Genomic DNA, 112863 nt, shown 5'->3' on the forward strand with positions numbered 1-112863 from the left:
GAAGTCTATGCCCGCAGCTTCGGCCAGAAGCAACTGGCCGGCGTCAGCTACAACGCAGATACCAAGTATCAGATCGCGTCAGTGACCAAGATGGTCACTGCCATCCTTGCATTCAAAATGATTGAAGAAGGGCGGCTGAAGCTGGATGACACGCTGTCCGGCTTCTTCCCGGATATGCCGTCAGCAGAGGCGATCACCGTTGGCAATCTGCTTGCGCACACCAGTGGCCTGGGGAACTTCGCCATCAAGGATGGCGCGGTCTGGGTGGTGGACAAGGTCAGCGAGCCCGCGATTCTTGATGAAATCAGGAAGCAGGGCGTCTCCTTCGCGCCGGGCCAGGACACGGCCTATTCCAATTCGGCCTACCTGCTGCTGAGGATGATACTGGAGAGGGCATCGGGCCGTTCCTACGCAGACATGGTGGCGCACGACGTTGCCACCCCGCTGGGGCTCAGGAATTTGGTGTCAGCCGGTGCTGCCCAGCCCAACACCTTTCTTTCCTATGCGTATGCGGGGAAGTGGTCTGCCATCAAGGAGATCGACTACTCCAACGTGGTCGGGGTCGGCGATATCGCCGGCACGCCCCATGACCTGAATCTGCTCATCACCGGCCTTTTCCAGCATCGGCTTCTGAGTCGGGAATCCCTGCAGCAGATGCTTCCTGCAGCCGGCAACGGCTGGGGCAAGGGCCTGGCAGCCTTTCCCTTTGGGCAACGCCGCTTCCTGGGGCATGGCGGTGATGTGCTGGGCTCGCATTCTCGGGTCATCTACAACCCGAAGGATGGGACGGCCATTGCCTACTCGACCAATGGCGAGCGCATTCCAACCGATGAGTTCCTCGCCACGATCGTAGGCATCGTGTACGGCGAGGACACTGCCTTTCCTGTGCCGAAGTAGGCGAGGGCACACTTGCTGGGCGCAGGAACTCCCTGACCCGACCCATCCATCAACCGCGGGCGCCGCCCCCCAGGCGTGCCTGCTGCAGCGTCGCACTCACCGCCTCCTGCAGTTGCGGAATATGAAAGGGCTTGGCCACAAGGCGCGCCCGCTGGTGGCGGGCCGGAACGACCTGCGCGTACACGGCCGATGCGAACAGGTAGGGTACACCCAGATCCGCCAGGCGGTCGGCCACTGGGAACACCACGCCGTCCCGCAACTCGATATCCAGAATGGCCGCGTCGAACTGCCCGTCCTTCAGCAGGCTCATCGCCTCGAAAACACTGTAGGCATGGGTGACTTCGTTGCCCTGGTCAACCAGCGCCTGTTCCACCAGATCGGCCAGGTCGAACTGGTCCTCCACCAACAACAGGGCGCTTCCCTTGCCCGTCCCGCATTCATTGCCGTGCATGTAGTCCACTGTTCCGTTTTGCTGCGTTGCACACACTTTCCACCTGCGGCCATCAAAATGGCGGGTGGCTGCCGTGTGCACGGCGCGAAGGGCGGAAGACACTTCTGTGCGGCGGCACGCCCCTGAATCGCCGCGCGGCCGTCGCTCGGGGGGTAGGGCGGGTCAAAGCGCACGCCGTGTTGCTGACACCTGTCACTTGTCCGGGCCGGCGCCGGCGCCAATAGTGGGCGCCACTGCCGCCGCCCCGGCCGGCACCCACCCAAGGACCTCCCGTGACCCTGCTGCAGCAACTCCTCTTGCAGACCCCCATCTGGGTCTGGGTGCTTCTGGCCTTCCTCATCTCGCGCGGCATTGCGGCCATGCGCCCGGGACAGACCTCGCTGCGGAAGCTTGCCATCGTGCCGGCGCTGTTCAGTGTCTGGGGAATCTGGTCCATCAGCCACCGCTATGGCGGCTCGCCGCTGGTGTGGAGCGAATGGCTGGCCGGCATCTGCGCGGGCGCGGCCCTGGGCTGGCTGCTGCTGCGCCGGGCAACGCTCACCGTGGATGCTTCCACCGGCAAACTGTGGCGCAGCGCCGACTACAGCCTGCTGCCGCTGCTGCTGATCACCTTCGTCATCAAGTACGGCTTTGAAACGGCCCTGGCCGTGGCGCCTACGCTCAGCGCCAACGCGGGCTTCAGCGCGGCCTACCTGCTGCTGTCCGGTGGCTTCACGGGCATCTTCATCGGCAAGTACTGCCGGTACCTGGCCGCCTTCCGACGCGCCACGCCCAGCGGCATGCAGCCTGCGGGCTGAGGTTGCCCACGCCGTGGGGCAGGGCGCGCCGCTGGGCCGCCCGCGCCCCATGTTCACCCTGCAGCGGCGAGAATACGGCACCGGGTGCGCGCTGAAGCGCACCGCCCACTGCCTGCAGGTTCGCAACGATGTCCAACAATCCTTTCGGTGAATCCTCCTGCGCTGCGGCCGCCAGTGGCTGCGTTGAAGTGCGTGGCGCGCGCGAGCACAACCTGAAGAACGTGGACGTCTCCATTCCGCGCAACGCCCTGGTGGTGTTTTCCGGGGTCTCCGGCTCCGGAAAGTCATCGCTGGCCTTCGGCACCGTGTACGCCGAAGCGCAACGGCGCTACTTTGAATCCGTCGCACCGTACGCACGTCGCCTGATCGACCAGGCCGGCGTGCCCGATGTGGACGCCATCGATGGCCTGCCGCCGGCCGTGGCCCTGCAGCAGCAGCGCGGTGCCAGCAACGCACGTTCATCGGTGGGCAGTGTCACCACGCTGTCCAGCCTGGTCCGCATGATGTATTCGCGCGCAGGGGCGTACCCGGCGCACCAGCCCATGTTGTACGCCGAGGACTTCTCGCCCAACACGCCACAGGGTGCCTGCAGCACCTGTCACGGCCTGGGGCACGTGTATGAGGTGACCGAAGCGCTGATGGTCCCGGACCCCTCGCTGACCATCCGCGAGCGCGCCATCGCGTCCTGGCCGCCGGCCTGGCACGGCCAGAACCTGCGCGACATCCTGGTCACTCTGGGCTACGACATCGACGTGCCCTGGAAGAAGCTGCCGAAGAAGGACCGCGAGTGGATCCTGTTCACTGAAGAATCGCCCAGCGTGCCGGTGTATGCAGGCTTCACGCCCGCCGAAACGCGGGCCGCGCTCAAGCGCAAGGAAGAGCCCAGCTACATGGGCACCTATACCGGTGCACGCCGCTACGTGCTGCATACCTTCGCCAATACCCAGAGCGCGCTGATGAGGAAGCGCGTTTCCCGGTACATGGAAGGCAAGCTCTGCCCCAGCTGCCATGGCAAGCGGCTGAAGCCTGAGGCGCTCTCGGTCACCTTCGCGGGCATCGACATCGGCCAGTTCATGGCCATGCCGCTGGACCAGCTGGCCGATCTGCTCGAACGGGTCGCGCAGGGCGATTTCGGCGCGCACGAGGCAGGCACACGCAGCAGTACCACCGGCAAGGATCGCGCCCAGCGGGCTGCGAGCGGCCGCGCCAGCCATGCAGCAGCGCCCGACGTGCGCCTCACCTCGGCCCTGTCGGAAGAAAAGCGCCTGGCCGCACAGCGGCTCGCAGGCGGGGTAATGGCACGCATCCGGCAACTGCGGGGGCTGGGCCTGGGCTACCTTTCGCTCGATCGCGCCACGCCCACCCTGTCCGCGGGCGAACTGCAGCGCCTGCGGCTGGCCACCCAGCTCAGTTCCCTGCTGTTTGGCGTGCTGTACGTGCTTGATGAGCCTTCGGCTGGCCTGCATCCAGCCGACAGCCAATCGCTGTACGACGCGCTGGACCGGCTGCGCGATGGGGGAAATTCGGTATTCGTGGTTGAGCACGATCTGGAATTGATGCGCCGCGCGCAGTGGCTGGTGGATGTCGGCCCGGCGGCGGGTGAACATGGCGGTCGCGTGCTCTACAGCGGCGAGCCCGATGGCCTGCGTACGGTCAAGGATTCCCGGACCGCCCTTTATCTGTTCGACAAGGTGCCTGCGCCGGCCAGCCGGCAGCGCCGCCCTGCACGCTGGCTGGAGCTGAAAGGCATCCACCGGCACAACCTGCAGGGTGTGGATGCGGAGGTGCCGCTGGGCCTGCTGACCGCGGTCACCGGTATTTCCGGTTCGGGCAAATCCAGCCTGATGGCACAGGCGTTGCCCGAACTGATGCTGCTGCATCTGGGGCATGAGCCGGCTGAAGACGCCGCCGATGGCGCGCCCAGCGAAGGGCCCACGGTCATCGAAGCCACCCACGGGCAGCTGGCGGGCGATGTGGACGCCATCCAGCGGGTGGTGCAGGTCGACCAGAAGCCCATCGGCCGCACGCCGCGATCCAACCTGGCCACCTATACCGGCCTGTTCGACCACGTGCGCAAGCTGTTTGCCGCCACGCCCACCGCGCGGCGGCGCCGGTTCGATGCGGGTCGTTTCTCCTTCAACGTGGCCAAAGGCCGCTGCGAAACCTGCGAAGGCGAGGGCTTCGTCAGCGTGGAGCTGCTGTTCATGCCCAGCGTCTACGCACCGTGCCCCACCTGCCACGGCGCCCGCTACAACGAGGACACGCTGAAGGTGCTGTGGAACGACTGCAATATTGCCCAGGTACTGCAGATGACCGTGGACGAAGCGCATGCGTTCTTCATCGAAGAAGACGCCGTGGCCCGCCCACTGCAGCTGCTGAAGGAAATCGGACTGGGCTACCTGCGGCTGGGGCAGCCGGCAACGGAACTGTCCGGCGGCGAAGCGCAACGCATCAAGCTGGCCACCGAGCTGCAGCGCAGCCAGCGCGGGCGCAGCCTGTACGTGCTGGATGAGCCCACCACCGGCCTTCACCCCTCCGACGCTGACCGGCTCCTGGTCCAGCTGCAGCGGCTGGTCGACGCCGGCAACACCGTGGTTATGATCGAGCACGACATGCGTGCGGTCGCCCAGGCCGATTGGATGATCGATGTCGGCCCCGGTGCAGGAAGCGCGGGCGGCACCATCGTCGCCGCGGGAACACCGCAGCAGGTGGCGCGGGCAAAGGGAAGCCGCACGGCCCCGTTCCTGGCCACGGAGCTGTCGCGTGGCTAGCCGCGCACACGGCGCGCATACGAAGTCCACATACAGTCGACATCGCGTGCCATAAGGTGCTTCCAACTTCCGAACGCGCCGCCACCGTGAATCTACAGACCCTGGCCTCCACGCCGTACCGCATGCTTCCCGACAGCTGCCAGTTCGAGCTGCTTGATGTCGACGCGCTTCAGGATCCGGCCAATGGGCGGCTGCTGCACCTGTATTCGCTGGTGGCGCGCTGCCTGTCCTGCGAAACGGTCTTCAAGGCCGAGGAAGGGCAGGGGCTGGTCAGCCACTCTGCTGCACGCGTGGTGCGGTGTCCTGCCGGTTGCGGGCAACAAGCCTTCAAACCGGCGCTGCTACGCGACTGGCGCCCGCTGGCCGCCGCCCAGGCCTGATCGTTACGAAACAGCGCCCGCGCCTCTGCTCAACTGGCCGAGCGGCGCATCTCTGCCTGGCAACCGCACAGCCTTGCATTGCTGATGGCCTGCCGCACACCACAGGCCGAGCAGGACAGCACGGTACCGCCGGGCACATGTTCCATCTCGTCTTCGCGCCACACGCTGAAAGAACCGCACGAGGTGCACGTCGCCTTGATGTTCAGCGCCCGCGCCAACTGCCCCTCGGGGTTTGCCTGATAGGTCAGATCGACGATCTTGAAGATTCCGGTATGGCTCATGCGATGTCTGTCGAGGCGTGTTAGCGAAAGAGTGCCGCAACGGCGATAGCGGCAACGTCAGCCCGATGTGTAGCGGAAGAGACGGAAGGCCTCAGCCTTCTTCGCGCTTGATGAAGTCTTTCAGGCGCGCACGGCTGATCGCCTGGCGGCTGCCGCAGGCAGGGCAGGTGATGGCAGCGGCGCCATCCAGATCCAACAGCCCATGGCCCGCCACCGCCCTGAACTGCCGCTGGCAGCTCATGCACGAGCAGTCGATGCGTGTGACCTGCAGAAGCGTGCCATCTGCCCGCGTCACTCCTTCGACGCTTGATATGTAGAACTGTCCGATGTCGCGCATGGAGATGAACAACTTCCTGAACTGCGGGGGCGCCCATGATGCATCGCGTGACACTCAACGCGCCCACCTGCACCGGCAAGAATTCTGAAGAATTCAGAGAGGCACGCAACGGGTGCTATTGCCACCAGTGGTAAGGTGTGAATTGGTGCCGATCTGGCATCGGTTTACAGGCCACACTCAATGCCCATCAGGGCCGTTGTATACGCAAGCCAGGTGGCGAGCGATCTTTCCAATGAACGTCTTGAAGCACTCGTTGCCGACGCGGCACGATTCAACCGGCTGGCCGGCGTTACCGGCATCCTCCTGCACGACGGCACCCGCTTCGTGCAGTACATCGAAGGCCCCGAAGACGGCGTGGCCACCGTTTACGAACGGGTTCTGCAGGCCACCAGCCACACCGAACTGGTGGAACTGGCACGCGGCCGGGTGTTCGAACGGCAGTTCCCGTACTGGTCCATGCACCGGCTTCCGGTAGACCAGCTGTTCGTGGGCAAGCTGGCCCGTGCAAACTGGTCCAGGTTCAAGCGCAGCGATCCCGATGCGGCGGTTGAAGGCTACGGTATCGATCTGCTGGCCGCCGCCGTGGCACCGCATCTGAACGCTGCCTAGGCCGGTGCCGGTAGATATCTGCCGGCCACTGCGGCAATGCTCCGGCCTTGTCCGGCAAGGTCATCCGCCCGGCCAACCGCTTTCCGCCGTTGGCCGGGCGCGGGATACTGGCATGCATGCCGTCCATCCCTCAATTCTGGTTCCGCCTGGTTCACCCACTGCGCAGCGAAGCATGGCGCCGTCGTGCGGCGCTGTGGATCGGCGCCGTTGTTGTGGCGCTGGTGGCGATTGTGTTCACCAAAGCCAGCGATGCAGCATTCGGGCTGTTCCAGCGTGCCATCGGGCATTCGCCTTGGTGGGCGCTGCTGCTTACGCCTGGCATCTTTGCCTTGCTGGCCTGGTTGACCAGCGGCGCGCTTCGGCCCACCCGCGGCAGCGGCATCCCCCAGGTAATCGCCTCGCTGGACAAGCCCGACGAAGGCTTACGGCAAGCCAATCTGTCACCCGCGGTATCGGCCGGCAAGCTGCTGCTCACTTCCCTTTCGCTGCTGGGTGGTGCGTCCGTAGGCCGCGAAGGCCCTACCGTGCACGTGGGTGCCAGCCTGATGTACCTGATTGGCCGCTGGTTCGGCTTCAAGGACCCCCGCGAGTTGTCGCACTTCCTGCTGGCAGGCGGTGCCGCGGGCATTGCGGCCGCCTTCAATACCCCGCTGGCAGGCATCGTATTCGCCATTGAGGAACTGAGCGGGCGCTTCGAGCACCGCTTTTCCGGCACCTTGCTGACCGCCGTGATCGTGGGCGGGGTGGTGTCCCTGGGCCTGCTGGGCAACTACACCTATTTCGGCCACGTGGCTGCCCGCATGCCGCTGGGCCAGGCCTGGCTGGCCATCCTGCTGTGCGGCGTGGTCGCTGGCCTGCTGGGCGGACTGTTCGCGCGCACGGTGCTGGCCAGTGCCGCCGGCCGCCCGCGCTGGCTCGGTACGCTGCGCCAGCGGCATCCGGTGCTGCTGGCCGGCGGCTGCGGCGTGGTGGTTGTGTGCTTGGCCGTGGCGTTTGGCGAAGGCGCCTACGGCACCGGCTACGAACAGGCCCGCAGCCTGGTGCAAGGGCAGGCCGTGGTAGGGCATGAGTTCGGCTTGATGAAGCTCGTGGCCAACCTGGCCTCTTACGTAGCGGGAATTCCTGGCGGCTTGTTTTCACCCGCGCTGGCGGTAGGGGCCGGACTGGGCCACAACCTGGCCGCCTTGATGCCAGGCGTCGATCCGCGCGCGTTTGTTCTTCTTGGCATGTGCGCGTATCTCACTGGCGTCACCCAGGCCCCCCTGACCTCAGCAGTCATTTCGCTGGAACTGACCGACAGCGGTGATCTTCTCCTGCCTATCCTGGCAACGGTGCTCATCGCCCGCGGGGCATCCGGCCTGGTCTGCCGCACCCCCATCTACCGCGGCCTGGCCGAGCAGTTGCTCGGCACGAACCCACGCAAGGCTGCGGCGGGGACATAAGCCCGCCGCACCCGGCAAGCGGCTTACTTCGGCATCAGCACCGTATCGACCACGTGCACCACGCCGTTGGACTGCATCACATCTGCCGTGGTTACCGACGCCTTGCCGCCCTTGGCATCGATCACCCACACCTTGCCGTCCTGCAGCTTCACGGTGAGCGGTTCGCCCTGCACGGTTTTCAGCGTGCTGGTACCGCCGTGGCTGCGCGCGGCGGCAGTCAGCTGCGTTGCGGTGTAGGTGCCCGACACTACGTGGTAGGTCAGCAGCTTGGTCAGCTTGGCCTTGTTTTCGGGCTTCAGCAGCGTATCCACCGTGCCGGCCGGCAGCTTTTCGAACGCCTGGTTGGTGGGCGCGAACACTGTGAACGGGCCCTTGCCGCTAAGCGTGTCCACCAGGCCGGCGGCCTTCACCGCAGCCACCAGCGTGCTGAGGTCCTTGGCGGTGGAGGCATTTTCCACGATGGTCTTGTTCGCATACATCGGCACGCCACCCACCATGGGGTTATCGGCGGCAAACACGGTGGGTGCAGCACAGGCAACCGCGATGCCCGCGGCCATGGCAAGACGCTGAATCTGGCTACGCATGTTCGTATCCTCATTGGTTGGGTGCAGGCAGGCCTGCCGTGAACGCGCCCGGAGCACATGCAATGGCGCGTTGTGCAGATCTCTACGTGCGGCAAGGGCAGGGTGGATGCACCCGGAATCAATCAGGGTGTGAACAGTTCAAGCAGGTGGATGGGGCGTGAGGGTGCGGCCGGCCACTCGGTTGCCGGGGCAGAGCCCGGACTCCCCGGGCAGACGCGCCTGCGCTAGCATGCGGGCACCCGCACGGACTGCTATCGCCCAAGGCAACGCAATGGACATGCAATATCTGGATGACACCCCGGCCGTGTCGCGGCCGCGCGATGAAGCACTGACCTTCCAGTGGCTCTACGCCCGCGTGCAACGTTTGAGCGACCACAGCATCTACCCGAAGGCCGGTGCGGTTGAGCGCTGGTCCATTCGCATTGCGGTTGTTGCCGCCGTGGTAGGCGTGGGGTCGGGGTTGCTCCTTGATCGTTGGGTTCCGGTTTCGATACTGCTGCCCATCACAGCCATCTGCTTGCTGGTGGAGATTGGCGGGTTTGCTGTCAATTCCATCCTGGCGGTGTGCAGGCAGTATCGGCAATACATCCAGCCAAGGCTGTCGCACGCCAAGGAAATGGACAGCGAGTTCAAGCAATGGCAAGTCGTCGTCTCCGAGTTGCGGGGCTTCCCCAGAATCGAGCGTGAGGAGCGCCTTCGTTACATCACCGCCCTCAGGACCGGAATGACTGATCGCATGGGCCTACTTTATGGTGGCTTGCAACGGCTGGGACCGTTCCCGCTGCTGATCGCACTCTTTGTGCAGTACCGCGCCTGGAAGACGAGTGGCTGGGTTGGAGTATTCGATGTGGGCTGGCCGGGCGGCATCCTCATATTCTTCATGGTGCTGCTCTACGTAACCGGCTGGCTGCTGATCAGCCAGCGCACCCGCCTGGAAACCTACCTGAACCTGCTGGAAGCCTCGCTACAGGAAGCGAAGGACTCCGCCCCGTAGAGTCGAACCTGCTCGACTGCAGCAGCTTCAATCGCCGCGGCAAACCAAACCCGAAACTCCTCCCCATCCTCCAGCGCGCTTCCACCCGTGCCCTCGGGCCGCACGCCAAACCCAACCAGGCTCCGGCAATCCAGGCCCTCCACCGGCGCCTCCTGCCGGGCGGGCAGGGGCAAGCGCAGACACACCGCGCCCGCCAGCAAGCCGCCCATTATCAACAGCGCAACAAAGTGCTTCTTCATTCAAACCCCCAGCGCGGCCATCAATCCTGCGGTTGCATCCGCTCGTTTGCGTGCGCAGTCAGTGCAATGCAGGCCATCATCAGGCCTTCCATCACGCGGTCACCCACGTACTGCTCAGGCTCGCCGTTCTGCCGGGCGCGCTCAGCCGCCAGCAGGATTTCCTGCACGATGCGCAGGCCGTTCAGGGCGCAATCCGCATCGGCCAGGGCCATCTGCCGCCCACGCAGTTGATGCCGCTCCGGCCACAGTTGGCCATTGGCAGCGACGCCACCGCCAATGCGGTGGAGCAGGGTGATGAGGGTATTCGGGTCCGCATCCGGGCCAGGGCAGGGGACTTCCTGGATGGGGCGCGGGGGAGGGGAATGCGGCTTGGTCATGGCTGGCTCCTTGCGTGCAGGCAGAAGCCGCCACCAATAAAGGTGGCGGACGATGCGTGGTTCGAAACCCGGTCTACGCTGAACCGGCAGGCACAAGGCCTCCACGCACCGCCCGCCATAGCCGGCAGACGGATTGCCAGCCGGCACCACGCGGGGTGGTGCCGACTGGCAAGCGTAAACATCAGCGTAGATCCGGGGTTTCGAAGCCCGGCCACCCTTTTTCGGTGGCGAGACAAGGATTACTCCCGGCTGCGCGATATGCCAAGGGGTTGGGGTCAAATCCGCCAAAGCCCTAGACGCTTTTGGCATTGTTGCATAGCTCGAATCATTGGCGATGCATTGAGGGGAAAGGACTTCAACGCCCAATCAGGAAAAGACGCCCAATCACTCTCCTGAAACTCCGGAGGGTGGCAAAAACGACATCAATGGCCCGTTGGGCAAGCCGCTATCTCAAGCGTTTCGCAATGCGATCAGTCGACCAGGTCCGAATGAGAGGTGCCGACTACGCTCTCGTTCCGGCGCTCGGAGGCTCTACCTATCGGCCGATGAGATTCTGCGCAAGAGCACCGTATTGGCCGGCCAGAGCACTATCGCGCCCATAGAGCTCTACGAAGTCTCTGGCACAAGCGGAAAACTCACTCCGGCTATCCGTTGCCAAATCAATGCGAAGCTGATGTGCATTGCGCAAATCCTTTGGAAGCGAGGGAACTTCAATGGTGCGCAGGGCATCCCAAAGAAGTGCAACAATCTGAGCGCGCCGGGTAGTGAGATCCTCGTGATTAAGCTTAAAGAACTCGATATTCACCAGTGCGCGCTCGTAGTTCTTTCCCTTTTTCCTGGCTGGCACGGCCAATACGCCATCAAATCGAATAAGAGTCGACGGGTCAACATCGATGGTGCCGAGCGGGTAGAGCAGCAAGGCGTCCTCTGTGCTGAGCTTCGTTGGATCGCCACCCCTAACATTTCGCCGCCCCCTAATGGGGAAATAATCCGACTTGAGTGTCGAGTTGCATCGAGTGCACGCAATCAAGTAGTTGAGAGGGTGATAAGAAAGAAGATAATAGCCAGAGGCATTTGCATTTCCCACCTTGCATGGCGGGGAGAACTGAACAAGCCCCTTGGCAGCCTTGACCGGCCACTTGCTCACGCGGGATTTAGGGCGAAAGTGTTCTACCTCATGAACCTTGCTGGCAAGTTTCTTTCCGGCAAGCTTCATTTCACAGTAGGCACATTTTTCATGCTGAAGGTCAATATAGACCTCCTTTATATCCCCCCAAAATTCGGAGCCGCCTCCGTACGATCGGAGTGCCCTGTAATGAGACGTTCGTTTTTTTGCGCGATCAAACCAAGTGCCGTTCTTAGCCTTGATCGCAGCATATAGAGAGCTCTGAGTAGATGTGATCTGTATCATCTCAGAGCTCTCCACTGGACAGAAGTTCAAGATACTCGAGCGCTGCGGTTGCGGATCCAGTCTCGCGCCTCTTTCGAAGCTCGTCCAACCTTTTGGAGACATCTGGAGCGCGAGTCGACTCAAGACCAAAATATGGACTCAGCAGCAGCTGCCCAGCGCTCTTGCCATGAACGCGCTCGGGATAGCTACGGGATATCGCGCCCTGATCGGTTACCTCGAGTCGCTGAATGTTCTGCTGCTCAAGAGAGCCAACGACGAGTGGACTGTGACTGGTAACGATAAATTGGATATTCGGAAGCGCCTCGGAGAGTGCTGGCAACACTAGCCTCTGCCATTCGGGATGAAGATGAAGATCAATCTCGTCGATCAGCACCACACCCTTGTTATCGACAAGCTTCCGGCCGCTGGGCGCGCCCATGCATAGGTGATACAGCATATCGCCGATCCATCCGATGTAGGCGCGAAACCCGTCGGAGAGTGCACGAAATGGGACGTCGATTCCCGACATCTCAAACATGATCTCGCCACCCTCTGACAGCTCCAGAACGCTTGAGTGCATTCGGCAGCTGCTGGGCAGCAATTTGTTGAAAAGTCCTGCTACTTGCTTATAGCGGCCAGGATTGCGTGAGGCATACCCCGGCAGCCAAGATGAAAGCGGAATCAGGCTGTAGTGTTCCTCAAAAAGTCCAGCGACGCGCTCGTAACGACTTACCCGGGTCTTGTGGCGCAATGAAAAATCCACCCGGCGACCGTGCTCAACTCGGCGTGTGGCGCCGTAACCTACGAGGAAAAATGCACTACTCTCTTTGGTGTGCTGGGCCTCCAAGACCATTCCGGCATAAGACTTGGGCCGGACCCACTCAAGCCGTTCAGCGTCACCCACTTTGGTTATCTCCGCCCCCATTGAAAGGGTGCGACTCTTTGACTTTATGCCTAGATCCTGCGGATCCAACCACACTCGCGAGTTGATTTCCGCGAACCTTGGAGTTCGGGATCTACCACTCCCTCTGAGCTTCGACCTGGCCTTGGCGCTGGGGAGCTTGCGCACGTATCCATCCGAAACGAAGCCGGAGTTTCCCTCAAGCACGGGGGCCAATACACTCATCGCAATTGCCCTGAGTACCGTCGACTTGCCAGAGCCATTGCTTCCCAGAATCACATTGACATTTGGGAACTTACTGCCCTCCACTGCAAAGTCTGTCGACATGAAATCGAGCTCTGCGCTTCTTATGGAGCGAAGGTCATTGACACTGAGTGAACGGATATGCATTTTTTCTCCTCATGCTCTACAGTGCTCTGACTTCCGAGAGGATCGGACACGAAATTTTTGCCCAAGGCAAGAGCTTTTCCGCGGGCGGAATGACAGCGTGCGACTGCTAGATGCTTAGCATAAGACTTCTTGGTGAGTGTTGCAGCGTCGACTCCACTCGGATATCCCCAATTTGGCGGATGGCTCGCCCAGGCATTCGAGAAGGCAGCGGTGGAGGTAATGAGCCAGACAACAGAACCGAAAGTAGAATGTGCAGAAGGTGCGCGCTCCCGCTCCCAGGCTAATCCACAGCTCTCCTGCAGCGAGTAGGTTCGCGCATTCCATTGTGGGCACCCACCGTCACGCCCGCTACGATAAGCCATCCGGCAGGCATGCAGACGCCCCCCCCCAAGTAAGACTGCCGGCTACGCACCACCGGCAGCCCACCCCACCTTACATCCCCCGAGCGCGATTCTGTTCCTGCTCGCGCTGCTGGTTCTGGTCCTGCTGGTTCTGCGTCTGCGTATTGGCCTGCTCCGCCTGGCGGGTGCTGGCCTCCACGGTCTGCGACACCGCCTGGCTGTGCTCGACAACCGCACGGCGTGCGGCCGGGTCGTTCATCTCACCCTGCACGGCAAACACGCCCGAGCCATCCAGGCGGGCCACCACAGAGTCGATCCGGTCCATGCCAGCGCCCTTGCTCGCCACCACCAGCTGACCGGCTGCGCGCTCGATCTGCTCGTTGTCGCTGAACACCGGCCGCATGCCTACCTGCGCACGCTGCTTTTCCATGTCCTGCAGCTTGCCAACTGCCTGCTCGAAGCGGGCATTATCCGGGTTCGAGGCATCGCGCATGCTCGGTTCTGCCTGCGGCTGCTTCTTCTCGGCTACCGCTGCATCCAGAGCCGTCAGCGTCTTGTCGCCGGCCTTGCCGTCGTCCTTCAACCCGTTAGCGCGCTGGAAGGCCTGCACCGCAGCAAGGGTGTCGTCGCCAAAGTAGCCGGTGTTGGAAAGCGGCTTGCCATCCTTGCCCTGGTAACCCAGGCCGGCCAGCCTTTCCTGCATGACCTTCACTTCATCGCCGCGCTCTGTCTTGGTCAGCATGCCGTCGGCCATGGCGTTCTGCGCAGGCGCCCGGCGGGCCGGGGCGTCCTGGCCCAGAGTGAGCCGGTCGTTCAGCATGTCGCCCAGGTACTTGCGGTACTGGTCCGGCTCCAGCTCGATATGGGCATGCACCGCGCCCGGTGAGCCGGCGTCGGACTGCTTGATCAGCGGCGCACCGTATTCGACATAGTCGCCGCTCTTGTACGGCGAACTGCCGCGCTCACCGTGCAGCACCTGGCCCAGCAGTTCGCGATCGGGGTGATTCTTCGGGTGGCTCCAGATGCTGACGGAGTTCCACGCATTGTTGTTCACCTCCACGTAGCCGGCGACCGGATTGGGAATCATCACGTCGCGCTTCCAGTTCTGGTCAGTCAGGATCAGATCCTTGTGGACCAGCGGAATGCCGTTGCGATCGCCCTCGCGGCGGGTGGTTTCCAGCTCGCCTTCGATCATTTCCGAGTGGCGGTCGGCCAGGTTGGCGTTGCCGGTGCGCACGGCTTCGCGGTTGGTCTTGGGGTGATGGATCTGGAGATCACGGAACGCGTCTTCGCCGGTAGTGCCGTGGGGAATGGTGCGGTTCGCGCGGTTGTCGGCGCTGCCCATGGGCTCCACCACGCGGATGCGCTCACCAGAGCTCAGGTCACGGGCGGGGGCCGCCGGGTCCTGTGCGGGCGTGACCGGCGCAGCCGGGGCCGCAGGCGCGGGGGCAGGGCGCTCTGCGGGGGCAACAGGCGCCGCACCGGCAGTGCCCTGCTGGCGGACGGCGCCATCCAGCGCGTCCAGGGTGTTCTTGCCGGCCTTGCCGTCTTCGGTCAGGCCGTTGGCCTTCTGGAATTCGCGCACCGCATGTTCGGTATTGGGGCCGTAGTGCTTGTCGGCCGTCAGCGGCTGGCCATCCTTGCCGGTGTAGCCGGCCTGGATCAGCTTGTTCTGCAGCGCTTCCACCTCTGCACCGCGCTCGCCGGATACCAGCACGCCATCGGCCATGGGGTTGGCGTTGGCGCGCCCGCGGCCGCGCGACTGCTGCGGCTCGGGCTCACCGAAGGCCTGCTGGTAATCCTTGCCCTGGTAGGGCTCCGGATTGCGGTTGACCTGGTCGTAGCGCGCCAAGGCCACCAGATCGCCCTTCTCGGACACCGCGCGGTCGCGCAGCCCCGGCCACCAGTCCGGCGAGCTTTTGAAGTTGGTTTCGATGTGATTGATCTTGTAGTCCTGCGCCGCGCGGATGATCTGCTCGTCGCTCAACTCGGCCAGGTTGTAGTTTTCGCCGTAGGCTTCCTTCAGGCCGGTCTGGAACACCGAGCGGGTCAGATCGCGGTACTGCACCGACGTGCTCCACAGGGCATCCTGCACGGCGGCGCCGCGACCAGACAGGTCGACTCCCGCCTCCTGCAGGCGCTCCATCTGCTTGTCGTAGTACAGGGTCTGGATGAAGTCGTGCTGGTCCTGGGCAAAGCCTGCCGGATCAGCGGCGGCCACTTCCTTCCACTTGGCACCAAACGCCGCCGTGCCCGGCTCCAGGCCGGCGAACTGGTCGCGGTAGGCAGATGCCGCGATGTATTCGGCGGCACCCCCCATCTTGGTGGAGAACTGGTAGGTGCCATACGAAATGCCGCCGTGGTCACCTACACCGGTCGACACCGTACCCGGGCCACGCCCGCCCGACTCGCGGTGTGCCGAGGTCTGGCCGATGTGCCAGGCGTCCATCTTCTGCTTTGCTTGATCCACTACGTCCATGTCTGCACTCCTTTGCGGTGGGGATTACTTCTTGATCAACGCCTCGAGGGCGTCGGCACGATTGGCGAAACGGTTGATGCGGCACGACTGGGCATCCAGCATCTGGCCCTGGCCCTGGGTAGCAGGGTCGTATCGGCAGTAGCGATCGGTATCGCGCATGTAGGTGTCCTGTTCGTCGCCCAGCTTGTCCTTGAATTCGCTGTCCGGGCCGGCGTCGATGGCCTGCAGGGCAGCGCGCATGCGGTTCTGCTGCCACAGGAACTCTGCATCTGCGCAGGCTTCCATGGCCGAGGTCACCGCATCGCTGGCGGCCGCGCACTTCTTGAACTCGGGGCGCAGGTTGGCGCGGTTGTACGAATCATCAGGGCGGTAGGGATTGCCGTCCTCATCGGTGATGGGGGCGCCGTCGTCGGCCTTCGCAGGTGCGGGCTGTTCGGCAGCGGCTGCTTCGGTCTGCGCTGCCGGAGCGGGCGCCTGGGCCGGGGCGGCGGATTCGACAGGGGCCGCGGGCGCGGTCGCCGCTGCCGGTTCGGCCACAGCGGCCGATTCCGCCTGCGGTGCCTGGCAGGCAGCCAGCAACACGCCTAGGGCAAGCGCGGACCAGCGGGCCTTGCCGCCGGTGGCGCGAACGAAAAGGGTAGGGGCCTTCACTTCCTGCATCTGTCTGTCTCCTTGAAACGGGTTACGGAATGACGCGCAGCATGGCGCGCCGCACATGCCGGGGGATCAGCGTGTGCGTTCGTTGAATGTGCGGGCCTTGCGGGCCCGTGGTTCCGGGGCGGCGACCGGTGGGATGGGCGCGCTCTGGGGGTGGATGTCTGTGTACTGCATTGTTCCGCGTCTCCTTGCGTGTTGCCGCGCCTGTTGAGGCCTGCGGCGGCTGGCGTATCCATACTGCACAGCGAATCGTTACCACCTGGCGAGCGCTCGCTGCCTGTGGCTGGCGGCCTCCCCCTGAGGCCGCGCCGGGAGATTGTACGGGATTGGCGTCAAATTGATGACGCGAGGCTAATGGAGGCTCCATCCAAGCTTCAAATCAAGCACTTAGACCTATGAATCGCAAGCGGGCGAAGGACAAAGAGCCGCGGCCTGCCGCGATGAACTCCACTGCCATTGTTCCTATGGAAGCGCCCCGTATGGTCGGGTAGCCTTGACTGGACCCCAGGAATGGAATGACCTGGAAGCATCAACAGAATCAACACCTCATTTCTATTGGAATCATGGCCAAGATCTCAAATTCAGACGTTCCGGTCTGGGGCATCCACGCGGGCCGCACCGGGGATGCGGATTTTCTTTTCCTGAAGCAGGATTGCATCGCAATCGGCTGGGCACGGATGGGTGACCTAAAGAAGCTGGCTTCCGACCGCGAGGCATTCAAGCTCCGCTACATTGGCGCGTATCCCAATGCCAAGAAGGGCGGCATTGCCACCGTGTCTGGCGTCCCCTTTCGTTTTCTGCATGAAATGAAGAAAGGTGATCTGGTCGCCTATCCATCAAAGCAGGACAAGCACATCCATATCTGCAGAGTGGTGGGGGACTATCAGTACGATCCCACTGGAGAGAGCGGCTATCCCCATCGCCGTAAGGTCGAATGGCTGCACAAGGTGCCTCGCCTCGATTTCAGTCAGGGGGCGCTATATGAGATAGGCTCTGCGCTGAGCCTTTTCCAGATCAAGAACTACTCTGACGAATATCGCTCCATAGTTGAGGGCACGCCCGCTGCGGCAGTGAACATCGATCAGGACGAAACGGTTGCGTCGGTCACCGAGGACATTGAAGGTACCACCCGCGACTTCGTCCTCAAGCGCCTGACACAGGACCTGAAAGGACTGCCACTCGAAGGGTTCGTATTACACTTGCTGCAGTGCATGGGCTATCACGCGCGGCTAACCAGGAAGAATGAACCAAGTGTGGATATCATTGCGCACAAGGATCACCTCGGAATCGAGCCTCCGATCATCAAGGTTCAGGTAAAGAGCAGCTCCGGAACCGCGTCCGACAAGGACGTATCGGCGCTGTACGGCAAGCTTTCGTCCGGTGAGTATGGCTTGTTTGTTACGCTTGGCACCTTCAGCCCCTCATCCAGAGCGTACGAGCAAAGCAAATCGAACCTTCGCTTGATCGATGGCTACGAGCTTGTCGAGCTGATTTTTCAGCATTACGAGCAGTTTGATTCCCGGCACAAGGGATTGCTTCCGCTGCAGAGGATCTATGTTCCGCAGATCCTGGACGCCGAATAGAGATTAATGGCTTGAGAGCCCTGCAAGCGAAGAACCCAGGCTCAGGGCTGCGTGGTGCTGCGGAGGAGCTGGGCACGATACGGTGCACTGGCAAAATATGTCGGCAGGACCTGCGCATGGCACGCTTGGTTCATTGACCTTCACAAGTGTCCGACTGGCCACCTCCGATGCATGGGAGTGGCTGCGTTCATATGATATTGCGCAGCCACTCGTCTATCACCCGTGCCGGTCGATGCGCCACATCTCACCCGGTGCAGACCGCACCGCCGTCATTCCCGGCAACAAGTTCGAGATCCCAACAATCTCAGGATGACGTTGCACGATGGTCCCCATCGACACCACCCGCGCCTGATCCGGATCGGTTTCCGAGCCGCTCAGGAACGCCCAGGAGTGATCATCACCGTAGTGCGTCACCACAAGGACAGGGCTGCCGTCCAGCACCGCCTGACAGGTGATGCACGCTACGTTCGGGGCCTGATCGAACATCCAATCACTGCTCATCCTGTCCCTTCCTGCGCCGCTCAGCCGTCAAGCTGCTCATCCAGTATTTCGGCCTGCTTGGCGTAGAAGCGGGCAGACGCCTCATTCTTCTGGGCCTTGAACGCTGCACTTGCCGCGCGTGCGGCACTGGCGGCGGCGGTGAAGGCATCCGCGCGGTCCTGCCAGGGGCCCTCTTCGTTGGTCACCAGATCGCCGTCCTTCCAGCGGCCCACGATGTACCCGCCTTCATTCCCCCGGCTGGTGTCGATCACGCCGACGACTGGCACGCCATCCTTCAGCTGGCCGTAGAACGCCTCGCCCGCCACTGCGCCATCGCGCCGGCGCAATACCCCCAGGCCGCTGGCTTTGCCACCCGTGCAATCGCCGATCCAATAGGTCGGTCCCGGCGGCAGGGAACGGGGCGCAATGAAACGGCATCCACTTGCCGGGTCCTTGGACCAGCCGCTGTCCGGCGCGTCCTGAGCCGCAACGGCAGAGCTGAAGGCAAGCCCGAACAGGGCACTGGTGAAGGCAAGTTTCATGTCAAAACTCCTTTCGACACTCAGCGGCAGGGGTCTTCGTCAGGCAGCGCGTTGGGGTAGGGGCAGGGATAAAAGCCGGTGTTGCCCAGCTCGGCAAGATTGGTCCGGAGCGGACCGCCCGGAAGCTGCCAGCGCCCATCCTTCTCCACGGCCCCAACCTCGGCGTGTTGCTCCCTGTCGAGCAGGCGGACAAGGAAGGGGAAAGCGGCGCGCATGTCGCTGCGCTGGGCCCAAGCGGGGGCACCCACGATGCGGTAGCTGTAACGCACCACGCCATCGTCGCCGCGCGCGATGCTCTTGATCTGTTTCTTGCCAAAACAGAGATAGGGCGACGGCGCAGCGTCAGCACCGAACGTATGAAGCTGGAGATACGGCCTGCCGGTTTCAGTGATGGAAATGCGCGCCTGCGGGGTCTCCTTGGCCCGATTCTCAACAGGCTCGCGACGGACCAGGTCGGCCGCGATCAGGGCGTCAACGCCCGCCCCAGAAAGAAGATCGGCGCCTTTCTCGATCGGCCACTCAGGGGCGATCAGCAACGCACATACGTCTGAACCTTCCAGCTGCGTGCGGAGATCCGCGGTGACCGATGCATGGTCGTTTGGGCTGCTGCAAGCGGCCAGTACGAATGACATCACTGCAGCGGATGCGGCACCCAGATGGGCGCGCAGGGCAGGGTGCCTCATGGCGCTTTCTGTCCTTGCGATTCCTGGTTCACCCTTGGCAGACAACCAAAGGCATGTGATTGTCGTCACACATGCGCCGGATGGCCTGTTGAATGTAGCATGCTGCTAATCGGCGCTATCGCCTCGAGGGGGCCCACATGGTCGTGCAGACGCTGCTGATCGCGGCAATGATCGCTGGTACAACCCTGAGCGGGCAGGGTACCGCTGCAGAGCCTGCCGGCGATGGCCGGGAAACGCTGATGGAGGTCACGGGCGTGGTGGAGATATTCTCTGGCAGCCATGGCCTGGGTTATGTCACCCTGGATGACGGCAGGTGCTACGACCTGGCACTTCCGGCCAGCGTGCTGAAGAACAGCCCGCGCTGGGACACGAAACGGGTGGCCATCACTGGGTCGCTGCAATTCCGGCCCCGCATGGCCGAAATGATGTGGTTCGACATCAAGGACCGGAAGATCGAGGGGTTTGGCTGCTCGGAAGATGTGATCTATGTGGAGTCCATCAGGAAGATCTGATGGACTAAAGGAGAGGCGCGATGAAGTGGAGCCCTGGGAAGATCGTCGTTGCTTCGGTTGCGGCGCTTGTTGCGCTGTATATCGGCTCCTGCACCTACATCTCCGAGGCCGGGCAGAGGAACTTCAAGAATGTCCGGACGGGCGATTCTGTTGATGACGTACTACACACAATGGGTGATCCGTCATACGTTCAGGAGCGGGGCACGGAAGCACCCCGGGGGTATGAGGAATCCAAGTGCGAAGCTGCCTGCGCGAAGAGACTCTGGTACCTCAACCGACCTTCGTTGACCGGTGAAGCATGGTCATTTGAGATCAACGAACAAGGTAACGTCGTTCGAGGCGCCTACTGGATCTCGCCTTAGGGCTGTATCTGTGATGCAGCGGGCAGGGGCGCAAGAAGTCGGCGTGCCGGCACTCAGGACGCCTCCCGCGACCATTGCCGGCAGTACTCGTATACGTCTCCGTCCCACCAAGCATAAAGTTCCATAGGCAGCGTAATGCGGTCCATCAGACTGCGGGTCTTGGCTTTGTCGCCGGCCTGGCAGGCGAAATGGGCGAAGTTCTGCAGGTTCCAGTCGGAGGGATACCGGGCCAGGACATCGTCGATTCCCTGGCTCATCAACGGCCAGTCCACCTGCTTTTCAACGAACGGGCTGCTGTAATAGCTGCCCGCCGTGGACCAGTAGATGCGTGCGTACAGGGCAGGACGGTCGCGCTCCGGCACCGTCTCGAGCGCGCGCCGTGCCATCGATTCCACGGCATAGGGCGTGCCGCCCCACTTGGGCGAGAAATACTGCGCCGCCACAAACGGAATCGTCAGATTGCCCGGGTGCTTGGCCATGCCCTCATCCACCAGCGCCATCAGGTCGGTAGCGTCCCAGTTCAGCCGTACGGCCGCGGACGATGCCAGCTCGTACCAGCCGGCGTCGCTGGCGCACGTTTTCTTGTGGTCGGCCAGGTAGTTCATGGCCGCTTCGGTGTAGGCGTGGAAGTGGGCGGTATCCTGGGCGCTGACCGAACTGGAATAGTCATAGCCCCGGTACGCCATGCCACGCCCGAGCAGGGTGGCGGCCACGGCCAGGTGCGATGTGGCAGAGCGCGGGTACTTCTTCGCCCAGCGCTGGATCCGGTCGCGCTTCGGGTCATCCTCACCGAGGGGAATCTGGTCGGCTTCGTACAGATTGGACAGCGCTTCGTAGAAATGCGTCAGCTTGAGCGTGCCGCTGGAGGTGGTCTCACCGGAGCGGCGGTACTTTTTGGCCAAAGCTTCCAGCCCCGCGAAATCCTCCTGGCCCAGCAGGGCCTCTACCTGGAGTTGGATGCCGTTGCGTTCGGCGTATTCGGGGGAGCTTTCGGACGGGCCGGCGTGCGCGGTGCCGACGGCGAACGACAGTGGGGCCAGTGCGATGAAGAGGCAGAGCACCAGTGAGGCGGGTGAGCGCATGGCGACTTTCCTGGTCTGACGGCCGCTTTCAGTCCTGGGTGGCGGCTGGAACCCGAGGGGAGTTTATATGGAATCTGGGCACCGGCGGAGGCCGTGCCCAGGTACTGACGATAAGGGTTCGTTATCAGGGGTAGGGTGGATGTCCGCTCCTGGCCGATAGGGGACATCGGGGGAAAGGAGATCAGGGCTCGCTATCAGTGATGGATACAAAGCGTCTATGACGGAGTTTTGCTGATCATCCAGGGTAGTAACAGTGACTACTCTCCTCACGTCCTCGGTGGCAACCTGTCGTCACGCTGGTGCCAGTTGGGCAGCTGCGGCGCGTGGCGTTTGAGCATGGCCTGGATGGCCGCGTGCGCCTGACCTCTTTCAGCGTGCTCGCATTGGTCCAGAATCTCCCCAGCCAGCAATTCAAACTGCGGCCAGAACTGTGCCGGATGCCGCACCTGCGCCAACCAGTGCACCAGCATCTCGCCCAGCGCATCAAGCTGCACATGGATTTCGGGGCGAACGTTCATCCCGTGGCCGCCCCCAGATCAAGCGCGACACGGTAGTGATGTCCGTCATCCCGAAGCAGGACGGTAAGGTCCGGCTGCAACATGCCATCCACATGCAGCGTAGGCTGACCCTGCGCAGTGCGGGTCACCACGAACTCGTAGAAGCTGCGGCCGAAGCGGTAGCTCAGTTCGAATGATGGCCAGTGATCGGGCAGGCAGGGCGCAAGCGATAGGCGATCGCCCTCGCGACGTATGCCGAGCAGGGATTCGACCAGCAGGCGATACATCCAGCCGGCCGAACCGGTGTACCACGTCCAGCCGCCGCGTCCGACGTGCGGAGACACGGCATATACATCCGCTGCCAGCACATAGGGTTCGACACGGTAGGTCTGCACCGCCTCCGGGCTCAGTGCATGATTGAGCGGGTTGATCATGCCGGCAAGTTCCCAGGCACGCACCGCGTCTCCCTGCTGTGCGAATGCCATCGCCGCCCACACGGCCGCGTGCGTGTACTGGCCGCCATTCTCGCGCACGCCCGGCACGTATCCGCGAATGTAGCCGGGGTCTTCGGTGGTCTGGTCGAAGGGCGGATCGAGCAGCTGGATCAGCTGGGCGTCCTTTCGCACCAGATGCGTGTAAAGCGAATCCAGCGCCTGCGTGGCACGCTCAGGTGCGGCAACGCCTGACAGCACCGACCAACTCTGGGAGATCGAGTCGATGCGGCATTCCTGGTTCTGTGACGAGCCCAACGGGGTGCCGTTGTCGAACCAGGCGCGGCGATACCATTCCCCGTCCCAGGCATGCTGTTCCAGGTTCTGGCGTAGGCTTTCGGCCTGCTGTTGGCACCACTGCGCACGGGCGGCATCGCCACGCGCGTTGGCCACCCCGATGAAGCGGTGCAGCGTGTCATGCAGGAAGAAGCCGAGCCACACACTTTCACCGCGCTGCTGGTCGCCAACGCGGTTCATGCCATCGTTCCAATCACCACTGCCCATCAACGGCAGGCCGCGCTCGCCGAGCAGCCGGCAACCGCGTTCAAGCGCCAGGACGCAGTGCGCATACAGCGTGTCGCGCTGCGTCGAAGGGGTAGGCGTGTCGTAGTACCCTTCCTCCTCCGCGGCCACCGCACGCCCCTCGATGAAGCCGACCGTCTCGTCCAGCACGCTGGCATCGCCGGTGACCTCCAGGTAGCGGCAGGCGCCATGGGGCAGCCACAGATAATCGTCGGAGCAGCGGGTGCGCACCCCTCGACCTTGCGGTGGGTGCCACCAGTGCATCACGTCGCCGTCGGTGAACTGGTGTGCAGCGCAGAGCAGCAGGTGTTCGCGGATCAGCTCCGGGCGAGCGTGCACGAGGGCGAGCGCGTCCTGAAGCTGGTCGCGGAAGCCGAACGCTCCGCCTGACTGATAGTAGCCACTGCGCGCCAGGTAGCGGCAGCCCAGGGTCTGGTAGACCAGCCAGCCATTGGCCAGCGCGTCCAACGCCGGGTCCGGCGTACGCACCTGCACCGTGGCCAGCACATTGCGCCAGTGGATGCGCACCGCGTCCAGCGCGTCGATGGCCTCCTGGGCGCCCTGGCGGCTTCGTGCCAGCGCCAGCGCTTCCTCGCGGTCGCGGCCGGCGCCAAGGCGGAACGTGGTTTCACTGCGGTCGCCTGGCGGCAGCTCCAGTGGCACCTGGATCGCCGCACAGGGATCCAGGCCTGCACCCATCCGTCCATCCAGCCGTTCGCGCCGCATCGCCGCCGGTGCATGCAGGCTGCCGTTGCGGCCGATGAACTCCAGGCGATCACAGGTCCAGCCGCAGCCGTCGGCATCGGTGTCGAAGAAGGCCATCCGGCCGCCGAAGTCGGTGCTGTAGGCATTCCGCGCCAGCAGCGCCCCGGTCTGTGGATCGCACTCGGTGACCACGTGCATGCGCGACTTCGCGCGCAGGTCACCCATCACCCACTCGACGTAGCCGATGGCCGACAGCCGCCGTGTCCTGCCCGACAGGTTGTGCAAGCGCAGGACCGAGAACTTCAATGGCGCGGCGACGTCGACAAACACCCACAGCTCACTGGCGATGCCGTCCTCGACATGCTCGTAGACGGTGTAGCCGAATCCATGGCGCGTACGGTATGCCCCGGTGCCCCTGCACGGCAGCGGCATTGGCGACCAGACGTGACCGGTTTCCTCATCGCGCAGGTAAAACGCCTCGCCGCCCGTGTCCGAGACCGGGTCATTGAGCCAGGGCGTCAAGCGGAATTCGTGCGCATTCTCGAACCACGTGTAGCCCGGCGCACTTTCGCTGACGACCGTGCCCAGGCGGGCGTTGGCGATCACGTTGGCCCATGGCGCCGGCGTGGGCGCGCCTTCGCGCACCATCACGACGTACTCGCGACCGTCCTCGCTGAATCTGCCGGTGCCGTTGTCGAACTGGCCGGCGCCACGGTAGGGAAGGAACGGCCACGGATCATCCATCTCCTCGTCGTGCTCGGCGCCCGGGGGCAAGCCGGCGTCGGGGCCCGCGTCGGTGACGATGGGGAGCCCCGGAGCCGCCTCCGGCGACACTGCCAGTTCCTGCTGTACCGCCTGCGGCACCAGGGGCGGGATCCGTCGCTGAGGCAACGGTTGGCGGCCGACCTGCGCAGCGAGGGTGCCGTCCTCGTCGCTGATCACCGCCCGTGCCACCGCCTGCAACAGGACTCGGTCCTCGTGGGTCATGTTCTGCACCGGCCGTACGAAGATGCCGCCGGGGCGGTCCAGCAGTCCCGTTTCCGAACTGGCGGCCACCATCCCCAGAATCTGGTCCTGCAGTTCCTGCCGATAGCCGGCCTTGCTGTCGTTCCAGATGACCAGATCGGTATTGAGCCCCTTCTGGCGCCAATAGGCGTGCGCCTGCACCAGCTGCCTGACCAGTTCCACGTTGTCCGCATCGGTGACCTTGAGCAGCACGATGGGCAGGTCACCCGAGATGGCATGGCTCCACAGCCCGGATTGTCCGCGCTGGTTCTGCAGCAGGACCCCGGCACCCGCGCGCAGCAGTGGCCCGGCATACAGCACGTGGGCGGCCAAGCGCTCGTACAGCGCCGCCTCGGCCTGGCTGGCGTTGATCTGCCGGCGCACCACCTGGCTGTGTGTCCATGCCAGGTCGAAGACGCGGTCGGCCAGGCGGCGGTCACGGTATTTGTCTACCAGTACCTCGCAACCGGGGCGGTCGGCGCCGACGCCATACACGATGTCCAGCTGCACCGTCTGCTCTGGCTCAAGCACCACGCGGACGCGGATGGCCACGATCGGATCGAGCACTGAGCCGTCGGTGCCGGACAGATCGGCATCGGTGGTCAACGCCTGCGGCGCCCGTGGCGTGTTGCCACGGCCCAGGAAGCGCGCACGGTCGGTTTCGTAGGAAATCGAGACGACTGCTGCGTCATGCACCGCGACCAGATGGAACATCCATGGCGGCACCTCGTCGTGCGAACGAGGACGGCGGGTGCACAACACGGCCTGCTTGGCCGCCAGGATCTCGCTCTGCACGAAGAGATTGCTGAAGGCCGGATGCGCATCGTCGGCCGCGGCGGGTGCCAGTACCACTTCGGCATAGGTGGTGACCTCGACGGTGCGCGGGCGACGGCTGCGATTTGTCAGGCGCAGGCGCCTGAGCTCGATGTCGTCCTCGGCGGAGATGGCAACCTGCAGGTGGCTCTCGCAGCCGCGGCGGGTACCACGGAATTCCGCCTTTGCGTCCGAGAAGATCGCCTCGTAATGGTCTACCGCCACGCAGGTGGGTTGGTACGCAGCAGACCAGAACTCGCCGCTGTCCACATCACGCAGATAGCAGAACGACCCCCAGGCGTCGGTGGTGCCATCCTCACGCCAGCGGGTGAGCGACAGGTCGCCATGGCGGCTGTAGCCACCGCCGGCGTGGGTCAGCATGCCGTGATAGCGGCCGTTGGACAGCAGCTGTACTTCCGGGCGGGGTCCGCCCGGATCCTGCAGTACACGCAGCGACGTTTCGTCCTCGGCCATGGCCGGGTGCTCGCCCAGCGCCTCCACCTCGTGCGGGTGGAATACGCCGATGCGCGGAATGCGCTCCTGCAGCAACAGCAGGGTGGCCTGGAACTCGACATCGGCAAGGAACCGGCGCTGCATTGGCTGATCGCGCAGCAGGTAGTCCAGCGACAGCAGACCCATGCCCTGGTGGTGGGCCATGAACGAACGCAACAGTACGTGATCCTGCCCGGGCGGCACTCGCGCGGGCGTGTAGTCGATGGCCTCGTACATGCCAAAGCGCCCGGTAAAGCCCAATTCCTCCAGCTCCTGCAGGTTCTGGCAGGCTGCTTCCGGCGCCACCATCAGTGCCATCATGCTCGCATAGGGTGCGATGACCCGATCTTGGCCGAGGCCACGCTTGAGCCCCAGCCCCGGCACACCAAACGCCCGGTACTGGTAGTTCAGGCGGGCGTCGACGGCGTTGTAGCCGGACTCGGACACCCCCCATGGCAGGTTCAGGGTACGACCGTAGACGATCTGCGCCTCGACCGCGTGCCGCGTGGTCTGGTCCAGCAGCGTGTCCGGATAGCTGGGCATCACCAGCTGGGGCATGAGGTACTCGAACATCGAGCCACTCCATGACAACAGCGTCGGCGTACCGTTGACCTCGGTGAGCATCCGCCCAAGCGCGAACCAGCTTTCCTGCGCCAGCTGGCCCTGGGCGATGGCGACGAAGGCGCACAGCCGCGCTTCGGAGGCCAGCAGGTCGTAGAAGCTGTTGTCGAGGCGATGGTCGTCGACGTTGTAGCCGATCGAGAGCAGGTTGCGGGTGCGGTAGAACAGGAACCCGTATTCCATCAGCGAGAACTGCCCGGCGCGGTGCGCAAGGCCCTGCAGCTCCTCAATGCGCGCGCGCGCGTCCGCACCCGCTGTACCGGACAGGGCGGCCAGCTGGCGGAGGCTTGGCACCGGGGCCTCGTCGTCCATCGTGGCATCGGCAGGGAGGTCAGCGAGTGCCGCCTGGGCGGCGTGGCATTCGGCAGCGAACAGGCCCGGCCAATGCAGTTCGCCTTCCCCGGGCGACGGCGGCGCGGGCCACTGTGCCAGCAATAGGTCGGCAAGGCCCGCCAACTCCTGCAAGCGGGCAAGAGTCTCCGCCGTTCCGGCAGGGCGGTCGATACACGTTGACGCCAGACGCTGGCGAAGGTGATTGAGCCCCTCGACCAGTGGTGCATCGTTGGGGCGACAACGCTGCCGTTCCTCTTCCAGTACACCGAGCGTGTCGGCCAAGCCATCGAACGTGTGCGGCGCCAGTACCGGCGCATCCACCAGCGCGAGCAGGCCCTGGCGCAGCGTCAGCAGGTGGCCGGCCAGGTTGCCGCTGTCCACGGTGGAGACATAGCGCGGCGGCAGCGGCGCCAGGGTTCCGGTGTCGTACCAGTTGAGGAAGTGACCGCGATGGCGCGGCAGCTTGTCCAGCGTATCGAAGGTGAGGGCCGTACGTTCAGCAACCGCGCCCATCTGCAGGTAGCCGAAATCCCAGGCCGACAGATTGGCCAGAAGGGACAGGCCGATGTTGGTTGGCGAGGTGCGGCGTGCCACCACCAGCGACGGATGCTCCTGGATGTTGTCCGGTGGCAACCAATGATCCTGCTCACGCACCCAGGCCTGGAAGAAAGACCAGGTGCGCCGCGCCAGCCGGCCCAGAAACGCCCGCTGCGTAACGGACAGCTCCGCCACGATGGCTGCAGGGGGGCGGCCCAACCAAGCCATCAACGCCGGCGCAAAGGTCCATGCCAGCAGCAAGGGCAGGGCGGCCGGCAATGCCTGCGGGCGCACGCTGGCCACTGCAGCCAACAGAGCCAGTGACAGCAGTGAGGCCGGCGCCATCACCCTCCATTCCGCGCCACGGTCACTACCGAGACGGCGCTCGACTTCGCTGGAGGGGTTCCACTGCAGCAGGTGACGGCGCGTGACGGCCATGCGCCAGAGTGTGCGCAGCACCGCATCACTGGCCAGCAACGCTTCGAAGGGCAGACATGCGACCTGGGTCGACGCGCGCAGCAACGACTGCAGCGTACCGCGCCCGACCTTGATGTAATGCGCCTCCAGCGGTGTGTCGTCCGGAACGCTCAGTGCATCGCGCAGCATTCCTACCAGCGGCGGGGCGAACCACAGGGCCAGCACCCACGCCGTCCAGGCAGCAGGGTTTCCGGCATACAACCAGCCCAACACCAGCAAGGCCAGGGCAGCGATCGGCACCAGGCTGCGGCGCAGGTTGTCCAGCAACTTGCCGCGGGACAGCAGGCTGAGCCGGTTGCGCTCCCAGCCCGGGCCCGGGCGCGGTGTCCACGGCATCAACCAGGGCAACAGCTGCCAGTCACCGCGGATCCAGCGCGCACGGCGCTTGGCGTCGGCGGCGTAACGTTCGGGGTAGTCCTCGTACAGGCGCACGTCACTGACCAGACCTGCACGCGCATAGCAGCCTTCCAGCAGGTCGTGGCTGAGGATGCGGTTCTCGGGCAGGCGGCCCTCGAGCGCTAGTTCGAAGGCGTCGACGTCATAGATGCCCTTACCCACGAACGAGCCTTCGTCGAACAGGTCCTGGTAGACGTCGGAGACCATGCGCGTGTATGGATCGATGCCAGGCTCGCTGCCGAACATCCGGGCAAAACGCGAGGTTCGGCGCCGGCCCAGGCTGGTGCCTACGCTGGGCTGCAGGATGCCGTACCCCTCCACCACGCGTTGCAGCGTCGGGTCGAAGCGCGGGCGGTTGAGTGGGTGCGCCAAGGTGGCGACAAACGCGCGTGCCGCATCCCGCGGAAGTTGCGTGTCCGAATCCAACGTGATGACGTAACGGACACCGATCAACGCCGCCGCGTCGCCGACGATGCGCATGAACGCGGCGGCATCGCCCTGGCGGAGCAGGGCATTGAGCGCTGCCAGCTTGCCGCGCTTGCGCTCGTGTCCCATCCACACGCCTTCACCAGGATTCCATTGCCTGGGGCGGTGCAGCAGGTAGAAGCGATCACCGCGCTCTGGCGCGTAGCGCCTGTTCAGCTCTTCGATCCGCTCCACGGCGTGCGCAAGCAGGGCGTCGTCCATCGGCACCGTGGCTGCCGCTGCGTCGAGAAAGTCCGTCAGCAGCAGGAAGCGCAGCTGGGGATCCCGGTTGGCCAGGAAGCGGACCTCCAGCGCTTCGACCAGCACGTCGATTCCGTCCATGCTGGACAGCATCGAGGGGACCGCGACCACGGTGGCGCAGGCGGCAGGAATGCCCTCGCTGAAATCCAGCTTGGGCAGCGGCCTGGGTGCAACCAGCACCGTCGCTGCCCAGTTCACCAGCACGATGCCCAGTTCACTGAACACCAGCAGCGCGAGCAGCGCGGCTAGCCAGATGTGTACAGAACCACCGCCGGTTGCCAGCAGGGCAGCGGTGGCCAGAACTGCCAGCAGGGCGATCGGCAGCAGGTACAGCGCAAGCGGCACGCGATGTGCCAGTTGCCGTGCCCTGCGGTGGCGCGGTGCTGCCTCCGCTACCGCTTCAACGGTGGCATTGCGGCCTTCGCCAACCAGCCAGTAGCCCACGTGCGTGCGCGGCCCATCCGGCGGCGTAGCCGCCCGTGCCAGGTCCAGTGCGATGCTGGCAACGCGCTCTTCTGCCATTCGGCTACCGCGGGCGATCTTCTCCACCACGTGGCGATAGCTGTCGCGGGTGGCGAAATCCATTTGCGCGTACACGGCCATCGGGTCTTCCCGCAGGCGCTGCTCCACCACACTCATCTCTTCAACAAACGTGCGCCAATCCATGGTGGACAGAAAGCGCAGGCTGCCGATGCTGTTGCCGATGGATACCTGATCGGCCGCCTGCTGCTGCCCCTCGGCGGCGACCAGCTCGTCCACGCGCTGCCCGGCCGCTGCAGCCCACTGTTCCAACCATGCGACAGGCATGGCCCACGCACCGCCGCGCCCCTGCAGCGAGCGCGTCAGCTCGGCGATGAATGCGCCGGTCAACGGCGGCGCGGACCGTGCCATGTCGGCAACCACGAGGACCACTTCGGTGGGGGTCTCGGAGGCGGCTTGATTCAGGTTGTCAGCCCATTTCGAAGCCAGGCGGCGGTCGGTTCCATCGCGCATCACCCGCGCAGCCATGCGCCGCAGATTCTCCAGCAGAGCCAGGCGCAGCATGATGGGAACTGCCCACAGTTCGCCCAAGCTCAGTGGCGCGAGAGACTGGTATGAGGCAATGAACCGGCCCAGCGTGTCTGCGTCAATGCGCCCATCACCATGCGCAATGGCCTGCATCGACAGTTCGTATACCCGTGGCAATCCAGCCGAGGGGCCTGAGGCAAGTGAAGGCAGCTGCCGGCTGTAGCCGCGCGGCAGGTGCCGGCGCGCGGTCTGGATCTGTTCCTCGATCAGGTAGTAGTTGTCGAGCAGCCATTCCCCCGCCGGGGTTACCGGCCGCTGTTCGCGCACCACGCTGCTGAGTAGCGTGTTGGCGTCTAACAGCACGCGCTCATTGGCCTGCAGACGACCGAGCAAGCGCTCCGGGCCGGGGTGCATCCGTACGCGATGCTGACGTGCAAGCGCCCGGCCGTACACTTCCATCTGTTCAACGCTGTACAGCGCGGCGCGCAGTGGGCCTTCGGTGGGCTCGATGGCCGGCGCCGAGGCCTGGTGCTCACGCCATCGCCAACGCAAGCGACGGCGCAGGCGCAGCCAGCTGCCAAATAGACGACGAAGGTGGGGCATGGGCTACCAGGGGAGGGACGCGTCCTGCATAGTTGCATCTGATGTGCGTCGCTGGCTGTGAAGGCCAGTCGCCGGCTGGAATCACCTGTGCTGTTTACGGTTACGAGCCTGCTGTTCTTCAAATGCGCGCAGATATCAGACGGGCCAGGAAGCTGATTAACTTCTCTAAAGCAGTTGATCTCTCAGGAAGGACGCATGGGGGCAGCCGGCCTACTTAAGGTGGGAGCCACCATACCTCGGCACAGTGACGATTCGCTTGGGCGGCTAGACCCAAGTGTCCGCTTCTGGCCGGAAGCGGACGCTCAACAAGTGCGCTTGCCACCGCGGATCTGCGTTTTGGATGCGTCGCAGGACCGTCCTCTGCGGTCAGGACAACGTGCGCCACACCGTCTCAGTCCAGGCAGAGCCACACGCAGCAGCCGCCTTGGGCGGATTGATCGCCCGCGCTAGGTCACCCAAGGTGTACGGCTTGCGCAATAGCGCAAAGCCATGGTCGGTCTCGCGCGCCAGCAGCTCGCTGTAGCCGCTGGTCAGCACCACGTGCAGTCCTGGATACCGCTCGCGCAGCGTCTGGGCCAACTCCAGACCGCTGATGCCCGGCATGACCACATCGGAGAAGACCGCGTGGTAGAGCCCGTGATTCTGCTCCAGCTCGGCCAGAGCATCGCTGCCGTTGCGGGCCAGGAAGACGCCGCAGCCAAGCTCGCGCAATGCCGAAACCGCAAAGGTCGCCACGTCAACGTTGTCTTCTACCACCAATACGTTCAGGCCTTTCGCATCATGCAGCGAAAGCGTATCGGATGCGCTGACCGCTGCAGGTGCCTGGTCCGTCAAGGGCAGATAGAGCACGAAGGTGCTGCCTTCGCCCACCGTACTCTCCAGATCCACCTCGCCTTCTGATTGCTTGACGAAGCCGAAGACCTGGCTCAAACCTAAGCCGGTGCCTTCGCCAACCCCCTTGGTGGTGAAGAAAGGGTCGAACACTTGGCTCATCATCGAAGCTTCGATGCCACACCCGTCGTCGCTCACCGAAACCGCCGCGAACATGCCTTTGAGCGGCGGTGCGAACCTGACCGATGGCATTTCATCCACCCGGCGCACGCAGATGCGCACTGTACCGCGCTGGCCAATTGCATCGCGGGCATTCACGGCCAGGTTGATAAGTGCAGTGTCCAGCTGTGTCTTGTCCAGCAATACGTGCAGCGGCGCGTCCGCAAGGTCGAGCTGCAGGCCGACGCCGCCGCCCAGAAGCGTGCGGATGATGTCCGCTAGGCCTTCAATGCCTGCGCACAGGTCGAAAACCTCGGGTGACAGGGACTGCCGGCGCGAGAATGACAGCAGCTGGGACACAAGACTGGTCGCGCGGTCGGCTGCCGCACCGATGGCTTCGATGTGGCGCTTATGCCGTTCGTCGCCAGTGCTGCCGTAACGCAGCATGTCCACCGAACCGCTGATGACCTGTAACAGGTTGTTGAAATCGTGGGCGACAACGCCGGTCAACTGGCCGATGGCCTCCAGCTTCTGCGACTGACGCAGTTGCTCGCGCGCCCGCACCAGCTCCGCATGCGCGTGCCGTGCCTCTTCGCTAATGATTTCCACCTGCCGGGAGTGCTCGTTGCGTTCGGAGACGAATTCGGTTTGGTCACTTACTACGCACAGGATGCCGCCGACACTGCCGTCCGCTACCCGGATTGGGGAATACGAAAACGTCCAGAAGGTCTCCCGCCGCGTACCGTCCCGATCCATGAAGACGCGCAGGTTGCGGAAGCTGCGATGCGTACCGGCCATGGCATCGGCGATTGCGCTGCCGAGCTCGTCCCAGACATCGTGCCAGACGACCCTGACCGGGCTGGCCATGGCGCCATCAAGCTTATTTCCCAGCCACGGGGAAAATGCGTCGTTGAAGTAGAACAGGTTGTCCGGCCCCCACGCGATCCATAGCGGCTCGGGACAGTCCAGGATCATCGTCAGCACGGTGCGGAGTTCCGCAGGCGCAGAATCGGCCAAGCCGGCATGCACCCAGGCACTTTCCTGCAGCAGACGATACGCCTGACCATTGGGGGAGGACACGGGGAGATCGCAGCGCTGCATGTGAAGGCCTGTCGAACATGTCCTCACAGGGTAATCATGAATGGTACAGGCTGCGTGACGGGGTTCGGCCGGGTTTCCCGCTCGGTGCGTGAGGAACGCCGCGCCTGCATTCATCCGCCCGCGACACTGGAAAGACAGCCGTGTGACCGCATCGGGGATACGTTCGCAGTCCATATACCAGCCGTTGACTCGACATGCTTGCTCCGGTGCTGCCCCCTCCGCTCTCCAATCTGGTCCGGCAGCGTCTGCTGCAGATGCAGGATCTTCCCTTGCCAGGCCACGGGCACACGCTGGAGCGCTGGCGCCTGCTTGCTGCCATGGGCCACGAAGATCTGTGCTTGGCCAAGGTGCTGGAGGCTCACTACGATGCCAAGGCGATTTTGCAGGAGCTGGGGGTTGCGGTGCCTGAGGACCAGTTGCTGGCGGTTTGGGCGGCGGAAGGTCCTTCCTGCACGCTGCGCGCTGATGCAGCCGGACGGTTGCGTGGTGACAAACCATGGTGTTCCGGCAGCGACCTGGTCGATGCCGCGCTGGTGACGGTGCGCGATAGCGAAGGCGTGCAGCTATACCGCGTGGACACCTCGCAGTGGCATGGCCTGGATGAGGATCCTTGGCCGGCCACCGGCATGGGCCGGGTGCCTTCCACCACGGTGCGCTTTGACGACGCGCAGGCGGAGGTCATCGGGCCGATGAATGCCTATCTGGACCGACCCGGCTTCTGGCACGGCGGTGCAGGCATTGCGGCCGTGTGGTTTGGTGCGGCGACGGCCATCGCCGAGCGAATGCAGCATGACTGCAGTGAAGGCCTGCGCGCGCGTCTGCTGGGCAAGGCCGACCTGGCGCTGGCACCGGCCGCCGCCCTGCTGCGCGAGCTGGCCCGTTCCATCGATCTGGCGCCGCAGCTGACCCACCGGGTACAGGTGGTGCGCGTGCGCAGCGTGGTCGAGCGCGCCGCAACGCAGGTACTGGATCTGGCCGGCCGTGCGATGGGCCCGTCGCCCATGTGCATGGAACAGGCGCACGCCCGGCGCTGGGCCGACCTGACGGTGTTCATGCGGCAGAGCCACGGCGACAAGGATTGGGCCTGGCTGGGTGAGCAGAGCGCCACGCAGGTGATGCCATGGGCGCTGTAGCCATCATTCACGGCCACGGCTCGGAAGAGCGCGCGTGGGACCACTGCGACTGGCTGTGGCAGCAGCCCGCTTCTGAACTGGCCGAGCTGTGTGCGGGTGTGCGGCGCATCGTGGTTGTGGCGCCGCATCCCGACGACGAAGTGCTGGCCTGCGGCGGCCTGATGTGCGCGGCCGCCAATCTTGGCCTGGAAATGATCGTGGTGGCGGTGACCGATGGCGAGGCCTGCTACCCCGGTGAACACTGGTGGACGCCGCAGCGGTTGCGCCAGGCGCGGCGCGAGGAGCTGCGCGACGCACTGGCCGAACTGGCTATTGAGGCCAGCGCCATTGTCCATCTGGGCATCGCCGATGGGGGCGTCAGCGACCATGAGGCCGGCTTGGAAGACTGGCTGTGTCAGACCCTGCGCGACGACGATCTGGTGCTGGCGCCGTGGCGCTTCGACGGCCACCCGGATCATGAAGCCGCGGGGCGCGCGGCGTGGCGGGCGGCGCACGCGGTGGGCTGCAAGCGCCTGGAATATCCGGTGTGGGGCTGGCACTGGCTGGACCCGCACTGCGCGCACATGGCGTGGGAATCGCCTCGCCTTCTCGATATTTCCGGCGTGGCTGGGCGCAAGCGCCAGGCCATCGCCCAGTTCCGCACGCAGACCGGTGATGTCGCCCGGCTGCAGGCCGAGCCCATCCTGCCGGCCCACGTACTCACCCGTTTCTACCGTACCCAAGAGGTCTATTTCGCATGAGCGCCCAGCCGTACTTCGATGAAGTGCATGCCACTGAAGATCCTTTCGGCTACCGCAGCCGCTGGTACGAGGAGCGCAAGCGCGCGTTGCTGATGGCCAGCCTGACACGCACCGGTTTCCAGCGCGGCTGGGAACTGGGCTGCTCAAACGGGGTACTAACCGAGGCGCTGGCCAGCCGTTGTGAGCGTCTGCTGGCGACGGACATTAGCCCGCGTGCCACCTTCCAGGCGCGCCGCGCGCTGGCCCATCTGCCGCATGTGCAGGTGCATTGCGCGCAGCACCCTCAGCAGTGGCCGGCAGGCCGCTTCGACCTGATCGTCTGCAGCGAAATGGGCTACTACCTGGGCCCGGATGCTCTGGTCGAACTGCGCGACGGTGTGCATGCGGCGCTGAAAGACGATGGCCTGCTGGTGGCCTGCCACTGGCTGCCGTCCTTCCCCGGCCGTGCCAGTCGCAGCGCCTTGGTGCACGAGCGCTTGGGCCATGGGCTGCAGGAAGCCTTCTGCTACCGCGACAGCGATTTCGTGCTGCAGGGTTGGACGCGTACGCCGATCTCGCTGGCCAGCAACGAGGGGCTGAGATGATTGGCATACTGGTGCCGGCGCACAACGAGGCCGAGCACTTGGGCGCGTGTCTGCGCTCGCTGGCCTTGGCGGCCGCCCACCCGGCGCTGCGCGACGAGCCGGTGTGCATCGTGGTGGCGCTGGATGCCTGTGACGATGCCAGCGCCGCGGTCTGTCGCGCGCATGGCGTGGCCACGGTGGAGGTGCAGGCGCGTTGCGTGGGTGCCGCCCGCGCCGCTGCGGCGAATGAGCTGATCGGCAGAGGGGCGCGCTGGCTGGCGTGCACCGATGCGGATAGCCAGGTGCCTGCCGAATGGTTGGTTGCGCAATGCGATGCGGGTAGTGATGTTTTCTGCGGCGTAGTCGACCTTGGCGAGCTGGCTCCGCAGCGGGCGTGGCTTCGCGGCTGCTTCCACCGGGGCGAACGCTGGGGCGACGGCCACGGTCGTGTGCACGGCGCCAATATGGGTGTTTCGACACCGGCCTACCTCGCCGCAGGTGGCTTTGCAGCACAACGTTGTTCCGAAGACGTGGATCTGGTGCGTCGTCTGCATGCACAAGGTGCATCCATCTGCTGGGCGGGTGCGCCCATGGTGATCACTAGCGCCCGCTTGGCTGGCCGCGCCAGCGGAGGATTTGCCGACCATCTGGCCGGGCTCGCAGCGCCAACGGCCGAGGTGCAGCCCCAGCTGGCGCTGGCCATCTGAGGCTGCAGCAAGCCTCAGTTACCGTCCACCGCAAACGCGGCATGGATCAATGCCAAGTGGCTCAGTCCCTGCGGGGTGTTCCCCAGTCCCTGTTCGCCGAACGGGTCCCACATTTCAGGCATCAGGCCCACGTCATTGCGCACCCGCGAAAGCAGTGAGTGGAACAGGCGCTCGGCCTCATCCCGCTCGCCCAGCAGTCCATAGGCTTCCACCATCCAGAATGCGCAGCTGATGAAGGTGCCTTCGCACTGCTGCATGCTGCTGTAGCGCCACAGCAGATCGCCACTGGCATCGCACAGCTCGCGGCGCATGGCATCGCGGGTGGCGACGAAGCGCTCACGGCGGACGTCGGCCAAGCCGAATCGCGACGCCAGCATCAAGCTGGCATCCAGCCGATCACTGCCGGCGTGCATCACATAGCTCTGCTTGCCCTCATCCCAGCAGTGGTCGTCGATCCACTGCAGGATCCGGTCCCGCTCGCGCTGCCAACGCGGCAAGCGAGCCTGGGTGATATGGCCCTTTTCGGCGAGCTCGCAGGCGCGGCGCAGGGCCATCCAGCATTCCATCTTGGACATGGTGTAGTGCTGTAGCTCCTCCAGTTCCCAGAACCCGCAGTCCTTGCGCATCCAGCGGTCGGCGCACTCATCGGCCAGCTCGAAGAGCAGCCGCGCCGTGGCCGGGTCGAGGATATGCCCGGCTCCGATCATGCGGCTGGCCATTTCCAGCACATCGCCATACACACAGGTCTGCAGCTGGTCGGTTGCGGTATTGCCCACCCGCACCGGCTGGCTGCCGTGATAGCCGGGAACATCGATGTAACGCTCCTGTTCCACCCGTTCGCCGCGCAGGGTGTAGCAAGGCGGTACGCCGGGACGGTGTCGGCCAATGGTGGTCATCAGCCAGCTGAAACCAGCTTTGGCATCAGGTAAGGCGCCTACGCGCAGGAAGGCCTTGATGATGTAGGCCGCATCGCGCACCCAGGCATAGCGGTAATCCCAGTTCTTGTCGCCGCCTAACCGCTCGGGCAAGGACGCGGTGACTGCTGCAGCAATGGCGCCCGTGGGCGAAAACCACAGGAACTTGAGCGCCAGCGCCGAACAGATCACCTCATGGCGCTGGCGGCTGTCGCAGTACAGGTCAGCCACCCACTGCTGCCATTCGCGGTCGGAACGGTCGATGCGTGTATCGATATCCTGCAGTGGCGGGACCGGCAGCACCTCATCCTGTGAGGCCAGCAGCGCGACCACGGCTCGCTGCCCCGCGGCGACCTCCAGGCGCCCCCTCACTTCGCGATCGTCAAAGCGGTCAATCATGGTGTCTTCGGGGTAGCGCAGCATTGTCATCACCGGCCCGACGTGGTGAACGCAGCCGTTGGGCGTGTCGCTCATCCACGGCGTGCAGGTACCGGCGCGCGTCCCGGGCTGATAGTGCAGGTCGAATACCACTTCACCTTCCAGTCCTTCGATGCGGCGCGCTAGCTCGGACCAGGGCAACCGTCCGGCCGGGCCGCTGTTGAGTGACTCGGTCAGGCGGGCGCGGCCGGTGCTGGTACGGATATCAGTCTCCAGCACGTTGCTGTCCGGCCGGTAGCGCCTTGCGATGTGTTCGATCTCGCGCGCCTGCAGGACAAACCGGCCGCCTGCCGCTGCGTCCAGCAGGCGGTCGAACAGCGGCGGCGAATCCATGCCTGGCGCGCACCACCAGTCGATGCTGCCATCGGGCGCGATCAGCGCGGTGGAGCGACCATCGCCGATGGCCGCATAGGCGTGGATGGGCGCGTGGCCCTCCGTGTCACGCGCGGTGTTTACCCCTCCATCCGGAGCCGGCGTCACGGCAGAAGCATGCCGCCGGTGGCACCGATCACCTCACCCGTGATGTAGCTCGACTCCTGTGTGGCCAGCAGCACATACGCCGGGGCCATCTCCACCGGCTGGCCAGCACGCTTCAGCGGCGTCTGCGCACCGAACTCGGGAATCACCTCGGGCGGCTGTCCACCTGCGGGCTGTAGCGGGGTCCAGATCGGGCCAGGTGCAACCGCATTGACCCGGATGCCACGCTCGGCCACCTGCTGTGCCAGCGATTTGGTGAAGTTCACAATGGCGGCCTTGGTCGGTGCATAGTCCAGCAAGTTAGGCGAGGGCTGGTAGGCCTGGATGGAGGCGGTGTTGATGATCGTCGCGCCGGCAGGCAGGTGCGGCAGGGCGGCCTTGCAGACCCAGAACAATGCGTGCACGTTGGTGCGGAAGGTAGCCTCGAACTGCTCGGTCTGCAGTTCCTCGATCTTCTCCACCGCCAGCTGCTTGCCAGCGATGTTGGCCAGCACGTCCAGGCCACCGAGGCCAGCAACGGCCTTGCTGACCAGTTCGCGGCAGAATGCCTCGTCCTGCAGGTCGCCCGGCAGGGCAATTGCTTTGCGTCCCTCCGCCTCGATGAGGGCGACGACCTCGGCAGCATCGGCCTCTTCCTCGGGCAAGTAGTTCAGCGCGACGTCTGCGCCTTCACGCGCGAACGCAATGGCCACGGCGCGGCCGATGCCGGAATCCGCGCCGGTCACCAGCGCCTTGCGGCCACGCATGCGGCCGAAGCCCACGTAGCTCGTCTCGCCATGGTCGGCTTTGGGGCTGAGTTCGTGCACGGTCCCGGGGGGCGTCTGCACTTGGCCTGGATAGGTGGGCTGCGGGAACTGGGTCAGCGGGTTCTGCATGTCGTACTGGTTGCGGCTCATACGGGATTCCTTGGGGGAGGAGGGAGATGACGGGGCGAGCGTGGACTCAGAGGGTCACGGCGCCACCGGAAATGGTCAGCAACGCGCCGGAGGTATAGCTGGCGCTATCGGCGGCCAGCATCACGTATGCCGACGCCAGTTCGGCCGGCTGGCCGGGGCGACCGAAGGGTGTCTGGCTGCCGAACTGCTCGACTTCTTCAGCGGCCATGCCGGCGGGAATGAACGGCGTCCAGATCGGGCCGGGCAGCACCGCGTTGACCCGGATGCCCTTCTCGGCCAGCAGACCGGCCAGGCCGATGGTGAGGTTGGCGACCGCGCCCTTGGTGGTGGAATAAGGCAGGATGTTCGGCGTCGGCTTCTTCGAGTTCACCGAGGCCGTATTTATGACCGAGCCGCCGTCCTGCAGGTGCGGCACGCACAGCCGGGTCAGGTTGAATACCGCATGGACATTGGTGTCGAAGGTCTTGCGCCAGTCATCCATCGTGATCTCCTCGAAGGACTGGTAGTAGCGCTGGTAGGCAGCGTTGTTGACCAAGATGTCCAGGCCGCCGAGCTCGTGCAACACGCGCTTCACCAGTTGCTCGGCCTGTGCCTCGTCGCTGATGTCGCACGCGATGAGGACGGCCTTCTGTCCTGCTTCGCGGATGAGCGTGCCGATCGCCTCGGCATCGTCCTTCTCGCTCTCAAGGAACGCGATGGCAACGTCGGCACCTTCACGCGCATAGGCGATTGCCACCGCGGCACCGATGCCGCTGTCGCCGCCGGTGATCAGCGCCTTCTTGCCGGCCAGCTGGTTGTGGCCCTTGTAACTCCGTTCGCCGTGGTCGGGGCGCGGATCCATCTTCTCGGTCTTGCCGGGAAACGACTGCTGCTGCGCCTCAAAAGGCGGCTTTGGATACTGGGAGACAGCCATCGATGCGACTCCTGGGGCGAGGGAGCCACCACTCTGCAGTTACGCCGGTAAACGCGATGACCCCGCAGTGTCGCCACCGCGTGCACGGCGGTGCTACAGCGGGTGGGCGATGGTTGTCATGATGCTGTTCTCGGCCTGACGCGAGTCGAGCCGGGTGTGCTGCACCACCACTGGTACGTCTGAATCAATCACGCAGGAAAAGCCCACGCCGCGCGGTACCGGCGCCGGGTCCTGCAGGTCATTGAAGCGTTTGTGGCAGGTGCGCTGCGCTTCCACCGTGAAGTGGTAGGGTCCCTGCGGCGGGCGGTCCTCGAAAAACAGCATGAGGGAGATCCGGGCAGCCGTGGTGCCCACATTGAGGATGCAGCATGTCTCGTGGCTCTGCAGTTCGGGTTCCGGGCCATTGCTCCACGCGGGGATATAGCCTTCTGCGATGGCCCAGCGGGTCTGTCCGACGGCTGGAATGTCGGCAGCGGTCATGTTGTTGTCTCCGTCAGTGGGATCAGCTGAGAGTGACGGCGTAGCGCTTGGCGCAACGTGCAGAGAGCGTGCGCGCGCGGCGCATCAACGTGAAGCGTTCAGTGTGGTGATACTCTGCCCTCTGGCGCTGCTGCAGTCGCTGCCTATCATTGAACGCTGCTGCTTCCGCATCGTCCTGCCGCCCTACATGCCCTCCAGCGCACAGGCCGCGCGTCGTTCCGCCCGCGCCGCCGGCTATGTTTTTCCCGAGCACCTGCGCGAGCAGGCCCAGGCCCTGCCGGCGCATCCTGGTGTCTACACGTTCCATGGCCGCGAAGGTGGCCTGCCGTTGTACATCGGCAAGAGCATCAACCTGCGCACCCGCGTGATGGACCATCTGCGTACCGCGGAAGAGGCCGCCATGCTGCGCCAGTCCGAGCGCATCAGCCATTTGCCCATGGCCGGTGATCTCGGTGCACAGCTACTGGAAGCGTCGATGGTGAAAACGCAGAAGCCGCTGTACAATCGCCTGCTGCGGCGCCTGCCACGGCAGTTCAGCCTGCGCCTCTACCGGGGCGAAGTGAGCGTGATGCACTCGGCGGAGGTGGACCTGACGTCCGCGCCGATGCTGTACGGGGTCTATTCCAGCGAACGCGCCGCGCGCGAAGCCCTGCGCCGCCTGGCCGATGACAACCGGCTGTGCTATTCGCTGCTGGGCCTGGAGCGCCTGCCACCGGGGCGGCCCTGTTTTCGTTCGATGCTGCGCCAGTGCGCGGGTGCGTGCTGCGGAAAGGAGCCCCTAGCCGAGCACCAGCAGCGCTTGGCCGATGCGCTGGCCCTGCTGGAAATCGTCGAGTGGCCGTACGCCGGGCCGGTCGCCATCGAGGAATCGGGCGCTGCCATGCGTCAGTTCCACGTGGTCGAGGGCTGGTTCTACCACGGCAGTGCAAAGACGCTGGCGGCCGCACGGCGGCTGCGTCGCGACGATGCGGTGTTCGACCGCGATGCCTATCGCATCCTGCGCAAGGGATTCTCGAACGGCGAGTGGGCCGTGCACCCGCTGTAGCCGGCCGCACCGGCGCAGGTCACGTGCCGTGGACGGCAGGTTTTGTATCCCTGCCCACAGGCCCTGCAAGGAGAGAAAGCGTGACCGACCTGTTCGATCTTGGCATGCCCTGGTTCGAGTTCGTGCTGCGGGCCACGGCCGTGTACATAGTGGTGTTGCTGCTCACCCGCCTCAGCGGCAAGCGCTCCATCGGTCAGTCCGCGCCTTTCGACATGCTCGTGATCGTGCTGCTGGGCACGGCCGTGCAGAACTCGCTGATCGGCGAAGACACCTCGCTGCTGGGTGGCCTCATCCTGGCCAGCACCCTGCTGGCCCTCAACTGGTTGGTGGGCTTCGTTACCGCCCGCAGCCGCCGCATGCACCGCTGGGTCGAGGGCGCGCCGGTGGTGCTGGTGCGCAACGGCAAGGTGTTCTGGGACCAGCTGCGCCGCTGCAACGTGGCCCCGGAAGATCTGGACGTGGCGATGCGCAAGGCCGGCTGCGATGGCCACCATGACATCGCCCTGGCAATGCTGGAAACCTCCGGGGAAATCAGCATCGATTCGCGGGTGCGCTGAGGGCTCTCGTTAACAGGCGCATGCAATGGACTCCACGCGGCGCATACCCGCGGGTCACCTGCCGCGCCGCACGCGCGTGCAACGCTGCATGCTCCCACCCGAAGGAGAGCGATGATGCAGGCATTGACCTACCACGGCCGCAAGGATGTGCGCGTCGAAACCGTCCCGGACCCGGTGCTCGCTGCCGACGACGACCTCATCCTGCGCGTCACCGCCACGGCGATCTGTGGCTCCGACCTGCATCTGTACCGCGGCAAGATTCCCGATCTGCATACCGGCGATGTGCTCGGCCACGAATTCATGGGCGTTGTGGAAGAGGTCGGCAAGGGCGTCACCCAAGTGCGCCCGGGTGATCGTGTGGTCATCCCGTTCGTCATTGCCTGCGGTGAATGCTTCCACTGCCAGTTGGCAGAATACGCTGCCTGCGAGACCACCAACCCGGGCAAGGGCGCGGCTCTCAATGCGAAGGGCCTGATGCCGCCGGCGGCGTTGTTCGGCTACAGCCATCTATATGGCGGTGTGGCCGGTGGCCAAGCAGAGTTCGTGCGCGTGCCCAAGGCCAATGTCGGCCCGTTGCGCATTCCCGAGGGCGTGGCGGACGAGCAGGTGCTGTTCCTGTCGGACATCCTGCCGACCGGCTACCAAGCTGCTTTGAATGCCGGGGTCAAGCCGGGCTCGACCGTGGCGATCTTCGGTGCCGGCCCAGTCGGCCTGATGAGTGCGGCCTGCTGCCGCCTGCTGGGTGCCAAGACCATCTTCATGGTCGACCACCTGCCGTATCGGCTGGCGTTCTCGGAGCGCACCTACGGGGTGACGCCCATCGATTTCAGCAAGGTGGATGATCCGGCCGACTACATCGTCAGCCAGACCGGCGGGCGCGGCGTCGACGCCTGCATTGAGGCGGTCGGTTTCGAGGCCGAAGGCAGCGCGCTGGAAAGTGCGTTGACCGCGGTGAAGCTGGAGGGCAGCAGTGGTGTGGCGATCCGCCAGTGCATCGCGGCTGCACGACGCGGCGGTGTGGTCAGCATTCCGGGTGTGTATGCGGGTTTCATCCACGGGTTCCTGCTGGGTGATGCGTTCGACAAGGGCCTGACCTTCAAGATGGGCCAGACCCATGTGCAGGGGCTGATGCCGGAACTACTGACGGCCATCCTGGAAGGGAAACTGGACCCGGGCAACATCATTTCGCACCGGATGACGCTTGGCGAGGCCGCGCAGGGCTACGCGATGTTCGACGCCAAGGATGACGATTGCCGGAAAATCGTGCTGACGCCGTGAGCACGTCGCCGCCACTGACGCCCGACCGCCGCTACATCGTCGTGCGCGGGCGCCTGTGGCGGGCCACCAACCCCCACCTTTCGGCGCAGGAGCGGGCCACCTGGGTGGCCCGCCTGATGGACGCGCGACGGGCGGTGCAGGCCGCGATGAGGGGCGGTGATGCGGATGCGCTACGCGCGGCGCGGCGCGCGGTGGACGCGGCCAAGCACGGGCTGGGCGAGCGCGGACCGGGTTGGTGGACGGACGGCAGCAAGGACTACAACCGGTACCTGGTCAGGAACACGCCGTACGCTGCCTGGTTTGATGCGCTTTGACCCCGGTACCGCCCCCAACCCTGCGTCAGCGATGGGCTTTGCCCGAGGTGGGGTCTGCTGGCGTACGTTCGTAGTCGTCCGGATGTGCGGTCTCCTCCTGCTCCGGCATGTCGTTGCCTTTCTTCCAGCTCTGGTCGGTGCGCACCTTGTCCGGCGTATGGGCCTTGTCCTGGTCACTGGCATCGCCGGTCGGGTTGAATGGCAGCTTGCTCATGGTGAACCTCATTCGGTGTTGGCGGGCGCAGCTGGTCCGCGGCAGGGCGCAGCTGGTCCGCGGCAGGGCGCGGCGTTCCGCCTGCGGTGTACGCAGTCTACGCCGGCCACCATCAATACCGTGGGTGGTTGCCGTGTGCACGATGCGAACGTGCGGCGTACACGCGGGAATGGCCCGGCGTTGACGGCGCCTTGGCAGGGCCCGTGGATACTGCGGCCGTCGCCACACCGCAGGAGCTTCGCGCCATGACCGCTCTGGAAAACGCATCAACGCCCAAGGTTATCCGCCTTGAAACCCTGCCGCTCGATTGCGGCGAATCGGTGGTGGTGGTCGAGCTGGCCAGCGCGCCGGGCCGGGGCTGGATCAAGGCGCTGAAGCGGGTTCTGGCTGACACCGAAGGCTTGGAGTCTGCACAGCTGCGCTGCGATAGTCGCTTCGCCTACATCATCGGCGTCGAACCGGGCCAGCGCGGCATGGCGCACCGGATCAACCAGGCCTTGGCGGCGGCCAGCGAGCGGGCGTTGCCTGGCATGCCTGCAGCCGTGCCTGCTGCGGCATCCTCGACGTCGGCCTTGACGGCCCCGCCTGCCTGAGAGGGCGCGGGAACGTGGCGATATGACTCGGCTGGTACGTTCTGACCGTGTACCAACCTTCCGCATCGGTTGCGCGGGCTGGTCGTTGCCGTCGCGGGATGCCGCCGGATTCGGTGATGGGGCCAGCGCACTGCAACGTTATGCCACGCGGTTTGGGCTGGCGGAGATCAATTCGTCGTTCTATCGGCCACACAAGCCTGAGACTTACGCGCGATGGGCGCAGAGTGTTCCCGAGGAGTTTCGCTTCTCGTTGAAGATGCCCCGGGCCATCAGCCACGAATGCGGACTGAAGGGTGCTGCGCCACTGCTGGAGCCCTTCCTGCAGGGGGCAGAACAGCTGGGCGATCGCCTAGGTGCGCTGTTGCTGCAGCTGCCTCCGAGTTTGGCGTACGACGGACGCACGGCATCCGCGTTTTTCCGGGCGCTGCGCCGGCGTACCCCGGTGCCAGTGGCCTGCGAGCCGCGGCATCAGAGCTGGTTCACCGACGCAGCCGACGCCATGATGGTGACGCACGATATCGCCCGCGTCGCGGCAGATCCTGCGCGTTTCCCGCTGGCCGCTGTGCCCGGGGGCGCGCGCCACTGGAGCTACTGGCGCTGGCATGGCCGCCCGCGCATGTACTACAGCAGCTATGTCGAGGATCATCTGCGCGATCTGGCGGAGCAGGCTGGGGAAGCGGCGCAGCAGGGGCCCGTCTGGATCATCCTGGACAACACCGCACACGGCCACGCGGTGTCGAATGCGCTGCGGCTGCAGGCGCTGCTTGCGCAGCGCTGATGCCGGAGTTTCTTCACATTCTGCAGGTCCATGCGATGACCTGGCGTTGACGCGACATTTGTACATTTTGCTGCAGGCAAACCCATTCGCAATCACTATGGCAAACCGTGCAATCGCCTACGCCAGTGAGGCTCTCCCTGACCTTGACCCGCAACGCCTGACCGCCATGGTCGAAGATGCGGCCCGGTTCAACGGCGATGCAGGCATCACCGGCGTGCTGCTGTTTGACGGGCAGCGCTTCCTGCAGTACATCGAAGGGCCCGAAGACGCCCTAGGCGTGGCCTATGCACGGATATTGGGTGCCAGCAGCCATCGCGAGATCGTCGAGCTGGCCCGTGGTCGGGTAGGTCGGCGGATGTTCCCGTACTGGTCCATGCGGCTGCTGCCTGCAGACGCCCGCGAACTGAGCCAGGCGGCCTATGCCGACTGGCGTGGCTTCGTGAGACGCGCGGGCAGGGAGGGCAGCCCATGGGCGGCCATGGATCACCTCACGGCGGTGGTGCAGCCGCACTTGGCCTGAGCTGCGATGCGGCGACCGTAGCGGTCACCTATCGAGAAGCGCAATGACCTCACGCACGCCCAGCACTTGCGCGGCGCCAGAGCGTTGCAGCAGGTGCAACGCGGGCTGGCGTCGGTCGGGCATCCCAGCGGTCGCTTCCCTGACCACCACGGTGTCGTACTCCCGCGAGTTCGCATCCAGCGCCGTGGCCAGTACGCAGGAATCGAGGGCCATGCCAGCGAGGACAAGGCGCTGCACGCCCAGCTTGGCCAGCAGTACCGGCAACGGCGTCGCCAAGAACGCCGAGTGCTTCGGCTTGAGGATGAAATAGTGCTCTTGCCTCGGCGCCAGGCGCTGGGCAATGTCAGCGGCGTGCCCGCCGCGCTGGCGGCAGGCTTCAACGAGGCCCGGGAAATCCCGTTTCCATTCTCCAAAGTTGTCGTTGGCGAAGATGACGGGCAATGCCCGTTCGTCGAATGCATCCCTGAGGATCACCGCCTTTCCCGCCGCCTTGACGGCTGCAGGGCCTAGCGTGGGGCCTTCGGGGAAATCAAACAGACTGAACAGGTCGATGATGATCAGGGCGCTCTTCACTCGCATGGTCAGCGACCCTAGGTTCCTGCACTGACGCGTCGTCGTCGCCACGCCATCACTTGGCCAACCACCGCGGTCAGCAGGAGCAGTGCGTTGGTTACCACGAAGACCGTGGCGCCGAGCAGGGCACTGTAGATCGTGAACAGCGTTGAGGCGGTCATCTGGCCGAGAAACAGCCACTTGGAGACCGTTTCTGGATGGGGCGACTGCCACTGCTTCACCATCTGCCGGATCAGCGTGGCCATCAGCACGATGGTGGCCGCCCAGCCAAGAATGTCCGGATGCATGCGGGCCTCTTCAGTGCGTGACAAAGGCGGCGCCGCCATCGCAGACGGCGCCGGGGCGCGAGGAACGGGACTCAGGCAGCTTGGGCTGCCTTGGCATTGCCGCCGCCCTTGGCCAGCAGGGTCAGCTTCTCATCGGTGGCCTTTTCCTCTTCCAGCGTTTCCAGCAGCAACGGCAGCGCATCCTTGTAACCGAGCTGTTTGGCCAGTGCGGCGATGGTGCCGTATGAGGCGATTTCATAATGCTCGACCTTCTGCGCGCCGCCGATCAGCGCCGCATCCCGTACCGGGCCCTTGTCGATGGCCTCAATGACCTCCTTGCCTTCCTCGACCAGGCCTTCCATCGCCGCGCACTTGATCCGCTTCAGGCGGATACCGAGCACTTCGACGACCTGGTCGATACGCTCGATCTGTCCCTGGGTTTCCTCCAAGTGGGTTTCAAAGGCTGCCGCCAAGTCGGGGTTCTCGGCCGCACGGGCGAGGCGGGGGAGGGCCTTGGTCAACTGCTTTTCGGCACTGTAGATGTCGGACAGTTCATGGATGAAGAGGTCTTCCGCTGTCTTGATGGCCATGTCGGGCATCCTGTCGTGGAGGAGCCTGCAGGGTAGGACGTCGCTGCGGAAGGCCCGACAAGCATGGAGTGAAGGAGGTATGCCGGTTTTCTTGCCAAGTCTTCGCGTTCTCTTATCAAGCCTATGGTTGTCACGTCGGGCTGCGCATGACAAGGCGAAGTGGTCAGGCAGTCGCGGCTGAAGGGCTTCCATCACACTGCGATCGGCCACGCGCCTGCGTGTGGATGTCCGCTTTTGGCCGAAAGCGGACATTCGTTCAACGAAGGGTGAAGGGAACTTCTAGGGCCAGGATGGACTTCAACTCTCTCGTTCGCTCGCTTCTATCCGATGCGAAGATGCGCCGTAACAAGCCTCTGCGAGACTAGTGCGCGAGCCAAGTCGCTGACATTGCTCCATGGCCCATGACGTGCCCCGCACCCGCTGGTCAAATGGAACCGCCCTCGGCACCATGGGCACGACCAGCTAAGGAGTTCTTCATGCTCTACCAAGATAAGTACGTCGCCTTCATCGACATGCTCGGGTTCTCCGCACTTGTCCAAGAGTCGGCAGCCGACATGAGCAAGCTTGACGAAATAGCAGAGGCCATCGACAGGCTGAAGAACACAGCGTGCTGCAACCCAGCAACAGGACTTTTGTTCACTTACTTCAGCGACTGCATCGTCATATCAAGCAGCCGCTCTCCTGCTGGCCTTGCCGACATCCTGAGCTGCATCAGAATGTTGGCCGAGAACCTGCTAGTGGTTGATATATTGATACGTGGAGGGCTCGCAGTTGGAAGCATTCATCATGATTCTCAGATGATCTTCGGACCGGCGATGCTGGACGCCTATCGCATGGAATGTAAGGAAGCACGCAATCCCATGGTGCTCGTGAGCGAAGAGGTGCGATCGGATGCTCGCGCTGCGGGGTTAAGCAACCTGTTGACGTGGGATGACGAAGAGCCAGACCGCCACTATGTCCACTATCTGATCTCGTACAGCGCTTATGACTCTAATCCAAGGGCGGGCGTCGTGATTCTCGATAGTCAGGCCGCTCTCATCCGGCATTTCATCGCCAAGAGGCTGCTAGGCGCTCCGGGCAAGATCCTGGATAAAGCCGAGTGGATGGAACGATATTGGAACGAGAAGGTGGCGACAGGTGGAATTCTCGGGCGTGTTGACAGGGTCGCAGACCTTGTTAGGCCCAATGCGCGACCATTTCGCAGCAGACTCGCCGTTCTAGCACCGCAACCGGGCGCCACTAGTGTGGACTAGCGAATCAGGCAAGCAGCTGCCGATTCGTTGCAAAGATTCAATTCAATGGGCCATACGGAAGCACGCGCAATCCCTGATGGCAGTCGGGACCACCATCTCCCCATTGCCAGCCGCTTCTGAACCAGCGCCCGGAACGCTTCAGCGGAAGGGGCTGGTCCCTTCCGCTGGTGCCTGCCCTGGTTGCACCGGCTATGCGCGGCCACCACGTTCCCGGACACGTCTCTGCCCCCGTCCTGTTGGGCGACCAGGTGCTCGGCGGTGCATTGAAAGGCTCGGGCCTTACTGGCCTTCAGCCCGAGCTCTGAGGGTGCAGTGAGCTACATCGGCAGGCCGCAATAGAAGCAACGGCCCGATTGGGCGTAGAAGGCAGAAGTGCGAAGGGATCTGCGGCGTTTGGCGGTCATGGATGGCTCCGGAATCGAAGGATTCCCGTGCCCCCATTGGGTGGACCTCGGGCACCCGGAGCCTATTGGCTATGCGGGCACAAAACCGGCGCTTTATAGCGACTGGCTAAGGCGTTATAGCTCAGCGCTTGAGCCGCTACAAGCCCCAGATGCCGACCAGAACGGGAGGGAGTCACCGACGCCCAGTTAAGGTCGAAGCTTGGTCAGGGGGCGAGCGACGCGCTTGAGCAGGTGGAGCGGGGCGTCGCGCGTCACCTAGGGAAGTCGCGGTGTTGTAGTCCTGCTCACCCCGCTGAACTGTTCGCACGTTCAGGTCCGAGATCTCGGCTAATTGTTCTTGCGACCAATGTCGCGACTGGCGGAACTGGGAAGTGCAGGCGACAAGCTCTGACCGATCAGGTGCGCAGTTGGGAACTCAAGGGCGAGCTGGATGTGGAACCAGAAATCGAGGGCGTCTTAGGTGCGGATCCAGGAATCAAGGGCATCTTTGGGGGAGATCTGGAAATCGCGGGCGTCCTTGTGGGGAAATACGGGCGGACAGATGTGGATCTGGGGCGTTTCCGTTGTGGCAGTCAGCACGATCCTAAGCAAAAGGACAAGAATCAGGAAAACTGACAGCCATTGCCGCGTGGAAGAGACGAACGCCCTGATCCGGCCCAGCCATGATTGCGCATAATGTATATTATGTTCAATTCAACTGGCCATGGGTGCCGCTCCATAGCCCCGAGCTCCATCGGGCCTTCCCCATCCTGAAACTACACCGCCGATCCAGACTGACCGGCGCACGCAGGCATCCACCACCATCCCACCTCGCGTTCTGCGGCGTAATGCCCGGTCAAACGACCAGAATTCAACGCGCCAGCCTCAATCATCTGAGAGGCGCACATTACTCGCCGTGACGCGTCACACAAATGACCCGCAGCACCACTGCGCACCTGGATGGCCAGCAACCCGGCGTCCGCCAGATTCGGAAGCCCTCCGGTGCAGCCGCCAAGTAGCCAAGTAGCCAGATCACACAGGCCAGCTGAAATCTGAAGCACTACGGCACCCAAAGCCATGCAGAATCCAGACGCCACGCGTCCGCCTGCCGAAAGCACAACTCACCGTCCAAACCACTTTCCCGAACGGTCGGTGGCGATACAAGCCCAGGCTGCTCCCGTCCTCGCGTGCTGGGCGCAGTGGCGCCCTGGCTAGCGGACGGCCCGAATTGCGCATAATCACGCCGTTCGTCACGCAAGTCGCCGTGCCCGCCCTTCCCCGGCGGGCACGACTATCCCCATCCCCATGCTGTGACAGACGCAACCCTGGCGTCAGAGCGAGAGCGCGCCCTCTACTTCCAGGACCATGCGGCGGGCCAAGGCCAGGTTCGCCTTCTGGCGATCAAGCACCACGTAGAAGAACAGGCCCTGCTTTGCCGCCACCGGGCGCAGTACGTGGTACGCACGTCCCAGGGTGATCAGCACGTCCTCGATGTGGTCATTGAGGTTCAGTGCCGATGCCACTTTCATCTTGGCGCGCAGCACCTCTGTGTTGCCTGCGGCGGCAAGCTCCATGTCGATGCCGGCACCGGCCTGGCCAAGCAACATCCCCGATTCGTAGTCCACCAGTGCCACGGCCTGCGCGCCATTGATCTGCATCAGCGCTTCGAGCGACTGGTTGATTGACTTGTTCATGCTCATTCCTTCCTGTGTTGAAAATTCATTCCCGTACGCTGGTGGCTGCAATCGCGCCGACACACTGCCTTGCGTGCCAGAGCACCTGGCCCATCACGCACAGGCGGTTGCAGGTCACCATAAGTACGCGGGGTGTCTGACCAGGCACCATCAGCATCAGCACCTTGCCGTCATCGGCCTCCATGCTGAGTGCGTCCAGCTGGCCGGAGCCAAGTTCGCGACTCAACGCGGTGGCAAGGCCCAGCATCGAGCTACTCATGGCCGCCAGTCGCTTCTCTGATCCCTCGGCGCGCCCGGCGTAGGCCAACGGAAACCCGTCGACACTGGCCACTACCACACCAATCACACCATCAACCGCCGCCATCAGAACGTTCAGACGTGCGCCGAGGCGGCCGTCATCGGCGCTGCCCGCCGGCTGTATTGCCATGTTGTTCATCGCTCTCTACCAATGCCAGGCATTCGACCTGGCTCATCACTATGTCCATCAGGCCAATGACATCCTCTTTGCTGCGCACGTCCACCGGCACCACCGGCCACGGATGGGAGAAGGTGTCCTGCCATGCCTGACAGCCCTTCAACTGCATGGCATCGGCGCGATCGCACCGGGTCAGGCCGATGACTACCGGCAAGGATGGATCGTGCTTCAGCAACGCCTGGAGGTGCGCGCCCAGCAGCGCCTCGGGATTGCCGGTTGCGGCATCGGCCAGGACAATCGCGCCAGTAGCCCCCTGCAGCAGAATTGGCCACAGGAACGCGAATCTCTCCTGCCCCGGGCTGCCGTACAGACGCAGGCGGTGGCCGTCCGGAAGATCAATATCGCCGTAGTCCATCGCCACGGTCGTCAGTTCCTTGCTCGCCCCCAGGTCGCTGTTGCGAACTTCGGTCATCACTGCCTTTCCTTGCGCAAGAGTCTGCACAAGGGTGGATTTGCCGGCTCCCATGGGGCCCAGCACGACGATCTTGTATTCCTGCATGTCAGGCACTCCAGTGGGTGCGGACACTGCGCCAGAGGGCGACTACCGCCCCGCCCCTGGACACAGTGGATGGGCGGGCCGACGGTGCATCCACCTGCATCGCGTAGCCGCTCAGATAGGACGCATTGAAGAAGGCCTGCACCTGCGAGCTGGGTAATGCCAGTGCCTTGCTGCAGGCAGCCACGCTCATGGGCACCTTGACCATCAGGGCGCACATGCGGAAGCTGTCGGGGCGATGCGCCAGCACGCGGAAATCCGGCCAGCGCCGCAGCTTGATGCAGGTGGTTGACGACAGGGGCGCCAAGGCGCGGTTGGCGCTGCAGGCCAGAAGGCCAAGGTTCCACAACAGCGGGCGGAGCGGCACCAGGCGGCCGCAGCCGGCTTCTTCGGCAAACGAGTGCGACTCCATTGATTCCAGGCTCAGCTCACCGGGCGACTCGGACAGGGCCGTCTGCAGCCGCTGCCCGCCTTTGCCAGCGGCCTGGGCCAGGAGCGCCGTGCTTTCGCGCAGGTCGGCGAACAGCATGTCCTCGCCGCGGTGGCGAATGACGAACGCTGGGGGCGCGCAGATATCCAGCCGTTGCCGGAGTTGATCGACGATATTCGGCCCAGGGCCGTGTAGCGTTGCCAAACCAGTCATGCGTGTAGTCCCGTGCGTAGCGCATCAGCCGCCCTGCCCCTCCGCGCCGCGCCGGAAGCGCGGCGGAGAGAGGCAGGGCGACAGCCGGCTTATTAGCGGCAGCTGGGGGGCAGCAGATCCTTGGCGGCCATCGAGCCGGAGCACGTCCATGCACCGTTGTCGTCGCGCGACAGCACCAGATTGCCGCTGACCTTGGAGCTTGCAACCAGCGTACAAGTGAGCGATGCAGTGCCCGTGTTCGCCATGCTCACATCAACCGACGAGCAGCGCGGCGTGGGGGCCTGCAGGCCAAGTTCGCTAGGCGAGGTCGCCATTTGGCCTGATTCCGCATAGATGGTTTCGATACCGATCTTGCCCGGCGCCAGCTCGGCCAGCGCCGCCGACGTCTGTGCCTTCGCCGTGTAGTTCTGGTACTGCGGCAGTGCGATGGCCGACAGGATCGCGATGATGGCCACCACGATCATCAGTTCGATCAGGGTAAAACCGCCTTGGCGGCTTTTCGATGGCATGGAATGGCTGCGGGTTTTCATGAAACTCCTTGTATGCATCGTGGCCGACAATGGCCGACGTTTCTGGACGTGCCGCGGTGTCGATTCGTTCACCCGGTCCGCGTGGAGGGAATGAAAACACCACGCTGAATTGCGCGCCATGCAAGTAATTGCAAACGCCCTGCAGTGAGGGAAATATGCAATTTCTTGCAGAAGCCGAGCGCGTTGAACTGCAATTCGTAGATGTTGCATTGGCAACCAGCGAGCTCACCACCGATGCTGGTATCCAGAGCAGCGGCAGCGGAGCGCGCTTGACGCAGGGCCACTCCGCGTCCGCTGGCGATTCCAGGAGTGCTTGCCGTGGTAACCCGCGTCACGATCGCAGATGACCATCCCGTTGTGCGGCTCGGCCTCCGCATCCTTCTGGAAGCAGATGGCCGCTACCGCGTCATTGCAGAGGCCGTTGATGCAGAGGACCTGATGCGTGCACTGCAGCAGGAACTGCCCGACCTGCTCTTGACCGACCTGATCATGCCAACCGGATCGCTGCCCGATGGGCATGCCATGCTGGCGATGTTGCGGCACCACTTCCCGCAGCTCCCCATCGTGCTGATCACCACGTCATCCAACGCCCCGTCGCTGCGGCTTGCGCTGCAACGAGGCGTACGCGCGATCATTGAAAAGAATGCGCCGGCGGACCACATCCCCCACGTGCTGGCGGAGGTTCTTGGTGGCGAGACCTACCTGAGCCCGAAACTTGATCGCGTGCTGTGCGATGCAGATTGCAGCTACCCCGATCAGGCCCTTCTGTCCCGGCGCGAGCTGGAGGTGCTGCGCATGTGTGTCTCTGGCCCATCCATCACCGAGATTGCGGGGCAACTGGGCCGCACGGTCAGTACTGTCAGCCGGCAGCGTCGGGCCGCAATGGAGAAGCTGGGCATCCGCACCGATGTCGAATTGTTCGCCTACGCGCATGAGCAGGGGCTGGCCCGCCCGCCTCCCGGCGCGCGCAACGGGTCGAAGTGATGGTGCGCCAGGATTGCGCCCATGCGTGAAATCCAGCCTGTAGCCCCGTAACGCCCGCGGCGGATTTCAACGCTGGAGGAATGGAGGCAATGCGACGCGCGTCGCATTCGACCCCATCCGCTTTAGGAATAGTCGCAAAAATCGGACGAATTCGATGCCGGCCGCGACATCAGCGCGAGAATGATCGCCACGCCCAATGGGCGCCGACCACCTCCCGCGCATGAACGAACCCCCTCCACCGCGCCGTCTCCGCCTGGCCTTGCTCGATGACCATGACGTGGTTCGTCGCGGCGTGGCATTGCACCTGGGTAGCGACCCGCGATTCCAGATTTCGTTCAGCCACGGTCGCAGCCGGCCCTTCCTGCAGTACCTGCAGGCACAACCAGTGGACGTGGCCATCATCGATATAACACTGGCGCCGGGCGACTTGAGAGGGGCCGAGCTGGTTCATGCGCTGCAGGACCGGGCACCACGGGTGGTGCTCCTTGCATTTGCCGCGCAGTCCTCCAAGGCAGGCATCCACCTTCTTCTCGATGCGGGCATCAGTGGCTACGTGGGCAAGAGCGAACCGCTGCCGGCACTGTCTGAAGCCGTCCTCCGCGTCGCCCAGGGGCTATGCCGGTTGCCGGAGGGCTGCAGCCTTCCGCCTGCGCGCGAGCCACTCAGCCGCAACGAGCGGGAAGTCCTGCAACTGCTGCTGGAGGGCTTGACCGTGTCGGAAATCGCACAGTGTCGCCATCGAAGCATCAAGACGGTCAGTACCCAGAAGGTATCGGCGCTGCGTAAGCTGGGCCTCCGAAACGATGCTGAGATCTACGCACTGCGCACGCAGATGGAGGCGCTATGAGCAACCTGGCAGCACTGGGCGCCACGGCAACACTGATCGCACTGGTGCTGGTGGCCAGCACCACGATAGGAGACACGCAGGAAGGGCAGTGGCAAGAGGGCCGCCAGGTGCGGGTCGCCACCGGCCCTGCTCTGCGCCCACTGGCCGGATACCCGCAGGACGCGGGCGTGATGCCCACCATTGCCCACGGCTATGCAGAACTGGTGGCACAGCACTCTGGCCTGGAATTTGTCGAACATGTAGTGCCCAGCAGCGACGCAGCCATTGCAGCGGTCTGCGCTCAGCAGGCCGACCTGGTTCTGGCGCAGGGCGGCCCGAGCGACCAGCGCCTGCCTTGTGCCGGGCTGGTCGCATCGCGCGGGTTTCCCGGCGGGCGCAGCGCGCTGGCAGGCCGACGCGACCAGGTGCTGCCCCGCTATGCAACCGACATGGATGGCCTGCGGGTGGCCGCTGTGCAGGGCGGGCCCTATCCCTACTGGCTGGCCATGCGATACCCGAAGGTAGAAGTAGTACCCATGCCCAGCCGCCACGCAACGCTGGCAGCGGTTGAATCAGGTGCCGCCGATGCTGCCATTGGCCTGGAAGGCGGCCTGCGCAGAGCCTCGCGCCGCGATTTCAACGGCAACTTCGCCGTGCACCCGCTCGAAGCTGACTTCCCCGGGAATTTCCACCTGCTTGCCCGCGGCGAAAACCAGGCGCTGCTGGACCAGATCGAACAGGCACTGGCGGCCATCACCATCGAGGAGCACGCCAACCTGCTGCAACGCTGGGCGCGTCAAGTGCTGCCAGGGGCGCTGGATCGGGCACTCGACACGCCGGGCGCCTCCCTGTTGCCGTGGTTGCCGGTGATCCTGCTGCCCGGTATTGCCGTACTTGCAGGGGTCCGCCGTGGCCGCAGCCGAAAGCGTGCACGCGCCCTGGAGCAGTCGCAGGCGCACACCGCCGGCATCGTCAATCATGAAGTGCGCAATTCCGCGCAGACGATGATGACGGCGATCGAGTTACTGAAAGGTGCATCTCTTCCCGCTGGCGCGCGCGAACTGGTGGGTGCGGCGGCCAGCGCCGGTCAAAGCCTACGCAACCTGCTGAACCGGACGCTGGAGTTGTCGCGCTTGGCCAGCGGACGCTTTCGCCCCCACCCCCAGCCGTGCGCGCCGGATCGACTGCTCGAACAGGCCTTGGCGGCAGTTTCGCCGCAGGCCGCCCAGAAAGGCCTGCGGCTGCGCCTGGCCCTGCCCCCGCAGGCCATGCCACCGGTACTGGTTGATGGACACTGCCTGCGGCAGATCGTGGACAACCTGTTGGGGAACGCGCTGAAATTCACCGACACTGGCGGCGTGGAACTGCGTACCCAACTGGACACTGCTTGCCGTCCGGCGACATTGTTGATCGAGGTGATCGACAGCGGTATCGGCATCACGCCACAGCAGCTCGCCGACTTGTTCAGGCCCTTCCAGCAGGCCGATGGCGGCAGGCAGCGCGGCGGGAGCGGCCTGGGGCTATCGATCTGCCGCCAGCTGGCGCAGGCAATGGGCGGCACGCTGGACGTGCACAGCGTGCATGGCCGCGGCAGCCGCTTCACCTTGCGCCTGCCGGTGCAGGCACTCGATGCCGGCGCATTGGAGGAGCCCGGCAATGCGCGCGCCAAGCGCTCGCCGGCGCTGGCGCTGGCCGGCCTAAGGGTGCTGCTGGTGGAAGATCACGCGCTCAACCGTCAGGTCATCGCCGGGCATCTGCGCCGGCTGGGTGCCGAAGTATGTGAAGCGGATGATGCCGCGTCGGCGCTGGCGCTGCAGTCGGCCTCGCCAGCAGGCCTGGTTCTGCTGGATATCGAGCTGGGCGATGATGATGGCTACACCCTGGCCCGCCGCCTGCGGCAACAGGAACACAGCAATGATCCACCTGCACGGCTGGTGGCACTGTCGGCGCATGGCGATGAGAAACATGTGCACCGATGCGGTCAAGCGGGCATCGATCACGTCTTGATCAAGCCGCTCCGGATCGCGCAGCTTTTAGAGCTGCTCGGCCTGCCGGGAGAGCCGGTTGTGATCGTGGACCTGCAGACGCAGTGGAGCAGCGAGTACGACGAAGACATACGCGCAGGGCTGTCGCATCTGCAAAGGGCCATCGATACCCGGAACGCTCCGGCACTGCGGCACCACGCCCACCGGCTGCAGGGGGCACTGCAGATGCGCGGCGTTTCTGCCATGCAGGAAGTGGCGAATGATCTCTGGCGGGTGGGCAACGCCGCTGCGCCGGACTGGGCCGATGCGGAGCGGCTGCTGCGGGTATTGCGGGTCTGGCGCGGCGACAGTCGACCTGCCGCCGCGCCCGTGGCCTGAATCAGGCGGCGCTGCGGCCGGCCTGGCGGCGGGTCAGGTCGTTGAAGCGACCCAGCGACATCAGGTGCTGGTGGATCAGGGCCAGCCAGCCATTGCGGTGCCATTCGATCACCGTGGCTTCGGGCAGGGCGATGAACTTTTCGACATCGACCACGAAGAAGCCATTGAGGTTGAACTCACGGCCGTCCGGCAGGCGGATGGTGGCGTTGCGCTCGACCAGCAGGTCGTTGTCGACCAGCGCCTTGGAGAACGCCTGGGTCTGTTCGTGTTCGCGGGTGAACTGGCCGCAGAATTCCAGGGCCTGCTGCACCATGTCGGTGGCCTTGCCATCGACGAACAGCGGCTGGCCTTCGTCACCACCGCGCACGATGCGGGTGCTGTCTTCGTCGATGCCCAGCAGGAAATCATTGTCTGCGCCGGTGTCGATGAAGATGAACGGGTGGCGGCGCAGGTAGGCCGGGATGTAGCTTTCGTCGTTCCACAGGCCGTCGGTGATGAACAGGTTGTCGGTGGTGATGCCGACAGCCGCCATCGGCACCGCGCTCGGGCCGGCGAACAGGATCGGGTAGTGGTGCAGCGCCAGCGAGAACTCGCCCAGCACCAGCGGGATGGAGTTGCTCTTGGCAGCGAACTCAAGCTTGCCCGGCAGGATGCGCAGGTCGGCATGCACATCGGCCTGCAGCGGCACCGGACGGGTGTAGAAAAGGGGTGCGCTGCCCTGGGCAGCTTCGGTGGTGGTGTCGCTGGTGGTGGTCATCGTCAAAGCCATGTCGAACATGCACGCCTGCCATCCCGGGCGCGCCAGCGGGAACAACCTGAACCCCGCATTATCAACAAGGTGGGTGACAAGGGCCACCCCGGCGCTGACTTATTTCAGCTGCAGCGGGTAGCGCTGCCACAACACGTGCACCAGGAAACCGGCCAGCTCGGTATCGCGAGCGCTGACCGCTGCGCGGATCTTGTCCAGCAGCACCATGTCACTGCAGGACCGCACATCGGCGTGGTTGGCCTGCCCTGCCCTGCGCGCACGGTAGCGCGCAGCCCGCTGTGCATCGCTCATTGCGTACCCGAACTTGGGCGGCCGACCGCGCTTGCGCGGCAGGGTCAGCTCCAGAGTTCCGGGGTCGTTGTCATCACGCATGGCGGCTTGCGGTCGGTGGCAAATCAACAGGGGGTGCGCAATTTATCGTGAGGCATCACTTTAATCCAGCTTTTTCTGCACTTTTGTTGCATTGCAGCGCGCAAATCGCCACTTCAACGCGTGGCGTGGCAGCGCATTCCATGACACCACAAAAAAAGGGAGCCCGCGAACGGGCTCCCCACTCCAATGCCTGCTCAGGCCGCGCGCACCGGCTCGTACCCGTGCAGGTGCGCTTCGCTGCTGGCCCGCCCCTGGCTGAGCGAGCGCAGCGAGGTGGTGTAACCCACCAGACTGGCCAACGGCGCAAAACCGCTGACCTCGGCACGGCCGTCCTGGTCGTCGATGCGTGCGATGCGGCCATGACGACGGTTGAGGTCGCCCACCACATCACCCACCGAGGCCGACGGCGAATGCACCGTCACCGCCATCACCGGCTCCAGCAGCTGCGTGCCGCCTGTGGCCAGTGCCGCCTTGATGGCTTCGCCGCCGGCGCGATGGAAGGCCATTTCCGAGGAATCCTTGGCGTGGGTTTCACCATCGACCAGGCTCACCTCGATACCGACCACCGGGTGCCCCTGCGGGCCAGACATCAGCGCCGCACGTACACCCTTCTCCACCGCGGCGATGAAGCCGCGCGGCACCACGCCACCGACGATGCGGTCGTTGAACACGACCTGGTCGTCTTCGCGCGGCATCACGTCCAGCACCACATGGGCAAACTGGCCCTGGCCGCCGTTCTGCTTGGACACCCGGCCAACCGCACCGGATACCGCACGCAGCGGGGTTTCCTGGTAGGCCACGCGCGGCGCACCAACACCGACGTCGACCTTCCATTCGCTGCGCAGGCGCTCGACCATCACTTCCAGGTGCAGCTCGCCCATGCCCCAGACCAGGGTTTCACCACTGTCGCGCTCGGTTTCCACCTTGAACGACGGGTCTTCCTGGGCCAGGCTGGCCAGGCCCTGTGCCATGCGGATCAGGTCGGCCGCACGTGCCGGCTCCAACCGCCACGCCAGCACGGGAGGCTGCGCCTGGATGTTCTCCAGGCGCAACGGCTGCCCTCGCCCGCTCAGCGTTTCGCCGCTCACCGCATCCTTCCAGCCCAGCACGGCCACGATGTCGCCAGCCACGGCCTGTTCGATGTCGTGGGTCTGGTCGGCCTGCACGCGCACCAGCCGGCTGACGCGGCGCCCCTGCGGGTGCTGCGAACTGGCAATGGCATCGCCTACCTTCAAGGTGCCCGAATACAGCCGCACGAAGCTGAGCGCACCGTGCTGCTGGTGGGTGATCTTGAACAGCAGGCCCGCCAGCGGACCGTCCGGGTCCGGCGGCAGCGACACCTCACCGTGTTCGGCCTCAGCGTTCACCGCCGGACGATCCAGTGGCGAAGGCAGGTAGTCGACCACCGCGTCCAGCAGCGTTTCGATGCCCTTGTCCTTGAACGCCGCACCCGCCAATACCGGCACGCCCACACCGGCCAGAGTGGCCCGGCGGATCGCCGCGCGCAGCAGGCCCGCATCGATCACCGCGCCTTCCAGCCACGCCGTGGCCAGCACGTCGTCATGGTCGGCCACGGCCTCGATCAGTGCCTGCCGTTGCGGCTGCCAGTGCGCACGCTCAGCGTCGCCCCACGGCGTGACCGTGGCAACACCGCCGTCCTGCCACTGCAGCACGCGCTCGTCGACCAGATCGACCCAGCCATGGAAGTCGCTTTCGCTGCCCAGGGGCACACCCAGCGCCCACGGTCGCGCCTGCAGCTTGTCCTGCAACTGCTCCAGCACGCGCTCGAAGGAAGCGCCGATGCGATCCATCTTGTTGACGAAGGCAATGAGCGGCACGCGGTGGCGGCGCGCCTGGCGCCACACGGTTTCCGACTGCGGCTGCACGCCATCCACGGCCGAGAACACGGCCACGGCACCGTCGAGCACGCGCAGCGAACGCTCGACTTCAATGGCGAAGTCGATGTGGCCGGGGGTGTCGATCAGGGTCAGGCGATGCGGCGGCAGATCGCGTGGCGCCCACTGCGCCTGCACGGCCGCTGCACCGATGGTGATGCCGCGCTCGCGCTCGATGGCCGAGAAATCGGTCGTTGCGTTGCCGTTGTGGACTTCGCCGACGCGATGGATCTCGCCGCTTTTCCACAGCAGGCGTTCGGTGAGCGTGGTTTTGCCTGCGTCGATGTGGGCAATGATGCCGAGGTTGCGACGGCGGGAAAGGACGTGGGTGTTCATGAGATGGGTTCCTGCAAAGCCAACTTCGGGGGCCGCACACCCCGGTTGGCGACAGGGTGCGCGGCTAGCGTTCGGTCTCGGCGATCTGGTGCATGGCACGTTCTCCCTGGTATTGCGGTTTGAATGAAATGGCGGAAACGAAAAGAGCGCCCCGGAGGGCGCTCTGTGGATGGTCCAACGATGGCCGGATCAACGGCCCCGTGGCACTCCAGGCAGACACGCCCGTTCCGCGCTTGCGCGGGTCAGGGTGAAAAACTTCAGGAGCGGCATCCGGTTCATGGGGCGCATTCTAGACCTGCCAATCTGGCGCGCAAGTGAATATTGCACGCATGAATGGAACGATGAGGCTTATTGGGATCAGAGCTTTTCGCAGCATGAAAGGATTCGACCCCGGGGCGGCCAAGGGGTCGGATTCCTTGGCACAGCCGAGGGCTCCGACCCCCACAACGAGCATCACTCGCAGCCGTTGATCCGGCGCGCCTCGGCCACCGTCGCAGCATGGTCACCGGTGACCGACACCCAGTCCTTCAGCGAGAAGTCCGGATCAACGTCGCCGCGCTTGGGCGTGTTGTACATCGTAATCTCGGTCCAGCTACCCACTTCACCCAGCTCAGCCAGACGCGCGGCCTGGTCCTCATCGGTGCTGAAGCGGTCACCCGGCTTGGACGGCTTTGCGTTGTTCACCGTCGCGGTTTTCAGCGCCCGTACGCGCAGTGCACCATCGGGCATGCGCTGGCTGATCACATCGTAGCGCTCGATGCCGTAGGCCCAGCTGCGCTCCGCCTGGCGCCGCACCTCACTGCCATCGTCGGCTACTGCAATCGAGCCATCAACCAAACCGCCAATGGCGGCGATACCGCCGTAGCCGGCCATCATCGCTTCATAGCCCACCATCTGCCGCTTCTCCAGCGGCAGCTCGCTGGCCGCAGGCTTCATGCCCGGCAGTTTCAGGTAGGCCGACTTCTTGCACAGCAGCAGCACGCGCTGATCGCCCCAGGCCATCATCATCGCGCCGCCGGTGAAGTAGTGCGTGGTGAACAGATTGGGCGCGACGCCTGCGCGGCTTGCACTCCGCGTTTCGATCGACGTGGCCTGATCGGCCTCCTTTTCGATCGACACCGTGCGGGTGGACGCGGCGTGCGCACTGCAGGCCACTGCGACCAGCGATACCAGCAGTGCGGTGCGGGGGAAATGATGCTTCATGGGGGTCAGTCCGTTGAGAAAAACGAACCGCCAATAATACGTCGCGATGCACAACGACGCTTTACCGCATCAGGCCAGCAACCGCAGGCTGCGCCTCAAGGCGCATCACTGCCAGTCATGAGGTGCGCGTGCTTCGGCAAGCATTTTTGATGCGTCGCCGCTCGCTGGCACCCAGCCGGTCAACGCTCTCGCCCCCCTTCTAAATGCCGGGTTTCCAGCGTTGAGGCCGTGCTGGCAGCCTCCAACAAGGAGACCTCGGTCAGCACAGGCGCTGCCGCAGCAGCTGCCACGGCACCCGACATCGCGACAGCCAACGTGGCGCGCAGGACGATGGAGTTCATGCTCATTCCTTTGAGGTCCGATGAACCCATCATACGGCGACCGGGCCAAGCATGCCCTCACATGGTCAGGTGACCACCACCAGCGGCACACCACGGCGCGGATGCTCAAGCACCACCACATCCTGCTGGTACACACGCTGCAGGTTCGCTTCGGTCAGTACCTGCAAGGGCGTGCCATCGGCCGCCACCCTGCCCTGCTCCAGCAGCACGATGCGATCGGCATAGCCGGCGGCCAGATTCAGATCGTGCAACACCACGATCACGCAGGTACCGGCTTGCGCACAGGCACGCACACTGCGCAGCGTGCGTTCCTGGTGGCGCAGATCCAGCGCAGCAGTGGGCTCATCCAGCAGCAGCAACGGCGTGTCCTGCGCCAGCACACGCGCGAATGTCGTGCGGGCAGACTCGCCACCGGAAAGCTGCTGCACTTCGCGTAGGCGCAGCGCCTGCAGCTCGGCGGCATCGATGGCCGCTTCCACCTTCGCGTCATCCAGAGGCGGGTCTGGCGGGTGCGGCAAGCGCCCCATCGCCACCACTTCTTCCACGCTGAAGGCAAAGCGCACGCCGTGTTCCTGCGGCATCACCGCGCGCTCGCGCGCCAGCGGGCCCGCCTTGTAGCTGCGCAGCGGCTTATCGTGCAGGTGCACCTCGCCCTCATCCGGGCGCAGGTCACCGGCCGCCACCGCCAACAGGGTGGATTTTCCGGCGCCATTGGGGCCGACCAGGGCGGTGACCGTGCCCGGCTCGAACGCCAGCGTGATGCCGTGCAGGATCTCGCGCTGCTGGCGCCGCACCACCACCTCGTGCAGTTGCAGGAACGCGGTCATGGCGCGGCCTTGCGACGCTGCTGCAGGACCAGCCACAGGAAGAACGGCGCACCCAGCGCGGCCGAGAACAGGCCCAGCGGAATCTCCGCCGGCGGGTCCAGCGTGCGTGCAGCGGTATCGGCAATGACGATCAGCACCGCGCCCAGCACGCCCGACAACGGCAGCAGCCAGCGATGACCAGGACCCACCAGCAGGCGCGCCACGTGCGGCACTACCAAACCCACAAAACTGATCGAGCCGGCAAAGGCAACGGCCGCCCCGACCAGCAGCGCACTGAAGGCCACCAGCCGGCGCCGCGTACGCGCGACATCCAGGCCCAGGTGCTGGGCCTGGCGCTCACCCAGCGCCAGCATGTCCAGCGGCGTGGCCAGGCGCAGCAGTGCGAACACGCCGATGGCAAACAGCGGCAGCACCGCCGCCACATCCGACCAGTTGGCCCGCGCCAAGGAGCCCATCTGCCAGAACACCAGCGACTGCAGTTCGCTTTCGCTGGCGATGTACGTCAGAAAGCCGATCAGCGCCGAGCAGAACGCGGCCATGGCAATGCCCACCAGCAGCAGCGTGGCATTGCCGCTACCTTTTCCCGGCCGCGCCAACGCATAGGTCAGGCCGATCGCCAGCGCGCCGCCGCCGAAGGCCGCGACCGGCACCAGCCACCCCGCTGCGCCCGCCGCGCCCAGCACGATGGCCGCCACGGCGCCCAGCGCCGCACCCTGGCTGACGCCAACGATGCCGGGGTCTGCCAGTGGGTTGCCGAACAGGCCCTGCAGGCTTGCGCCGGCCATCGCCAGTGCCGCTCCCACCATGGCCCCCAGCAGGGCGCGCGGAATGCGCAGCTGCCACACCACGGCAAGATCACGGCTGCTGACCGCCTGCGGATCCAGCAGGCCCAGCTTCACCCCAACGGCCTGCAGTACTTCCAATGGCGGCAGGCGCAGCGGCCCCATCGCGAACGACGCCAGCACTGCCCCCAGCAGGGCCAGCAGCGCCACCAGCAGCATCACCCGCCCGCGACGGCGGCGCCGATCAGCCGGACTCATGCCGGCGGCAGCGCCGCCAGGGCCTTGGCCAGGGCCAGCGCACCGGCGCCGGACCCGATGCTGGTGTACTTCAACTGCACATCCGGCATCACCCAGACCCGGTTGGCCGCACCGGCCGGGGTCTGCTTCAGGGTGGGATAGGCCTTCCACAGGCCTTCGGCGCCACCGAACTGCTGCAGGTCATGCTCGGTGACCAGGATCACCTCGGGCGCCGCAGCCACCACGCCTTCGTTGCTCAGCTGCGAATAGTTCTTCACCCCGGCTTCGGTGCCGATGTTGACCCCGCCGGCCAGCGCCATCAGCTGCGCCGAGGCACTGTCGGCACCGGCCACGGTCGGCTGGCCACCTGCACCGGTGGCCGAAACATGGATGATGCGCGGGGCGTGCTTGAGCGTCTTGCCGATGGCAGCGGCCTCGTCCAGCTGGCGCTGCACCTGGGTGGCCAGCACCTGCCCGGCATCGGCCAGGCCGACAGCACTGGCGATCTTGCGCACCTTGTCCGGCGCCGGCTGCAGATCGTCGATGACCACGGCCGGCTCGCCCACTTCGCGCAGCTTCCTGGCCAGCTCGGTATGGCGGCGCAGGCTGTTGCCCAGGAACAGCGAGCCATGCAGGCTCAGCACGCCTTCCACGCCGGTGGTGCGGTTGAACAGGAACTGGTGCGGCGCGGCCAGACCCGCCTGGGTGGTGGTATTGGTAGGTGCGGCAAAGACCTGCTTGCCCGCGCCCAGTGCTTCAAGCACGGCGATCACATCGTCGCCACCGGCAATGATGCGGCTGGCGTCGGAGACTTCCACATCGGCGCCATCATCGGACTGCACCTTGGCCGGCAGCGATGCCTTCTGGTCCTGCAGCGAAGGCACCTCCGCACCGGCAACCCGCTGCCAGCCTGCAGGCAGTGCAGCAGGCCCGTCCTTGCTGGCGGCATCGGGCGCGGCCTGGGCGCTGCCTTCGGTGGCAGACGGCGCAGGCGCGTTGCCACCACAGGCGGCCAGGGCCATTGAAACAGCCAGCGGGAGCGCACACAGGCGCAGGCGGGAAGCGATGTTCATGCAGGTTCTCCTTGCTGGCCGGGCGAAGGCACTGCCCTCGCCCGGCACGTGGGCTTACGGCTGGCGCGGGGTGATGCGGGTGATGCGGTCGCCCTTGGCATCGTCAGCGCCGCGCGACTTGTTCACCGCAAACACGCTGCCCTTGCCATCGGCACGGACGTGGTTGGGGAAGGTGCCGCCATCGAGGTTGCCGACCACCTTGCCGTCGCGATCGACGATGGTGACGGTGCCCGCGCCACGGCTGGTGACATAGGCCAGGCCGCTCTTGTCATCGAAGGCGACGTTCAGCGCACCGGCGCCGACCGGCACATCGTGCACCACCTTGCCGGCGGCCACATCGACGATCAGCAGGTTGTCGGTGCCCTGCGAGGCCACGTACAGGCGGTTGTTCTGCGCATCGAAGGCCACGCCGGAGGCACTGATGGAATTGCCCAGGTCGATGACCTTGTCGACCTGGCCGCTGGCCACGTCGATCACTGCGGCTTCGGGCGTACCGATGCTGACGGTGAACAGCTTGCCGGCCTTTTCATCCAGCACCAGGCTCATCGGGGTGAACTTGCCTTCGTCCACGCCCGATTCCAGGGTGATGGACGGCAGTTCCTTCAGGGTCTTGGCATCGAACACCGACAGGTGGTCTTCGCCGGTGGCCGAGGCGAACACCTTGCCGTGCGTGCCATCAACCACGACATCGCGTGCGTGCGGCACGGTGTCCACCGGGAACTGGTGGACCAGCGACAGGTCCTTCTGGCGGTAGACCGCGATCGAGTTCTGCCGGGTGTTGGTGACCCACACAATGCCGTTGGTGTCATCCACGCCCACGCCATAGACCGCGTACACCGCACCATTGCGGGTGCCCGGCACCTGCGCCGGGGTGATCGCCTTGGTCACCTTCAGCGTCTTCGGGTCCAGCTTCAGCAGCTGCGACTGGGTGACCGGCGGGCGGCCCACGGCCGAGGTGACGAACACCGCGTTGCTGGCCGCGCTGTAGGCGGACTGGTACAGGCCCTGGACCAGCTTGTTGGACTGGGTGGCGAACTGCTGCTGGCCCGACAGCGGCAGCTGCGGCGAAACGCGCAGCTTCAGCACGGTGGCGGCGGCCGGCTGGCTGGCGCGCACCACCACCGGGTGGGTACCCGGCACGGCGTCGGCCGGGATGGCCAGCTGGGTCTTGAAGTTGCCATCGGCATCGACCACCACCGGCTGCGCGTTGAGCACGCTGTCGCCCCGCAGCAGGCTGACCTGCTGGCCCGGCACGAAGCCGCGGCCGATCACATCGGCGGTACTGCCGGGCACGACGTTCTCACCGCGTGAGATCACCTCGCCCTTGAAGGTGGCGTTGGCCGGCTGGTCGAACACCGGCTGGGCGGTGGCGGTGACCGCCAACAGCAGGCCGGCGGCCAGGGAAGTCAGGCGGAGGGACGGACGAAACGACATGGAAGGCTCCTTGCACACGTAGGCCGCGCCACGTGGCGCGGGATTCATCGGTTGCCTGGGCCGCTGCACTTCGTCAGCCGTGCCTGGGTAGTGGGGTCGCACGGCCACGCCGTGCGGGGGATTCACTCTGCAGTGCTGGCGGCGGGCGGCGCCTTGCCGTCCTCCACGCTGCGATCGGTCACGCCATACAGTTCGTGCAGGGCGGCATGGAAGGACGCCGGCAGCATCGGTCCGTGGCCCAGGCCGGGGAACTCGCGGTACTGCACGCTCATGCCCGGCACCTTGGCCAGCCGCGTGGACAATTGCATGGCCGCATCCGGGGTGGCGCCACCGATGCGGCGCAGATGCGCGACCACGCGCGGGTTGTTCATGTCGCGCTTGCCGCGGTCACCCACACGCTCGGCGCCGCCCAGCATCAACCAGACCTTGGCCGTCTGGCCGTGCACGTTCTGCACGAACTGCTGTTCGGGATCACCCAGCGCCGCGCCCTGGCTCCACCACAGCGATGGGCTGGCGGCCAGGTAGCTCTGGAACGCCGCCGGGCGGGTGTACAGCGCATTGAGCACGAACAGGCCGCCCAGCGAATGGCCCCACAGGGCCTGCTGCCGGGTATCGATCCTTGCCCGGCGCTCCACTTCGGGCTTGATGCGGCGCTCGATCAGGTCGAGGAAGGCGTCGGCACCCCCACCGACGGCCTGGGTCGTGCCGCCCTCGTCATCGGCGCGGTCGATCCAGGCGGTGTAGTCCCGGGTGCGTGCAGGCGAGTCGATGCGCAGCTCGTTGTCGTAGCCGATCAGCACCAGCACCGGCGGCGCCTGGGTGGCGGCCAGCTCGGCCAGCAGCGGCTGGTCCAGCACCATGGCGACGGCATTGCCATCCAGTGCGTACAGCACCGGCGACGGAGTCTTGGAGGCCTTGGCCGGGATCGCCACGTTCACCCGCCAGGTGCGCTGCTGGTCGGGGCTTTTGATCACGAAACGCTCGAACCGGTAGCTGGCCGCCGGCTCGTCGAGCACGGTGCGGCCCATCAGCTGCTGCGGGTTGCGCTGCTGCGCATGGGCGTAGGGAGCAGCCATCAAGACCCCCATCATCAGGGCGGCCAGACAGCCGAGGGAACGTGCGGACAACATCATGGGTGACGGTTGCGGCGGGCGCGGCCGCCTCTTCATCAAGGGACCGCAGTCTACCTTAAACGCGAATGATTATCACATCGATCAAACGTCACACTGTGTATCGCGCGCGCGCCAACCAACGCCGCCGGTCATGGCCCGGCGCTACCCCGGCAGATACATCGGTAGCGCCGGGCCATGCCCGGCGAACGCGGTGTGGTACGGGCTCAGCCGAACTCCGGCGGCACCGGGCCGTAACGATTCTCCTGCGGCGTGCCTGGCAACAGCGCAAACACCAGGATTACCACGCCGCCACCGGGCACCAGCGCCAGCAGGTACAGCCAGCCGGACTGGTTGCAGTCGTGCAGGCGGCGCACGGTCACGGCAATCAGCGGCACGATGGTGGCCAGCCACATCAGGCCGAGCAGCGCCATCAGGCCCATCACGATGGCCGCCAGCGCGCTCTCGTTGGAATGCATGATGATGGCCAGCACGCCGGCCAGCAGGGATACGGCTGCGGTCGCCAACAGGAGGAACAACTGGAACATCCAGTACTCGCGGCGGTTGGCGCGGCCCTCGAACTGGGCGTAGCGCTTCAACGGCAGAATCAGCTGTTCCATGGCATCGGTCCTTGATCAATGAGCCGCGCAGTGTGCCAAATGGTCGCGTGCGCGACAAATGCAGCGTTGAGAGATATGTGACTGCTGCTTCCAGTCGAGCTTGCTCGACCCTACAGACGCATTCGACGCCCTCGAAAGCAGTCGAGCATGGCTCGACTCTACAGAAGCGCGGGTCAGCGGCCCTTGGCGGCTCTTGCCGCTTCGCGTTCGGCGCGCAGCCGGTCCAGCTTTTCCTTCAGCTTGATTTCCAGGCCGCGCGGCACCGGGTTGTAGTACACCCGCTCACCCATCGCATCCGGGAAGCCCGTCTGGTCCAGAGCGATACCACCTTCGGCGTCGTGGTCGTACTGGTACTCGGCGCCGTAGCCCAGTTCCTTCATCAGCTTGGTTGGTGCGTTGCGCAGGTGCAGTGGCACTTCTTCGGTGCCGCTCTCGCGTACATCGGCCTTGGCCTGGTTGAAGGCGGCGTAGCCGGCATTGGACTTGGCGGTGCTGGCCAGATAGAGCACCAGCTGGGCAAAGGCCAGTTCGCCTTCCGGGCTGCCCAGCCGCTCGTAGATGTCCCAGGCTTCCAGCGCCATGCTCTGCGCGCGCGGGTCGGCCAGGCCGATATCTTCGATGGCCATGCGGGTCAGGCGGCGCGCCAGATAGGACGGATCGCAGCCGCCATCAAGCATGCGGGTCAGCCAGTAAAGTGCGGCATCGGGGTTGGAACTGCGAACGGATTTGTGCAGCGCCGAAATCTGGTCGTAGAACTGCTCGCCGCCCTTGTCGAAGCGGCGGGTGCGGTCAGCCAGCACCTGGGTCAGGGTCTGCGGGGTGATGCGACCGCCCTCCCCGCCCGCCAGTTCGGCAGCGATTTCCAGCAGGGTCAGGGCACGGCGCACGTCGCCATCGGCTGCGGTGGCGATTTCCAGCAGCAGCTCGGGCGCGACTTCGATGTGCTCTTCGCCCAGGCCACGCTCGCTATCGCCCAGTGCACGCTCCAGCGCCTCGACAATGTCGGTGGGCGACACACCTTCCAGCACGTGCACGCGGCAGCGCGACAGCAGTGCGGAGTTCAGCTCGAAGGACGGGTTTTCGGTGGTGGCGCCGACGAACAGGATGGTGCCGCGCTCGATGTGCGGCAGGAAGGCATCCTGCTGGGCCTTGTTGAAGCGGTGCACTTCGTCCACGAACAGCACGGTGCGCCGGCCTTCGGCGAAACGCTGCGCGGCCTCGGCCAGCACCTGGCGCACTTCCGGCAGGCCGGACAGCACGGCGGAGATGGCGCGGAATTCGGCGTCGGAATATTCGGCCAGCAACAGCGCCAGCGTTGTCTTGCCGCAGCCCGGCGGCCCCCACAGGATCATCGAATGCACGCGGCCGGATTCGACCGCGCGGCGCAGCGCGCTTTCCGGCGCCAGCAGGCGCTTCTGCCCGACCATTTCGTCGAGGGTGCGCGGGCGCATGCGCTCGGCCAGCGGGCGCAGGTGATCCCGATCAACGCTCAGCAGATCGGGGCCGGGGAAGGAAGTGGAACGATGTCTTGGCACCGGGACATTGTACCGCGAGAGCGTACCAACCAAGGTTGGCACCTACCAAAGCCAGTGGCCCCTGCATCGGTAGCGCCGGGCCATGCCCGGCGGGCCAGGTGTCGGAAATGACCTGCCAGCGTTACAGCCGCGCCAATGGTAAGTCACTGATTCAACAAGGCATCCCAGCCCGCAGCAGCCCACGGCGTATCCAGTTGCCGAAAATGCCGGGTTCAACCAGCCAGGACCTACGCGTGCGCGACCCAGAATCCAATGTGCTTGAATTCGTTGCCGGCTGCGCGGTCGATGCCGATATCTACTACCTGGCTGCGGCGATTGGCCCTGGGCACGAGTACTACGACCCGGATCCCGGCCCGCCTTCGCGGATGTTCATTTTCGGCCGCTCACCTAAAGAAGAGTGGTTCCACCATGACCTGCCAGACTTTCAGGTCATGTCCGTGCAGTTTGTACCCGAGAAGAACGGCCGTCCTCGGCGGGTGCTCGCACTGGATTTCTATGGGCAGCTGGAGGACTACTCTCGAGTCGGCGCAACGACAGAGTACATCTCGCCCGAGGGCCCCGAATTTTCGGGTGGCCTCACTGCCCTTCGGCGCGTGGGCGAAGATCTCTTCTGCTGTGGCGTCGGCGGGATGATCTTCCATCGCACCCCAATTGGGTGGCGCCAGCTTCCCGCCGAATTCCCTGCGCGAAAGAAGATTGACGCTGAGGACGATGACGTTCTCGACGACTTCGAGAGCTGGCTCGACTGCGTCGGCCATCTGCTGGAGGCAGATCACGCCCATCCGCTACCACCGGATCCTGCAGAGCGCGAAGCAGTCCTTCGCCGCAGGTTTGAATACACGAATTCCCAGCTCCGCGATCAACGCTATGGCTCCATCATCGAGCAGGTCGCCAATCTTTCAGCGGGAATGTTGAATGATCTGTGCGGATCGGGATATGACGACCTGTATGCGGTGGGCCTGCACGGACTGATCGCGCACTGGAATGGTTCGACCTGGCAGATTTCGGAGCCGGTAACCACCTCGCACTTGGTGCATGCAATGATGACTGACGGCAGCGGTATCTTCGCAGTCGGCCACCAATCGACCATCGTCGTGGGCGATATCTCGACAGGTTTTGCATGCCCGCTCCATGAGATCAGCGAGGACATTGATTTCTACTGTGCCGCCCAGCACGAGACATTGATCTACATCGGATCAAACAGCGGGATATTCACGTATTGCCCCGAATCCGGGGGCGTTGAGCGCTTGTTGACGGGCCTGCCACAGGAGCTGAGGAACGCAACCATCATCGATATCAGCTCAGCCGATGGCGCGCTGTGGGTTCTGACATCGTGGGATCTGGCGCGATTTGATGGCAGCCGCTGGGAGATCATCATTCATCCGGACAACGGATGAAGCAGCTCTAGGCGTGCCAACCAAAGTTCGCACCTACCAGAGCGGCGGGTCGGGCCATGGGTAGCGCCGGGCCATGCCCGGCGTCACACCTCAATTGCCGATGACGTCGGTTCCCTTCGGCGGGGTGAAGCTGAAGGTGCCTGCGGCGAAGCCGGGGTTGCGCTTCCAGCCACTGAAGGTGATCACAGTGCGCTGCCCGACGGCGTCGGTGATTTCCATCTTGGCCAGGCCCTGGGCGTTGAAGCCCAGCGCGGCGTACTGGAAGCTGGCTTCGGTATCGCGCTTGGGCGACAGTGACAGCCACTGCAGGCCATCACGCTTGGCCCCTTCTTCGCTCAGGTCGTACTGCTGTTCCAGCAGCGCGGGATTGATCAGCGCGGTCAGCGGGCTGTTCTGCTCTTCCTTGCCCTGCTCGCGCACGGTGGCCTGCTCCAGGTCCGGCTCGTACATCCAGACCTTCTTGCCGTCGGCCACGATCAGCTGTTCATGCGGGCGCACGTATTCCCAGCGGAACAGGCGCGGCGCCGACAGGGCGACGCGGCCACTGGTGGATTCCTTCACCTTGCCGCGGCTGTCGAACACCTGCTGGCTGAACTGGCCATCCAGGCCTTTCAGGCCGCTGGTGAAGGTCTTCAGGTCGTCGCGGGCGCCGGCCCAGGCACTGCCGGCAGCGGCGCAGGCCACGGCCAGGGTGGTGGTGGCGAGGAAACGGCGGAGGCGGTTGTTCATGCAGGAATCCTGTGGGCGCGGGCGCCAGGAAAGTTGAGTGCCAGTGTGCCCGTGCAAAGATGAATGGGCGATCAGGGCGACATTATGCCGCCCCGCGCGTGCATCGGCGATTCAGTTGCCGCTGGCCGGCAATCTGCCGTACAGCACCTGCCCACGGAAGCCGCGGCGCACCTCGCGGTACAACGCACGGAAGGCGGCGTAATCCTGCGGCTGGCACAGCGCGTCGGCGCCGCGAACGGCGTTCTGCTGCAGGCGGTGGTGCACGGTCACTTCCTGGCCCTTGCGGCTCCAGTCCACCTGGTAGTCGCCAGCGGCATTGGTGAAGCGCTGGCTGGCCGGGATGGCGATGATCGGTGCGTTGTCCGGGAACTGCAGACGGTAGGTCTCTTCGCGCAGGCTGGCGTTGCAGTAGAACGGGGTCTGGTTGTCTGGCGCCGAGGCAGTGGCGTACAGCCCGCGCACCGATTCACCGCCCGGCGGGTCGGGCACGGCCATGCCGCCGGCCACGCCGAAATCCACGTAGTCCTCAGCCTGGAAGGCCATGCGATACCCGAACGGACGGGTCAGGTCCACCGGCACGCCCTGCAGCTGCAGCTGGCCGCGGCCGTCGAAACCGGAGGCGGCCATGATCGATTCTTCGGCCCGCGCACGGTTCTGCGCGTTGAGCTGGGCAAACTGCGCGCGCATGCCGATCTCGGCGTTGTCGCCCAGCTGCGGCACGGTTTCACCGCGCAGGTTGCCCTGCGCGTCGAAGGTGAAACGCACATCCATCACCGTGGCGTTGCGCTGCGGGTCATTGGCGGGCGTGCGCGCCAGGGTGGCATCGCGGGTATGCAGCACCGGCGCGCCCAGGTCGCCATCGGGCAACTGGCCAAAGCGCGCCCAGGCACTGGTCGAATCCAGGTACAGATCGAATTCGGGCACATAGGTGATCGCGTGGTTGAAGCGGCCCAGCACCGGAATGCTCGGCAGCGTCGGGCCGCCACCGGCACCGATCAGCACCGGCGAGCTGGCGATGCCCTTGGCGGCCAGCAGCGCCTCCAGGATCGCCACGTGGTCCTTGCAGTCGCCATAGTGGTTGTCGAGGATGCTCTGCGCGCTGTTGGGCTCCAGCCCGCCGTTGCCCAGGTACACCGCCACATAGCGGATGTTCTGCGCCACCCAGCGGTACAGCGCGTCGGCCTGCGCCTTGCGGTCGCTGATGCCGGCAGTCACTTCATCGGCCAGCGCCTGGATCTGCGGGGTGACCTGCGCGGCTTCGCCGGCCTTGAGCTGGTAGGCGCGGCCCATCTGCGCCCAGTCCTTATAGGTACTGGCCATGATGTTCGGGCCGAATTCCCACACCGCCGCCGACCAGTTCTGCGCGGCCATCGGCTCGCGCCGCTGGTAACGCCAGCGCCACTGTGCCTGCCCATTCCTGATGGCGGGGCGGTCACTGCCCTGCACGCCCCGGCTGTCCACGTACATGGGCAGGTTGGCCGGCGCGCTGAGGGTCACCTCGGCATCGTCGTACTGGGTGAACACATTGAAGGTCTCCCACAGGCCGAAGTAGCCGGGGAAGTACGGGGTCTGCTGGGTACGGCGCAGCTGGTAGACCAGGCGCGTGCCCGGGGCCAGGTTGGGGAATACGATCACCCGCACCTTGCGGTCGGCGTACATGGCCGCGGCCGCGCTGGAATAGCTTTCCTGGGTGTAGATGCGGTCGGCCGGCACATCACGGCGCTGGCCGTCGGCGGTCAGCGTGTAGGCGCTGACCACCTCCAGGGTTTCCATCTTTTCGCTGTAGCTCAGCCGCACCTGGCTGAACTGCTCCACCGCGGCCTTGGTCTTGAGCAGGATTTCGTAGGTTTCGGACTGCACATTGCCCGCATCCGGCCGCACCTGGTAATCGGCGCGGTAGCGGACGAAGCTGAAGTTGTTGCTGGCTTCGGCATCGCTGCTGGTGGACGGCGGCGCCGGGGTCGGCACCGAAGCGGTGGCCGCAGCGCCAGCCAGGGCCGGGCCGGCGGCCAACAGGCAGGCCAGCGCCAGCGCGCAGGGAGCGGGTCGAAGCATGCGTCGGTTCCTTGGACGTCGTGGGTGCGGCAGGGCTTACTTCGGCGGCGGCGGTGCCAGCACCGTACGGTCGCCATTGTGTTCGGGGGCACTGACCACACCGGCCGCTTCCATGGCCTCGATCAGTCGTGCTGCACGGTTGTAGCCGATCTTCAGGCGGCGCTGCACACCGGAAATGGACGCGCGGCGGGTCTCGGTGACCACGCGCAGCGCCTCGTCGTACAGCGGGTCGGACTCATCGCCGCCGGCACTGGTTTCCGGCAGGCCGGTGGCACCTACCACCACGCCATCGCCCATCGTCTGCACTTCGTCCAGCACGCCATCGACATAGTCGGCCGGGCCCATCGCCTTGAGATGCTCGACCACGCGATGCACTTCATCGTCGGAGACGAACGCGCCGTGCACACGCTCGGGCATGGCGGTGCCGGGCGGCAGGTACAGCATGTCGCCGTGGCCCAGCAGGGTTTCCGCGCCGGACTGGTCCAGGATGGTGCGCGAATCGATCTTCGAGCTGACCTGGAAGGCGATGCGGGTCGGGATGTTGGCCTTGATCAGGCCGGTGATGACGTCCACCGACGGGCGCTGGGTGGCCAGGATCAGGTGGATGCCGGCCGCACGCGCCTTCTGTGCCAAGCGAGCGATCAGCTCTTCCACCTTCTTGCCGACGATCATCATCATGTCGGCGAATTCGTCGATGAAGATGACGATGAACGGCAGCGTCTCCAGCGGGCGCGGGGCTTCGCCCAGCTCCGGGTTCGGCTTGAACAGCGGGTCCATCAGCGGCTGGCCGGCGTCCTGGGCGTCCTTCACCTTCTTGTTGAAGCCGGCCAGGTTGCGCACGCCCACCGCGCTCATCAGCTTGTAGCGGCGCTCCATCTCGGCCACGCACCAGCGCAGGCCGTTGGCGGCCTCCTTCATGTCGGTGACCACCGGCGCCAGCAGGTGCGGAATACCCTGGTAGACGCTCAGTTCGAGCATCTTCGGGTCGATCATCAGCATGCGCAGGTCTTTCGGCGAGGCCTTGAACAGCAGGCTGAGCACCATGGCGTTGACCGCCACGGACTTGCCCGAACCGGTGGTACCGGCCACCAGCAGGTGTGGCATGCGCGCCAGGTCGGCCACGGTGGAGCGGCCGGCGATGTCCTTGCCCAGCGCCAGGGTCAGAACGCTGGCCGACTTGTCGTATTCCTTCGAACGCAGCAGCTCGGAGAGATAGATCATCTCGCGGGTGACGTTGGGGATCTCCAGGCCGATCACCGACTTGCCCGGAATGACGTCCACCACACGCACCGACTTCACCGACAGGCCGCGGGCGATGTCCTTGTCCAGCGAGCTGATCTGGCTGACCTTGATGCCCGGCGCCGGCTCGATCTCGAAACGGGTGATGACCGGGCCGGGGTTGGCACCGACCACCTGAGCGTCGATGCGGAAGTCCTTCAGCTTGAACTCGATCTGCCGCGACAGTGCGTCCAGGGTGTCCTTGTCGTAGCCCACCGGCTGCGGCTTGGGATCATCCAGCAGGGCCAGCGGCGGCAGGTCCGAGCCGTCGCCATTGACGCCACGGAACATCGGAATCTGCGTGTCGCGCTTGGCCCGATCGCTCTTCTCGATCACCGGCTCCGGACGCGGCTCGATCTTCACCGGCTCGCGCTTGGCGCGTACTTCGGCATCGGCCTTGCGCACTTCCTGGCGCTCCTCGCGCATGGCGCGGGTCTGCTGCCACTCGGTGGCCTGTTCCTTCTTGCGCTCCAGCAGCGGGGCCAAGGACATCACCCCCCGGCCGATCTTTTCCATCACCACGAACCAGGACAGGCCCGTAGCCAGGGTGATCGAGGCCAGCAGCAGCACCAGCACGAACAGGTTCGCACCCAGCGCGCCGAAGCCCACGCTGAGTGAATTGCCGACCAGCTTGCCGAGGATGCCGCCGGCACTGGAGACATCCCCACTGAACAGGCGCACGTGCAGGAAGCCGGTACCGGCAATCAGGAAGCCAACCAGACCGACCAGGCGCAGCGCCGGGTCCAGGTCGTTCTCGCCCTTGCTCTCGCGCTTGAGGCCGAACATAGCGATCCAGGCCAGCGCACCCAGCACCACCGGCAGCAGGAAGGCGATGTAGCCGAACAGCTGCAGCAGCACATCGGCAATCCACGCACCGGCGCGGCCGCCCATGTTGTGCACCGGCGCGACCACGCTGCCGGTGTGCGACCAGCCCGGATCGGTGGCTGAATAGGTGAACAGGCTGGCGGCCAGATACAGCAGCGCCGGGGCGATGGCGATCAGCCCCAGGTCACGCCACAGGCGCTGACGGCGGGGGTTGTCAGTGTTGGTAGCCGCGGCCGCCGTGCGACGCGAGGCCTTGCTGTCGTCGGACTTGGAGCGTTCGGGGACCTGCTTCGCCACCTTAGACCATACCTTTGGAATGCGCTGTTAGTGTTTGATAATAAACGAGACGGCGTCAGTTTTCAGTCACGGGTGACATCAAGGGTGCCAACAGGCGCCAAAACCACCGGTGGGTGACGGCGTTCTGTTCATCGGCTTGAATCGCCCTGTTCCAGCCGCCACTCTATGACCTGCCGAGGATGCTGCGCAAACATCGCCAGCGCCTTGTCCCATCTACCTTTTCGCGAGTTTACATGAGCACCAGCCTGCCCTCCCGCCACCAGCGCCTCGTCATCCTCGGTTCCGGCCCGGCCGGTTGGACCGCCGCCGTCTACGCTGCCCGTGCCAACCTGAAGCCGGTCGTCATCACCGGCCTGCAGCAGGGCGGCCAGCTGATGACCACCACCGAGGTGGACAACTGGCCGGGTGACGCCCACGGCCTGATGGGCCCGGACCTGATGGCGCGCATGCAGGCCCACGCCGAGCGCTTCGAGACCGAAGTCATCTTCGACCACATCCATACGGCCGACCTGTCCCAGCGTCCGTTCAAGCTGATCGGCGACAGCCACGAGTACACCTGTGACGCCCTGATCATCTCCACCGGCGCCACCGCCAAGTACCTGGGCATCCCGACCGAAGAGACCTTCAAGGGCCGCGGCGTCTCCGCCTGCGCCACCTGTGACGGCTTCTTCTACCGTGACCAGGACGTGGTCGTGGTCGGCGGCGGCAACACTGCCGTCGAAGAAGCCCTGTACCTGTCCAACATCGCCCGCAAGGTCTACCTGGTCCACCGCCGCGACACCCTGAAGGCGGAAAAGATCATGCAGGACAAGCTGTTCGCCAAGGTGGCCGCCGGCAAGATCGAGACCGTCTGGCACCACCAGGTGGAAGAAGTGCTGGGCAACGACGCCGGCGTGACTGGCGTGCGCGTGAAGTCGACCCTGGACGGCAGCACCCGTGACATCGACGCCCACGGCTTCTTCGTGGCCATCGGCCACCACCCGAACACCCAGCTGTTCGACGGCCAGCTGGCCATGAACAACGGCTACCTGGAAATCCGCTCGGGCTTGGGCGGCAACGCCACCCAGACCTCGGTAGAAGGTGTGTTTGCTGCCGGCGACGTGGCCGACCAGCACTACCGCCAGGCGATCACCTCAGCCGGCTTCGGCTGCATGGCCGCGCTGGACGCCGAGCGCTACCTGGATGCACAGGGCAAGGCGAGCTGAGGCTTTGATCCTGCAGTTGTAGAGTCGAGCCATGCTCGACCAGGGAAAACGGGCGCGAAAGCGCCCGTTTTTTTACCCTGCTGTCGCAGCTTCGCCCCCCCCGGCCGGGACAGCGGGACTTGCAACCGAACCTCCTGGCCTGCGGATGCACTCCGCATCGGGAGTGCCCATGCCCCGCGACTTCCTTACGTGCGCCCTCTGAGCATCCTCCGCCTCCTGCCTGACTTCTGGGAAGTACGCTTCGATCTCGCGGCCGTCGTAGCGGAATGTAATCTCCTTTACTGGCGCAGCCTTTTGCGCAATGTGGATCAGGCTATGACGGAATTCGTCATGCTGATCTTCAAAGCTGGCACCGTAGTCATTCGGCAGGATCCCAGGACCAAAGTGAATCCGAAGCGCTCCCCCATTGAAGTCGAAGGAGACCTGCACACGGATATCGTTGGACTGCCCCTCAAGCCGCTCCATTCGATCCAGGATCTCCTGCGCCCTGAGGGTCAGTATCGCGTCAAGCTGCGCGTCGCGACGCAGCGACCCAAGCACCTCAGCGCGAGGATTGGCGAGTAACTTCGGCGCTGCGAGCACCCCAGCAATGAAAAGAATGGATCCTAGAGCAGGCCAAAGTGCCCGAGTCACCTTCATGGATTTTTCTCCAGATTTGCATTGGGAAATTCAGTACAAGGCTTCAACCGGCCTTGATAGGGTCGAGCCATGCTCGACTGAAGAAAACGGGCGCGGAAGCGCCCGTTTTTTCATCCTGCTGTTGCAGGCTCGACTCCGGCAGGGACACCGGGACTTGCAACCGTACCACCCGGCCCGCGGATGCACTGAACCCAGTGGCGCACCGGCGGTGACTTGACGCCATCATCGTCGACCACCTGGGTGTTCCAGAATACGGGTGCGCTTCCCGCGTTCTCGCAGCGAAGCGTGATCTGACTCGGCTTCGTATCCGGGGTCTCGATGCGCACCCGCCCACCCGTGCAGATCCAGCCCGGCGGGCAACCAACGTTGGTGGTGATCAGCTCAATCGGATACTGAGGGTAGCCCTCGAACACAACGTCAACCTGCCGGGAGTCACCCTGTAAAAGGTTGATTCCATCGATTGGCTCAGCCTTGAGAGGAGTGCAGTCCTTGCCTTCGCGAAAAAGTCGATAGCCTTTCTCGACGCCCTTCATGGAGGCTGTGCGAAAGACGGGATCCTGCAGGGCCGCCACATCTTCAGGATTGGAATGATAGGCGGTCTCAACGATTACCGAGGGCATCATTCCGATGCGATTCTCACCATGGCCGCCTGGATTCGACTGCGCCCGGACAGGAAAATTTTCATAGCCCTCTTGGGCGCGAATGATTTCACGCATACCACAGAGAATGCTGTCCCCCAGCGCTTTGTCCTGCGGCTTGGTGCGGTGGTAATAGACCTCAGCACCGCGCACACTCGTATCAACGTTGCCATTCGTATGCAAGCTCAGCATTACGTCGACGCCCAGGTGATTGGCGTAGTTGGGACGAGCACGGATATCCTCTTTCACCTCACGGTCGCTTTCAGAACTGTTCGGCAGCTCATTCCAGATGTCAGCCCGGTCCGGCAGAAGCGCCTTCAAGTGATAACGGGCAGACATGTGCTCCCAAGGATGCGTGGACTCGGGATGAGGGTCCACCGAGCGGCTTCGAGCGCGATAAACTGCCAAACCACTCCGCTGCTCCAGTAGCTTCTGAAGCGCATCGCCGTACACCGGGCTCAATACGTCTTCCTGCAGCCCGAGTGGCGCCGGCCGCTGAAACTCCCATTCTCTGCCCGGGTGCAAGGCGATGTATCCATGACTAGAGGACACCAATGCCATGCTGTGCGCCGATCGGGTCTGCGCCAGCCCACGCCGAGTGTGATCTTCGGGAAAATGCTCCTCGATGGGCCTACCCTGAAAGAAGAATTCCACATCAAGGATTTCCAACCCTGACCGTTCTGAATAACGCCGTAGGTCGGCGGCCAGCGGCTCAAGGAAGAGCTCGCCATATCCGGCGTCTTTGTCAGGGAGATAGCCAGGCCCAAAGTTGACCACCATCCTGTGCTTCCGGGGCTCAAACACTATCCCGACCGTCACCTGGCGCAGCCTCCCTCGCTCCTGCAAATGACGCGTCAACCGAACTTCCACTTCCCGTTCGAGCATTGCCGCCAGCTCCGCATAGATCTCCGATCCTTCCACCACAGGAGAACTCGGGATTCCAGAAGCCGACACCTGTAGCGGAAACATCGCGCCGGAAGCAACCGCCAGGGCAGCCAGACACAGTCCTTTCATCTCTGATTTCTCCTCGAGGATGGATACGCACCGCCATTGCGGCGCGCCCCTCACCCTTGCCCAGCAGGCTAGGCATGTTGTGCCAACCCTTACACAGAGCCGAAGAATTCAAACTTTTCTCAAGCCCATAGCGACACATCGCCACAAGCTGCTGCGCCAACACCATTCACACCCCACCTGCCCCATCCTTTCCTCCATGCCCTCCTCCCGCTTCCTGACCTCCCTGCAGGCCATTCCCGCCACCGACTGGGATGCCCTGCACGATGGCCGCAACCCCTTTCTCAGCCACGTCTTCCTGTCTGAACTGGAAGAACACGGTTGCCTGCGTGGTGCCAGATATCTGTCCGATCAGGCAGAAGGCTCTTGAGATGATATCGGGCCGACATTTCCTGCCAGGGATGCATCGACTCAGGATGAATGTCATTTCCGACGCGACGGGCGCGATGCACTGTCAGATCAGCACGATCCGCAAGAAGCCGTGCAAGTTCGTCCGCGTATCCTGGTGTGATCAGATCCTCGCGAATGCCATGCCGCTCGGGACGCTGGAATTCCCACTGCAAACCAGGGTGCACGCGCAAGAGGCCGTGACTGGCAGACACAAGAACTGAACCCCCGGCCTGCCGAGGAAGCGCTTGAAGAGGAGTGATGACGCTTCGGGGGAAATGCTCCCAATAGAGCCTCCCCTCGTACAGTACGACAATCTCAACCTCGCCCACGCCCGCCTGCAGAACATACCCCTCCAGAGTATTCCTGACGTATTGCTCCATTTCTTCAAGAGAATGATCGTCCTCCAGCGGCAGGATGCCAGGGCCGAACCGTATAACCATTTTCCGCTGCGAAATGTCGACGGAGGCAGTGACGGACGCACCCAACGGCTTGGATTCTCGCAACCGATGGACATCGAGTATTTCCTGCGCCTTCCTCGTCAGCAGGAGATCCAGCGCCGGGTCGGTCTCTCCAAGCGGCGGCGGATTGCTCGCGGACGCGCATAGGCAAGCCACGCTGCAGGCAAGTACCGAGGCCAGCCCGCCGTTTCGAAAGGCACGCTTGATGTCCATGTCAACTCCTTGAAACAGGTATGGGTGCGCCAGGAGATCCGCACCCAAAGACATTGACAAACATTTGCTGGCGGCGTCTCGCACCAGCGTTGAAGAACAGCACGCCCCTGGCACTTATGAGGCAATTGCGATCACTTATGACGTAGCTTCCATCCTCGATTCAGCGACCACCTTCACGCACGGACACTGCAGGTAGAAAAACGGGGCGATTTGCGATTACCTGACCCGCCCTGAGCCTCCATGACTCGATAGAGGCGCATCTGCTTACCCTCTGACTCGACCGTTTCAATCCGTACGCCACCTCATCAACGCGATTACCAAACAAGTTCAAGAGCAGAGCGAACTTCCCGCCGCACAGCATTCACGGCACTCGGCAAATCTCACTCGGATGGCCGATACGAACCAGCCTGATGGCGCCAACACCATTCACACCCCACCTGCCCTATCCTTCCCTCCATGTTCTCCACCCGCTTCCTGACCTCCCTGCAGGCCATTCCCGCCACCGACTGGGATGCCCTGCACGATGGCCGCAATCCCTTCCTCAGCCACGCCTTCCTGTCTGGACTGGAAGAGCACGGCTGTCTGCGTGAGGACTGGGGTTGGCAGCCGCAGCACTTCACTCTCTGGGAGGGCGACACTCTGATTGGCGCCACCCCCGGTTACCTGAAGACGAACTCCCATGGAGAGTTCGTCTTCGACCACGCCTGGGCCAACGCCTACGCCCGCCATGGCCGCGACTACTACCCCAAGTGGCTCGGCGCGGTGCCGTACTCGCCGGTGACCGGCCCGCGCCTGTTGACCCGTCACGATTCGCTGCGCCCGACCCTGCTGTCGGCACTGCGCGAGCAGTTGCCGGCACTGGATGTGTCCTCGGCCCACATCAACTTCCACACCGCCGATGACGAGACCGCCTTTGGCGATGACTGGCTGTTGCGCGAGGACATCCAGTTCCAGTGGCAGAACCCCGGCGAATGGGCCACGTTCGATCAGTTCCTTGCAGCGATGGACCACAAGCACCGCAAGAACATCCGTCAGGAACGCGCCAAGGTGACCCGCCAGGGCATCAGCTTCCGGGTCGTGCACGGCGATGAGGCCAGCCGCGCCGATCTGCAGTCGATGTACCGCTTCTACCTGCAGACCTTCCTGGAATACGGCAACGCACCCGCACTGACTGACGCCTTCCTGCGCCATCTGGCGATTTCACTTGGCCGCGGGCTGGTACTGTTCCTGGCCGAGCAGGATGGCGAGCCGATTGCAGGGGCACTCTGCCTGCGCGGGGGCGACACGCTGTACGGTCGCTACTGGGGCGGAGCCACCCTGCCCGGCCTGCACTTTGAAGCCTGTTACTACCAGGGCATCGAGTACTGCCTGCGCGAGGGCCTGACCCGCTTCGAGCCCGGCGCGCAGGGTGAGCACAAGCTGGCGCGGGGATTCCTGCCGACGCTGGTGCGCAGCCGGCATTGGGTGGCCGATGCGGATTTTGCCGAGGCGCTGCAGGACTGGTGCCGCCAGGAACGACGGGATGTGCGGCGGTACCAGCAGGAGTTGATGGGGCACAGCCCGTTCCGCGCGGACGGATGACGCGCCAACCAAGGTTGGCATCTACCAATGGCCCGGCAACCAAGGCATTCGCGCGGGGCCACGACGCATACAATCACCCCCATGACACGCCCGCTGCCCTGGCGCCTGGCCGACGAGCCGGATTCGCCCTTCCCGCCAGCCGAAACCGCACTGCGCAAACCCGACGGGCTGCTGGCGGTGGGCGGCGACCTGCACCCGTTGCGCCTGCTCAACGCCTATGCCGGCGGCATCTTTCCGTGGTTCAGCGAGGGCGAGCCGATCCTGTGGTGGTCGCCGGACCCGCGCATGGTGTTCCGCACCGATGGAGTGCACCTGTCCAGCCGCTTCCGCCGCCAGCTGCGCGGCAGCAGCTGGGAAGTCACCGCCGATACCGCCTTCAGTGCGGTGATGCGCGCCTGCGCGGCCGCGCCACGCCCGGGCCAGGACGGGACCTGGATCAGCCCGGAAATGGTGGGCGCCTACAGCCAGCTGCACGATCTGGGGTTTGCCCACTCCTTTGAGGTCTGGGACCGACAGACCCTGGTGGGCGGCATCTACGGGGTGGCCATCGGCACGGTGTTCTTCGGCGAAAGCATGTTCAGCGGCGCCAGCGGCGGCTCCAAGATCGCCTTGGCGGCACTGGCCGCGACCCTGAAGGGCTGGGGCTGGGCGCTGATCGACGCCCAGGTCGAAAACCCGCACCTGCTCACGATGGGCGCCGTTCACCTGCCACGGGAGGAATTCCTGCAGCATGTCCGTCAGTCCGTGCGCCAGGACGGGCGTGAAGGCCCTTGGACCCAGGCGGTGGGACGCCTGCCCGCCCGTGATCTGACCGGGGGTTAACACAAACTTTGCAAGCTGGGCGAAGGACGCGTAAAATGCTGCGCCTTAGGCCCAGCGTGGCCGTTTTCTGAACCGCACAGGACTACATGTCGAAAGACGATTCCATCGAGTTCGAGGGCACCGTCAGCGAGACGCTGCCGAACACCACTTTCCGCGTTCGTCTGGAAAATGGGCACGAAATCATCGCCCACATCTCCGGCCGCATGCGCAAGAACTACATCCGCATCCTCACCGGTGACCGGGTCAAGGTTGAAATGACCCCGTACGACCTGACCAAGGGTCGTATCACCTACCGCATGAAGTAAGCGGTCGGCGCTCTGCGCCACCCCGACAAGGCCAGCCCTGGTTGCTGGCCTTTTGTCATGCCCGTAATCCGGCCCTGCCGGAGGTCACCGTGACCGAACTCACCGTGACATCGGTCAGCCGTGCTTGAGGCAGATTCGCATTCGCAGCGGCCAAGGCATCGTGGCAGCCGATCCAGTCCGGATCGCCAACCCCTGCCCCGCCATGAACACGCTCCCCCTGCACGCCCTGTTCGCCGCCATCATGCTGTCTGCCAGCGCCCTGCTGGCCGTTCCGGCCCGCGCGGCCGATACCCCCGCCGCCGCAGGTGACTGCCTGCAGCTGGCCAGCGACCAGCAGCTGGTGCGCGCCGGCGCGTCGCGCAATGTTCTGCTGCGCAACGGCCAGGATCACTACGTAGTGCACTTCCAGGACGACTGTTCCAAGGCCGCCTATTCGCGCAAGCTCAGCTTCGTGACCGACGGCCAGCAGGGCCGGATCTGCAGCGCCGGCCAGACCGAGCTGCGCACCGACAATGGCCGCTGCACCGTGGATCGGGTCGAGGCCATCGACGAGGCCACCTTCAAGCAGAAGGTGCGCCAGCGCAGCCGCTGAGTGCACACACAACAAGGGCGGCCGAAGCCGCCCTTGTCTCTATCCAGCAACCACCGGGAATCCCCGGCAGCACCCTTATTCCACCGTTGCCGGCAGCAGGCGCTCGGGTTCGGCGTGGGTTTCGACCACCAGCTCGTCGTCGCGCACGTCGATGCTGACCCGGCCACCGTTGACCAGCTTGCCGAACAGCAGTTCGTCGGCCAGGGGACGCTTCACCTTGTCCTGGATCATGCGCGCCATCGGGCGGGCACCCATCAGCGGATCGAAACCGTGGTGGGCCAGCCAGTCGCGCGCGGTCGGGGTGGCCGACAGGCTGACATGCTTTTCCTGCAACAGCATTTCCAGCTCGATCAGGAACTTGTCCACCACGCGCAGGATGTGCTCGAAGCCCAGCGGTTGGAACTGCACCACCGCATCGAGGCGGTTGCGGAATTCCGGCGTGAAGCTGCGGCGGATGGTTTCCATCGCGTCGGTGGCATGGTCCTGCTTGGTGAAGCCGATCGAGCGCCGCGAGGCCTGGGCCGCGCCGGCATTGGTGGTCATCACCAGCACTACGTTCTTGAAGTTGGCTTCGCGGCCGTTGGTATCGGTCAACACGCCGCGGTCCATCACCTGCAACAGGATGTTGAAGATGTCCGGGTGCGCCTTTTCGATTTCGTCCAGCAGCAGCACGCAGTGCGGGGTCTTGACGATCTTTTCGGTCAGCAGGCCGCCCTGGTCGAAGCCGACGTAGCCCGGGGGCGCGCCGATCAGGCGGCTGATCGAATGCGGCTCCATGTACTCGGACATGTCGAAGCGGACCAGCTCGATGCCCAGCTGCAGCGCCAGCTGCTTGGTCACCTCGGTCTTGCCCACGCCGGTGGGGCCGGCGAACAGGAAGTTGCCGATCGGCTTGTCCGGGTTGCCCAGGCCCGAGCGGGCCAGCTTGATGGCCGAGGCCAGGGTGCCGATGGCCGGGTCCTGACCGAAGATCACCATCTTCAGGTTGCGCTCCAGATGCTGCAGCACATCCTTGTCGGTGGCGCTGACCTGCTTGGCCGGAATGCGCGCCATCTTGGCGATGATCGCCTCGACTTCCTCGACGTCGATCAGCTCCTTGCGCTGGCCTTCGGGCAGCAGGCGCTGGCGGGCGCCAGCCTCATCGATCACGTCGATGGCCTTGTCCGGCAGCAGGCGGTCGGCAATGTGCTTGACCGACAGGTCCACGGCAGCCTGCAGCGCCTCATCGGAGTACGTCACCCCGTGGTGGGCCTCGTACTTGGACTTCAGGCCCTGCAGGATCTCATAGGTTTCGCCCACGGTCGGTTCAACGATGTCGATCTTCTGGAAGCGGCGGGCCAGGGCCCGGTCCTTCTCGAAGATGCCGCGGTATTCCTGGAAGGTGGTCGAGCCGATGCAGCGCAGCTCGCCGGAGGCCAGGGCCGGCTTGATCAGGTTGGAGGCGTCCATGGTGCCGCCCGACGCCGAACCGGCACCGATGATGGTGTGGATCTCGTCGATGAACAGCACCGCATTGGGCACCTTCTTCAGTGCGGTCAGCACGCCCTTCAGGCGCTTCTCGAAATCGCCACGGTACTTGGTGCCGGCCACCAGCGCGCCCAGGTCGAGCGAGTAGATGATGGCGTCGGCCAGCACGTCGGGGACCGAGCCTTCGACGATGCGACGGGCCAGGCCTTCGGCAATGGCGGTCTTGCCCACGCCGGCCTCACCCACGTACAGCGGGTTGTTCTTGCGGCGGCGGCACAGGACCTGGATGGTGCGCTCGATCTCGTCGGCACGACCCACCAGCGGGTCGATGCGCCCGGCCCGGGCCTGTTCGTTGAGGTTGCTGGCGAATTCGGTCAGGGCATCGCCCTTGGGCTCGCCCTCGCCCCCTTCCATGCGGCTCTCGCCTTCCGGGGAGGACGGCTGCTCGCCCTCCTCGCCCAGCTTGGCGATGCCGTGGGACAGGTAATTGACCACATCCAGCCGGGTCACGTCCTGCTGGTTGAGGTAATAGACGGCGTGGGAGTCCTTTTCGCCGAAGATGGCGACCAGCACGTTGGCGCCGGTGACCTCCTTCTTGCCCGAGGACTGCACGTGGTACACGGCCCGCTGCAGCACGCGCTGGAAGCCCAGCGTCGGCTGGGTATCGCGGCCGTCATCTTCGGCCAGGCGGGACACGGAGGCCTCGATGGCCTGCTCCAGCTCCTGGCGCAGGCGTTCGGCGTCGGCACCACAGGCCTTGAGGACGGCCTGGGCAGACGGGTTGTCGAGCAGTGCCAGCAGCAGGTGTTCGACCGTCATGAATTCATGCCGGGCCTCACGGGCGCGCTTGTAGCACTGGCCGATGGTGTGTTCGAGGTCTTTGCTGAACATGGATTACTCCGGCGGCAGATGGGGACAATATGCGGCCTGACTACGCGATTTCCATCACCCTAGCGGATTGCTGCGTTCAGATGGCGTTAGCAGTACCCACCGCTTGATCATCGTTCACCCCAGGAAGGCCCACGGAACCATGAGCGAACCCTACCTGAGCCGCTGGCGATTGCGACGTGATGGTCCTGCGAGCCGTACTCCCCATGCCCGGCTCTGGCCGGTGCTGACTGCCTCTGGCGAAGCGGCCATGTTGAAGGTGAGCACGGAGACGGAGGAGCAGAACGGCCATCGCCTGCTGCGCTGGTGGAACGGTGACGGCGCCGCCCGGCTGCTGGCCCACGAGGGGCCGGCGATCCTGATCGAGCGCGCCGCGGGCCAATCGCTGCGGCAACGTTCGATCCAGGGCCAGGACGAAGCCTGCACGACGATCCTGTGCCAGGTCCTGCAGCGGCTGCACCGGCCACGGAGCGCGCCGCCAGAGGAACTGGTGTCCCTCCGTAGATGGTTCGCCGATCTGCTGCAGCCAAGGGCCGCGCTGCCGCCATGGCTGGAACAGTGCAGGCTGCTGGCGGAGGCATTGATTGCCAGCCAGCAGGAGATGCGGCCCCTGCACGGCGACCTGCACCATGACAACGTGCTGGATTTCGGCGCCCGGGGCTGGCTGGCCATCGACCCGAAGCGGCTGATTGGCGACCGGGCCTTCGATTACACGACGCTGTTCAGCAACCCGGACCTGTGCGGGCCGGGCATCCATGTCGCCACGCGGCCGGACATCTTCGCCGCACGGGTGACGCAGGTGGGCGCGCTGGCCGGGATCGAGCGCACGCGCCTGCTGCGCTGGGTGGCAGCCAGCGCCGGCTTGTCAGCGGTCTGGTTCAGGGATGATGGCGACCCGGCCGAGGTGGATACGGCCGTGGCACGGATGGCGCTGGACGCATTGGCGGAGGCGTGATCCCGCTGTAGAGCCGAGCCTGCGCTCGGCTGCTCCTGGCAGAGATCTGGATGCCTGGACGAACAGCAGCCGAGCATGGGCTCGGCTCTACCGGGGGGCTGCTCAGGCCTTTTCCATCGTGCACAGCAGCGGGTGCTGGTTCATGCGCGAGTACTCGTTGACCTGGGCGACCTTGGTTTCGGCCACTTCACGGGTGAACACGCCACAGACACCGCGGCCGCGGGTATGCACGTGCAGCATCACCTGCGTGGCCTTGTCCAGGTCCATGCTGAAGAACTGCTGCAGGACGTCCACCACGAAATCCATCGGGGTGTAGTCGTCGTTGAGGATCATCACCTGGTAGAACGGCGGCGGCGCCACTTCAGGGCGCGCGGGCTCCACGGCAATGCCGTGCTCGTGATGGGATTCGGGGGAGGACTCGCGGGGCATCCATACATTATAGAGGCTGCGATGGCCCTGCGTCGGCCTGCCGCAGAATGGACGGCGCGCACGCCCGCCGTCACAATTGCACCCTCTTCCCACAATGTTTCACAGGATTTTCATGAAAAGGACCCTTCTGCCTGCCCTGCTGATCGCCCTGGCCGCCGCGGGTACCGCCGGCGCTGCGACCGGCACCGACAGCGCCAAGGCCGACGCCGGCATCGCCCGCCACCTGGAAAAGCTGGGCTACACCTTCGAGGTGGACGAGGACGGCGATTACCAGATGGTGTTCGACGTTGAAGGCGATCGCACCCAGATCGTCTACGTGCGTTCGGCGGTGGAAGACTTCGGCAGCCACAACATCCGCGAAATCTGGTCGCCGGGCTACGTATCCAAGACCAAGCAGTTCCCGGTGGCCGTGGCCAATCGCCTGCTGGAAGATTCGCAGGACGCCAAGATGGGCGCCTGGGTGAAGCAGGACATGACCGCCATGTTCGTGGTCAAGATCGACGCCGATGCCAGCCCCGACCAGCTCAGTGACGCCATCGACGCGGCCATCCGCACCGCCGATGCGATGGAGCTGGAGCTGACCAAGAAGGACGACCTCTGAGTTGAACGCTGTGCAGGACCCGCGCTGGGCACCGCATGCCACCGTCGCCACCGTGGTGGTCGACGGCGGCCGCGTGCTGCTGGTGGAAGAAACCATCGACGGCCGGCAGGTGCTGAACCAGCCCGCCGGCCACCTGGAGCCAGGCGAAAGCCTGGCCGCGGCCGCCCTGCGCGAGACCCGCGAGGAAACCGGCTGGACGGTGGAACTGACCGCCTTCGTGGGCTGCTACCAGTGGACCGCCGGTGACGGCACCACCTTCCTGCGCTTCTGTTACGCCGCCCGCCCCATCGCCCACGACCCGGACCAGCCGCTGGATACCGGTATCGACCGCGCGCTGTGGCTGTCCCCGGACGAGCTGCAGGCCGCCGGCGAGCGCCTGCGCAGCCCGCTGGTCTGGCAGGTGGTGGCCGACTACCTGGCCGGCCAGCGCCATCCGCTTTCTCTGGTCCGGGAGGTCGCATGAGCAGCCCACGGGTAATGGTTGGCGTGTCTGGCGGCGTGGATTCGTCCGTGGCCGCCTGGCGCCTGGTGCAGCAGGGCGAGGCCGTGGCCGGCCTGTTCATGCAGAACTGGGCCGACGATGGCAGCGGCGACTGCCGGGCCGAGGATGACCGCCGCGATGCGGTGGCCGTCTGTGGCCTGCTCGGCATCCCCTTCCACTTCCGCGATTTTTCCAGCGAGTACTGGCAGGGTGTGTTCGAGCATTTCCTGGCCGAGTACGCCGCTGGCCGCACCCCCAACCCGGACGTGCTGTGCAACCGCGAAGTGAAGTTCAAGCACTTCCTGGACGCCGCCCGCGAGCTGGGCGCCGAGCGCATCGCCACCGGCCACTACGCCCGCGTGGCCCAGCGCGGCCACCAGTGGCTGCTGCTGCGCGGCGCCGACCGTTCCAAGGACCAGAGCTACTTCCTGCACCAGCTGGGGCAGGAACAGCTGGCCGCGACCCTGTTCCCGATTGGCGACCTGGAGAAGACCGACCTGCGGCGGATCGCCCGTGATGTCAGCCTGCCCACCCACGCCAAGAAGGATTCCACCGGCATCTGCTTCATCGGCGAGCGCGATTTCCGCGAGTTCCTGGGCCGCTACCTGCCGGCCCGGTCCGGCCAGATCCTGGACCCGGCCGATGGCAGCGTCATCGCCGAACATCCCGGCGTGTTCTATTTCACCCTGGGCCAGCGCGAGGGCCTGAACATCGGCGGCGTGCGTGGCCGCCCCGCCGCCCCGTGGTATGTGGTGGGCAAGGATGTGGGCAGCAACGTGCTGTACGTGGACCAGGACCGGGACAGCAAGTGGATGCTGTCCGAGCGCCTGCGTTCGGAAACCGCGCACTGGATTGCCGGTGCGCCGCCGGCCCGGCGCTTTGAATGCACCGCCCAGACCCGCTACCGCCAGCCGGACGAGCCGTGTACGGTCGAGGTGCTGGACGATGGCAGCGTGCTGGTCACCTTCGCGCGGCCGCAGCGCGCCGTCACCCCTGGCCAGTCGCTGGTGCTGTATGACGGTGATGTGTGCCTGGGTGGCGCGGTGATCGCCGCCACCGATGCGCCGCTGGAACAGCGCCTGCGCACCACCCCTTCTCCTTTTGAGGTAATCGCTGCATGAGTTTCACTGTCGACGACCGCGTCCTGGCTCTGGCCGGCATTGCCCAGGCCCTGCAGCAGGTACGCCGTATCGCCGATACCGGCCATTCCGACGCCGCCGCGGTGCGTACCGCCGTGGACAGCGTGTTCCGCATCGATGCCGCCTCGCCGCAGGAAGTGTTCGGTGACCGCCACGCACTGAAATCCGGCCTGCGCCTGCTGCACAACTACTTCCGCAACCAGGGCCAGGACCCGATCCTGCCCAAGCTGGCCCTGTCGGTGCTGCAGCTGGAGCGCCGCTTCGTGCAGGATGGGGCCACCGTGAACAAGGTCGCCTCGGGCATCGAGCGCGCCCAGCGCCAGGCCGCCGAGCTGGGCGACAGCGGCCACCCGGACGTGCTGGCCAACCTGGGCGGCCTGTACGCGGACACCATCAGCCACCTCAAGCCGCGGGTCATGGTGCAGGGCAACCCGCACTACCTGGGCCAGCCCGGTGTGGTGGCCGAGATCCGCGCCCTGCTGCTGGCCGCCGTGCGTTCGGCGGTGCTGTGGCGCCAGCTGGGCGGCAGCTACTGGGACTTCCTGCTCAGCCGCAAGGCCATGACCGAGGCCGTGGACCGGCAGCTGGCCTGAGGGTCTGGCGCCGGGGGGTCGGATCCCTTTCCGGGTACTGGAAAGGGCTCTGACCCCTGACGCACCTGAGCGTCGGAAATCCGGCGCATTCAGAAAGCACATCGACGTTAAAGAGAAAGGGGGTACGGCCGATACATCCTCCGTGCACCTCCCGAGAACGTCCATGTACTCACGCATTTTCATCCGTCTGGCCGCCCCCCTGGCCCTGACCCTGCTGCTCCCCTTCGCCATCGGTTTCGAATGGCCAGCCGCCCTGCGTTGGGCGATCCTGACCACGATGACGCTGAGCTGGCTCGGCTTCGCGTGGTGGACCACCCGCGCCCAGGCACATCGCTCCCCGGAACATACCCGTGTCCTGCGTGAGCAGGACCAGCTGCTGACAGAGCTGCGCAGCTTCGTCGGCAATGAGATCGACGGTTCCCGCAGCGAAGTGGAACGTGCCCGCGACCTGATCCGCCAGGCAGTGTCCAGCCTGGGTGGCAGCTTCGATGCGATGAACCGCAAGTCGCGCCAGCAGAGCCAGGCCCTGTCCCGCATCGTCGACCGCGCCGGTGACGAAGGCAGCGCCGGCCTGGACGTCGCCCGCTTCGCCCAGCATGCCAGCAACCGCATGGAACAGCTGGTGGAAGCGCTGGAACAGGTCAGTGGCCAGAGCAGCACCACCGTGCAGCACATCGACCAGATGGCCCAGCACCTGGACGGCATCTTCGCCCTGCTGGAAGACGTCAAGTCGATTGCCGACCAGACCAACCTGCTGGCGCTGAACGCAGCCATCGAAGCGGCCCGTGCCGGTGAAGCCGGTCGTGGCTTTGCGGTGGTGGCCGACGAAGTGCGCAACCTGTCCGAGCGCTCGACCACCTTCAACGAACAGATCCGCAAGCTGGCCCACAGCTCCAAGGACGCCATTGCCAAGGTGCGCGAGACGGTCTCGCACATGGCATCGCGCGATATGGACCGGTCACGCGAAGCGCGCCAGGAAGCGGCGGCGATGCTGGACAACGTGGCCCAGATCAATGCCTCGCTGGGCGATGGCATGCGCGAAGTCTCCGACTGCGCCCGTTCGATCGATGGCAGCGTGGCCGAAGCCGTGCGCGCCCTGCAGTTCGAAGACATCGCCACCCAGGCCCTGGGCGGCGTGCACACCCACCTGGACCGCCTGACCGCCATCAACCGCGAAGCGGTGGCCCTGCAGGAACTGCTGCACCGCAATGGCGGCGTGTTCGACGAAGAGATCGCCACCGCCCTGCAGCGCACCGGTAGCCGCCTGCGTGAACTGCGCAGCGAATGGGAACGCCCGCCGCACAAGCCGGTTGCCCAGCAGAACATGGGCGCCGGTACGGTCGAGCTGTTCTGATCCAGATGTCCGCTGCCTTTTCCGGCAGCCCGCAAGGCCCCGGTCATTCCGGGGCCTTTGCCTGTAACCTGCCGTTGGATGCCCCTGCCCCGCGCACCATGACCCTGATCCGCGCCCTTCCCCCGATCGACCCCAACGAACGCCCGCGCAACCCGGGCGTGCGCGAGCAGCTGCAACAGCTGGAAGATGTGGCGCGCGAAGAGATCCAGGAACTGCAGCAGCTGGCCGATGCCCGCCCTGCCCCGCCGGCGCCTGCCGGTGAGCTGCTGGGGATGGCCTGGGACCTTGGGCTGGATGGTGACGCGCTGAAGTAGATCCACGCCATGCGTGGATGGGCCCCACCCATGGCATGATCCCCCAGTCCCGACACCATCCACGCATGGCGTGGATCTACTGGTGTTACGCGGCGTGATAGTGCCACAGCCGCTGTGGCATGATCCCCCGGTCCCGTTCATGGAAGACCGATGGCCATCGCCCTGATCGCATTGCTGCTGATCGAAGTCCTGTTGCTGCTCAGGTGGGCCCCGTTCTTCTTCGGCACAGGCATCGTCCTGTTCAACCAGCGCATTGCCGCCTCGCCGGCCGAGTTGAGCCAGTTGTCACTGGCCGGGCTGGAACACGATCTTCCGATCGACAAATGGATGCGCCTGGTATTCCATGCCCTGCCCGATGGCAGCGTAGCCTTCCGTGAGAGCTTCGCGCCAAACTTCGGGGGGCGCTATTTCGCGCTGATGCGCGGCCTGCTGGTGGTCGACAAGCGCCGCCGCGAGGTGCGCGTGATCGGGCGCTGCAGCTGGTTCGCACTGGTCCTGACCGTACTGGTGGTACCGATCATCCTGGTGCGCCCGATGGCGTGGCCGATGCTGGTGTGCCCGCTGATTTTCTATATGGGCTACTACATCCAGCGCAAGCGCTATGCCAACGTAGTGGAGGTAGTGCGGGCGCGGGTGCGCTCGGAGTTTCCGCGAGGGTTCGTTGACCCGCGGCGGTAGATTCACGCTGTGGCTGGGGGGCTTCGCGGCCCTCACGCAGTTTCGGACTAATTGCATGGACCTTGGTCAAGGCGCCCTTCATGGTGTACGGCCAATACCAACCAGAGCAACCTGTAGCCCGATGAGCAACGCCGCCCTCTGCCTTTCAATCGCTCTGCAGCTTCCTGTTGCCGCGGCACCTCTCGTTCTGGATCTCGATTCGCTGCAGGCACTTCGGCAGGCGACCCAGGCATTTGGAGAGTTCCAGCACCCCTATCCCGCGCCGATGGATGTGAATGACCCTGAGGCCGGGACAATCGATGCAACGGTCGAGGTCTCCTTGGCCTGCCTGCAGGACGGACCGCCAGTCATCATCCTTGACGATGATTCCGGCGAGACGGAGCAGCGTTACCTTGTTCTGGACGACGCATGGAACGGGCTTTCAGCGGGGACGATGCTGCTGGTCTCCGGAAGCCAGGCGAGCACCATCACAACGGACGAGGCGACGCCGGACCTGGCACAGGCCGAGGCGATGTTGAACTTCCTGGACTACCTGCCCATCAACCTGGGTTCGAACTCCCTGGCCGAACCGAGCGCCGGCGTGACGGCGGCAGAGGTCGATTTCGACAGGTTCATGCAGGATTTCGCTGCGAGCAGCGAAGGGGAACCTGTTTCCGAAGCGGCCCTTGCAGCGTCGGAAGGCAAGCTGCCAGGATTGCTGCTGGCGCTGTGGCGACGCGACGGGCTGGCTCGCTATCGCGATGACAAGCTCGTCCTGGTCGATCCCCATCTGTATGCGGAGGTCGCTACCGTGTTCCTGCAGGGCACTCCGATGGAAGGCGCCGATATTTTCCATGTCTACGCGGTGACGACTTTCGGCCAGATTCTGTTGTGTGGGGAGAACACCTCCACGCAGATCAGCATCGACCCGCATAGCGGACACGCGTCGACACATTGGGATATGCCAGGCCCCGCCGATGCGGCAGAGCGCAACCAGGAACTGGCGTTCCTGCTGGAGGCCCTTGATGGGCCCTATCTTGATGCCACCGACGACGATGAGCAGCCCCTGCATGCGCATGCACGTGACCAACTGGGGCCATTGGCTCCAAATGAGATCTACAGTTTTTCGCCCGCGGTGTCCGAAGGTGGTTGGAAGGCGGCGCATCTGGTGAAGCGGGACCGCCTCGCTGAGCTGAAATCCCTTGCCGCGGCCGCAACGAGGAACCCGCCGTCCCGGCGGGATACCTGACACAGGTAGATCCACGCCATGCGTGGATGAGCGCGAGCGCCCGGATCAGTGCCAACCAACGGTCGGCACCCACCACCACTCGCCGGGCATGGCCCGGCGCTACCGTCAACGTACCAGGGCGACAGCGGGGCTGGCGTGCTGCTGCCGCAACCACTGCGCCAGGTCGCGCGGGCTGAGCGGGCGCGAGTACAGGTAACCCTGGATCTCATCGCAGCCCTGGCGGCGCAGCATGGCCTCTTCCTGCTGCGTTTCCACGCCTTCGGCCACCACCTTCATGCCCAGGGCGTGGCCCAGGTGGACGATGGCCTGGGTCACTTCCGCCGTGCCGGCGTCGTGCAGCATGCCCTGCACGAAGCTGCGGTCGATCTTCAGGCGCCCTACCGGGAAGCGGTTGAGGTAGTTGAGGTTGGAGAAGCCGGTACCGAAGTCGTCCACCGCCAGCGGCACACCGTGCCGCTCCAGTACGTCGAAGCAGTGGCGCAGGATATCGGTGTCACGGATCAGCGCCGATTCGGTCAGCTCCAGTTCCAGCCGCTGCGGCGGCCAGCCATGGGCGTGGCAGATGTCGATCACGCGCTCGGCGAAGCCGCGGTCGCGCAGCTGTACCGCCGATACGTTCACCGCGATGCGGTCGAACTGAAGACCGGCGCGATCCCACGCCGCTGCCTGGCGGCAGGCCTCGGCCAGCACCCAGTCGCCAATACGCACGATCTCGCCGCACTTTTCGGCAATGGGAATGAACTCGGCCGGGCTGCAGTAGCCGATGCCGGGTCGATGCCAGCGCAGCAGCGCTTCGATGGCCGGTGGCTCGCCGTGGTGGGCGTGCAGCAGCGGCTGGTAGGCCAGGCTGAATTCCTCGCGCTCGATCGCGCCATGCAGGCCGTGCTCGATTTCCAGCCGGCGCTGGATGCGCGCCAGTGCGTCCTGGCTGTAGTACTGATAGGTGTTGCGACCCGCTTCCTTGGCCGCGTACATGGCCGCATCGGCGGCGCGCAGCAGCGAATCGAAATCGGTCTGGGTATCGCCCAACATGGCGATGCCCACGCTGGCACCCACCTTCAAGGTAGTGTCGCCACGGCGCAGCGGCTCGGCCAGCGAGCCGATCAGCTTGCGCGCCACGTGGCCGGCGTCTTCCGGCTCGGCCAGATCGCGCAGGACGACGATGAACTCATCGCCGCTGAAACGGCCGAACAGGTCGTTGTTGCGCAGGTTCTGGTGCAGGCGGGTGGCGGCAGCCTTCAGCAGCGCGTCGCCGGTGGCATGCCCGAAGCTGTCGTTGATGTTCTTGAAGCCATCCAGGTCGATGAACAGCATGGCCAGCGAGGTGCCGCGGTCGCGCGCCTCCTCGATGGCTTCGGCGGTCTGCTCGCCCAGCAGCACGCGGTTCGGCAGGCCGGTCAGCAGATCGTAATGGGCCAGCAGCTCGATGCGCTCGTTGGCTTCGCGTTCGCGGGTGATGTCACGGAACAGCACCACGAAGCGGGCCGGCAGGCCATCGCGGCGGTCCAGTTCGATCAGTACCTGCACCCAGACGCGCAGGCCGGACTGGCGGTAGAAGCACAGGTCCAGCTGTTCGGGCAGGCCACCGCCGGCAATCCGGCCCAGCGCGGCCTCGAAGTGGGCGCGCGAATCCTCGGTGTACAGGGCCAGCGCCTGGTCCAGGGTGATCGGTTCCTTGCGCAGGCCGTGGATGCGATAGCACTCCTCGGTCCACTGCATGTGCCGGGTGCGGACCTCGATCTCGCAGCCGCCGATGCGGCCCAGCGCGGACACGCGGTTGAGCAGTTCGGTGCGCCAGCGGATGAGCGCGTCGGTCTGGTGCTGTTCGGTGATGTTCTGCACCTGGCCGAGCAGGCGCTTGGGATGGCCATCCATGTCCAGCAGCGGCTGCATCCACAGGCGCAGGTGCTGCGACGGCTCGCTGCCACGGGTCAGTTCCAGTTCCAGGTTGGCGGCGCGTCCATCGCGCCACAACCGGCGCCAGGCCGCGCGCAGCGCGCCACGCGAGCGCGGGTGCAGCTGCTTCAGCCAGCGCCGCTGGCCAGGCACCTCGCCTGCTTCCAGGGCCAGCAGCGAGCGTAGCTCGGGCGACCACCAGAAGCGGTGGCTGCCCGGGTCGAAGGACCAGCTGCCCATGCTGGCGATGCGCTGGGCTTCGCTCAGGTGCAGCTGCTGCTCCTGCAGCAGGGCTTCCAGCTGTTTCTGCTGTTCGATATCGGTATGGGTGCCGACCATGCGCAGCGGCTGGCCGTCAGCAGTGCGGGCGACCACGCGGCCGCGGTCCAGCACCCATCGCCACTGGCCATCTTCCTGGCGGAAACGGAACTGGGCGCTGTACTGCTCGCTGTGGCCGCGCAGGTGCTCGTCCAGCGCCGCCCGCACGTCGCCAATGTCGTCGCTGTGTACCCGCGACAGGATGGCGGTGGCGGTCTCATCCACCAGTGAGGGCGTGCGCACCACCCGGTCGCTGGGAATATCCCAGTCCCACAGGCTGTGGCCGGCGCTGTCCAGCGCCAGTTCCCAGCGCCCGCCGGCATCGACCGGCACCGGCTCGGGCACACTCAGGGTGAAGGCCAGCAGGTTGCCGCTGCCATCGTGTACGGCGCGCAGGTACCCGTCGTAGTGGCCGCGCGGGCCGCCCGGCAGGGTGCAGGCGACGATGCCGCCGTCGGCCGCCAGCAGGCGCAGGTCCTCCAGCATCGGCGCATAGGCGGCCACCGTCGCTGGCAGGCCATGTTCGCGCGCGGCCGGATTGGCCGCGAGCGGACGCCCGCCGCGGTCGACGATGACCAGCGCCGAGGCGAGCGGATGCTGCAGCAGGCTGGCGATGATCCCTTGGTCCACGCGATCTAGCTCCGGAATGACACGCCCGACAGCAGGGCACGCAGTGGTTAACGGCGGGTCCGGCGGATAATTGAGTGGCCAGGGCACACCTGCGCGGTAAGATGGCCGGCGCCCCTCTCTCCCTGCCCTCTTTCCGCCCTGCCCATGCCTGCAGAACCGACCGGCACTGCCCCCGCCCCCGACCCGCAGATGGCGAAGGCGCTGGGTCGTGACCGCCGCCGGGTGGTGCTGAGCTACCTGGTGCTGGCGCTGGCCTGGATGATTGCCACCGATGGCGCGATGGCTGCCCTGGTGCCAGACCCGCAGCAGCTGGCGTTCTGGCAGACCGTGAAGGACGCCTTCTTCGCCTTTGCCAGCGCAGGCCTGCTGTACCTGCTGCTGCGCCCACTGGCCGAGCATGTGCTGCGCACCCACGCCCGGCTGCAGGGCTCGGAACTGCGCCTGCGGCAGATGTTCGAGGGCAACCCGGGGCCGATCCTGGTCTACGACCTGGACAGTCTGGCCATCCTGGACGCCAACCCAGCCGCCTGCCTGGCTTTCGGCTGGGAGCGGGACGAACTGCTGGAGCAGACCATCGAGATCCTCTGGCCGCCGGGCCAGGACCAGGCGCTGCAGACCAAGCTGGAGGCGATCCGCGAGGCGCCCGACCAGCTGTGCATCCTGCGCACCCAGCTGCAGCTGCGCGATGGCAGCCAGCGGCAGATGGAGCTGCGCTCGAATGCCATCGACTACGACGGCCGCAACGCGCGCCTGCTGATCGCCATCGACCGCACCGCCGAGGATCTGGCCCAGCTGCGCCGCGACCAGGCGCTGGCGCGGGTGGAAGAGGCCCACGAACTGGCCCGCATCGGCGCCTGGGAACTGGACCCGTCCAGCGGCCTGGGCCGTTACTCCAACCAGGTCTACCGCCTGCTGGGCCGGCGCCCGCCCGAGGCCCGCCGCTGGCACCGGTTTGATGAACTGCTGGTACCGGCCGACCCGGCCACGGCCAGCCAGACCGAACAGCTGCTGGTCGAACTCTGTGCCGGCCAGCCGGTGCAGGTGGATGTACTGCTGCCCCTGCTGTCGATGGATGGGCGAGCGCTGATGGTGCACCTGCGCGCCACCAGCGGCATGGACGAGGCCGGTCGTGAGCGCGTGCTGGGCACCCTGCAGGACGTGACCGAACGCGAGCAGTCGCGGCGCCTGCTGCGCGAGCGTGAAGAGCAGTTCCGCGAGCTGGTGCGGGTGCTGCCCGACGGCGTGGTGATCCTGTCCGAGGAACACGTGCTGTACGCCAATGCCTGGGCCGCGGGCCTGTTCGGCTATGGCAGCCACACCCTGCTGGGCGAGCCGCTGGCCGCGCTGGTGGACGCCACCGAACTGGACCGGGTGCGCGCGCAGCTCCGCGTCGGGCAGCCGCAGCACAGCCCCGGCCACAACAGTGTGGCGGTGATGCGGCGCGCCGATGGGCGCCGCTTCCATGCCGGACTGGCCGTGGGCGAGGTGCGCTACGGCGGGCGCGACTGCAAGCTGCTGATCGTGCGCGACCTGAGTGAAACCGAACGCACGCGCAGCGCGCTGGAAACCAGCAACCGCGAACTGCAGGCCATGGCCGGCCGCCTGTTCTCGCTGCAGGAAGACGAGCGGCGGGCAATTTCCCGCGACCTGCACGATGACATCGGCCAGGCGATCACCGCCATCAAGCTGTCCGCCTACGCCGCGCAGGATGAAGACGATGCCCAGCGCCGAGGTGAGGACCTGGCCCAGATCGTCAGCCTGGCCGACACCACGGTGGCCAAGCTGCGCGACATTTCCACCCTGCTGCGCCCGCCGCAGCTGGATGCGCTGGGCCTGGAAGCCGCGCTGAGCTGGCAGGCCCGCGTGCTGTTCCGTTCTTCGCCGGTCGAGCTGCTGGCCGAGATCGATGACCTGCCCACCCGGCCGGACAACAGCATCGAACAGGCCTGCTTCCGCATTGCCCAGGAAAGCCTGACCAACGCACTGCGCCATGCCCGCGCCAGCCAGGTGCAGCTGCAGCTGCGCGATGTCGATCAGCGGGGCCTGCACCTGCTGATCCGCGACGATGGCGAGGGCTTCGATCCCGACGGCCCGCGCGGCCTGGGCCTGATCGTGATGCGCGAACGCGCGCAGAGCGTGGGCGGCCATGTCCGCATCGAGTCGGCGCATGGCGCCGGCACCCTGGTCGACGTCCATCTTCCTTACCAGGCGGCCACTGCGGCCGCCGCCGAGTCCCCGGAATACTGAGCCCATGTGGAATCCCAACATGCCCCTGGTCAGCATCGATGACGCCCCCGATCGCCTCGGCGCGGGCAATCCCGAGCTGCAGGCCATGGTCACCGACGCCGCCTCCGGTGGCACACCGCTGATGCTGATGCACGTGGATATCGACCACTTCGCATCGGTGAACGAGAACATGAGCGCCGAGGTGGGCGACCAGGCCCTGGTACTGGTGGCCCAGCGCCTGCAGTCCTACCTGCGCGGGCGCGGCAAGCTGTGGCGCCACGGCAGCGATGAATTCCTGATTGCCGTACCGCGTACCACCGATCTGCCGCTGCCGGAAGACTTCGCCGAAGAGATCCGCCAGCAGATGGAGCTGCCGCTGTCGGTGCTGCCGTACACGCTGTTCATGACCGGCAAGCTGGGCGTGAGCCTGTGCCCGGAACACGCCAGCAATGCCTCGCGCCTGCTCGACCATGCCGAGGATGCGCTGTACCAGGCCGCCCGCGAAGGCGGCAACGCGGTGCGCATCCACGCTGTGGACACGCCGCCCAGCGCGCACAGCGAAAGCATCATCGCCCGGCAGATTGTCGATGCCATTCCCAATGGCGAACTGAAGCTGCGCTACCAGCCGCTGGTGAGCGCCCGCGATGGCCACGTGGTGGGCATGGAGGCGCTGCTGCGCTGGCAGTCCCCGACCCTGGGCATGCTGGTGCCGGAGCGCTTCATGCGCACCGCCGAGCGACTGGGCATCATCGTTCAGATCGGCACCTGGGTACTGGAAGGCGCCCTGAAGCAGGCCCGTCTGTGGCGCGACCAGGGCTTTGATGACTTCACCATCGCGGTGAACGTGTCGACCCTGCAGCTGCTGCGGCCGAACTTCTTCGCCGAGGTGATGTCGCTGATGCAGGCGGCCGGCGTGCCGGCGCCCATGCTGACGCTGGAGATCAACGAAAGCGCGTTGACCAACAACGTCAACTTCGTGCACGAAACCCTGGCCAATCTGCGCAACGAAGGCATCAGCCTGAGCCTGGACAACTTCGGCACCGGCGATTCCAGCCTGAGCGCGCTGGTGCGCTACCCGGTGGACAAGCTGAAGATCGACCGCAGCTTCATCAAGAGCGCCCCGGCCGGCAACCGCGAGGCGGCCATCGCCCGCGCGATCATCGCCATGGGCCACCAGCTGGGCATGACGGTGATTGCCAATGGCGTGGAATCGCAGGCCCAGCTGGGCTTCCTGCGCCGCAACGACTGCGATGTGTTCCAGGGCTACCTGTTCGGCGAACCGATGTCGGCCGATGCCGCCGGCATGACCCTGCGCCGCCGCTACCTGCGCCCGGAAGCCTTCGCCGAAACCCGGCCGGACCGCACCCTGCTGCTGCTGGACGACGAAGAGAACGTGCTGCGTTCGCTGGTGCGCCTGTTCCGCCGCGATGGCTACCGCATCCTGGCCGCCGGCAACGTGCGCGATGCGTTCGACCTGCTGGCGATCAACGACGTGCAGGTGATCCTGTCCGACCAGCGCATGAGCGACATGAGCGGCACCGAATTCCTGGGCCGGGTGAAGATGCTGTACCCGGACACGATCCGCCTGGTGCTGTCCGGCTACACCGATCTGAACACGGTGACCGACGCGATCAACCGCGGCGCGATCTACCGGTTCCTGACCAAGCCGTGGAACGACGACGAGCTGCGCAAGCACATCCACCAGGCGTTCCGTACGTACGAGGAACAGCGCCGCAGCAACGCCGGGCCGGCGGCGGTGGAAGCCGGGGATGCGGGTGAGGATCGTTCGCCGCTGCGGTGACCCACCTGTAGAGTCGAGCCATGCTCGACTGCGGCAAAAAGCAGTCGAGCATGGCTCGACTCTACAGAAGCAAAAAGCAGTCGAGCATGGCTCGACTCTACAGAAGCGATGTCAGCGCGGCTGCTTGATCGGCAGCACCACGCGGAAGCGCGAGCCGACACCGGGCGTGCTGTCCAGGTCGATGCGGCCGTGGTGCTTGTTGATGATGCTGTAGGAGATCGACAGGCCCAGACCGGTGCCGCTGCCCACCGGCTTGGTGGTGAAGAACGGATCGAAGATGCGCTGGCGCAGTTCCGGCGAAATGCCACCGCCGGTGTCCTCGAATTCCACCCACACCGTGTCGCCATCCACGCCGGTACGCACGGTGATCGTGCCGCGTTCGGCAATGGCGTGGCCGGCGTTGAGCAGCAGGTTCATGTAGACCTGGTTCAACTCCGACGGCAGGCACTCCACCAGCGGCAGCTGGCCGAACTCGCGGTGCAGGGTCACCTTGTACTTGAGCTCGTTCCAGATGATGTTGATGGTCGATTCCAGACCCGAATGCAGGTCGACCAGCTTCCACGATTCGTCGCGGCCGGAATACGAGAAATCCTTCAGGTCACGCACGATGCGGGTCACCCGCTCGATGCCCTCGCGCGATTCAGCCATCAGCTGCGGCAGGTCGCGGCTGATGAAGTCGATGTCCAGGCGGTCACGGATATCGTCGATTTCCGGGATCAACGCCTTCGGGTCCGGCGCACGCAGGGCGCGCTCGTAGGCTTCGATGACGGTGAACAGGCTGCGCAGGTATTCCTGCAGGCTGCCCAGGTTGGAGTGCACGTAACCGATTGGGTTGTTGATCTCGTGCGCGACGCCGGCGGCGAGCTGGCCGATGGAGGCCATCTTTTCCGACTGCAGCAGCTTTTCCTGGGTGCCGTTCAGGCGCAGATAGGCCTGGCGCAGTTCCGCATGGCGCTGCTGCAGCTCGCGTTCGTAGTCTTCCTGGCCTTCGATGTGCCGGAACAGGGCCAGGTAATGGCCACTGCCCGGCTGGCCGTGGTGGTACAGGTGGGCGATGACCACGCCCTCGCCCAGCGGCAGGCTGCCGTTCCACTGGCCGTGCAGGCGGGCCTGTTCCAGGGCATCGGGGGGCAGCAGTTCGCGCAGGCGCTGTGGCGGCAGCGCGGCGCCCTCGGTGCTGCCCAGCAGGTTTTCCGCGGCGGGATTGGCCAGGGCCACCTGCCCGTCTTCGGTGAACAGCAGCAGGCCTTCGCGCAGGCGTTCAAGCAGGGCCTGCAACACCGGCTGCGGCGGAAGGGGGGCGGTAACCAGGGCGTTGGCGGCGGACACGGCGACTCGGGGCTTGCGAACAGGCGCCCAATATACGCGTTGGCGCGGCAGGCGTGAGCCTGCCGGCAATGCCCGGCCCCGCCGGGGGCCGTCAGGCGACGGCGAGCGGCCTGCGGGCGGTGACCGTGTGCGACTGGCCCTTGGCGTCGTAGGCCGAGGCCTCTTCGGTACGGCCCATCTGGCGCAGCGCCCAGTTGACCTCGCGGCGGCGCCGCGACAGCAGCACGCCGTTGGCGCGGTTGCGTTCGGCCAGTTCCTGCAGCTGCTCGCCCTGCCCGACCGGCGGTGCGCCTTCCAGCGCACGCAGCGCTTCCAGCTTGGCACCGGTGGCCCGGATCAGGGCGTGCACGTCGTGCTCGACCAGGGCCTGGCGTTCAACGTCCAGGGCCTGGGCAAGGCGCTGCAGCGGCTCGCTCATCGCCGCGGTCATCCGTGCAGCTGCTGATCCAGCTCAAGCATGCGCGAGGCGATCGCGTCCGGATTGATCTTGTAGGTGCCGTTCTGCAGCGATTCGCGCACGGCAGCAACGCGCTGGGCGTCGATGGCCGGGGCGGTGCTCAGTTCGCGCTCGAGCGCCTGCAGGTTGGTGGCTTCGCCGGTCAGGCGCAGGCTGTCTGCTGCCTCGACCGGGCGCGCCGGCGTATCGCCGCTGACGCCGGGCTTGCTGGCCGGGGTCGTTACGCTGCGCAGTGCCTGGGGGACCTGCAGGTTGCCGTCGATTTTCTGGCTCATGGGGTGTCCTGGAGTTGCCGTTCACAAGGGATAACGGCCGCAGGGCCGTGATCTTTAGGGAAATCTCTTACTTTTTCAACGCGCCACGATTACGTCACCACTGGCGTCCACCGTCCCCTGCACGATACGGCGGGAGGACAGGTTTTCCACCGAGACGCGCTCGTTTTCACCGGCATCGCCCATGGCCCGGCCGGCGATGCGTACTTCTACCGAGCCACGCCGCGAGACCAGGGCCACATTGTCTCCTCGCTTGATGAGACGCTGGGTGACCAGATCGTTCGCCGACAGCAGCGTTCCGGCCTGCAACGGGCGCCGGGCAATGCGGCCCACCGCCGTGGCGGGGTCGGACAGCACGGCCCCGGCGATACGTGCAGCGTCACGCTGGGCAATGCTGATATCGGCGGCACCGAGCGTTTCTCCAGTGGCAATGCCACGGGTCAGCACCAGCACGGCCTGGTTGCGGCGCACCTTCACCGGAACGAACAGGCGCCAGCCACCGGCATCGGGGCAGCTGACCTCCACCGTGGTGTTGGCCGTGGGCTGCACCTGCAGGGGGGCACCGCAGCGCGGCAGGCGCAGGGCGTCGGCCACCACGGCTTCGCCCTCGGTGCCGGCAGCCAGGGTGGACAGCGCCGCAGTGCGGATGCTGGCGACCGGCTGCCAGTCAGCGGCGCTGGCCCAGGGTGCGGCCAGCGCCAGGGCGATGGCCATCAGGGATGTGATCCGGCGCATGGCGCCTCCTTATCGGTAAGACCTGGCCCGGGTGCGTGCAAGGGGTGTGCCAGTAGAGTCGAGCCATGCTCGACTGCCGCTCTTGTAGAGTCGAGCCATGCTCGACTGGCCGTTCGGAACAATGCAGTCGAGCATGGCTCGACTCTACAAAGGCAGGTCCAGCACGGCCCGGCGCCACAAAGCGCTCAAGTTCGGCGCCCAGCACGCCGATACAGCGTCCATGTCCCATGACCTGCTCAACCGGATCGACCAGCGGACCCGACTGGCCGGCCACAATCGCCTGGCGCTGCTGCTGTTCCGTCTAGGCGGACGTCAGCTTTTTGGCGTCAATGTCTTCAAGGTGCAGGAAGTCCTGCGCCGCCCGGAGCTGTTCCAGGTACCCGGTCTGCCCAGCCAGTTCGCTGGCGTGGCCGATGTGCGGGGCCGCTCGGTGCCGGTGCTGGACCTGGGCCTGGCCATCGGCCACCCCGAGCGCGAGCCGGATGCAGATACCGCGCCGGGCTATCTGGTGGTGACCGAGTTCAACCGCTCCATCCAGGGCTTCCTGGTGAGCGGGGTGGAACGCATCGTCAACATCGCGGTGGAAGACATCCACCCGCCGCCGGAGCTGGGCGCTGAATCGAGCTACCTGACCGCGGTGACCCGCTTCCAGGGCGAGCTGATCCAGGTGATCGACGTGGAAAGCGTGCTGGCCGACATCGCCCAGGTGCGTGGCGAGGCCGTGCTGGACCCGGCCATGGCCATGCCCTCCGACGCCCCGCAACTGCAGGTCCTGGTGGTGGACGATTCGCGCGTGGCCCGCCAGCAGATCCGCAGCGTGCTGGACCAGCTGGGGGTGGGCGCCACCCTGCTGTCCGATGGCAAGCAGGCGCTGGACCACCTGCTGCAGATCCATGCCTCGGGTGAAAACCCGGCCGAACGCTACGCCATGGTCATTTCCGATATCGAGATGCCGGCCATGGACGGCTATACGCTGACGACGGAAATCCGGCGCCACCCAGGCCTGGCCGGGCTGTACGTGCTGCTGCACACCTCCCTGTCGGGCGTCTTCAACAACGCCATGGTCGAACGCGTGGGCGCCAATGCCTTCGTGGCCAAGTACTCGCCGCACGAGCTGGCCGACTTCGTGCTGGACCGCCTGCGCAAGGTGGCGATGGCGGCGTAGGGCCGCCCCGGGGTCGGATCCCCGCAGGGGCTCTGACCCCGCGCCCTCTGCCTGCCCCTGAGGAGTCAGAGCCCCTGCGGGGATCTGACCCCTGCTCCGTTTGGCACATCCCTTGCAGCTTCCAGGGCAACGTTCCCGTGGGAGTGCACCGTGCGCAACCTGATTACCGACTACCTGGGTGTCCATGCCCAGGCCATGCCGTTGCGCGAACAGCGGATGAAGCTGATCGCCAGCAACCTGGGCAATGCCGATACCCCCGGCTACAAGGCCCAGGACCTGGACTTCGATGCCGCCCTGCGCAACGCCCAGGGGCTCGATGCCAACGGCCTGATGACCACCACCAACGAGCAGCACTACGAAATCAGTAGTGGCCTGAACCCGTTCCAGGTGGCCCGCGAGGGCGTCCAGCCCAGCCTGGACGGCAATACCGTCGACCCCGATGCCGAGCGTGCCGCCTATGGCCGCGCCGCGCTGGAATACCGTGCCTCGCTCAGCTTCGTCGAGAGCAAGGTCCGTTCCATGCTGACCGCGATCACGGGGCAATAAGCCATGAGCAACCTGCCGATCTTCGATATCGCCGGCTCCGCGCTGCAGGCGCAGTCGGTGCGCATGAGCACCATCGCCTCCAACCTGTCCAACGCCGACAGCATCGCCGGCTCTGCCGACGCGGTGTACAAGCCGCTGGAACCGATCTTCCAGGCGGTCACCAGCAAGACCGACCCGAACATCACTTCGGTGAAGGTCAAGGAAATCACCCAGAGCGACGCGGCGCCGATCAAGCGCTACGAGCCCGGCCATCCGCTGGCCGACGCCGATGGCTACATCTACCAGCCCGACGTCGATCCGGTGGCGCAGATGGTCAACCTGATTTCCACCTCGCGCAATTACCAGGCCGGCGTGGAGATGTTGACCACCGCCAAGGAACTGGCCCTGGCCACCCTGACCATGGGCCGCTGAGGCCCGCTGTACCGGACACCGCCATGACCACTGCCGTCAACAACCAGACCAACCAGGACGTCTACGCCGCACTCGGCCTGAACGCCCCCAACAGCGCCAACACCAAGAAGAAGAACACGCTGGACCAGGCCGATTTCCTGCGCCTGATGACCGAACAGCTGCAGCACCAGGATCCGCTGAAGCCGATGGACAACACGCAGATGGTCGCGCAGATGGCGCAGATGTCCACCGTGCAGGGCATCACCGACCTCAACACCACGGTCAAGGGCTTCCAGGAGTCGATGGCCAGCGACCAGGTGCTGCGTGGCGCCGCACTGGTCGGCCACGAAGTGCTGGTGCCTTCGGAAAAGCTGGTGCTGGAAAAGGAAGGCGATGTGAGCGGCACGGTCGCCGCGCCCGCTGCCGGCATCGTCACCGTCGATGTCACCGATGCCAACGGCGCCAAGGTCACCTCGATCAGCGTCGAAGCCAAGGCCGCCGGTGAAGTGGCGTTCCAGTGGGATGGCAAGGATGCCAACGGAAACCGCATGGCGCCGGGCAAGTACTCCATCGTCGCCAACCACGTCGACACCGCTGGCAAGAGCACCAAGTTGTCCACCTACGTGCAGGCACCGGTGGAAAGCGTGACCGTCGGCTCCGACGGTCTGTACCTGAACCTCAAGGGCCTGGGCACGGCCCCGATCGACTACGTGCTCCGCGTCAGCTGAGCCGCACACCCGCCTTTACCAGGAGCATTCCCATGGGCTTCAACATTTCCCTGTCCGGCATCAACGCCGCCAACTCGGACCTGAGCGTCACCGCCAACAACGTCGCCAACGCCAACACCACCGGCTTCAAGGAATCGCGCAGCGAATTCGCCGATCTGTTCTCGGCCACCAGCTACGGCCTGGCCAAGAACCAGATCGGCTCGGGCGTGCGCGTGTCCAACGTGGCCCAGCAGTTCATCCAGGGCAACAACGAGCAGACCGGTCGCGGCCTGGACATGGCCATTTCCGGTGAAGGCTTCTTCACCATGAACATGAACGGCGCACGCGTGTACTCGCGCGCCGGCAACTTCCAGACCGACCCGGCCGGCTTCGTGGTGAACCCGCAGGGTGCACGCCTGCAGGTGTTCGCACCCAATGCCGACGGCACCAACTTCGATGCCGGCCGCCTGGTCGACCTGCAGCTGCTGACCACCGACAGCCCGCCCAAGCAGACCAGCGAAGTGAAGGTGGGCTTCACCCTGCCGGCCAACGCCAAGGTGCCGACGGTCAGCCCGTTCGACCCGACCGATTCCAACAGCTACAGCCACTCCAGCGGCGGCATCACCGTGTATGACTCGCTGGGCGTCAGCCACACCCAGGTGTCGTACTTCGAAAAGCTGCCCGGCGTGAACCAGTGGCGCGTGCACAACTATGTCGACGGCGTGGCCGCGGGCACCCCGACCAACCTGACCTTCGACAACGCCGGCAAGTTGACGGTGCCGGCCAACGGCCAGATCAGCCTGGGCACCTTCACCCCGCCCACCGGCGCTGGCGCGCTGAACATGACCCTGGACGTGTCCGGTTCCACCCAGTACGGCGAGAAGTTCGCCCTGCGCAACACCCAGCAGGATGGCTACGCCGCGGGCAAGCTCAACGAGATCACCGTTTCGGAAAGCGGCGTGGTGTTCGCCCGTTACTCCAACGGCGATGACAAGCCGTTGGGCCAGGTGGCACTGACCACCTTCAACAACACCCAGGGCCTGGAACAGAAGGGCAACAACCTGTGGGTGGAAACCTTCGATTCGGGCACCCCGCGCACCGGCGCGCCGGATACCTCCAACCTGGGCAAGATCCAGGCCGGCGCCCTGGAATCGTCCACCGTGGACCTGACCGAGCAGCTGGTGAACATGATCGTGGCCCAGCGCAACTTCCAGGCCAACGCACAGATGATCACCACGCAGGACCAGATCACCCAGACCGTCATCAACATCCGTTGATGACCTGCTGACCCTGTCACGGAACTACCCGCATGGATAAAGCCCTTTACGTGGCGATGACCGGTGCCCGCGCCTCCCTGCAGGCGCAGGGCACGCTCAGCCACAACCTCGCCAATTCGGACACCCCCGGCTTCAAGGAAGCGTTGGCCAACACCGAAGCCTTCCCGATCCGTGGGCCGGGCTTTGCATCGCGGGTGGATGCGCTGCACGTCGACGCCGGCTTCAACCGCGTGCCCGGCGCGCAGCACATCACCGGCAAGCCGCTGGATCTGTCCCTGCAGATAGGCACCTGGCTGGCCGTGCAGGCCACCGACGGCAGCGAGGCCTACACCCGTGGCGCCGCGCTGTCGGTCACCCCGAACGGCCAGCTGGTGACCTCCAGCGGCCGTCCAGTGCTGGACGACAACAACAACCCCATCGCCATTCCGCCCTACCAGGCGATGGAAGTGGGCAACGACGGCACGATCTCGATCATCCCGCAGGGCGAAGGCCCGCAGACCATGGCGATGATCGGCCGGATCAAGATCGTGCAGGCCCCCGACGAGCGCCTGGAGCGCCGCCTGGATGGCCTGTTCCGCAATACCGACCCGCAGCAGCCCTTTGCCCAGGCACAGGGGCCGACGGTGCACAGCGGCCAGCTGGAAGGCAGCAATGTCGATGCCGCGGGCGCGCTGGTGCAGATGATCCAGCTGCAGCGCCAGTACGAAATGCAGGTGCAGGTGATCAAGCACGGCGACGACAACGCACGCAGCGCCAACAGCCTGCTGCGCCTGGGCAGCTGACGTAATTCCGGCGCCGGCAGCCACCGCTGCTGGCACGCCGCTTGCACCACCTCCCCCAAGGGCCGCACCGCGCGGCCGGCTTCACCCAGACAGGACTTCGAAGATGAACCAGGCACTGTGGATCGCGAAAACCGGACTGGATGCGCAGCAGATGCGCATGTCGGTGGTTTCCAACAACCTCGCCAACACCAACACCACCGGCTTCAAGCAGGACCGCGCCAGCTTCGAGGATCTGCTGTACCAGCAGGTGCGCCAGCCCGGCGGTTCGTCGTCGGCGCAGACCCAGCTGCCGACCGGCCTGCAGATCGGTACCGGCGTGCGCGTGGTCGCCACCGCCAAGAACTTCGAACAGGGCAGCCAGCAGCAGACCGGCCGCGCCCTGGACGTGATGGTCAACGGCCGCGGCTTCTTTGAAGTGCAGATGCCGGACGGCAGCTCGGCCTACACCCGTGATGGCTCGTTCAAGATCAACCAGGACAGCGAGCTGGTCACCAACAGCGGCTACCCGGTGCAGCCGGGCATCCAGATTCCCGAAGGCGCGCAGTCGGTCACCATCGGTAGCGACGGCACCATCAGCGTGAAGATGGCCGACAACGCCGCCTCGGTGGAAGTGGGCGCGCTGACCCTGACCGACTTCGTCAATCCGGCCGGCCTGCAGGCCCGCGGTGAGAACCTGTTCCTGGAAACCACGGCTTCGGGCCCGGCGCAGAACGGCAACCCCGGCCTGAACGGCCTGGGCAACGTGGTGCAGGGTTCGCTGGAAGGCAGCAACGTGAACGTGGTGGAAGAGCTGGTGTCGATGATCGAAACCCAGCGCGCCTACGAAATGAATGCCAAGGCGATTTCCACCACCGACGCGATGCTGGGCTACCTGAACCAGAACGTCTGATCGCCGCAACCGGGATACCGCCATGTCGCCCCTCTCCAAACTTGCCCGCATCGCCCTGCCCTGCGCCGTGGCCGCCCTGCTTGGCGGCTGCGTGATCGCCGGCGACGTGCGCCCCTACCCGGCCATGGCCCCGATCCAGCCGATCATGCCGCCGCAGGCCGCGCCGACCGCTGGCGCCATCTATGCCGCCGGCCCAACCCTGCAGCTGTATTCGGACCGCCGCGCACGCGATGTGGGTGATCTGCTGACCATCACCCTGCTGGAAAACACCACCGCCACCACCAGCGCGAACACGGCCACCAACAAGGAATCGAACCTGAGCATCGGCACGCCGTCGATCTTCGGTGCACCGGTCACCCTGGGCGGCAAGGACATCCTCAGCGCCACGGCGGAAGGCAAGCGTGATTTCACCGGCAAGGGCAACAGCGCGCAGAGCAACCGCCTGCAGGGCAGCGTGACGGTGACCGTGGTGCAGCGCCTCCCCAACGGCAACCTGGTGGTGCAGGGGCAGAAGAACCTGCGGCTGAACCAGGGCGACGAACTGGTGCAGGTGCAGGGCATCGTGCGCCCCGGTGACATCGCCGCGGACAACAGCATTCCTTCCAGCCGCGTGGCTGAAGCCCGCATCGTCTACGGCGGCCGCGGCCCAGTGGCGCAGTCCAACGCGATGGGCTGGCTGAGCCGCTTCTTCAACTCCGGCCTGACGCCGTTCTGAGTATGGCCATGAAGATTTCATTCCGATATTTCCTGCAGCGGCGCGCGGCGTCGCTCGGCGCATCGTTGTTTCTGGTCCTCGCCGCTGCCTTCCCGGCCAGCGCCGAGCGCATCAAGGATCTGGCCCAGGTGGGCGGCGTGCGCGGCAACGCGCTGGTCGGCTACGGCCTGGTGGTGGGCCTGGATGGCAGCGGCGACCGCACCAGCCAGGCACCGTTCACCGTGCAGAGCCTGAAGAACCTGCTGGGCGAGCTGGGCGTGAACGTGCCAGCCAACGTCAACCCGCAGCTGAAGAACGTGGCCGCCGTGGCGATCCACGCCGAGCTGCCGCCGTTCGCCAAGCCGGGCCAGCCGATCGACATCACCGTGTCCTCTATCGGCAATGCCGTGTCGCTGCGCGGTGGTTCGCTGCTGATGGCCCCGCTGCGCGGCGCCGACGGCCAGATCTACGCCATCGCCCAGGGCAACCTGATCGTCGGTGGCTTCGGTGCACAGGGCAAGGATGGTTCGCGCGTATCGGTGAACGTGCCCAGCGTGGGCCGCATTCCCAACGGCGCCACCGTTGAACGCGCCCTGCCCGACCCGCTGGCCAATGGCGGCGACATCACCCTGAACCTGCACAACAACGATTTCACCACCGTGTCGCGCATGGTGGCCGCGCTCAACAACGCCTTCGGCGAAGGCGCCGCGCGTGCCGTTGATGGCGTGACCGTGGCCGTGGCCGCGCCGTCCGACCCGGGCGCGCGCATCGGCCTGCTGGCACGCATCGAGAACCTGGAACTGACCCCGGGCAGCGCACCCGCCAAAGTGGTAGTCAATTCGCGCACCGGCACCGTGGTCATCGGCCAGCAGGTGCGCGTGGGGCCGGCGGCGATCTCGCATGGCTCGCTGACCGTCACCATCCAGGAAAACACCAACGTCAGCCAGCCCAACGCCTTCGCCGGCGGGCAGACCGTGGCCACGCCGCAGTCGACCGTAACCGCCACCAACGATGGCAGCCGCATGTTCAAGTTCGCCGGCGGCACCACCCTGGATGAGATCGTGCATGCGGTGAACGCCGTGGGCGCGGCACCGGGCGATCTGATCGCGATCCTGGAAGCACTGAAGCAGGCCGGCGCACTGAGCGCCGAACTCGAGGTGATCTGACATGCGCATCAATCCCGCCTTCGACCTGAATCCTGCTCAGCAGACCGACCCGGCCAGGATCGACAAGGTCGCGCGGCAGCTGGAAGGCCAGTTTGCGCAGATGCTGGTCAAGAGCATGCGTGATGCCAGCTTCGGCGATTCGCTGTTCCCCGGTGAAAACAAGATGTTCCGGGAGATGTACGACCAGAAGATCGCCGAGGCGATGACCCGCGGCAAGGGCCTGGGCCTGTCGGCGATGATCACCCGCCAGCTGTCCGGCCAGCAGGGCGATGGCCCGGCGCTGGATACCCGCGTCGACCCGGCCAAGGCCAGCCGTGCCTACCAGCTGAACGCGCCTGCCGCCGCCCCGTCCATTCCCCTGGACGACGCCAGCCAGGCCGTGCGCATGCTGCAGCAGATGGCCGCGGGCGTGCAGGATGGTGCTCAGGCGATGGCTTCACCGGCGCTGGCGCCGATGGAACAGGCGCTGGACCTGATCGCCGGCCGCGAAAGCAGCGGCATGCACCGCTCGCTGGGCACCGATGATCCGTATGCCAGCAGCATCGGCGGGACCAACTGGGCTGCCAACAACGACCAGTGGGCGCCCACCGCCAGCAACCGTGGCAGCACCGGCACCGCAGCCGATGCCCTGGCCACCCGCACCGCCGTGGCCCAGCTGGGCGCACACACCCCCGAAGGCTTCGTTGCCAGCATCTGGGAACACGCGCAGAGCGCGGCGAAGGAACTGGGCGTGGACGCCCGCGCCCTGGTCGCCCAGGCCGCGCTGGAAACCGGCTGGGGCAAGCGCCAGATCAAGCATGCCGACGGCAGCGTTTCGCACAACCTGTTCGGCATCAAGGCCACCGGCTGGAAGGGCCAGAGCGCCGTGGCCGGCACCCACGAATATGTCGATGGCGTGCGCCGCAATGAAACCGCCAGCTTCCGTGCCTACAGCACCCCGGCCGAAAGCTTCGCCGATTACGTGCGCCTGCTGAAGACCAGCCCGCGCTACCAGCAGGCCCTGCAGGCCGGCACCGATGTGCAGGGCTTCGCCCGCGGCCTGCAGCGCGCCGGTTATGCCACCGATCCGGGCTACGCGGCCAAGATCGCCGCGATCGCCGGCGGCCCGACCATCGAGCGCGCCGTGGCCGCCGTGGCCAACGCCGGCACGCGCCTTGGCCAGACCTTCGCCAGCACCGCAACCGCGGCGCTGGGTATCACCCGTCGTTGAGGAACCCCATGTCCAGCGTCCTTTCCACCGGTACCAGTGCCCTGCTCGCCTTCCAGCGTGCGTTGGCGACCACCAGCCATAACGTCGCCAACATCAACACGCCCGGCTACAGCCGGCAGAAGGTCGACTTCGCCACCGCCACCCCGCAGAACCACGGGTATGGCGATGTTGGCAACGGCACCCGCATCGTTGACATCCGCCGCGCCGCCGACCAGCTGGCGATCTCCCGCCTGCTCGACAGCAGCGGCGAACTGGCGCGCCTGAAGCAGCTGTCGGGCATGGCGGACCGGGTCAATGCCCTGTTCTCCGATGCCGCCACCAACGTGGCCGGCGTCTGGTCGAACTTCTTCGACAGCGTCAGCGGCCTGTCTTCCAATGCCGCCGGCAGCGCCGACCGGCAGAACATGCTGGACGGGGCCAAGGCCCTGGCCAACCGCTTCAGCCAGCTCAACACGCAGTTGAACAACCTCAATGGCGAGGTCAACAACGGCCTGATGGCCGGTGCCACCGAGGTCAACCGCCTGGCGTCGGAAATCGCGCAGATCAATGGTGCCATCGGCACCAACATCGCCAACGCCGCACCGGACCTGCTGGACCGCCGCGACCAGCTCATTTCGCAGCTGATCGGCTACACCGGCGGCACCGCGGTGATCCAGGACGGCGGCATCATGAATGTCTACACCGCCGGCGGCAACGCGCTGGTGGTGGGCACCACCGCGTCCAAGGTCACCACCGTGGCCGACCCGTACCAGCCCGAACGCCTG

110 protein-coding genes and 3 pseudogenes (2 of these 113 cut by a window edge) are annotated in these 112863 nt (G+C 65.3%); 56 read left to right on the top strand and 57 right to left on the bottom strand.

Going from position 1 to position 112863, the window contains the following annotated elements:
* Positions 1-897, top strand: partial view of a serine hydrolase domain-containing protein gene (locus ACM2ZB_RS03875; RefSeq protein ID WP_416057520.1) — the 3' portion only. Its footprint begins 174 nt before the window's first position; only the last 897 of its 1071 coding nucleotides appear in the window; its start codon lies off the left edge, out of view; the stop codon is at positions 895-897.
* Positions 898-946: 49 nt separating this feature from the next.
* On the opposite strand, the gene ACM2ZB_RS03880 is transcribed toward ACM2ZB_RS03875, so the two are convergent.
* Complete coding sequence (locus ACM2ZB_RS03880; RefSeq protein ID WP_416057521.1) at positions 947-1348, bottom strand: response regulator; 402 nt, start codon at positions 1346-1348, stop codon at positions 947-949.
* A 272-nt stretch (positions 1349-1620) separates the two neighbouring features.
* On the opposite strand from ACM2ZB_RS03880, the gene ACM2ZB_RS03885 reads away from it, so the two are divergent.
* The 3 genes from ACM2ZB_RS03885 (at position 1621) to ACM2ZB_RS03895 (ending at position 5296) form a co-directional block, all read left to right on the top strand.
* Positions 1621-2145 carry a DUF6622 family protein gene (locus tag ACM2ZB_RS03885; protein ID WP_416057522.1) on the top strand — a complete coding sequence of 175 codons (525 nt, stop codon included), beginning with the start codon at positions 1621-1623 and terminating at the stop codon, positions 2143-2145.
* A gap of 128 nt (positions 2146-2273) precedes the next feature.
* Positions 2274-4916 (top strand): excinuclease ABC subunit A, encoded by a 2643-nt coding sequence (locus tag ACM2ZB_RS03890; protein ID WP_416057523.1) that lies wholly within the window; start codon positions 2274-2276, stop codon positions 4914-4916.
* A gap of 86 nt (positions 4917-5002) precedes the next feature.
* The gene (locus tag ACM2ZB_RS03895; protein WP_416057524.1) at positions 5003-5296 is read left to right on the top strand and encodes a hypothetical protein; all 294 of its coding nucleotides are present in this window, start codon (positions 5003-5005) and stop codon (positions 5294-5296) included.
* Positions 5297-5325: 29 nt separating this feature from the next.
* Here ACM2ZB_RS03895 and ACM2ZB_RS03900 read toward each other — a convergent pair whose 3' ends face one another.
* Together ACM2ZB_RS03900 and ACM2ZB_RS03905 are read right to left on the bottom strand one after the other, a co-directional pair.
* Complete coding sequence (locus tag ACM2ZB_RS03900) at positions 5326-5577, bottom strand: hypothetical protein (RefSeq protein ID WP_416057525.1); 252 nt, start codon at positions 5575-5577, stop codon at positions 5326-5328.
* A 91-nt stretch (positions 5578-5668) separates the two neighbouring features.
* The gene (locus ACM2ZB_RS03905) at positions 5669-5926 is read right to left on the bottom strand and encodes a hypothetical protein (protein WP_416057526.1); all 258 of its coding nucleotides are present in this window, start codon (positions 5924-5926) and stop codon (positions 5669-5671) included.
* 168 nt (positions 5927-6094) lie between these two features.
* Here ACM2ZB_RS03905 and ACM2ZB_RS03910 point away from each other — a divergent pair, with 168 nt between their 5' ends.
* Both ACM2ZB_RS03910 and ACM2ZB_RS03915 read left to right on the top strand, forming a co-directional pair.
* Positions 6095-6523, top strand: a complete 429-nt coding sequence (locus ACM2ZB_RS03910; RefSeq protein ID WP_313436203.1) for a BLUF domain-containing protein — start codon at positions 6095-6097, stop codon at positions 6521-6523.
* 116 nt (positions 6524-6639) lie between these two features.
* Positions 6640-7965 carry a chloride channel protein gene (locus tag ACM2ZB_RS03915; RefSeq protein WP_416057527.1) on the top strand — a complete coding sequence of 442 codons (1326 nt, stop codon included), beginning with the start codon at positions 6640-6642 and terminating at the stop codon, positions 7963-7965.
* A 23-nt stretch (positions 7966-7988) separates the two neighbouring features.
* Here ACM2ZB_RS03915 and ACM2ZB_RS03920 read toward each other — a convergent pair whose 3' ends face one another.
* Positions 7989-8549 (bottom strand): fasciclin domain-containing protein, encoded by a 561-nt coding sequence (locus ACM2ZB_RS03920; RefSeq protein ID WP_416057528.1) that lies wholly within the window; start codon positions 8547-8549, stop codon positions 7989-7991.
* 277 nt (positions 8550-8826) lie between these two features.
* Between ACM2ZB_RS03920 and ACM2ZB_RS03925 the strand changes: the two genes are divergently transcribed.
* Positions 8827-9543, top strand: coding sequence for a hypothetical protein (locus tag ACM2ZB_RS03925; protein WP_416057529.1), 717 nt, complete (start codon positions 8827-8829; stop codon positions 9541-9543).
* Between the two features lie 259 nt (positions 9544-9802).
* Here ACM2ZB_RS03925 and ACM2ZB_RS03930 read toward each other — a convergent pair whose 3' ends face one another.
* The 7 genes and pseudogenes from ACM2ZB_RS03930 to ACM2ZB_RS03960 all read right to left on the bottom strand — a co-directional run bounded on the left by ACM2ZB_RS03930 (position 9803) and on the right by ACM2ZB_RS03960 (position 16320).
* Positions 9803-10159 (bottom strand): hypothetical protein, encoded by a 357-nt coding sequence (locus ACM2ZB_RS03930; RefSeq protein WP_416057530.1) that lies wholly within the window; start codon positions 10157-10159, stop codon positions 9803-9805.
* Positions 10160-10694: 535 nt separating this feature from the next.
* Positions 10695-11570 (bottom strand): hypothetical protein, encoded by an 876-nt coding sequence (locus ACM2ZB_RS03935; protein WP_416057531.1) that lies wholly within the window; start codon positions 11568-11570, stop codon positions 10695-10697.
* 1 nt (position 11571) lies between these two features.
* Positions 11572-12453, bottom strand: a complete 882-nt coding sequence (locus ACM2ZB_RS03940) for an AAA family ATPase (protein WP_416058616.1) — start codon at positions 12451-12453, stop codon at positions 11572-11574.
* A 276-nt stretch (positions 12454-12729) separates the two neighbouring features.
* Positions 12730-12840 (bottom strand): annotated as a pseudogene (locus ACM2ZB_RS03945) (hypothetical protein); the annotation flags it as partial.
* A gap of 432 nt (positions 12841-13272) precedes the next feature.
* Entirely contained in the window at positions 13273-14376 is a 1104-nt protein-coding gene (locus ACM2ZB_RS03950) for an XVIPCD domain-containing protein (protein WP_416058617.1), read from the bottom strand.
* A gap of 378 nt (positions 14377-14754) precedes the next feature.
* Positions 14755-15660, bottom strand: a pseudogene (locus tag ACM2ZB_RS03955) (peptidoglycan-binding domain-containing protein); the annotation flags it as partial.
* A 24-nt stretch (positions 15661-15684) separates the two neighbouring features.
* On the bottom strand, positions 15685-16320 hold the full coding sequence (locus ACM2ZB_RS03960; protein ID WP_416057532.1) for a lysozyme inhibitor LprI family protein: 636 nt from the start codon (positions 16318-16320) through the stop codon (positions 15685-15687).
* Between the two features lie 512 nt (positions 16321-16832).
* On the opposite strand from ACM2ZB_RS03960, the gene ACM2ZB_RS03965 reads away from it, so the two are divergent.
* A complete protein-coding gene (locus ACM2ZB_RS03965; protein WP_416057533.1) occupies positions 16833-17900 on the top strand; it encodes a restriction endonuclease in 1068 nt (355 codons plus the stop codon).
* Positions 17901-18116: 216 nt separating this feature from the next.
* On the opposite strand, the gene ACM2ZB_RS03970 is transcribed toward ACM2ZB_RS03965, so the two are convergent.
* Genes ACM2ZB_RS03970 through ACM2ZB_RS03980 form a run of 3 tightly spaced genes read right to left on the bottom strand, consistent with a single transcriptional unit; the run spans position 18117 to position 19605 of the window.
* Entirely contained in the window at positions 18117-18401 is a 285-nt protein-coding gene (locus ACM2ZB_RS03970; protein ID WP_416057534.1) for a hypothetical protein, read from the bottom strand.
* Between the two features lie 20 nt (positions 18402-18421).
* Positions 18422-18922 carry a hypothetical protein gene (locus ACM2ZB_RS03975; RefSeq protein WP_416057535.1) on the bottom strand — a complete coding sequence of 167 codons (501 nt, stop codon included), beginning with the start codon at positions 18920-18922 and terminating at the stop codon, positions 18422-18424.
* A gap of 20 nt (positions 18923-18942) precedes the next feature.
* The gene (locus ACM2ZB_RS03980; protein WP_416057536.1) at positions 18943-19605 is read right to left on the bottom strand and encodes a hypothetical protein; all 663 of its coding nucleotides are present in this window, start codon (positions 19603-19605) and stop codon (positions 18943-18945) included.
* 137 nt (positions 19606-19742) lie between these two features.
* Here ACM2ZB_RS03980 and ACM2ZB_RS03985 point away from each other — a divergent pair, with 137 nt between their 5' ends.
* Positions 19743-20117: a hypothetical protein gene (locus ACM2ZB_RS03985; protein ID WP_416057537.1), complete on the top strand. Its 375-nt coding sequence runs from the start codon at positions 19743-19745 to the stop codon at positions 20115-20117.
* A gap of 20 nt (positions 20118-20137) precedes the next feature.
* The gene (locus ACM2ZB_RS03990; RefSeq protein WP_416057538.1) at positions 20138-20479 is read left to right on the top strand and encodes a hypothetical protein; all 342 of its coding nucleotides are present in this window, start codon (positions 20138-20140) and stop codon (positions 20477-20479) included.
* Between the two features lie 53 nt (positions 20480-20532).
* On the opposite strand, the gene ACM2ZB_RS03995 is transcribed toward ACM2ZB_RS03990, so the two are convergent.
* The 4 genes from ACM2ZB_RS03995 to ACM2ZB_RS04010 all read right to left on the bottom strand — a co-directional run bounded on the left by ACM2ZB_RS03995 (position 20533) and on the right by ACM2ZB_RS04010 (position 32857).
* On the bottom strand, positions 20533-21561 hold the full coding sequence (locus ACM2ZB_RS03995) for a cytoplasmic protein (RefSeq protein WP_416057539.1): 1029 nt from the start codon (positions 21559-21561) through the stop codon (positions 20533-20535).
* A 266-nt stretch (positions 21562-21827) separates the two neighbouring features.
* Complete coding sequence (locus tag ACM2ZB_RS04000; protein WP_416057540.1) at positions 21828-22079, bottom strand: hypothetical protein; 252 nt, start codon at positions 22077-22079, stop codon at positions 21828-21830.
* Positions 22076-30787 (bottom strand): GH36-type glycosyl hydrolase domain-containing protein, encoded by an 8712-nt coding sequence (locus ACM2ZB_RS04005; protein WP_416057541.1) that lies wholly within the window; start codon positions 30785-30787, stop codon positions 22076-22078. The genes ACM2ZB_RS04000 and ACM2ZB_RS04005 overlap by 4 nt, the downstream gene beginning before the upstream one ends.
* A gap of 366 nt (positions 30788-31153) precedes the next feature.
* A complete protein-coding gene (locus ACM2ZB_RS04010) occupies positions 31154-32857 on the bottom strand; it encodes an ATP-binding protein (protein ID WP_416057542.1) in 1704 nt (567 codons plus the stop codon).
* Between the two features lie 290 nt (positions 32858-33147).
* Here ACM2ZB_RS04010 and ACM2ZB_RS04015 point away from each other — a divergent pair, with 290 nt between their 5' ends.
* The 4 genes from ACM2ZB_RS04015 to ACM2ZB_RS04030 are packed head-to-tail and all read left to right on the top strand — an operon-like array spanning position 33148 to position 36021.
* Positions 33148-34011 carry an acyl-CoA dehydrogenase gene (locus ACM2ZB_RS04015; RefSeq protein WP_416057543.1) on the top strand — a complete coding sequence of 288 codons (864 nt, stop codon included), beginning with the start codon at positions 33148-33150 and terminating at the stop codon, positions 34009-34011.
* Positions 33999-34751 (top strand): PIG-L deacetylase family protein, encoded by a 753-nt coding sequence (locus tag ACM2ZB_RS04020; RefSeq protein ID WP_416057544.1) that lies wholly within the window; start codon positions 33999-34001, stop codon positions 34749-34751. The genes ACM2ZB_RS04015 and ACM2ZB_RS04020 overlap by 13 nt, the downstream gene beginning before the upstream one ends.
* Entirely contained in the window at positions 34748-35335 is a 588-nt protein-coding gene (locus ACM2ZB_RS04025) for a class I SAM-dependent DNA methyltransferase (protein WP_416057545.1), read from the top strand. The genes ACM2ZB_RS04020 and ACM2ZB_RS04025 overlap by 4 nt, the downstream gene beginning before the upstream one ends.
* Positions 35332-36021, top strand: a complete 690-nt coding sequence (locus ACM2ZB_RS04030) for a glycosyltransferase (protein WP_416057546.1) — start codon at positions 35332-35334, stop codon at positions 36019-36021. Before ACM2ZB_RS04025 ends, ACM2ZB_RS04030 begins: the two co-directional genes overlap by 4 nt.
* Positions 36022-36035: 14 nt before the next feature.
* On the opposite strand, the gene ACM2ZB_RS04035 is transcribed toward ACM2ZB_RS04030, so the two are convergent.
* From ACM2ZB_RS04035 to ACM2ZB_RS04050, 4 genes are all read right to left on the bottom strand, one after another.
* Positions 36036-37853, bottom strand: a complete 1818-nt coding sequence (locus ACM2ZB_RS04035; protein WP_416057547.1) for a glycoside hydrolase family 15 protein — start codon at positions 37851-37853, stop codon at positions 36036-36038.
* Positions 37850-38746: an SDR family oxidoreductase gene (locus ACM2ZB_RS04040; RefSeq protein ID WP_416057548.1), complete on the bottom strand. Its 897-nt coding sequence runs from the start codon at positions 38744-38746 to the stop codon at positions 37850-37852. Before ACM2ZB_RS04040 ends, ACM2ZB_RS04035 begins: the two co-directional genes overlap by 4 nt.
* 46 nt (positions 38747-38792) lie before the next feature.
* Positions 38793-39659 (bottom strand): SDR family oxidoreductase, encoded by an 867-nt coding sequence (locus tag ACM2ZB_RS04045; RefSeq protein ID WP_416057549.1) that lies wholly within the window; start codon positions 39657-39659, stop codon positions 38793-38795.
* Between the two features lie 93 nt (positions 39660-39752).
* Entirely contained in the window at positions 39753-40139 is a 387-nt protein-coding gene (locus ACM2ZB_RS04050; protein WP_416057550.1) for a sensory rhodopsin transducer, read from the bottom strand.
* 187 nt (positions 40140-40326) lie between these two features.
* On the opposite strand from ACM2ZB_RS04050, the gene cho reads away from it, so the two are divergent.
* The 4 genes from cho (at position 40327) to ACM2ZB_RS04070 (ending at position 43333) form a co-directional block, all read left to right on the top strand.
* The gene (gene cho / locus ACM2ZB_RS04055) at positions 40327-41184 is read left to right on the top strand and encodes an excinuclease Cho (RefSeq protein WP_416058618.1); all 858 of its coding nucleotides are present in this window, start codon (positions 40327-40329) and stop codon (positions 41182-41184) included.
* Positions 41185-41288: 104 nt separating this feature from the next.
* On the top strand, positions 41289-41741 hold the full coding sequence (locus ACM2ZB_RS04060) for a DUF421 domain-containing protein (RefSeq protein ID WP_416058619.1): 453 nt from the start codon (positions 41289-41291) through the stop codon (positions 41739-41741).
* A 114-nt stretch (positions 41742-41855) separates the two neighbouring features.
* Positions 41856-43019 carry a zinc-dependent alcohol dehydrogenase gene (locus ACM2ZB_RS04065; protein WP_416057551.1) on the top strand — a complete coding sequence of 388 codons (1164 nt, stop codon included), beginning with the start codon at positions 41856-41858 and terminating at the stop codon, positions 43017-43019.
* Positions 43016-43333, top strand: coding sequence for a hypothetical protein (locus ACM2ZB_RS04070; RefSeq protein ID WP_416057552.1), 318 nt, complete (start codon positions 43016-43018; stop codon positions 43331-43333). The genes ACM2ZB_RS04065 and ACM2ZB_RS04070 overlap by 4 nt, the downstream gene beginning before the upstream one ends.
* 25 nt (positions 43334-43358) lie before the next feature.
* Here the strand turns inward: ACM2ZB_RS04070 and ACM2ZB_RS04075 are convergent, their stop codons facing one another.
* Positions 43359-43547, bottom strand: a complete 189-nt coding sequence (locus ACM2ZB_RS04075) for a hypothetical protein (RefSeq protein ID WP_416057553.1) — start codon at positions 43545-43547, stop codon at positions 43359-43361.
* Positions 43548-43792: 245 nt separating this feature from the next.
* Here ACM2ZB_RS04075 and ACM2ZB_RS04080 point away from each other — a divergent pair, with 245 nt between their 5' ends.
* From ACM2ZB_RS04080 to ACM2ZB_RS04090, 3 genes are all read left to right on the top strand, one after another.
* Positions 43793-44140: a hypothetical protein gene (locus ACM2ZB_RS04080; protein WP_416057554.1), complete on the top strand. Its 348-nt coding sequence runs from the start codon at positions 43793-43795 to the stop codon at positions 44138-44140.
* Positions 44141-44162: 22 nt separating this feature from the next.
* The gene (locus tag ACM2ZB_RS04085) at positions 44163-44918 is read left to right on the top strand and encodes a DUF72 domain-containing protein (protein WP_416057555.1); all 756 of its coding nucleotides are present in this window, start codon (positions 44163-44165) and stop codon (positions 44916-44918) included.
* Positions 44919-45015: 97 nt separating this feature from the next.
* Entirely contained in the window at positions 45016-45438 is a 423-nt protein-coding gene (locus ACM2ZB_RS04090) for a BLUF domain-containing protein (RefSeq protein WP_416058620.1), read from the top strand.
* A gap of 24 nt (positions 45439-45462) precedes the next feature.
* Here ACM2ZB_RS04090 and ACM2ZB_RS04095 read toward each other — a convergent pair whose 3' ends face one another.
* From ACM2ZB_RS04095 to ACM2ZB_RS04105, 3 genes are all read right to left on the bottom strand, one after another.
* Positions 45463-46017, bottom strand: a complete 555-nt coding sequence (locus ACM2ZB_RS04095; protein WP_416057556.1) for a cysteine hydrolase family protein — start codon at positions 46015-46017, stop codon at positions 45463-45465.
* Positions 46018-46028: 11 nt separating this feature from the next.
* Positions 46029-46298: a hypothetical protein gene (locus ACM2ZB_RS04100; RefSeq protein ID WP_416057557.1), complete on the bottom strand. Its 270-nt coding sequence runs from the start codon at positions 46296-46298 to the stop codon at positions 46029-46031.
* Between the two features lie 71 nt (positions 46299-46369).
* The gene (locus ACM2ZB_RS04105; RefSeq protein WP_416057558.1) at positions 46370-46867 is read right to left on the bottom strand and encodes a ferritin-like domain-containing protein; all 498 of its coding nucleotides are present in this window, start codon (positions 46865-46867) and stop codon (positions 46370-46372) included.
* A gap of 476 nt (positions 46868-47343) precedes the next feature.
* Here ACM2ZB_RS04105 and ACM2ZB_RS04110 point away from each other — a divergent pair, with 476 nt between their 5' ends.
* Complete coding sequence (locus ACM2ZB_RS04110; RefSeq protein WP_416057559.1) at positions 47344-48120, top strand: hypothetical protein; 777 nt, start codon at positions 47344-47346, stop codon at positions 48118-48120.
* Here ACM2ZB_RS04110 and ACM2ZB_RS04115 read toward each other — a convergent pair.
* Positions 48117-48338 (bottom strand): hypothetical protein, encoded by a 222-nt coding sequence (locus tag ACM2ZB_RS04115; RefSeq protein WP_416057560.1) that lies wholly within the window; start codon positions 48336-48338, stop codon positions 48117-48119. The two genes, ACM2ZB_RS04110 and ACM2ZB_RS04115, sit on opposite strands and share 4 nt — an antisense overlap.
* Before the next feature lie 585 nt (positions 48339-48923).
* On the opposite strand from ACM2ZB_RS04115, the gene ACM2ZB_RS04120 reads away from it, so the two are divergent.
* Complete coding sequence (locus tag ACM2ZB_RS04120) at positions 48924-49139, top strand: hypothetical protein (RefSeq protein ID WP_416057561.1); 216 nt, start codon at positions 48924-48926, stop codon at positions 49137-49139.
* 695 nt (positions 49140-49834) lie between these two features.
* Here the strand turns inward: ACM2ZB_RS04120 and ACM2ZB_RS04125 are convergent.
* The 6 genes from ACM2ZB_RS04125 to ACM2ZB_RS04150 all read right to left on the bottom strand — a co-directional run bounded on the left by ACM2ZB_RS04125 (position 49835) and on the right by ACM2ZB_RS04150 (position 52625).
* Positions 49835-50197: a hypothetical protein gene (locus ACM2ZB_RS04125; protein WP_416057562.1), complete on the bottom strand. Its 363-nt coding sequence runs from the start codon at positions 50195-50197 to the stop codon at positions 49835-49837.
* A gap of 25 nt (positions 50198-50222) precedes the next feature.
* Positions 50223-50633, bottom strand: a complete 411-nt coding sequence (locus ACM2ZB_RS04130) for a roadblock/LC7 domain-containing protein (protein ID WP_416057563.1) — start codon at positions 50631-50633, stop codon at positions 50223-50225.
* A complete protein-coding gene (locus ACM2ZB_RS04135; RefSeq protein ID WP_416057564.1) occupies positions 50593-51171 on the bottom strand; it encodes a GTP-binding protein in 579 nt (192 codons plus the stop codon). The genes ACM2ZB_RS04130 and ACM2ZB_RS04135 overlap by 41 nt, the downstream gene beginning before the upstream one ends.
* A 1-nt stretch (position 51172) precedes the next feature.
* The gene (locus ACM2ZB_RS04140) at positions 51173-51697 is read right to left on the bottom strand and encodes a hypothetical protein (RefSeq protein ID WP_416057565.1); all 525 of its coding nucleotides are present in this window, start codon (positions 51695-51697) and stop codon (positions 51173-51175) included.
* 206 nt (positions 51698-51903) lie between these two features.
* Positions 51904-52341 (bottom strand): pilin, encoded by a 438-nt coding sequence (locus tag ACM2ZB_RS04145; RefSeq protein ID WP_416057566.1) that lies wholly within the window; start codon positions 52339-52341, stop codon positions 51904-51906.
* A 68-nt stretch (positions 52342-52409) separates the two neighbouring features.
* Positions 52410-52625, bottom strand: a complete 216-nt coding sequence (locus ACM2ZB_RS04150) for a hypothetical protein (RefSeq protein ID WP_416057567.1) — start codon at positions 52623-52625, stop codon at positions 52410-52412.
* Positions 52626-52659: 34 nt separating this feature from the next.
* On the opposite strand from ACM2ZB_RS04150, the gene ACM2ZB_RS04155 reads away from it, so the two are divergent.
* The 3 genes from ACM2ZB_RS04155 to ACM2ZB_RS04165 all read left to right on the top strand — a co-directional run bounded on the left by ACM2ZB_RS04155 (position 52660) and on the right by ACM2ZB_RS04165 (position 56514).
* Positions 52660-53325 (top strand): response regulator, encoded by a 666-nt coding sequence (locus ACM2ZB_RS04155; RefSeq protein ID WP_416057568.1) that lies wholly within the window; start codon positions 52660-52662, stop codon positions 53323-53325.
* A 220-nt stretch (positions 53326-53545) separates the two neighbouring features.
* A complete protein-coding gene (locus tag ACM2ZB_RS04160; protein ID WP_416057569.1) occupies positions 53546-54172 on the top strand; it encodes a LuxR C-terminal-related transcriptional regulator in 627 nt (208 codons plus the stop codon).
* The gene (locus ACM2ZB_RS04165; protein WP_416057570.1) at positions 54169-56514 is read left to right on the top strand and encodes an ATP-binding protein; all 2346 of its coding nucleotides are present in this window, start codon (positions 54169-54171) and stop codon (positions 56512-56514) included. The genes ACM2ZB_RS04160 and ACM2ZB_RS04165 overlap by 4 nt, the downstream gene beginning before the upstream one ends.
* A gap of 1 nt (position 56515) precedes the next feature.
* On the opposite strand, the gene ACM2ZB_RS04170 is transcribed toward ACM2ZB_RS04165, so the two are convergent.
* From ACM2ZB_RS04170 to ACM2ZB_RS04225, 12 genes are all read right to left on the bottom strand, one after another.
* Complete coding sequence (locus tag ACM2ZB_RS04170; RefSeq protein WP_313440496.1) at positions 56516-57271, bottom strand: SapC family protein; 756 nt, start codon at positions 57269-57271, stop codon at positions 56516-56518.
* A gap of 111 nt (positions 57272-57382) precedes the next feature.
* A complete protein-coding gene (locus ACM2ZB_RS04175; protein WP_079221882.1) occupies positions 57383-57655 on the bottom strand; it encodes a hypothetical protein in 273 nt (90 codons plus the stop codon).
* A gap of 194 nt (positions 57656-57849) precedes the next feature.
* Positions 57850-59886 carry an elongation factor G gene (gene fusA, locus ACM2ZB_RS04180; protein WP_416057571.1) on the bottom strand — a complete coding sequence of 679 codons (2037 nt, stop codon included), beginning with the start codon at positions 59884-59886 and terminating at the stop codon, positions 57850-57852.
* A 453-nt stretch (positions 59887-60339) separates the two neighbouring features.
* Positions 60340-61089, bottom strand: coding sequence for a hypothetical protein (locus tag ACM2ZB_RS04185; RefSeq protein ID WP_416057572.1), 750 nt, complete (start codon positions 61087-61089; stop codon positions 60340-60342).
* Between the two features lie 179 nt (positions 61090-61268).
* Positions 61269-61430 carry a hypothetical protein gene (locus tag ACM2ZB_RS04190; protein WP_416057573.1) on the bottom strand — a complete coding sequence of 54 codons (162 nt, stop codon included), beginning with the start codon at positions 61428-61430 and terminating at the stop codon, positions 61269-61271.
* A 65-nt stretch (positions 61431-61495) separates the two neighbouring features.
* Positions 61496-62257, bottom strand: coding sequence for a heme ABC transporter ATP-binding protein (locus ACM2ZB_RS04195; protein ID WP_416057574.1), 762 nt, complete (start codon positions 62255-62257; stop codon positions 61496-61498).
* Positions 62254-63297, bottom strand: coding sequence for a FecCD family ABC transporter permease (locus tag ACM2ZB_RS04200; RefSeq protein WP_416057575.1), 1044 nt, complete (start codon positions 63295-63297; stop codon positions 62254-62256). Before ACM2ZB_RS04200 ends, ACM2ZB_RS04195 begins: the two co-directional genes overlap by 4 nt.
* Positions 63294-64349, bottom strand: coding sequence for a heme/hemin ABC transporter substrate-binding protein (locus tag ACM2ZB_RS04205; RefSeq protein WP_416057576.1), 1056 nt, complete (start codon positions 64347-64349; stop codon positions 63294-63296). The genes ACM2ZB_RS04200 and ACM2ZB_RS04205 overlap by 4 nt, the downstream gene beginning before the upstream one ends.
* A 54-nt stretch (positions 64350-64403) precedes the next feature.
* Positions 64404-65783 carry a YncE family protein gene (locus tag ACM2ZB_RS04210; RefSeq protein WP_416057577.1) on the bottom strand — a complete coding sequence of 460 codons (1380 nt, stop codon included), beginning with the start codon at positions 65781-65783 and terminating at the stop codon, positions 64404-64406.
* 122 nt (positions 65784-65905) lie between these two features.
* Complete coding sequence (locus ACM2ZB_RS04215; protein WP_416057578.1) at positions 65906-66916, bottom strand: alpha/beta hydrolase; 1011 nt, start codon at positions 66914-66916, stop codon at positions 65906-65908.
* A gap of 203 nt (positions 66917-67119) precedes the next feature.
* On the bottom strand, positions 67120-67512 hold the full coding sequence (locus ACM2ZB_RS04220; RefSeq protein WP_416057579.1) for a DUF805 domain-containing protein: 393 nt from the start codon (positions 67510-67512) through the stop codon (positions 67120-67122).
* A 173-nt stretch (positions 67513-67685) separates the two neighbouring features.
* On the bottom strand, positions 67686-68963 hold the full coding sequence (locus ACM2ZB_RS04225) for a replication-associated recombination protein A (protein ID WP_416058621.1): 1278 nt from the start codon (positions 68961-68963) through the stop codon (positions 67686-67688).
* A gap of 191 nt (positions 68964-69154) precedes the next feature.
* On the opposite strand from ACM2ZB_RS04225, the gene ACM2ZB_RS04230 reads away from it, so the two are divergent.
* Positions 69155-70444, top strand: coding sequence for a hypothetical protein (locus ACM2ZB_RS04230; RefSeq protein WP_416057580.1), 1290 nt, complete (start codon positions 69155-69157; stop codon positions 70442-70444).
* A 90-nt stretch (positions 70445-70534) separates the two neighbouring features.
* Here ACM2ZB_RS04230 and lolA read toward each other — a convergent pair whose 3' ends face one another.
* The 3 genes from lolA to ACM2ZB_RS04245 form a co-directional block, all read right to left on the bottom strand.
* The gene (gene lolA / locus ACM2ZB_RS04235) at positions 70535-71173 is read right to left on the bottom strand and encodes an outer membrane lipoprotein chaperone LolA (RefSeq protein WP_416057581.1); all 639 of its coding nucleotides are present in this window, start codon (positions 71171-71173) and stop codon (positions 70535-70537) included.
* A 111-nt stretch (positions 71174-71284) separates the two neighbouring features.
* Complete coding sequence (locus tag ACM2ZB_RS04240) at positions 71285-73228, bottom strand: DUF3857 domain-containing protein (RefSeq protein ID WP_416057582.1); 1944 nt, start codon at positions 73226-73228, stop codon at positions 71285-71287.
* Positions 73229-73264: 36 nt separating this feature from the next.
* Positions 73265-75628 (bottom strand): DNA translocase FtsK, encoded by a 2364-nt coding sequence (locus tag ACM2ZB_RS04245; RefSeq protein WP_313440419.1) that lies wholly within the window; start codon positions 75626-75628, stop codon positions 73265-73267.
* 233 nt (positions 75629-75861) lie between these two features.
* Here ACM2ZB_RS04245 and trxB point away from each other — a divergent pair, with 233 nt between their 5' ends.
* Both trxB and ACM2ZB_RS04255 read left to right on the top strand, forming a co-directional pair.
* On the top strand, positions 75862-76833 hold the full coding sequence (trxB, locus tag ACM2ZB_RS04250) for a thioredoxin-disulfide reductase (RefSeq protein WP_079221869.1): 972 nt from the start codon (positions 75862-75864) through the stop codon (positions 76831-76833).
* Positions 76834-77163: 330 nt separating this feature from the next.
* Positions 77164-77397, top strand: a complete 234-nt coding sequence (locus tag ACM2ZB_RS04255) for a hypothetical protein (protein ID WP_416057583.1) — start codon at positions 77164-77166, stop codon at positions 77395-77397.
* Positions 77398-77582: 185 nt separating this feature from the next.
* Here the strand turns inward: ACM2ZB_RS04255 and ACM2ZB_RS04260 are convergent, their stop codons facing one another.
* A complete protein-coding gene (locus ACM2ZB_RS04260; protein WP_416057584.1) occupies positions 77583-79124 on the bottom strand; it encodes an N-acetylmuramoyl-L-alanine amidase family protein in 1542 nt (513 codons plus the stop codon).
* A 196-nt stretch (positions 79125-79320) separates the two neighbouring features.
* On the opposite strand from ACM2ZB_RS04260, the pseudogene ACM2ZB_RS04265 reads away from it, so the two are divergent.
* Positions 79321-79452 (top strand): annotated as a pseudogene (locus ACM2ZB_RS04265) (peptidogalycan biosysnthesis protein); the annotation flags it as partial.
* Here the strand turns inward: ACM2ZB_RS04265 and ACM2ZB_RS04270 are convergent.
* Entirely contained in the window at positions 79406-80182 is a 777-nt protein-coding gene (locus ACM2ZB_RS04270) for a hypothetical protein (RefSeq protein WP_416058628.1), read from the bottom strand. The pseudogene ACM2ZB_RS04265 and the gene ACM2ZB_RS04270 overlap by 47 nt on opposite strands.
* Positions 80183-80638: 456 nt before the next feature.
* Between ACM2ZB_RS04270 and ACM2ZB_RS04275 the strand changes: the two genes are divergently transcribed.
* The 4 genes from ACM2ZB_RS04275 (at position 80639) to ACM2ZB_RS04290 (ending at position 83482) form a co-directional block, all read left to right on the top strand.
* Positions 80639-81763 (top strand): GNAT family N-acetyltransferase, encoded by a 1125-nt coding sequence (locus ACM2ZB_RS04275; RefSeq protein ID WP_416057585.1) that lies wholly within the window; start codon positions 80639-80641, stop codon positions 81761-81763.
* An 81-nt stretch (positions 81764-81844) separates the two neighbouring features.
* On the top strand, positions 81845-82585 hold the full coding sequence (gene aat / locus ACM2ZB_RS04280) for a leucyl/phenylalanyl-tRNA--protein transferase (RefSeq protein WP_416057586.1): 741 nt from the start codon (positions 81845-81847) through the stop codon (positions 82583-82585).
* An 86-nt stretch (positions 82586-82671) separates the two neighbouring features.
* Entirely contained in the window at positions 82672-82890 is a 219-nt protein-coding gene (infA, locus tag ACM2ZB_RS04285) for a translation initiation factor IF-1 (RefSeq protein ID WP_005409596.1), read from the top strand.
* 202 nt (positions 82891-83092) lie between these two features.
* Complete coding sequence (locus ACM2ZB_RS04290; protein ID WP_416057587.1) at positions 83093-83482, top strand: hypothetical protein; 390 nt, start codon at positions 83093-83095, stop codon at positions 83480-83482.
* A gap of 75 nt (positions 83483-83557) precedes the next feature.
* Here ACM2ZB_RS04290 and clpA read toward each other — a convergent pair whose 3' ends face one another.
* On the bottom strand, positions 83558-85840 hold the full coding sequence (gene clpA, locus ACM2ZB_RS04295; RefSeq protein WP_313440402.1) for an ATP-dependent Clp protease ATP-binding subunit ClpA: 2283 nt from the start codon (positions 85838-85840) through the stop codon (positions 83558-83560).
* Positions 85841-85979: 139 nt separating this feature from the next.
* Between clpA and ACM2ZB_RS04300 the strand changes: the two genes are divergently transcribed.
* Positions 85980-86792 carry an APH(6) family putative aminoglycoside O-phosphotransferase gene (locus tag ACM2ZB_RS04300; RefSeq protein WP_416057588.1) on the top strand — a complete coding sequence of 271 codons (813 nt, stop codon included), beginning with the start codon at positions 85980-85982 and terminating at the stop codon, positions 86790-86792.
* A gap of 102 nt (positions 86793-86894) precedes the next feature.
* On the opposite strand, the gene clpS is transcribed toward ACM2ZB_RS04300, so the two are convergent.
* Positions 86895-87221 carry an ATP-dependent Clp protease adapter ClpS gene (gene clpS / locus ACM2ZB_RS04305; RefSeq protein ID WP_313440398.1) on the bottom strand — a complete coding sequence of 109 codons (327 nt, stop codon included), beginning with the start codon at positions 87219-87221 and terminating at the stop codon, positions 86895-86897.
* A gap of 112 nt (positions 87222-87333) precedes the next feature.
* On the opposite strand from clpS, the gene ACM2ZB_RS04310 reads away from it, so the two are divergent.
* The 8 genes from ACM2ZB_RS04310 (at position 87334) to ACM2ZB_RS04345 (ending at position 93609) form a co-directional block, all read left to right on the top strand.
* Positions 87334-87822 carry a hypothetical protein gene (locus ACM2ZB_RS04310; RefSeq protein WP_416057589.1) on the top strand — a complete coding sequence of 163 codons (489 nt, stop codon included), beginning with the start codon at positions 87334-87336 and terminating at the stop codon, positions 87820-87822.
* Between the two features lies 1 nt (position 87823).
* The gene (locus ACM2ZB_RS04315; protein WP_313440394.1) at positions 87824-88285 is read left to right on the top strand and encodes an NUDIX hydrolase; all 462 of its coding nucleotides are present in this window, start codon (positions 87824-87826) and stop codon (positions 88283-88285) included.
* The gene (gene mnmA / locus ACM2ZB_RS04320) at positions 88282-89424 is read left to right on the top strand and encodes a tRNA 2-thiouridine(34) synthase MnmA (RefSeq protein ID WP_313440392.1); all 1143 of its coding nucleotides are present in this window, start codon (positions 88282-88284) and stop codon (positions 89422-89424) included. The genes ACM2ZB_RS04315 and mnmA overlap by 4 nt, the downstream gene beginning before the upstream one ends.
* Positions 89421-90035: a high frequency lysogenization protein HflD gene (hflD, locus tag ACM2ZB_RS04325; RefSeq protein ID WP_416057590.1), complete on the top strand. Its 615-nt coding sequence runs from the start codon at positions 89421-89423 to the stop codon at positions 90033-90035. Before mnmA ends, hflD begins: the two co-directional genes overlap by 4 nt.
* Positions 90036-90198: 163 nt before the next feature.
* Positions 90199-91389, top strand: a complete 1191-nt coding sequence (locus tag ACM2ZB_RS04330; protein ID WP_313440388.1) for a methyl-accepting chemotaxis protein — start codon at positions 90199-90201, stop codon at positions 91387-91389.
* Between the two features lie 98 nt (positions 91390-91487).
* Complete coding sequence (locus tag ACM2ZB_RS04335; protein ID WP_416057591.1) at positions 91488-91703, top strand: hypothetical protein; 216 nt, start codon at positions 91488-91490, stop codon at positions 91701-91703.
* A 150-nt stretch (positions 91704-91853) separates the two neighbouring features.
* Entirely contained in the window at positions 91854-92381 is a 528-nt protein-coding gene (locus ACM2ZB_RS04340) for a hypothetical protein (RefSeq protein WP_416057592.1), read from the top strand.
* Positions 92382-92502: 121 nt separating this feature from the next.
* Positions 92503-93609 carry a GAD-like domain-containing protein gene (locus ACM2ZB_RS04345; protein WP_416057593.1) on the top strand — a complete coding sequence of 369 codons (1107 nt, stop codon included), beginning with the start codon at positions 92503-92505 and terminating at the stop codon, positions 93607-93609.
* A gap of 105 nt (positions 93610-93714) precedes the next feature.
* On the opposite strand, the gene ACM2ZB_RS04350 is transcribed toward ACM2ZB_RS04345, so the two are convergent.
* Positions 93715-96453 carry an EAL domain-containing protein gene (locus ACM2ZB_RS04350; RefSeq protein ID WP_416057594.1) on the bottom strand — a complete coding sequence of 913 codons (2739 nt, stop codon included), beginning with the start codon at positions 96451-96453 and terminating at the stop codon, positions 93715-93717.
* A gap of 144 nt (positions 96454-96597) precedes the next feature.
* Between ACM2ZB_RS04350 and ACM2ZB_RS04355 the strand changes: the two genes are divergently transcribed.
* Together ACM2ZB_RS04355 and ACM2ZB_RS04360 are read left to right on the top strand one after the other, a co-directional pair.
* The gene (locus tag ACM2ZB_RS04355) at positions 96598-98700 is read left to right on the top strand and encodes a PAS domain S-box protein (protein ID WP_416057595.1); all 2103 of its coding nucleotides are present in this window, start codon (positions 96598-96600) and stop codon (positions 98698-98700) included.
* 4 nt (positions 98701-98704) lie between these two features.
* Positions 98705-100480 carry an EAL domain-containing protein gene (locus ACM2ZB_RS04360; protein WP_416057596.1) on the top strand — a complete coding sequence of 592 codons (1776 nt, stop codon included), beginning with the start codon at positions 98705-98707 and terminating at the stop codon, positions 100478-100480.
* A gap of 111 nt (positions 100481-100591) precedes the next feature.
* Here the strand turns inward: ACM2ZB_RS04360 and ACM2ZB_RS04365 are convergent, their stop codons facing one another.
* From ACM2ZB_RS04365 to flgA, 4 genes are all read right to left on the bottom strand, one after another.
* A complete protein-coding gene (locus ACM2ZB_RS04365; protein ID WP_416057597.1) occupies positions 100592-101809 on the bottom strand; it encodes an ATP-binding protein in 1218 nt (405 codons plus the stop codon).
* A 91-nt stretch (positions 101810-101900) separates the two neighbouring features.
* Positions 101901-102239, bottom strand: a complete 339-nt coding sequence (locus tag ACM2ZB_RS04370) for a flagellar protein FlgN (RefSeq protein ID WP_416057598.1) — start codon at positions 102237-102239, stop codon at positions 101901-101903.
* On the bottom strand, positions 102236-102541 hold the full coding sequence (gene flgM / locus ACM2ZB_RS04375; protein ID WP_313440368.1) for a flagellar biosynthesis anti-sigma factor FlgM: 306 nt from the start codon (positions 102539-102541) through the stop codon (positions 102236-102238). The genes ACM2ZB_RS04370 and flgM overlap by 4 nt, the downstream gene beginning before the upstream one ends.
* 75 nt (positions 102542-102616) lie before the next feature.
* Positions 102617-103273, bottom strand: coding sequence for a flagellar basal body P-ring formation chaperone FlgA (flgA, locus tag ACM2ZB_RS04380; RefSeq protein WP_416057599.1), 657 nt, complete (start codon positions 103271-103273; stop codon positions 102617-102619).
* 220 nt (positions 103274-103493) lie between these two features.
* Between flgA and ACM2ZB_RS04385 the strand changes: the two genes are divergently transcribed.
* The 11 genes from ACM2ZB_RS04385 to flgK form a co-directional block, all read left to right on the top strand.
* Complete coding sequence (locus tag ACM2ZB_RS04385) at positions 103494-104438, top strand: chemotaxis protein (protein WP_416057600.1); 945 nt, start codon at positions 103494-103496, stop codon at positions 104436-104438.
* A gap of 150 nt (positions 104439-104588) precedes the next feature.
* On the top strand, positions 104589-104984 hold the full coding sequence (gene flgB / locus ACM2ZB_RS04390) for a flagellar basal body rod protein FlgB (RefSeq protein ID WP_108765130.1): 396 nt from the start codon (positions 104589-104591) through the stop codon (positions 104982-104984).
* A 3-nt stretch (positions 104985-104987) separates the two neighbouring features.
* Positions 104988-105395, top strand: a complete 408-nt coding sequence (gene flgC, locus ACM2ZB_RS04395; protein WP_079221843.1) for a flagellar basal body rod protein FlgC — start codon at positions 104988-104990, stop codon at positions 105393-105395.
* 23 nt (positions 105396-105418) lie between these two features.
* A complete protein-coding gene (locus ACM2ZB_RS04400; protein WP_313440362.1) occupies positions 105419-106102 on the top strand; it encodes a flagellar hook capping FlgD N-terminal domain-containing protein in 684 nt (227 codons plus the stop codon).
* 32 nt (positions 106103-106134) lie between these two features.
* Positions 106135-107358, top strand: a complete 1224-nt coding sequence (gene flgE / locus ACM2ZB_RS04405) for a flagellar hook protein FlgE (RefSeq protein WP_313440361.1) — start codon at positions 106135-106137, stop codon at positions 107356-107358.
* Positions 107359-107390: 32 nt separating this feature from the next.
* Positions 107391-108140 carry a flagellar basal body rod protein FlgF gene (locus tag ACM2ZB_RS04410; protein ID WP_416057601.1) on the top strand — a complete coding sequence of 250 codons (750 nt, stop codon included), beginning with the start codon at positions 107391-107393 and terminating at the stop codon, positions 108138-108140.
* 103 nt (positions 108141-108243) lie between these two features.
* Positions 108244-109029 carry a flagellar basal-body rod protein FlgG gene (gene flgG / locus ACM2ZB_RS04415; RefSeq protein ID WP_313440359.1) on the top strand — a complete coding sequence of 262 codons (786 nt, stop codon included), beginning with the start codon at positions 108244-108246 and terminating at the stop codon, positions 109027-109029.
* Positions 109030-109051: 22 nt separating this feature from the next.
* A complete protein-coding gene (gene flgH / locus ACM2ZB_RS04420) occupies positions 109052-109744 on the top strand; it encodes a flagellar basal body L-ring protein FlgH (protein WP_416057602.1) in 693 nt (230 codons plus the stop codon).
* A gap of 2 nt (positions 109745-109746) precedes the next feature.
* Positions 109747-110889: a flagellar basal body P-ring protein FlgI gene (locus tag ACM2ZB_RS04425; protein ID WP_416057603.1), complete on the top strand. Its 1143-nt coding sequence runs from the start codon at positions 109747-109749 to the stop codon at positions 110887-110889.
* A 1-nt stretch (position 110890) separates the two neighbouring features.
* Positions 110891-112099: a glucosaminidase domain-containing protein gene (locus ACM2ZB_RS04430; RefSeq protein ID WP_416057604.1), complete on the top strand. Its 1209-nt coding sequence runs from the start codon at positions 110891-110893 to the stop codon at positions 112097-112099.
* 8 nt (positions 112100-112107) lie between these two features.
* Positions 112108-112863, top strand: the 5' end (the start) of a protein-coding gene (gene flgK / locus ACM2ZB_RS04435; protein WP_416057605.1) for a flagellar hook-associated protein FlgK. 1125 nt of this gene lie beyond the right edge of the window; 756 of the gene's 1881 nt are visible here — the first part of the coding sequence; it begins with the start codon at positions 112108-112110; its stop codon lies off the right edge, out of view.

The organism is Stenotrophomonas maltophilia, from assembly GCF_047782825.1.
Classification (GTDB): domain Bacteria; phylum Pseudomonadota; class Gammaproteobacteria; order Xanthomonadales; family Xanthomonadaceae; genus Stenotrophomonas.

Coding starts and splice junctions, on each gene's coding strand:
- infA (WP_005409596.1), top strand. CDS start 82,672: ATGTCGAAAGACGATTCCATCGAGTTCGAGGGCACCGTCAGCGAGACG.
- trxB (WP_079221869.1), top strand. CDS start 75,862: ATGAGCACCAGCCTGCCCTCCCGCCACCAGCGCCTCGTCATCCTCGGT.
- ACM2ZB_RS04005 (WP_416057541.1), bottom strand. CDS start 30,787: ATGCCCCACCTTCGTCGTCTATTTGGCAGCTGGCTGCGCCTGCGCCGT.
- ACM2ZB_RS04050 (WP_416057550.1), bottom strand. CDS start 40,139: ATGACCGCTGCCGACATTCCAGCCGTCGGACAGACCCGCTGGGCCATC.
- ACM2ZB_RS04340 (WP_416057592.1), top strand. CDS start 91,854: ATGGCCATCGCCCTGATCGCATTGCTGCTGATCGAAGTCCTGTTGCTG.
- ACM2ZB_RS04300 (WP_416057588.1), top strand. CDS start 85,980: ATGAGCGAACCCTACCTGAGCCGCTGGCGATTGCGACGTGATGGTCCT.
- ACM2ZB_RS04160 (WP_416057569.1), top strand. CDS start 53,546: ATGAACGAACCCCCTCCACCGCGCCGTCTCCGCCTGGCCTTGCTCGAT.
- ACM2ZB_RS04165 (WP_416057570.1), top strand. CDS start 54,169: ATGAGCAACCTGGCAGCACTGGGCGCCACGGCAACACTGATCGCACTG.
- ACM2ZB_RS04345 (WP_416057593.1), top strand. CDS start 92,503: ATGAGCAACGCCGCCCTCTGCCTTTCAATCGCTCTGCAGCTTCCTGTT.
- hflD (WP_416057590.1), top strand. CDS start 89,421: ATGAGTTTCACTGTCGACGACCGCGTCCTGGCTCTGGCCGGCATTGCC.
- flgG (WP_313440359.1), top strand. CDS start 108,244: ATGAACCAGGCACTGTGGATCGCGAAAACCGGACTGGATGCGCAGCAG.
- ACM2ZB_RS03960 (WP_416057532.1), bottom strand. CDS start 16,320: ATGCAGGAAGTGAAGGCCCCTACCCTTTTCGTTCGCGCCACCGGCGGC.
- ACM2ZB_RS03915 (WP_416057527.1), top strand. CDS start 6,640: ATGCCGTCCATCCCTCAATTCTGGTTCCGCCTGGTTCACCCACTGCGC.
- ACM2ZB_RS04075 (WP_416057553.1), bottom strand. CDS start 43,547: ATGAGCAAGCTGCCATTCAACCCGACCGGCGATGCCAGTGACCAGGAC.
- fusA (WP_416057571.1), bottom strand. CDS start 59,886: ATGAACACCCACGTCCTTTCCCGCCGTCGCAACCTCGGCATCATTGCC.
- ACM2ZB_RS04140 (WP_416057565.1), bottom strand. CDS start 51,697: ATGCTGTTCGCCGACCTGCGCGAAAGCACGGCGCTCCTGGCCCAGGCC.
- ACM2ZB_RS04175 (WP_079221882.1), bottom strand. CDS start 57,655: ATGCGTGATGACAACGACCCCGGAACTCTGGAGCTGACCCTGCCGCGC.
- aat (WP_416057586.1), top strand. CDS start 81,845: ATGACACGCCCGCTGCCCTGGCGCCTGGCCGACGAGCCGGATTCGCCC.
- ACM2ZB_RS04135 (WP_416057564.1), bottom strand. CDS start 51,171: ATGCAGGAATACAAGATCGTCGTGCTGGGCCCCATGGGAGCCGGCAAA.
- ACM2ZB_RS04190 (WP_416057573.1), bottom strand. CDS start 61,430: ATGAACTCCATCGTCCTGCGCGCCACGTTGGCTGTCGCGATGTCGGGT.
- ACM2ZB_RS04185 (WP_416057572.1), bottom strand. CDS start 61,089: ATGAAGCATCATTTCCCCCGCACCGCACTGCTGGTATCGCTGGTCGCA.
- flgC (WP_079221843.1), top strand. CDS start 104,988: ATGAGCAACCTGCCGATCTTCGATATCGCCGGCTCCGCGCTGCAGGCG.
- ACM2ZB_RS03995 (WP_416057539.1), bottom strand. CDS start 21,561: ATGCGCTCACCCGCCTCACTGGTGCTCTGCCTCTTCATCGCACTGGCC.
- ACM2ZB_RS04100 (WP_416057557.1), bottom strand. CDS start 46,298: ATGCATCCGGACATTCTTGGCTGGGCGGCCACCATCGTGCTGATGGCC.
- flgH (WP_416057602.1), top strand. CDS start 109,052: ATGTCGCCCCTCTCCAAACTTGCCCGCATCGCCCTGCCCTGCGCCGTG.
- ACM2ZB_RS04240 (WP_416057582.1), bottom strand. CDS start 73,228: ATGCTTCGACCCGCTCCCTGCGCGCTGGCGCTGGCCTGCCTGTTGGCC.
- ACM2ZB_RS04255 (WP_416057583.1), top strand. CDS start 77,164: ATGCTGATCTTCAAAGCTGGCACCGTAGTCATTCGGCAGGATCCCAGG.
- ACM2ZB_RS04410 (WP_416057601.1), top strand. CDS start 107,391: ATGGATAAAGCCCTTTACGTGGCGATGACCGGTGCCCGCGCCTCCCTG.
- ACM2ZB_RS04200 (WP_416057575.1), bottom strand. CDS start 63,297: ATGAGTCCGGCTGATCGGCGCCGCCGTCGCGGGCGGGTGATGCTGCTG.
- ACM2ZB_RS04270 (WP_416058628.1), bottom strand. CDS start 80,182: ATGGACATCAAGCGTGCCTTTCGAAACGGCGGGCTGGCCTCGGTACTT.
- ACM2ZB_RS04045 (WP_416057549.1), bottom strand. CDS start 39,659: ATGGCTGTCTCCCAGTATCCAAAGCCGCCTTTTGAGGCGCAGCAGCAG.
- flgA (WP_416057599.1), bottom strand. CDS start 103,273: ATGCGCCGGATCACATCCCTGATGGCCATCGCCCTGGCGCTGGCCGCA.
- ACM2ZB_RS03970 (WP_416057534.1), bottom strand. CDS start 18,401: ATGAGCAGTGATTGGATGTTCGATCAGGCCCCGAACGTAGCGTGCATC.
- ACM2ZB_RS04085 (WP_416057555.1), top strand. CDS start 44,163: ATGACTCGGCTGGTACGTTCTGACCGTGTACCAACCTTCCGCATCGGT.
- ACM2ZB_RS03920 (WP_416057528.1), bottom strand. CDS start 8,549: ATGCGTAGCCAGATTCAGCGTCTTGCCATGGCCGCGGGCATCGCGGTT.
- ACM2ZB_RS04090 (WP_416058620.1), top strand. CDS start 45,016: ATGGCAAACCGTGCAATCGCCTACGCCAGTGAGGCTCTCCCTGACCTT.
- mnmA (WP_313440392.1), top strand. CDS start 88,282: ATGAGCAGCCCACGGGTAATGGTTGGCGTGTCTGGCGGCGTGGATTCG.
- ACM2ZB_RS04220 (WP_416057579.1), bottom strand. CDS start 67,512: ATGGAACAGCTGATTCTGCCGTTGAAGCGCTACGCCCAGTTCGAGGGC.
- ACM2ZB_RS04215 (WP_416057578.1), bottom strand. CDS start 66,916: ATGATGTTGTCCGCACGTTCCCTCGGCTGTCTGGCCGCCCTGATGATG.
- ACM2ZB_RS04425 (WP_416057603.1), top strand. CDS start 109,747: ATGGCCATGAAGATTTCATTCCGATATTTCCTGCAGCGGCGCGCGGCG.
- cho (WP_416058618.1), top strand. CDS start 40,327: ATGCCCTCCAGCGCACAGGCCGCGCGTCGTTCCGCCCGCGCCGCCGGC.
- ACM2ZB_RS03910 (WP_313436203.1), top strand. CDS start 6,095: ATGCCCATCAGGGCCGTTGTATACGCAAGCCAGGTGGCGAGCGATCTT.
- ACM2ZB_RS04080 (WP_416057554.1), top strand. CDS start 43,793: ATGACCGCTCTGGAAAACGCATCAACGCCCAAGGTTATCCGCCTTGAA.
- ACM2ZB_RS04370 (WP_416057598.1), bottom strand. CDS start 102,239: ATGACCGCGGCGATGAGCGAGCCGCTGCAGCGCCTTGCCCAGGCCCTG.
- flgE (WP_313440361.1), top strand. CDS start 106,135: ATGGGCTTCAACATTTCCCTGTCCGGCATCAACGCCGCCAACTCGGAC.
- ACM2ZB_RS04210 (WP_416057577.1), bottom strand. CDS start 65,783: ATGTCGTTTCGTCCGTCCCTCCGCCTGACTTCCCTGGCCGCCGGCCTG.
- ACM2ZB_RS04105 (WP_416057558.1), bottom strand. CDS start 46,867: ATGGCCATCAAGACAGCGGAAGACCTCTTCATCCATGAACTGTCCGAC.
- ACM2ZB_RS04000 (WP_416057540.1), bottom strand. CDS start 22,079: ATGAACGTTCGCCCCGAAATCCATGTGCAGCTTGATGCGCTGGGCGAG.
- ACM2ZB_RS03965 (WP_416057533.1), top strand. CDS start 16,833: ATGACCTGGAAGCATCAACAGAATCAACACCTCATTTCTATTGGAATC.
- flgM (WP_313440368.1), bottom strand. CDS start 102,541: ATGAGCCAGAAAATCGACGGCAACCTGCAGGTCCCCCAGGCACTGCGC.
- ACM2ZB_RS04230 (WP_416057580.1), top strand. CDS start 69,155: ATGACCTGCCAGCGTTACAGCCGCGCCAATGGTAAGTCACTGATTCAA.
- ACM2ZB_RS03930 (WP_416057530.1), bottom strand. CDS start 10,159: ATGACCAAGCCGCATTCCCCTCCCCCGCGCCCCATCCAGGAAGTCCCC.
- ACM2ZB_RS04290 (WP_416057587.1), top strand. CDS start 83,093: ATGAACACGCTCCCCCTGCACGCCCTGTTCGCCGCCATCATGCTGTCT.
- ACM2ZB_RS03890 (WP_416057523.1), top strand. CDS start 2,274: ATGTCCAACAATCCTTTCGGTGAATCCTCCTGCGCTGCGGCCGCCAGT.
- ACM2ZB_RS04335 (WP_416057591.1), top strand. CDS start 91,488: ATGACCCTGATCCGCGCCCTTCCCCCGATCGACCCCAACGAACGCCCG.
- ACM2ZB_RS03980 (WP_416057536.1), bottom strand. CDS start 19,605: ATGAGGCACCCTGCCCTGCGCGCCCATCTGGGTGCCGCATCCGCTGCA.
- ACM2ZB_RS03935 (WP_416057531.1), bottom strand. CDS start 11,570: ATGATACAGATCACATCTACTCAGAGCTCTCTATATGCTGCGATCAAG.
- ACM2ZB_RS03985 (WP_416057537.1), top strand. CDS start 19,743: ATGGTCGTGCAGACGCTGCTGATCGCGGCAATGATCGCTGGTACAACC.
- ACM2ZB_RS04195 (WP_416057574.1), bottom strand. CDS start 62,257: ATGACCGCGTTCCTGCAACTGCACGAGGTGGTGGTGCGGCGCCAGCAG.
- ACM2ZB_RS04260 (WP_416057584.1), bottom strand. CDS start 79,124: ATGAAAGGACTGTGTCTGGCTGCCCTGGCGGTTGCTTCCGGCGCGATG.
- ACM2ZB_RS04360 (WP_416057596.1), top strand. CDS start 98,705: ATGTGGAATCCCAACATGCCCCTGGTCAGCATCGATGACGCCCCCGAT.
- ACM2ZB_RS04205 (WP_416057576.1), bottom strand. CDS start 64,349: ATGAACATCGCTTCCCGCCTGCGCCTGTGTGCGCTCCCGCTGGCTGTT.
- ACM2ZB_RS04110 (WP_416057559.1), top strand. CDS start 47,344: ATGCTCTACCAAGATAAGTACGTCGCCTTCATCGACATGCTCGGGTTC.
- ACM2ZB_RS03950 (WP_416058617.1), bottom strand. CDS start 14,376: ATGATCGAAGGCGAGCTGGAAACCACCCGCCGCGAGGGCGATCGCAAC.
- ACM2ZB_RS04030 (WP_416057546.1), top strand. CDS start 35,332: ATGATTGGCATACTGGTGCCGGCGCACAACGAGGCCGAGCACTTGGGC.
- lolA (WP_416057581.1), bottom strand. CDS start 71,173: ATGAACAACCGCCTCCGCCGTTTCCTCGCCACCACCACCCTGGCCGTG.
- ACM2ZB_RS04430 (WP_416057604.1), top strand. CDS start 110,891: ATGCGCATCAATCCCGCCTTCGACCTGAATCCTGCTCAGCAGACCGAC.
- ACM2ZB_RS03925 (WP_416057529.1), top strand. CDS start 8,827: ATGCAATATCTGGATGACACCCCGGCCGTGTCGCGGCCGCGCGATGAA.
- ACM2ZB_RS04125 (WP_416057562.1), bottom strand. CDS start 50,197: ATGAACAAGTCAATCAACCAGTCGCTCGAAGCGCTGATGCAGATCAAT.
- ACM2ZB_RS04065 (WP_416057551.1), top strand. CDS start 41,856: ATGCAGGCATTGACCTACCACGGCCGCAAGGATGTGCGCGTCGAAACC.
- ACM2ZB_RS04095 (WP_416057556.1), bottom strand. CDS start 46,017: ATGCGAGTGAAGAGCGCCCTGATCATCATCGACCTGTTCAGTCTGTTT.
- ACM2ZB_RS04040 (WP_416057548.1), bottom strand. CDS start 38,746: ATGAGCCGCAACCAGTACGACATGCAGAACCCGCTGACCCAGTTCCCG.
- clpA (WP_313440402.1), bottom strand. CDS start 85,840: ATGTTCAGCAAAGACCTCGAACACACCATCGGCCAGTGCTACAAGCGC.
- ACM2ZB_RS04025 (WP_416057545.1), top strand. CDS start 34,748: ATGAGCGCCCAGCCGTACTTCGATGAAGTGCATGCCACTGAAGATCCT.
- ACM2ZB_RS04275 (WP_416057585.1), top strand. CDS start 80,639: ATGTTCTCCACCCGCTTCCTGACCTCCCTGCAGGCCATTCCCGCCACC.
- ACM2ZB_RS04385 (WP_416057600.1), top strand. CDS start 103,494: ATGTCCCATGACCTGCTCAACCGGATCGACCAGCGGACCCGACTGGCC.
- ACM2ZB_RS04060 (WP_416058619.1), top strand. CDS start 41,289: ATGCCCTGGTTCGAGTTCGTGCTGCGGGCCACGGCCGTGTACATAGTG.
- ACM2ZB_RS03975 (WP_416057535.1), bottom strand. CDS start 18,922: ATGAAACTTGCCTTCACCAGTGCCCTGTTCGGGCTTGCCTTCAGCTCT.
- ACM2ZB_RS04130 (WP_416057563.1), bottom strand. CDS start 50,633: ATGAACAACATGGCAATACAGCCGGCGGGCAGCGCCGATGACGGCCGC.
- ACM2ZB_RS04400 (WP_313440362.1), top strand. CDS start 105,419: ATGACCACTGCCGTCAACAACCAGACCAACCAGGACGTCTACGCCGCA.
- ACM2ZB_RS04225 (WP_416058621.1), bottom strand. CDS start 68,963: ATGCGCCCGCGCACCCTCGACGAAATGGTCGGGCAGAAGCGCCTGCTG.
- ACM2ZB_RS04145 (WP_416057566.1), bottom strand. CDS start 52,341: ATGAAAACCCGCAGCCATTCCATGCCATCGAAAAGCCGCCAAGGCGGT.
- ACM2ZB_RS04355 (WP_416057595.1), top strand. CDS start 96,598: ATGCCTGCAGAACCGACCGGCACTGCCCCCGCCCCCGACCCGCAGATG.
- ACM2ZB_RS03990 (WP_416057538.1), top strand. CDS start 20,138: ATGAAGTGGAGCCCTGGGAAGATCGTCGTTGCTTCGGTTGCGGCGCTT.
- ACM2ZB_RS04020 (WP_416057544.1), top strand. CDS start 33,999: ATGGGCGCTGTAGCCATCATTCACGGCCACGGCTCGGAAGAGCGCGCG.
- ACM2ZB_RS04310 (WP_416057589.1), top strand. CDS start 87,334: ATGAAAAGGACCCTTCTGCCTGCCCTGCTGATCGCCCTGGCCGCCGCG.
- ACM2ZB_RS03880 (WP_416057521.1), bottom strand. CDS start 1,348: ATGCACGGCAATGAATGCGGGACGGGCAAGGGAAGCGCCCTGTTGTTG.
- ACM2ZB_RS04170 (WP_313440496.1), bottom strand. CDS start 57,271: ATGACCACCACCAGCGACACCACCACCGAAGCTGCCCAGGGCAGCGCA.
- ACM2ZB_RS03900 (WP_416057525.1), bottom strand. CDS start 5,577: ATGAGCCATACCGGAATCTTCAAGATCGTCGATCTGACCTATCAGGCA.
- clpS (WP_313440398.1), bottom strand. CDS start 87,221: ATGCCCCGCGAGTCCTCCCCCGAATCCCATCACGAGCACGGCATTGCC.
- ACM2ZB_RS04330 (WP_313440388.1), top strand. CDS start 90,199: ATGTACTCACGCATTTTCATCCGTCTGGCCGCCCCCCTGGCCCTGACC.